This is a genomic window from Novosphingobium sp. fls2-241-R2A-195, assembly GCF_030209485.1.
Taxonomy (GTDB): Bacteria; Pseudomonadota; Alphaproteobacteria; order Sphingomonadales; family Sphingomonadaceae; genus Novosphingobium; species Novosphingobium resinovorum.
The window spans coordinates 57672-170647 of sequence record NZ_JARVRY010000006.1 but is presented as its reverse complement, the minus strand read 5'-3'; the positions used below and the strand labels follow the sequence as shown (position 1 = coordinate 170647).

Here is a 112976-nt window from a genome sequence, read left to right as displayed (position 1 = left end):
CCGATCCGGAGAAGTGCGTGTTCCAGCACTGGTGCCTCTACCCGCCGGTGGAGGGCATGAAGGAGGTCTTCACCCCGCTCGGCATGCTGCCGCTCCAGCATGACGCGGTCGCGCGCCATTCGGTCTACGGCGACGGCGTTTCGGTGGGCTATGTGGCGGATCAGGACCTGTCGATCGGCACCAGCCAGCAGCAGGGCCTGAACTCGCGCGGGTTCAAGGGCTGCATCCTGCCGGGTCAGGAAAAGCGCATCCAGCGCTTCCACGAACTGCTCAACGATTACGTGAAGGGCGCGCCGGAATAATGGTCGCGCCCGGCGTTCCGGGCTCCCACGTCATGCAGGTGGCCTTCATGGTTGAAGACCTTGAGGCCGCCTGCATGGACTGGGTGCGTACCACTGGAATCGGGCCGTTCCTCACCGTGCCGCATGTGGTGCTGGAGGAATATTCCTATTGCGGTCGGCCTGCCTCGGGTCTGGATTTCTCGGTGGCGATCGCGCAGTCCGGTGGCGTGCAGATCGAGCTGATCCAGCAGCATTGCGACAACCCTTCCGCCTACCGCGATACGGTGGCGAAGGGGCAGGGCGGCTTCCACCACCTCGCGATCTACACCGATGATTACGATGCGATGCATGCGCGCTATACGCAGCAGGGCTTCGTGACGGCGGTGGATGGCAGCTTCGGCGGCTTTCGCTTTTCCTACATCGACACCTCGGCGACGCTCGGCTGCATGATCGAGCTGATCGAGGAAAACCCGCTGCAGGGCGAATTCTTCGCCCGCATCGCCGGTGCCGCGCAAGGCTGGGACGGCTCCGACCCGATCCGCCCCGGCTTTCCCGTAGCGGCGCAATAAGAGAGGATCTTGCTTCAATGACAGCCTGCCCCATCGAGGATCGTCTGGCGATCCAGGACCTGCTCGTGTCCTATGCCCATGCCGTCGACAGCCTCCACGACCTCGACGGCATCTGCGCCGTCTTCGTGGAGGACGCGGTGTTCGACCTGTCGGGCATCGGTTTTCCCAGCCTCAATGGACACGGCGAGATCCGCAAGTTCTTCGAGGACACCTTCGCGGCGATGGCGGCTCACGCGCATTACCTGACGAACTTCGCGATCACCGCCTACGACGGCGATACCGCGTCGATCCGCGCCTATGTGATCGGCATGGGCAAGTACAAGGCGGGCGGCGGGATCACCGTCAACGGGCGCTACTACTTCGACGTCGTGCGCACGTCCGAGGGCTGGAAGGCCAAGCGCTACACGATGGATTTCCTGATCCCGATCGAGGGTTGAGGAGAAACGTATCTCCTACCTTCGTCATTGCGAGCGCAGCGAAGCGATCCAGGGCAACGCAAACCGCCCTGGATCGCTTCGCTGCGCTCGCAATGACGATGATTGAGGGTTGCGGGGTTTACGCCTCCAGCGTCACCCCGAATATCTCCTTCCGCGGCCAGCCGTCATCCGCATAGACCGCCTCCGGCATGCCCGCGCCGTAGAGCTGCACGCCGAATCCGGTGATCTCCCATTGCTCCAGATGCGCGCGCATGTCGGCGTAGGGCGGGTCGGCGAAGTGCTGGAGCAGGTCCTTCTCACTCTCCCATTCCTCGTAGACCTGGATCACGCCGGGATCGATCGGATCGACCGCCCAAGTATAGGCGAGGCAACCCTTCTCCTCCCGCGCGGCGAGGATATGGTCGCGGCCCGTGGTGATGATCTCGGCGCAGGTGCTCTCGTCGCCCGCGTAGCGCAGCCAGCCGGCCACGATGATGCGCATGGATTTGTCCTCTCTTGGTTGTGTCGCGAAGGCTAGGGGCGCCCTGCGCGCCGCGCCGCTCTCACTTTGCACAGGTGGTCCGGCGCGGCGCGGCGGGCCAAGTCCCCTGGCAGAGAAAAAACGGAGAGAGCGGAATGACGGGACGGATCGAAGGCAAGGTGGCGCTGGTCACCGGCGGCGCCTCGGGGCTGGGCGAGGCGATCGTCCGCCGCTACGTAGCCGAGGGTGCGGCGGTGCTGGTCGCCGATATCGACGCGGCTGCGGGCGAGCGGCTGGCCGCCGACCTCGGCGCGGCGGCGCATTTCGTCCCCCTCGACGTGACGCAGGAAGACCAGTGGATCGTCGCCTTCGCGCGGGCGGAGGAACTGCACGATCGCCTCGATGTGCTTGTGAACTGCGCCGGGATCACCACCGTCGGTTCGGTGGAGGCGCTGACTCTGGACGCTTTCCGCCATGAACTCGACGTGGATCTTGCCGGGCCGTTCCTTGGCTGCAAGCATGTCGTTCCGCTGATGAAGCGCACCGGCGGTTCGGTCATCAACATCGCCTCGATGGCGAGCATCCGTGCCCGGGACTATCTGGCCGCCTACAACGCCGCGAAGGCGGGCGTCACCCACATGACCAAGTCGATCGCGTTGCACTACGCGCACGAGAAGTACGGCATCCGCTGCAATTCGGTGCATCCCGGCGTGATCCACACGCCGATCCTCGACAAAGTGCTGGCGCAGTCCGACCAGCCCGAAAAGCTCTATGCCGAATGGGTCGCGGGCCACCCGATCGGCCGTCTCGGCAAGCCGGAGGAAGTGGCGGCGCTGTGTCTCTACCTCGCCAGCGACGAAAGCGCCTTCGCCACCGGCGCGGAGTTCGTGCTGGACGGCGGCTCGTCGCTCTGAAATCCGTCATTGCGAGCGTAGCGAAGCAATCCAGGGCCGTATGAGGCTGCCCTGGATTGCTTCGCTACGCTCGCAATGACGAAGCAAAAGTTAGGCGGTTTCCTCAAGCTCCGGGGCGGGTTCGTCCTGCCCCAGCACGCCCTTCCAGAAGTGTACGATGTTCTCCGCATTGACGCCCCACGAGAAGCGGCTGACGTGCTCGGCCACTTGCGCCTGCGTCGGCGGATCGGCGAGGATGTCCTCCACCGCTGCCGCGATGGCGTCGGGGGTGCGCTCGGCGATGCGCCCGGCGCTGGCGTCGCTGACAATCTCGCGCGCGCCGCCGATGTCGGGGATGACGATCGGGGTGCCGCAGGCGAGGCCCTCCACCCACACGTTCGCCAGCCCCTCGCTGGCCGAGGGCAGCACCAGCACGTCCGCCGCGCACAGGACGTGCGGCAGCAGTTCGTGATCGACGAGGCCGAGGAACTGCACGCGCTCTGCCACGCCTAGGCGCTGGGCGAGGGCTTTCAGCCGTGCCTCGTCCTCGCCGCTACCAGCCAGCGCAAGGCGGGCTTCGGGCAGGCGACACAGCGCCTCGATCACCAGCGCCTGTCCCTTGCGCGGGATCAGCGCGCCGGGCGTCACCAGCAGCGGACCTTCCGACCAGATGCCAAGGTTCGGCATCGCCGAGACGAGAGCGCGGGCGGCGCCGCGCTCGATGGGATGGAACTTCTCGCGGTCGAGGCCGGTGTAGTGGATATCGATCCGGTCGGCGGGCATGCCGAGCTGGATCATGTCCTCGCGCAGCGCCTGACTGACCGCGAGCAGCCCGGCGGACTGGTGCGCCGCCTCCAGCATCTGTTTCAGCGCATGGGGGCGCTGGCCCCAGAAATGGATGTCCGCTCCGCGCGACTTGATTGTCAGCGGAATGCCCAGTTCGCGCGCGACGATCGCGGCGGCCGGGCCGTCCGGGAAGAAGAACTGCGCATCGACGAGGTCGAAGGGCTTCTCCTTGTGCAATTTGCGCACCAGCGGCAGCACGGTGCGGGCGATGCGCCCCGGATTGGTGTCACCGCCGACTTTCGGGAACGTGGTGAACTTGGGGTAGTGGACCTTGAGGCCCACCGCGTCGCTCACCTCCGGAATGTCCTTTAGCCGCGCGTAGGGCTCGCGCGTGGAGAGTGGCCAGGGCGGGATGCCGATGGGGCTCACCATCGTCAGTTCCACCTGACCGCTGGCGACGACTGCGCGCATCTGGTTGCCGACGAAGACCCCGAACGAGGGCTTCACCGGGTTGGGAAACAGCGTGGCGATGGACAGGACGTGCATGGATTTCCCGTGGCGGCCGAGAGTCAGAGCTTGCGGATCAGAGCTTGCGGACCAGCATTTCGGCAACCGCGAGCCAGGCGGGTTGTTCCACCGCGACCGGGCTTTTGCCAGCGGCGGGCGGCAGGAGGGTGACGGCCTGTGCTCTACCCTCGGTAAGCCGACCGAACGCGAAGCGTCCGCCCTGCATGGGCGCGAGGACGTCGCGGTTGAGCAGGTCGGTGGCCTCTTCCGGACGGTGCTGGCGCAGCCACAGCTGGTCGCCCTCGCGGTATTCGCCGACGGCGGCGTCTACGGAAACGACCACCCACGGCGCGTCGGCGGAGAGATCGTTGGGCAGCACGGCATCGACCGGCTTCTTCAGCGCCTCGGCGCCCTTGGTGCCCAGCGTGGCGACGAGGCGGGCGGGCTCGGCGCCTTCGGAGCGCAGAAGCGTTTCCGGCTCCACCTGCAGCGCGGCGGCGATGCGGTTCATCCATACTAGCGACAGGTTGCGCATGCCGGTTTCGAGGCGACCGATGGTCTGCGCGGTGGTCGGCGGATCGCAGGCCAGCGCCACGTCGGCCAGCGTCATGTTCTTCTGGCGGCGGATGTCGCGGATGCGGTTTATCATGCGGAGCCTCTGTAACCGATTTGGTTTGAGAGGGCTATCGGCCGATTGGCGGGGTTTGGCAAGACGGCATCAGATACTTCGTCATTGCGAGCGCAGCGAAGCAATCCAGAGTGGCGTAAACCGCCCTGGATTGCTTCGCTGCGCTCGCAATGACGAACGGGGGGCAGAACAAGGGCCTCAGCCCTCGACCTGCTCAGCCAGTTCCAGCCAGCGCTCCTCGGCGTTGTCCTTCTCGGTCCGCGCCTTGGCGATGGCGTCGGTCAGCGCGGCGAACTTCTTCGGGTCGCGCGTATAGAGCGCCGGGTCGGACAGTGCCGTCTCGTCGCGCGCGATCAGGCCCTCCAGTTCCTCGATCCGCTTGGGCAGCAGTTCGTAGTCGCGCTGGTCCTTGTACGAGAGCTTGGCCTTCTTCGCGGGCATCTGCGGCGCGGCGGCTGCGGTTTCCGCCTTGGCCTTCTTTGCCGCGCCCACGGTACGCTCGCGGCGCTTGGCCTCCCAGTCGGCATAGCCGCCCGCGATCACGTCGATGTGGCCCGAGCCGTCGAGGCCCAGCGTGATGTTCACTGTTCGGTCGAGGAAGTCACGGTCGTGGCTGACGATCAGCACGGTGCCGTCGTAGTCCGAGATCACTTCCTGCAGCAGGTCGAGCGTTTCCAGATCGAGATCGTTGGTCGGCTCGTCGAGCACCAGCAGGCTGGAGGTGGTGGCGAATTCGCGCGCGAACAGCAGGCGCGAACGCTCGCCGCCCGAGAGGGTGCCGACCTTGGCTTCGACCAGCCCCGGATCGAACAGGAAGTCCTTGAGATAGCCCTGGATGTGCTTGCGCACCCCGCGCACGTCGATCCAGTCGCTGCCTTCGGCCAGCACGTCGCGGATGCGCATTTCCGGCTCCATGCGGCTGCGCTGCTGGTCGATCACGGTGGGCTCCATGCTGGCGGCCTGCGTGATCGTGCCGGAATCGGGCTGCATCTCGCCCATCAGCAGCTTGAGCAGCGTGGTCTTGCCCGAGCCGTTGGCGCCCACGATGCCGATGCGGTCGCCGCGCTGGATGCGCAGGGAGAAGTCCTTGATGACCGTGCGGTCTCCGAAGGCCTTGGTCACCTTGTCGGCGACGATCACCGACTTGGTCTTGCTGTCGTTGGCGACGACTTCCAGCTTGGCCGCGCCCTGCGGGCCGACCATCGCGGCGCGGGTGGCGCGCATTTCCCACAGCTTCGCCAGACGGCCCTGATTGCGCTTGCGGCGCGCGGTTACGCCGCGTTCCAGCCAGTGCGCCTCGATCTTGAGCTTGGCGTCGAGCTTCTGCGCTGCGCGCGCTTCCTCGGCGTAGACTTCCTCTTCCCACGCCTCGTAGCCGCCGAAGCCGATGTCCTTGCGGCGCAGGCCGCCGCGGTCGAGCCACAGCGTCGCGTTGGTCAGGCGGGTGAGGAAGGTGCGGTCGTGGCTGATGACCACGAAGGCGCCGTTGTAGCGCTGCAGCCACGATTCCAGCCAGTCGATCGCGGCGAGGTCGAGGTGGTTGGTCGGCTCGTCGAGCAGCAGCAGGTCGGGCTCCATCGCCAGCGCACGGCACAGCGCGGCGCGGCGGCGTTCACCGCCCGATGCGCTGGCGGCTTCGCGCGAGAGGTCGATGCCGAGCTGGTCGGCGATCGCCTCGACTTCGTGCCGGGCAGGCGCATCATCGCCGTGGATCGCGAAGTCGAGCAGGGTGTCGTAGCCGGTGAAGAACGGGTCCTGCTCCAGCGTGACGACGCGCGTGCCGGGCTGCACCGAGCGGGTGCCCTTGTCGGCATCGACGATGCCCGCCAGCAGCTTGAGCAGCGTGGTCTTGCCGGCGCCGTTGCGGCCGATCAGCGCCAGCCGGTCGCGCGGTCCCACGTTGATGTCGAGGCCCTGAAAGAGCCAGCCATTGCCCTGGACGAGGCCGAGGTTTTCCCAGCTGAGGATCGGTGCGAGTGCCATGGGCCGCGCCCTACAGGGGAGCGGCGGGGAAGGGAAGGGCCGCAAATCCTCCTTGTCGCGCAGCGATGGGGAGGGGGACGGCCGACGCAGTCGGTGGTGGAGGGGGAATACGCGCCCCCTCCGTCAGCCCTGCGGGCTGCCACCTCCCCATCGCTGCGCGACAGGGAGGATCAGGTTTGCGTTGCCCATCGGCCACACCGGAAACCTGTCTGCCACCTTCCCGCCACATTCAGGACTTGTTCAAGCCTTCAACTTTAGGCACCGAAGCCGTGATGAAAAGGATTTCGACCCTCCTTGCGGCGCTGGCCGTGCTTCCCGCTCTGATTGTTCCGGTGGCGCATGCTTCCGGCGGCGAGCAGGGCGAACTGCGGCGCGAGCGCCGCGCCGGCAACGTGCTGCCCCCGCGCGAGATCGAGCGCGAAGTACTGCCCCGCATGTCGGGAATGCAGTACATCGGGCCGGAGTACGACCCGGCGGCGATGACCTATCGCCTCAAGTTCATCAAGAACGGGAAGGTATATTTCGTCGATGTGGATGCCCGGACGGGGCGCATCATCGGCCAGTCGCGCTAGAGCGCTCGTACGGGAACGGGCCGGGAACTTAGCGACGCCCTGTTGCTTGACCGTTTCACCCTTTCGGCCCATCTCAACCTCGTTCATGTTAGGAGGACGGTACATTGCGCATCCTGATCGTCGAGGATGAGCCCACCCTGGGCAACCAGCTCAAGACCACGCTGGAGCAGAACGGCTATGCCGTGGACCTCTCCGCCGATGGCGAGGATGGGCATTTCCTCGGCTCCACCGAAGACTACGACGCGGTGATCCTCGACCTTGGCCTGCCCGAGATCGACGGGTTGACCGTGCTGGGCATGTGGCGCCGCGAGGGCCGCACGTTCCCGGTGCTGGTGCTGACCGCGCGCGACAGTTGGTCGGACAAGGTCGCGGGCCTCGATGCCGGCGCCGACGACTATCTGGCCAAGCCGTTCCAGACCGAGGAGCTGATCGCCCGCCTGCGCGCGCTGATCCGCCGCGCCTCGGGCAATACCTCCAGCGAGCTGACGGCGGGGCCGGTGCGCCTCGACACCCGCTCGGGCCGCGTCACGCTGTCTGGCGAGCCGGTCAAGCTGACCGCGCAGGAATACAAGCTGCTGTCCTACCTGATGCATCACAAGGGCAAGGTGGTCAGCCGCACCGAACTGATCGAGCACATCTACGATCAGGATTTCGACCGCGATTCGAATACGATCGAGGTCTTCGTCACGCGCATCCGCAAGAAGCTGGGTGCCGATGTCATCACGACGATCCGCGGCCTTGGATACAGTCTCGACGATCCCGCCGAACCCGGCCGCGGCTGACGCCGCCCCATCTCAGGCGCCCGTGAAGCGGGCCGGTAGTACCGGCTCGCTCGCGCGGCGCATGATGCTGATCGCGGCGGGGTGGATATCATTCCTCCTGCTCGCGGGCGGACTGGCGCTCGACCACACCGTCACCGGCATCGTCACGCGCAACTTCGACGAACAGCTGGGCTACATGCTGACCGGCATGATCGGCTCGGCCGAGATTTCGCAGGACGGCGAGGTTTTCTTCCTGCGTCCCTTGGGCGACCAGCGGTTCCTCGAACCCAATTCCGGCCTCTACTGGCAGATTCGCGCCAAGGGGCACGAGGATTTTCCCTCGCGCTCGCTGTGGGATCGCAGCCTGAACGTGCCGGACGGCCACTTCGACGCCGAAACCCACGTCTACGACAGCTTCCAGTTCGAGGGCGAGCCGCTTCGCGTGATGGAGCGCTCGATCATCCTGCCGGGCAGCGATGCCAAGTGGATGTTTACCGTCGCGGCCAGCCGCAAGGACCTCGACGACCAGATCAAGATGATCCGCTCGATCCTGGTCTACAGCTTCGTCGCACTCGGCGTCGGCCTGCTGCTGATGGCGGGGATGCAGACATGGTACGGCCTGTTTCCGCTTCGCCATGTGCGCCGCGCGATCCAGAAGCTGCGCACCACCGGCTCCAGCCGCGTCAACGATCCGCTCCCGCGTGAGGTCGAGCCGCTGGTGAACGAACTGAACGCGCTGCTCGCTCATACCGAGCGGCAGGCGGAGGAGGCGCGCACCCATGCGGGCAACCTCGCCCATGCCCTCAAGACGCCGCTGACGGTGGTGATGAACGCCGCCACGGCACAGGCGCCGGACCTTGCCGACACCGTGATTCGCGAGGCGGCGGTGATGCGCCGTCAGGTCGACCATCACCTTGCCCGCGCCCGCGCCGTCGGGCGCCGCGCTGTCGGCCAGTCACGTGCCGAGGTCTGGCCGAGCCTCGAGGCGGTGATGCGCGCGGTCGAGCGGCTCTACGACCAGACCCGCCTCGATCTCGACGGTAACCACGACGCCATCGTGGCGATGGAGAAGCAGGACCTCGAGGAAATGCTCGGCAACCTGATCGAGAATGCGGCCAAGTACGGCGGCGGCAGCGTCTTCGTCACCGTCGATGCGGCGAAGAACGAGCGGTTCTGCGAAATCTGGATCGAGGACGACGGCATGGGCATCCCCGAGGCCGAGCGCACCCGTATCTTCGATCGCGGCGCGCGGCTCGATACCGGAAAGCCCGGCACCGGCCTGGGGCTTGCGATCGTGCGCGATGTGGTGGAGATTTACGGCGGCACCGTCGAACTAGACGAGAGCGAGGATCTGGGCGGGCTGCTGGTGAAACTGAAGCTGCCGCGGACTGGGGCGTAAGACGTTTCCCGGCACATTTTTCGGGGTAACCGCTCCTGTCACGGCTTGCGGTCGCGGGCAGGGCGGCTATCTGCGCCGCATAGCCAATTCAGGAGCATTCATGAGCAAGCCCATCAACGTCCCGCTGACTTCGGACGAGATCGAAATGCTGGTCGACGCACTGGAAGTCGATCTCGAGGGTTACCTCGAATCGGCCAAGGAAGCGCGCGGCAACGGCAACCGCGACGACGTCGCGACCTTCACCGAGGCGGCGACGCGCATCCAGACGCTGATGGCGCGCCTGCAGGGTCTGGTGGAAGAGTAAGTCGCTAATTCCTCCCCGAGCTTGCTCGGGGAGGGGGACCGCCGACGAAGTCGGTGGTGGAGGCGGAGAGGGCACAGCCCCTACGTCGCTGCCACCTCCCCGAGACAAGCTCGGGGAGGAACCTAACCCTCGTTCTTCGCCCGCTCGTGGTGGCGGATCACTTCGTCGATGACGAAGCGGATGAACTTCTCACCAAAATCGGGGTCGAGATGCGCGTCCTCGGCCAGCTTGCGCAGGCGGGCGATCTGGCGCTCCTCGCGGCCGGGGTCGGAGGCGGGAAGGTCGGTCTTCGCCTTGTATTCGCCCACGGCCTTGGTGATCCGGAAACGCTCGGCGAGCATGTGGATCAAGGCTGCATCGATGTTGTCGATGCTGGAGCGAAAGCCCGCAAGCACGGGGTCGACGGTGCCGACGGTCGAGGAAGTCTGCTGAGTCATCGCAGCGCCCGCTAGCACGGGTTTCCCACTTCTGCCAATCCGGTTGCGGCCACGGTTGATACCGTTTGCACTTGCGTTGCGGTCGCCTTGAGCCCAAAGCGCGCAGCGATGAGCGCAGATATCGTCCCCCTGCAGACGCGCAGGCAGCAACCCTCCCTGGCTCCCATGCTGGCGCTTACCGCGTCCGGCATGAACAGCGTCAATGCCGTCATTCTCGACCGCATGCAGAGTGAGATTCCCCTTATTCCGGCCCTTGCCGGGCACTTGATCTCGGGCGGCGGCAAGCGCATGCGCCCAATGCTGATGGTCGCGGCTGCGGAGCTGTGCGGCTACCAGGGCAACCGCCACCACAAGCTGGCCGCCGCGGTGGAATTCCTCCACACCGCCACGCTGCTTCACGACGACGTCGTCGATGGTTCGGACATGCGCCGGGGCAAGGCTGCCGCGAACATCGTGTTCGGCAATCCGGCGACGGTGCTGGTGGGCGACTTCCTGTTCACCCGGGCCTTCGAACTGATGGTCGAGGACGGCAGCCTCAAGGTTTTGCGGGTCTTCTCCAAGGCCAGTTCGATCATCGCGGCCGGCGAGGTCGACCAGTTGACCGCGCAGCGCCGGATCGAGACGAGCGAGGATCATTACCTCCAGATCATCGGTTCCAAGACCGCCGCGCTCTTCGCCGCCGCCACCCGCATTTCCGCGATCGTCGCGGAAAAGAGCGAGGCGGAGGAAATGGCGCTCGACGCTTATGGCCGCAACCTGGGCATCGCGTTCCAGCTGGTCGACGATGCGATCGACTACGATTCGGACGTCGGCGAATCGGGCAAGGACAAGGGCGACGATTTCCGCGAGGGCAAGATGACCCTGCCGGTGATCCTCGCCTACGCGCGCGGCAATGCCGAGGAGCGCAAGTTCTGGGAGGACGCCATCGCCGGTTTCCGCACCGAGGACGAAGACCTCGCTCATGCGGTCGAACTGATCAACCGCCATGGCTGCGTCGAGGCGACCCGCGAGCGGGCACGGCTCTACGCCCAGCGCGCGATCGACGCGATTGCAGGCTTCCCGGCGGGCGAGGCACGCAACGCCATGGCCGAGGCGGTGGAGTTCGCCGTCGCGCGGCGGTATTGAGCTGAGGCTCGCTCCTCCGGACGGGCGCCGGAGCCACAGTCCACAGAGATTGCGACACTCTGCAACAAAGCCGTAATTGCAGCGCGAGCACGGCTCGCTTAATGAGGCGTGCCATGCCCTCCTACGCCGACAGGGGCGGATACCAATCCGGTTCGCCTCGCCAACGCCTGATCTCCTCACTGCTGTCGGCGGCGATCATCGTGATCGCCTTGCTGATCGCGATCTATCAGACGGCGGTGGCCCCTCTGCGCGAGAAGGCGAAGAACCCCGTCACCTTCAACGTCGAGGGCGAGGACGCCGATACTGGCGCCAAGTCTCCCGAACCCGCCAAGAAGGCGGAGAAGGTCGAGAAGGACCAAGTCGAGCAGCCCAAGGTTCAGGTCGAGACCCCGGTCCAGCCGGTCGAGAAGCCGACCCAGACGGCCGAGAAACCCGCCTTCAGCTTTCTCAAGCTCTCCAAGTCGGACATGGCGGCGGCGGACATCGGCGGCATGAAGAGTTCGGGCAGCGGTAGCCCCTCGGGCGGCGGCAACAGTGGCTCCACGTATGGCCCCGGCGAGGGGCCGGGCGGCGCCACGCTCTATAATGCAGACTGGTTCCGCAGGCCCACCGATGCGCAGCTCGGCGGCTACATGCCCGCCAATGCTCCGCCCGAGGGCTGGGGCATGGTCGCCTGCCAGACGATCGATCACTATCACGTCGAGAACTGCCAGATCCTCGGCGAATCGCCACGCGGTTCCGGCTATGGGCGCGCGGTGCTCAATGCGGCGTGGCAGTTCCAGGTGATCCCGCCGCGCATCAACGGTAAGCCGCAAGTCGGCGAATGGGTCCGCATCCGCATCGATTACGGCGTGCGCCGCCCGACCTGATCCTTACCCGGCGACGGCATTCCAGCGCGCGCTGCCCGGCTGGGCGAGGCGATCCAGCACCCTCTCCAGCGTCATGGGCCGTGCGATGAAATAGCCTTGCGCCAATGAGAAACCTGCCAGCCGTGCGCTTACGAGCTGGTTCTCTGTCTCGATACCTTCGATCACGCATTCCAGCGAAAGCGAGCGGGCGAGGTGGCGGATCGCCGTTATCAGGCGGCGGCCCGATGCCTCGTCCAGCCGCACCGCGAAGCTGCGGTCGATCTTCACCATGTCCAGCGGCAACTGGTGGAGCGACGACAAACTGGAATATCCCGTGCCGAAATCGTCGAGGGCGATACGCATTCCGGTCTGTCGCAGCCTTTCGAGAGCGGCGCTGGCGATGGCGAACTCCGAGATCAGCGAGGATTCGGTGATCTCGATCAGCACGCGGCGCGGATCGCAGGCGGAGGCCGCGACGCGCTGGAGCAGGGCATCGATCGTCTGTGGGTTGCAGATGTCGTTGCCCGACAGGTTGAACGACAGGCGCAAGCCCGCCGGCAGCCGCGCCAAGGCATCGAGTGCTTTGCCGAAGAGAGTCAGAGTGACTTCGCGAGCGCGGCCTACGCGCTCCGCCGAGGCGATCAACAGTTCGGGCGCGATGTGGCCCAGTCGCGGCGAGTGCCAGCGGGCAAGGCATTCGACGCCGATGGTGTCGAGGTCGTCGGTTGCGACGATCGGTTGGTAGTTGAGTGACAACTCGCTTTCGAGGTCAGCCAACTGCAGCGCAGCGTCCAGCGATTGCTCGCTGCGTATCAGTCTTTCCAGTTCCTGCGAGAACAGCACGCACTGGCCGCGCTTGTGGTTCTTTGCGTGATAGAGCGCGAAGTCGGCGCGGTCGAACAGCAGGTTGGCACTGGCGGCGGTCTCCGGATACACCGCGAGGCCAGCTGAACAGCCGACCGAGACTAGGATATCGCCGATGCGCGCGGGTTCGCGGATGGCGCGGCACAAGTCGTTGGCGACGCGCTCGGCTTCGGGCGGGCCACTCATGACGATCAGCCCAAACTCGTCGCCGCCGAGCCGGGCGACGATGGCGTCGGCGGGGCAAGCGGCGTTCATCCGAGCGCCGATGATCTGCAGCAGCCGGTCGCCGTGGGCGTGGCCATGAGTATCGTTGATCGGCTTGAAACGGTCGAGGTCGATGAGCCCGACGCTGAAGCGGTCCTCGGGCCCGGCGTGCTCCAGCAGCCCCTCGAGCGTCGTGAAGAAGAAGCGACGGTTGGGCATTCCGGTCAGCGCGTCGGTCTGGGCGAGGCGGGCGTTCTCCTCGCCGAGCGCCTGTGCCTGTTGGCGCTCTATGGTAAGAGCGCGCTGGGATGCCTCGAGATCAACGAAGGAATGGTAGGAATCACCCAGGATCTTGAGAATGCCGATGGCCACGAGGGTAATGTTGGCGGCGATGGCGATCAGCACTTCGCCGCCCGTGATCAGCGAATAAGTGAGGAAAGTGCCCAGAACCGTGACGCAGACCGCAAGCGCCGCGCGCGGCAGGAAATTGAGGCAGAACACGCAGCCCAGTACGGTCACCGAGACGAAGACGGCGACGTGGCCATGCTCGTAGGGTCCGCCATACTGGTCCAGCGTCAGCGACCAGGCGACGAACGCCATCGAGAAAATCACGGCGAAGGCATGCGTGCGGCGCAGTCGCCGGTCGACCGCTTCGAGTTCCAGATCCGAAGGCCTGACGGGGCGGGTCCAGAGGATCATGCGCAGAACGCACGCCGTGATCAGGATGCCTGGGATGGTGTAGACCAGCAGGGGCGGAGCAAGATGGCGATGGGTGAAGGCCAGAACGGCAGCGTTGATCGAAAGCAGTCCATAGAGCGGTGGTATGTGCTCTCGCAGGCGCAGATACTGCGCGACGCGAAGGGGATACTGACCGGCAACGTTCATGGTGTGCGCGTCTGCAATTCGAGAACGGGGGGCTCGCAAGCGGTCTCTGATACTATCCAAGTCTTTATGAAAAGTGCACATGTCGGGCGAAATGATCCCGTATCACAACCGATCCGGTGATTTTACGCATGGCAATAATGCTCTAAGGGCGCGTCTGTGAGCACCTTGCCGATCCATGCCGTCCTGCCTGATCTCCTGGCCGCCTTGCGCGCCGGGACGGGCGCCGTGCTCATCGCTTCGCCCGGTGCAGGCAAGACGACCGCGCTCGCGCCGACCCTGCTGGGCGAGGAATGGTGCAAGGGCACCGTGATCCTGCTCTCGCCGCGCCGTGTCGCCGCGCGGGCCGCCGCCGAGCGTATGGCCGGGCAGCTGGGCGAGGCGGCAGGCGAGACCATCGGCTACGTCACCCGTCTCGACGTCAAGCGCTCGGCCCGCACGCGTGTGGTGGTGATGACGGAGGCGATCTTCGTCTCGACGATCCTCTCGGACCCGGAGCTTCCCGGCGTGTCCGCCGTGCTGTTCGACGAGGCGCATGAGCGCCATCTCGACAGCGACCTCGGCCTGGCGCTGGCGATCGAAAGTCGCGCCGTACTGCGCGAGGACCTGCGGGTGGTCGTCATGTCCGCTACCATCGATGGGACCCGCTTCGCCCGGCTGCTGGGGGAGGGCACTCCGGTGATCGAGAGCGCGGGCAAAGCCTGGCCGCTCGACCTGCGCTGGCTCGGGCACGCGCCGGACAGGCGGATCGAGGACGCGGTCACATCGGCTGTCCTCACCGCCTGGCGCGACGTCGATGGCGATGTGCTGGCCTTCCTCCCCGGCGTTCGCGAGATCGAGCGAGTGACCGAGGGGCTGGCGCAGAAGCTGCCCTCTGCGCTGGTTCTACCGCTTCATGGCCAGTGCGAACCCGCCGCCCAGCGCGCGGCGATCCGGCGTGATCCCGAAGGCCGCCGCCGGGTAGTGCTGGCGACCGGGATCGCGGAGACTTCGCTGACGCTCGACGGCGTTTCGGTGGTGGTGGACGCGGGCCTCTCGCGCCGTGCCGAGTTCGACAAGGCAGCGGGCGTCACCCGCCTCGTCACGCACCGGGCAAGCCGGGCCTCGGCCGCCCAGCGTGCAGGCCGCGCCGCCCGTCAGCAGCCCGGCGTCGCCTATCGCCTATGGGAGGAAGCCGCGCATGCTGGGCGGCCCGAGTTCGATCCGCCGGAAATGCTGACCAGTGACCTCGCGCCGCTGACGCTGGCGCTGGCGCAGTGGGGCACGGGAGATCCCGCGGTGATGGCCTGGCTCGACCCGCCGCCCGCCCCGGCGCTGGAAGCGGCGCGCAAGGGCCTCGTCGCCCTGGGCGCGCTCGACGAAGCGGGGCGCATCACCGGTTTCGGCCGCAAGGTCGCCAGCCTGCCGATGGACCCGCCGCAGGCGGCGATGATCCTGCGCGCCTGCGAACATGGCGCCGCCGATGTGGCGGCGAAACTCGCGCTGCTCCTGCAGGAGCGTGGGCTAGGTGGCCGTAGTGACGACCTGACGCAGCGCCTTTCCCGCTGGGATGCCGACCGCGCGCCCCGCGCGCAGGCTTCGCGCAAGCTCGCGGTGGGCTGGGCTCGGCGGGCGGCGGGGCTGGTCGCTGCCGGTGCCGCGGAAGAGGTGCCCTTGGGCGTGCTTCTCGCCCTCGGCCGCCCTGACATGCTGGCGCGTCGCCGCGACGGCTCGGGCGAGACATGGCTGAGCGCGGGAGGGAGGGGCTACGTGCTCGATCCCGCCTCGCCGCTGGCCGCTCGCGAGTGGATGGTGATCGGTGACGCGCAGGGGCAAGCCAAGGGCGCGCGCATCCTTTCGGGCGCCTCGCTCGAAACGGCCGAGGTCGAGGCGTGGCTTGCCGATGCTATCGAACGCCGCACCGTGCTGCGCTGGAACGAGGCCGACGGCCGTGTGGAGGCGCGGCTGGAGCGTCGCCTCGGCGCGATCACGCTGGCGAGCGGACCTGATCCGTCGCCAGACTCGCAAGCGATCCGCGCCTTCGTGATCGAGCGCATCCGCCTCAAGGGTCTGCCCCTGGTGCCGCTGGGCAAGGGGGCCCAGAACTTCCTGCGCCGCGCGCGCTATGCGGGGATTGCGGCGTTGTCGGAAGAGGCGCTGCTGGAGGACCTTGAGGAATGGCTCGGACCGCTTCTGGGACGACGGCTTGATCAGCTCGACGGGGGCGCGGTGACGCAGGCCTTGCGCAATCGGCTGAGCTGGGATGACCAGCAGGCGCTCGACCGCCTCGCTCCCCCCGAGTTCCGCAGTCCCGCCGGTTCGACGCACCCGATCGACTATGAGGACGAAGGCGGCCCCTCGGTGGAAGTGCGCGTGCAGGCCTTGTTCGGCCTCGACCGGCACCCCGGCTTTGGTCAGCCCTCGCAGCCGTTGCTGCTCAAGCTGACCTCGCCTGCCGGCCGCCCGATCCAGACCACGCGCGACTTGCCCGGCTTCTGGCGGGGATCATGGCGCGACGTGCAGCGCGACATGAAAGGACGCTACCCGCGTCACCGCTGGCCGGATGAACCTTGGACCGAAGACCCTAGCCTCAAGACGCGCAATGCCTTCGAAGCAAGTCGCAAGGCGTGATTCGCGCTTGATTTCGGCAGCGATTCGGAGGCAAAGCGCTGGCTCATGAGCGCACGCATTTATCAACGCCCGAAGAACGCTATGCAGTCCGGCAAGGCGCTGCTCGACCAGTGGACCCTCGAGTTCACCCCGTCGGAGGCGAAGAAGCCCGATCCCCTTATGGGTTGGGCCGGCTCGGGCGACACGCAGCAGCAGGTCATCCTGCGCTTCCCAACTTCGGAAGAGGCCAAGGCCTATGCCGACAAGTACGGCATCGAGGCCGAGATCCACACCACCCCGCCACGCCGCCTCAAGATCCAGGCTTACGCCGACAACTTCCGCTGATCGTCCATCGCCCCGGCCCATGTCCGGGGCGACGTCGTTCTAACTGCTTGCATTCCCGTCAAACCATCGCCATAGGGCGCTCCGGGAGTCGGACGGGCGTTTGCGTCCGCCAACTTGGTCAGGTCCGGAAGGAAGCAGCCACAACGGGTTGCGGCGGGTCGTTCGGCTCCTTCATTTCTCTACATCGCTGAAATTTTATGGCTTTGTGCTCGTCAGGGCACGAAGGCTGTGGAACATGCGGGTGTTTCGACCGCTTTCCCCCTGACATCCCGGCCATGAACCCCTAGTTTGGCCGACGATGGACGATTCACGCGACATGTTCGGCGATACGCCCCCCTGGGACGATGACGACGGTACTGACGGGGCCGACGACGTGCCCGACGCCGCCGAACTGGAGGCGGCCGGGCAACAGTCCATGTTCGGCGATCCGGAGCCTGAGCCGCAGCCTACAGCCGCCGAACTCGAAGCGGCCGGGCAAAGCGCGATGTTCGCGGAAACTCCGAAGCCAGCCCCGGCCCCGGCCCCGGCTCAGACTGAATCTGTCGAAGCCTCCGCCCCAAAGGCGGCACCCGCCGGAACCACCGCGCAGCCCTACCGCGTGCTCGCGCGCAAGTATCGCCCGCAGACTTTCGCCGAACTGATCGGGCAGGAGGCGATGGTCCAGACCCTCGCCAACGCGATCAAGCGCGATCGGCTGGCCCATGCCTTCCTGATGACCGGCGTGCGCGGGGTCGGCAAGACCTCGACCGCGCGCCTCATCGCCAAGGCCCTCAACTGCATCGGCCCGGACGGGCAAGGCGGCCCGACGATCGACCCTTGCGGCCAGTGCGAACCTTGCGTCGCCATAGCAGAGGGCCGCCACATCGACGTCATCGAGATGGACGCCGCCAGCCACACCGGCGTTGACGACGTGCGCGAGATCATCGAGGCGGTCCGCTACGCCGCCGTCTCGGCGCGCTACAAGATCTATATCATCGACGAAGTTCACATGCTCTCGCGCAATGCTTTCAACGCGTTGCTCAAGACTCTTGAGGAACCGCCGGCGCACGTGAAGTTTCTCTTCGCGACGACCGAGGTGGACAAGCTGCCGGTCACGGTGCTGTCGCGCTGCCAGCGCTTCGACTTGCGCCGTATCCCCGCGCCGATGCTGGCGGGCCACTTCGCGCACGTCTGCGCAAAGGAAGGCGTCGAGGCCGAGGCCGAGGCACTTGCGATGGTTGCCGCCGCCGCCGAGGGTTCGGTGCGCGACGGCCTCTCGATTCTCGACCAGGCGATCGCCCACGCCGACCTCGACGGCGAAGGCCAGGTCCGCGCTGACAAGGTGCGTGACATGCTCGGCCTCTCCGACAAGAGCGTGCAGCGCAAGCTCATCGCCGCGATCCTGGACGGCAAGGGCGGCGACCTGCTCGACCTCGTCGCGCACCAGTTTGCGCTGGGTGTCGAGCCGATCGCGCTGATGCGCGGCCTCATGGACCTGACCCACCGCGTCGCCGTGGCGCAAGTCAGCGGCAGCGCCGAAGCGCACTCCACCGAGGAGCGCGAGGCGATCGAGGGGTGGGCGAAGTCGCTGCGGGCGGGGCAACTCCATCGCCTGTGGCAACTGCTGCTCAAGGGGCATGATGAGGTGAAGTCCGCGCCCGATCCGCTCGTCGCGGCGCAGATGGCGCTGCTGCGGATCATGCACGCCAGCGACATGCCTGATCCCGGCGCACTGGTCCGCAAGCTGGAGGAAATCGCCTCCCGCGCGCCCGCGGCTCCCGTGGCCGAGCAGGGAAGTGCCGTGTCGGGCGCGCCTGTCGCAACGTCACCGGCTGCGATCTCGCCGCGCTGGGAAGCGCTGGTCGATGACGTCGAGCATGCGGGTGAGATGTCCGCCGCGAACACCATGCGCATGCAGGTGCGGGTGGTCGAGCTTTCGCCCGGCCTGCTGCGCTATGCCCAGCCGCCGGGCTTCAACGAGGACATCGTTGCGGTTCTGCGCGGCGGTCTGCAGGCGGCCACAGGCGAGCGTTGGCAGGTCGAGAAAGTCGCTGGAGAAGGCGCGCCCACCCTCGTCGAAGTGCATCAGGTAAAGAAGACTGCCGACGCAGAGGCGCTGCGAACCTCACCATTGGTCGAGGCGACGCTGGCGGCATTCCCCGGCGCCGAACTCATTCAGGAAGATCGCCAGGCCGCCATCGGCGGGGGCGGCCGCAATTGGAGACGTTGAGATGAAGTCGATGGAAGAGATGATCCAGGCCGCGCAAGCCGCCGCCGAGACCATCCAGAAGCAGATGAACGAAACCCAGGGCAAGCTCGACCAGCTTGAGGTCGAGGGGCTTTCCGGCGGTGGTCTCGTCAAGATCCGCTGTTCGGCGAAGGGCCGCGTGATCGGCGTGGCGATCGACGACAGCCTGATGGTGGCCTCGGAAAAGCCGATCCTCGAAGACCTGATCGCGGCCGCCTACAACGACGCGCGCGTCAAGGCCGACTCGGTAGCGAACGAGGAACTCGCCAAGGCGCAGCAGGGCATGGGCCTGCCGCCGGGCTTCAAGCTGCCGTTCTAAAGCGCGTTTGCCTTTTCGGGGCTTCGACAAGCTCAGCCTGAGCGGTGGTTCGGGCTGAGCTTTTTTATCTCGTGCCAAGCCTGTCCGGCGGTTTGCTCCAAGTCCGCTCGCCCTGAGCCTGTCGAAGAGGACGCGCGCCTTTTCCCGTAGCTCTGAAACGGTGGCGAATCGCCGCGCTATTACTCGAAATCGGACCCAGCTACTGGTGCCCTCGCAACGTGATGAGGGTAATTTCCTGTAGCGAGCAGGCGGGTTTCCACGGCCTTTCGCCTCGAAAAGATTGCAAGGTGGCCAAAACCACCCATATCCTGCGGGAATATGCCGGGGTTGGGCCAAGATGCAGTCCCCGTGCGAGATGATTGGACAAGTGCATTGAACCTGCTTCCGCTTCTGCCGCTGCGTGACATCGTCGTTTTCCCGGGCATGGTCGTGCCTCTCTTCGTGGGCCGCGAAAAATCCGTGGCGGCACTCGAAGCGGCGATGGCCGGCGACAAGGACATCTTCCTGCTCGCCCAGCTCGATCCCAGCTGTGACGACCCGGATCGTGACGACCTCTACGACACCGGCGTGATCGCCAGCGTCCTGCAGCTGCTCAAGCTGCCGGACGGCACCGTGCGCGTGCTGGTCGAAGGGCAGGACCGCGCCCGCCTCGAAACCCTGCGCTCCGAAACCACGGATGAGGGCGAGATGCTGGTCGCAGGAGTTGAGGCGATAGCGCCGACCGAGGCCGAGGGCACCGAGGTCGAGGCGATGATGCGCACCGTCGTCGATCAGTTCAACGAATACGCCAAGCTCAACAAGAAGCTCAGCCAGGACGCGGGCGAACAGCTCGGTGATATTGAGGATGCGGCCAAGTTGGCCGACACCGTCGCCGCGCAGCTGTCGGCCAAGGTGTCCGACAAGCAGGCGGTGCTGTCCGAATCCGACCCGCTCAAGCGACTGGAAATGGTCTACTCCTTCATGGAGGGCGAACTCGGCGTCCTGCAGGTGGAACGCAAGATTCGCGGCCGCGTGAAGCGCCAGATGGAAAAGACGCAGCGCGAATATTACCTCAACGAACAGCTCAAGGCGATCCAGTCGGAACTCGGCGGCGGCGAGGGCGACGAAGGTAACGAGCTGCAGGAACTGGCCGAGCGGATCGAGAAGACCAAGCTCTCCAAGGAAGCCAAGGAGAAGGCGGTTGCAGAGCTGAAGAAGCTCAAGTCGATGCAGCCGATGAGCGCCGAAGCGACCGTCATCCGCAACTACCTCGACGTGCTGCTGGGCCTGCCCTGGGGCAAGAAGAGCAAGCTCAAGCGCGACATTTCCTCGGCGCAGGAAATCCTCGACGCCGATCACTACGCGCTCGATAAGGTCAAGGACCGCATCGTCGAGTATCTGGCGGTGCAGGCGCGCACCAACAAGCTGAAAGGGCCGATCCTGTGCCTCGTCGGCCCGCCGGGCGTGGGCAAGACCTCGCTGGGCAAGTCGATCGCCAAGGCGACGGGACGCGAGTTCATCCGCCAGTCGCTGGGCGGCGTGCGTGACGAGGCCGAGATTCGCGGCCACCGCCGTACGTACATCGGCTCGCTGCCGGGCAAGATCGTGACCAACCTGCGCAAGGCGGGCAAGTCCAACCCGCTGTTCCTGCTCGACGAGATCGACAAGCTGGGCCAGGATTTCCGCGGCGATCCGGCATCGGCGCTGCTCGAAGTGCTCGATCCCGAACAGAACGCGAAGTTCCAGGATCACTATCTGGAACTCGACATCGACCTGTCGGACGTGATGTTCGTGTGCACCGCGAACAGCCTGAACCTGCCGCAGCCGCTGCTCGATCGCATGGAGATCATCCGTCTGGAGGGTTACACTGAGGACGAGAAGGTCGAGATCGCCGAGCGGCACCTGATCCGCAAGCAGGTGGAGGCGCACGGACTCAAGAAGGGCGAATTCACGCTGACGCAGGAAGGCCTGCGCGACCTGATCCGCTACTACACCCGGGAAGCCGGCGTGCGCACGCTGGAGCGCGAGATCGCGCGGCTGGCGCGCAAGTCGCTGCGCCAGATCCTCGAGGGCAAGGCCAAGTCGGTTACCATCACGCCGGAAAACCTCGACGAGTTCGCCGGCGTCCGCAAGTTCCGCCACGGCGTCGGCGAGGAAGAGCACCAGGTCGGCGCCGTTACCGGCCTCGCCTGGACCGAAGTGGGCGGCGAACTGCTGACTATCGAGAGCGTGACCGTGCCCGGCAAGGGCAACATCAAGGCGACCGGCAAGCTGGGCGACGTGATGAACGAGTCGATCTCGACCGCGTTCAGCTTCGTGCGTGCGCGCTCGCCCGCTTACGGCATCAAGCCGAGCGTGTTCCACAAGAAGGACATCCACATCCACCTTCCTGAGGGTGCGGTGCCCAAGGATGGTCCTTCGGCGGGTATCGGCATGGTGACGTCGATCGTCTCGACGCTGACCGGGAATCCGGTGCGCAAGGACGTCGCCATGACCGGCGAAGTCACCTTGCGCGGCCGGGTGCTGCCGATCGGCGGCCTCAAGGAAAAGCTGCTGGCGGCCTTACGTGGTGGTATCAGCCTCGTGCTGATCCCTGAGGAGAACCGCAAGGATCTGGCCGAGATTCCGGACAACGTGAAGCAGGGCCTGGAAATCATTCCGGTTTCCCATGTCGATGAGGTTCTTGCCAAGGCGCTGACCGAACCTCTTACCGCGATCGAGTGGACTGAGGCGGACGACCTCGCCGCGGCTCCGCCGCCGCACACCGCGGCGCAGGGGGCGACGGCACACTGACCTGGATCGTCGCTCCCCTTCCTTGGGGGGGGCGACGCCTTGCGGCTGGACGATATGCCGGGAGGTCATCTGCATGACCGAGCGTTATCTTCCGCCTTCCGAATTTCTACAGGCTGTAATCGCCGACGAGGTCGCGTTTGGCGAAGGTCCGTTCGGTGAGGCGAACCTCGGGCGTCTAATCGATATGACGCAAGATGCCGTCACGGCCAATCGTGACTGGGCGGTCATGCTGCTTTCGCAGCTTGAACTGGATCGTCCCGGCATTCGCAATGCCCTGATCGCCTCTTCGATCGACCCGGCTTATGAGGTGCGGGCCGAAGCCATTCTCGGGCTGGCGCGCCTCGACCCCGTTGCGGCATTGCCGTTGCTGGCGCGGGAGTTGGCGGGAGAGCAGGTCTCCATGCCCTTGCTCGAAGCGGCGAGGATTGTCGCGGACCCGTCGCTGTTGAGCGATCTGTACGAGTTTGCCGGACCGTCGGACGATGGCTTCCTCGACGAATGGGTGCAGGATGCGATTACGGCATGCCTTCGTCAGTCAAATTAATACGTTCACCTGATATTTTTCCGAAAACCGAAGTGAAAGTACTTCCGTCATGGCGTTAATTGTCATGAATTGGTCGGATGCATCGATTGACGTCATTATCGCGGTCAATTACCTTCATCATAAATACAGGTGAGGGTAATCATGGCGGGGGAATTGGCTCAATTCGGTCCGGTACGTGGACGGGCGCGGATTGACGCGATCGACGTGCTGCGCGGGATTGCGATCCTGGGCATCCTGTTCATGAACATCCCTTTCATGGGCTCCAACGTGTCGTCGTGGATGCACGATTTCCGTCGCTTGTCGTGGAGCGCGGCCGACCAGACGACTTGGGCGACTATCCAGATTTTCTGGGACGGTACGCAACGCGGGCTTTTCGAACTGCTGTTCGGCGCCGGGGTGATGGTCTTTACTGCCAAGGCCATGAAGCCCGACGATCCGGTGCAGGTGGCCGACCTTTACTATCGCCGCAACCTGCTGCTCATCCTGTTCGGGCTGATCGATATCTTCGTGATCGGCTGGGTCGGCGATATTCTGCTGGCTTACGGACTGGCGGCGCTGCTGCTGTTTCCGTTCCGCAAGGCCTCACCCAAGGTGCTGCTGGCGATGGGCATGGCTTTCGCCGCCTTCGTGGCTGTCAGCGGGGTCTTCGCCTGGCAGGAGCGGGTCGAGCGCATCCACAAGGTTGAGGTCTTGCAAAAGAAACAGGCCGCAGGCGCCAAAATGTCGGCCGAAGACAAGAAGACGCTCGAGACCTGGCAGGAAAAAGTCGACCAGCACGACCTCTCCAAGCCGGCAAGCAAGAAGGACCAGATCGCGATCGACGCCGAACGCAAGGCGCGGGAAGGATGGCCGCATCAATACGTGATGTTCGCGTGGTTTATCTGGAACAAGGTGTTCGGCGATGGAAACGGGCTGTTCTTTACCGTGCTGGAGGCTGCGCCGGCAATGTGTCTGGGCATGGCGCTGTTTAAGTGGGGTGTAATCCAGGGGGACAGGTCCGGGGGCTTCTATGCGGGGCTGGCACTGGCGGGCTATGCCATCGGTTGTGGGCTAAGGGCATGGGATGTCGTTGAAATCTTCAAGTTCACGCCCTGGCCGACGCCGGGACTGATCTCGGCCGAATTCGCGCGCTTGTCGGTAACGCTTGGGCATGTCGGGCTGTTCAACCTGCTGATGAAGACCGCTGCAGGCCGAACCGTGCTTTCGCCTTTCAAGGCAGCGGGGCGCATGGCGTTCTCGATCTATATCCTGACCAGCATCGCCGCGATGTGGTTCGTCTTCGCGCCCTGGGGGCTCGCTTTGTGGGACAAGCTGGGCTGGGCGCAACTGATGGTGGCGGCCACGGTAATCGATCTGGCCATGCTGGTTCTCGCCAACCTGTGGCTTCGCTTTTTCCTGAGCGGGCCGCTTGAATGGAGTTGGCGTTCGCTGACCTACTGGAAGCGTCAGCCATTCCGCCGCCGCGATTCCATGGCGCGCGGAGCCGAGGAGTCCGGTGCAGGACTTGTCGCACCTATGGGACCATTGCCCGCGTGACTTCCTGCATTCCGGCCTTGCGGCGCTTGCCCTGAGGGGCGTGGGCGGGTAACCCGCGCGGCGTGTCTGCGTCCGCTTGCCCGGGCGCCTTTAAAGGGAATTTGCCATGGGTTACCGGGTTGCCGTCGTCGGTGCGACGGGGAATGTCGGCCGCGAAGTGCTCAACATCCTTGCCGAGCGCGAATTCCCGGCGGACGAGATTGCCGCCGTGGCTTCCTCGCGCTCCGTGGGCACCGAAGTCGAGTATGGCGATACCGGCCGCATGCTCAAGGTGAAGAACCTGGAGCATTTCGATTTCACGGGTTGGGACATCGCGCTGTTCGCGGCGGGTTCGGACGCGACGAAGATCTATGCGCCCAAGGCGGCCTCGCAGGGCTGCGTGGTGATCGATAACTCGTCGCTCTACCGCATGGACCCCGACGTGCCGCTGATCGTGCCCGAGGTGAACCCCGAGGCGATCGACGGGTACAAGGCCAAGAACATCATCGCCAATCCCAACTGCTCGACTGCGCAGATGGTCGTCGCGCTCAAGCCGCTGCACGACAAGGCGAAGATCAAGCGCGTCGTCGTCGCGACGTACCAGTCGGTGTCCGGCGCGGGCAAGGCGGGCATGGACGAACTGTTCGAGCAGAGCCGCGCGATCTTCGTCGCCGACCCGGTCGTGCCGCGCAAGTTCACCAAGCAGATCGCCTTCAACGTGATCCCGCACATCGACGTGTTCCTCGACGACGGCTCCACCAAGGAAGAGTGGAAGATGGTGGTCGAGACCAAGAAGATTCTCGACCCGAAGATCAAGGTGCAGGCCACCTGCGTGCGCGTGCCGGTCTTCGTCGGCCACTCCGAAGCGCTGAACATCGAGTTCGAGAACGAGATCAGCGCCGAGGAAGCACAGGACATCCTGCGCGAGGCGCCGGGCGTGATGCTCGTCGACAAGCGCGAGGACGGTGGATACGTCACTCCGATCGAGGCGGTGGGTGACGGCGCTACCTACGTCAGCCGCGTGCGCGAGGACCCGACCGTGGACAACGGCCTGGCGCTGTGGTGCGTGTCGGACAACTTGCGCAAGGGGGCGGCGCTCAACGCGGTGCAGATCGCTGAACTGCTAGGCCGCCGCCACCTCAAGAAGGGCTGAGAGGCGCGCTTGCAATCGGCTCGGCGGTCGCCACCTAACCTTCACCTGACACCGGGATGGAGGATTGCATGGACGCCGCCGAGACGAAGAACGCCCTCAAACTGCTGGCCGCCCGGCTGGAGACGCTGTCGGCGGTGCTCGACAAGGCCGAGGAATGGGCGGCAGAGGCGGGTGTCGCGTTTGACGAACTGGCGGCGGCGCGGCTGGCCGGGGACATGCATCCGCTGGCCTGGCAGGTCGCGGGAACCTGCACGCAGCCGCTGCAGTTCGTCGCCTGGAGCCGGGGCGCGGACCTGCCCAACGAAGTGCAGCCGGTGGTCGACTGGGCAGAAGCCCGCGCGGTGCTTGCAGACACGATCGCGCTGCTGGCTACGGAAGTCGCGGCCGTCACGCCCGAAGCCAAACGGATCGTGCTGGAGCGGATGGGCGTCTATCTGGAACTGCCCGCGCAGCGTTATCTCGACGATTGGATCCTGCCCAACCTCTATTTCCACCTGACCACGGCTTACGCGATCCTGCGGATGAAGGGCGTGCCGCTGGGCAAGGCCGACTTCATGCGGCACATCGGCGGGGATATCCGGCCGCTGGCGCCCGAGCCAGCGTTATGACGCAGGCAATGACGGGCGGCTGCCAGTGCGGCCGTATCCGCTACCGCGCCGAGGTCGAGCCCGACAAGGCATACTTGTGCCATTGCCGCATGTGCCAGCGGGCGACCGGCGGGGTGTCGATCGCGTTCGTCAATGCGCCGCAATCGGCCGTCCGGTGGGAGACGGAACCGGACTGGTATCAGTCGTCGCCGATCGCGCACCGGCCGTTCTGTTCGCATTGCGGGACGCCGCTGGGCTTCGCGTTCCTCGACGGCGAGAACATCGACCTGACCGTGGGCAGCTTCGACGATCCCGCGCCGTTTCGCCCCAGCCAGAACTATGCGACCGAAAGCATGTTGACGGCATGGACCGACGTGCGGCACTTGCCCGGCATGACGAGCGCCGAGAACGCGGGCGTCATGGACCGATGGAAGGCCGCCGGTCTCGAGCCGCCTGAATGACCGGAAAGCGAGTTTGCCTGTGAGCGATGTGAAGACCGATTTCGTCGAAGGTTTCGGCGGGGCGAAGCTCGCCCTGCACACCATGGGCGATACCGGCGGACGGCCGTTGGTGCTGCTGCACGGGCTGTTCTCCAGCGCCGAGGTGAACTGGATCAAGTTCGGCAATGCCAAGATCCTCGCCGATGCGGGCTTCGAGGTGTTCATGCCGGACTTGCGCGCCCACGGGCAGAGCGACGGTCCGCATGATGCTACAGCTTATCCCTCCGACGTGCTGGTGCGCGATCTCAAGGCGGTGATCGGCTCGCTGGGCCTTTCGGAATACGACCTCGGCGGCTTTTCGCTTGGCGCGCGGACGGTGGTGCGCGGCGTGCTGGCGGGGCTGGCGCCGCAGCGGCTGGTGCTGGGCGGAATGGGGCTGACGGGCCTGTCGGGCTGGGCGAAGCGCAGCGCGCATTTCGTCGACGCCATCGACCGCTTCGGGACCATCGAGCGCGGCGACAAGGCGTTTGTGGCGCAGGCTTTCATGAAGTCGATGAAGATCGACCGCGTGGCCGCGCGCCTGCTGCTTGGCTCGGTGGACGACACCGCGCCCGACGCCATCGCGCAAGTGACGATGCCGACGCTGTGCGTGTGCGGCGCGGACGATCACGACAACGGCTCGGCGCAGGACCTCGCCGCGGCACTGCCGCAGGGCACTTATGCCGAAGTGCCGGGCAATCACATGTCATCGGTGACGTTCAAGGATCTCGGCCGGGCGATCGCTGGGTTTCTCGGCTGAGCGAACAAGGCGCGCTGCTGTTCGGATTTATCGAACGGCAGTTACGTCCAGAAGCTGACTCAGGATAAACAGCTTTGCCGAGCAGATGCTAGTCGCTCCGTCTGGAGCCTGCGAGCCGAGTACAAGCCTGGCCGATGGTTTCGGTGACTTGCCGCGTTCGAAGATGGCGTAATTGGTGGCTTCGCCGGCGGCGAGTGCCTTGAGCGTACCGTACCGGGCCTCGTCGCCGCCAATCGCGCCCGACAAATCGTCCAGCGACAGGGTGGGTCCGTACTTCAGTATGATTTCGCTCATGGAACAGTTTCTCCGGTGGCGCCCTTCATCGTGGCGAACAAGGTTTCAAGCCCATCCACCGAGCAAATGCCGGCAGTCGCATCGATGATCGCATCGGCTTGCGTACTCGCTTCGGCTTTCGTGGTTGCCGTCGTTGACGGTTCGGCATCGACAGCCACAGCGATCTTCGCCAGGCGGTCGAGCTTGGCCTGGTCGGGCGATCCTGCCGGAGGCGTTCCGTTATCCGCGCCAGCAGCCAGATCGTAGACATAGTTGTTCAATCGCTGCAGGTTCGGTCGTAGCGCGGCTATGGGATTACAGGACGCGACGGCGTTCTTGTACTTTTCATCTGCGGCCCGCGCTGCGACTGAGGCATCTGCGGTCACTTGTTGGATCGCCGCGTCGATGCTTGCGGATAGTTCGTAGCTTGCGAGATCCGAAAAGGCGAGTTCCATGGGATACTGCGAGATGTCATCGCGCATCCGCCCCATGATTGTGCTGCGAACACGAGTGCGGCTCGCATCCATTGTCGCGATCAGCGCAGGCAGCGTTCGGTCGAAGTACAGTTCCTTGTTGAGGCTGTTGCGGGTGCCGGAGAGGAAGGCGGCGAGCGCGGCCAATTCATTGCTCGACTTTTTGGCCACGGCGCCCAGGCTGGATATGCCCAGCACGCTTATGTCCAGCCCGGCATTCCATCCTTTGGACTCACCGGCGAGTGCCTTGCGGAATTCTCCGTAGCGGGCATCCATCGCGGCCATATAAATGGCGATGGTTCGGTTCCGCCAACGCTTCGCTTTCGCTGTATCCAGTTCGTCACCGATCGCTTCGGTGACCGTCGCGACTTTGTATTCTTCTGGAATTTCGGCGGTACTTCTGAGGTCGATTACGGGTTTCGGAGCCCCGTCAATCGATGCGCAAGCGGCGCAGTTGAGTGACGCCAGAACGATCAGAAACAATCCACTTGTTCTCTTCACATTCTGCCCCCCCGCTAGAAATGTGTGTCGTCAATTTAACACATAGATCGCCAAGATTGTCGAATCCATTTCGTGAGTTCTTCGATTAATTCTTGTTATAGGGGCGGTGGCCGGCGGTGCCGGTACCTTTCCCCCCGGACATAAATCCGGTGTAAACCTGCCGTTACCTTGCGACGAGCCGGTTGATCCCGGCGTCAGTCGGCCTATTCTCGCGGCCATTCAAAGGTTCAGAGAGGTTCCCCCCATGAAATTCGCCTCCACCGCGCTTGCCGCATTGGCTGCAAGCCTTTCGTTCGCCGTCGTCCCGGCCCATGCGGAGGATTACCCGCAGACGGCAGAGGGTGCCGCGAAGTTCGTCGCCGATGCCGAGAAAGACCTGTTCGACTTCTCGCTGGGCAACAATCAGGCGAACTGGGTCAATTACACCTACATCACCGAGGATACCGACGCGCTGGCGGCGAAGTCCAACGGCGACCTCACCGAGAAGCAGGTGAAGTATGCCGTCGAGGCGGCGAAGTTCGCGAAGGTCTCCGGCCTCGACGCGGACGTGTCGCGCAAGCTGGGCATCCTGCGTCAGGGCATCGTCCTGCCCGCGCCCAACACGCCCGGAGCGGCGGCGCAGCTGAGCGAGATCACCACGCGCCTGTCCTCCGCTTACGGCAAGGGCAAGGGCACGCTCGACGGCAAGCCGATCAACGGCTCGGACATCGAGGCGGAGATGGGCAACCTGCAGCATAGCCCGGCCGAATTCGCCGAGATGTGGACCTCGTGGCACGACAACGTCGGCAAGCCGATGAAGGCGGACTACGCGCAGATGGTCGGCATCGCCAACCAGGGCGCGAAGGAACTGGGCTATGCCGACGTCGGCGCCATGTGGCGCTCCGGCTACGACATGACGCCCGAGCAGTTCGCGGCGGAAACCCAGCGCCTGTGGGAAGAGACCAAGCCGCTCTATCTGGCGCTGCATACTTACGTGCGCCGCAAGCTGAACGAGAAGTACGGCGATGCGGTGCAGCCGCGCAAGGGGCCGATCCGCGCCGACCTACTCGGCAACATGTGGGCGCAGGAATGGGGCAACGTCTACCCGCTCGTCGCGCCGCAGGGTGCGGGTGATCTAGGCTATGACATAGGTGATCTGCTGAAGGCGCAGGGCAAGAAGCCGCTCGACATGGTGAAGGCGGGCGAGGGCTTCTATTCCTCGCTGGGCTTCGATCCGCTGCCGGGCACGTTCTGGACCCGCTCGATGATCACCAAGCCCGCCGACCGCGAGGTGATCTGCCATGCCTCGGCATGGGACGTCGACAACAAGGACGACATCCGCATCAAGATGTGCACGAAGGTCAATTCGGAGGATTTCGTCACGATCCACCACGAACTGGGCCACAACTATTACCAGCGCGCCTACAACAAGCAGCCATATCTCTACCTGAACGGCGCCAACGACGGCTTCCACGAGGCGATTGGCGACTTCATCGCGCTGTCGATCACGCCGCAGTACCTCGTGCAGATCGGCCTGCTGGACAAGGACAAGGTCCCCGGCGCCGACAAGGACATCGGCCTGCTGCTGCGTCAGGCGATGGACAAAGTCGCGTTCCTGCCGTTCGGCCTGATGATCGACCGTTATCGCTGGGGCATCTTCGACGGCTCGATCCAGCCCGCGGACTACAACAAGGCGTGGACGAAGATGCGCCTCGACTATCAGGGCATCACCCCGCCCTCGGCGCGCTCGGACGACGGGTTCGATGCGGGCGCGAAGTTCCACGTTCCGGGCAACACGCCTTACACCCGCTACTTCCTCGCGCGGATTCTGCAGTTCCAGTTCTATCAGGCGGCGTGCAAGCAGGCCGGGTGGAAGGGGCCGCTGCACCGCTGCAGCTTCTACGGCAACAAGAAGGTCGGCGAGAACCTGAATGCGATGCTGGCGATGGGCATGTCGAAGCCCTGGCCCGAGGCGCTCAAGACCTTTACCGGCTCGCCGCAGATGAGCGCCAAGCCGATGCTGGACTACTTCGCGCCGCTCAAGAAGTGGCTCGACGCGCAGAACAAGAGCGAGACTTCAGGCTGGTGACCCGTACGGCGCCGCGCCACAAGGCGTAATCCCCGGCGTAGAAGTCCTCGATGAAGGCTTCCTGGCTGGGATTGAGCCGGATCGGCGCGGTGCCGGTATTGCTGCGGTTGAGGCGGGGCAGGGCGTCGAGTTCGTCCAGCCCCATGATGGCGCCGAGGCTGTCGATCTCCTCGTAGGGGATCAGGTTTTCGACGCGGCAGTCGCCCCTGGCGTCGGTCAGATACCAGGACTGCGGGCGGAAGATGTGGTCGATGTCGAACGGACTGCGCGCGGTGGCGAGGTGGTCGATGGCGTCGTCCACGGTTTCGAACGCGCGGTAGCGCGCGTTGAAGGGGCGGGCGACCTTGCGATCGCGGGTGCCGCCGTTGCTGGCATAGGCGAAGGCCGAAAGGAACCGGCAGACCGGGTCGCGCAGGATGGCGAAGCTCGGCAGGTCGAGCACGCGCGGGGCGACGCTGGCGTAGTAGCGCACGGTCTCGTGCTTGATCTGGGTTCCGTAGAGCTGGTGGCAGACCGAGGTTCCCGCGTTCTTGGGCACATGGATGAACAGCACGCCGCGCCGCTGGATGGTCGTGATGCGCTCGCGCCGCTTGGCGTTGGGCCGGTAAGGCAGCGGGGACCGGGCCAGCCTTTCGGGCACGTCGCTGACGAGGCGGACGCGAAAGGCGGAGGCGATCAGGCGGTTGATCCTGGCAGTGCCGGTGGCGCCTGAAGTCGAAGTCTGGGAGGGCTTTGGCATGCCCCGGACGCTATGGGGCGAACTTGAACCTGCAATTTCATCAATATTTCATTCAGGCGAGCGGGAGCGCCCCTGCGGCGAGTACCGCAAGGACGCTTTGGGTCGCCCGCGAATCGCGGTTCCTCACATCGTCATTCCCGCGAAGGCGGGAACCCATCTCCTGAATTGTCGTGTTGCACGATCATCAGTTGGGTCCCCGCCTTCGCGGGGATGACGGAAATTGGGTGGCAGCGATCGCCATCACCAGCACCCAGTTTCATCAGAAGTCGACGGTGATGCCGGTGAAGAACGTCCGGCCGTAGACGTCGTAGGTCGACGGATAGGTGTTCGACTGCTCCTGGTTGTCACCAAGGACAGGCGGCTTCTTGCCCAACATGTTGTTCATGCCGATGTTCCAGGTGAAGCGCTTGGCCACGTCGACGCTCGCGCTGAGGTCGAAGTAGTCGTAGGCCGGGATGTGGTCGACCGCATAGCCGCCGGTGTCGTCGTCCACCGCCGAGAGGTGGCGCCATGCCAGCGACACGCTCAGGTCCTCGGTAGACCAAGTCGCGCGGCTGTTGAGGCGCCACTTGGCGTAGACGTTGCTGCAGCTCAGGCCGAACTTGCCCGCGCAGTCGACCACGAGGTCGGGCAGCGAGGCCATCGGGCGGAACGTCCAGTTCATCAGGTACGAGCCCGCGACGCGCAAGTTCAGCTTGCTGGAGTTGTTGCGGCCGAACGCCAGCGGGATGGTGTACTGCGCGTCGAAGTCGATGCCGTCGGTCTTGACGCCGCCGGTGTTGCTCAGGTTGTCGATGGCGCCGACGATGGTGCCGGTGCTGTCGCGCGGCAGCAGCGAACAGGTGCTGCTGTCGTAGGACGTGTAGTTGTTGCCTGCGTCGCCGTAGCAGGCCGTGAGCAGGTTGGCGGTGCCTACGGCGGTGATGAAGTTGTCGATCTTGATGTGATAGTAGTCGGCCGTGATCGACAGGCCCGGGATCATCTGCGGCTGGAGCACGACACCGAAGGTGTAGGTGTTCGCGGTCTCCTCGCGCAGCTTGGTGTTGCCGCCGTTGTAGCTTTCGATCTGAGTCGCGGCGGCGTTGTACTGGTCGTTACCCACGTCCGCAGCGGCGACGCCCGAGGCGACGCAGGCGGCGTAAAGGTTGGAGTAGCTCGTCGCGTCCGGCGTCGAGCACGGATCGGTCGCAGTCTCGAAGTTCTGCGAGCTGCCGCTGTAGAGGTCGTTCACTGTCGGCGCACGCACCGCGCGGGAGAACTGGCCACGGAAGCTGATGTCCTTGATCGGCGCGTAGACGAGCCCGGCCGAGAAGGTGCCCACCGACTTGGCCGCCGTCGAGTAGTACGAGTAGCGGGCCGCGCCGTTGAATTCGAGACGCTCGATGAAGGGCTTGTCTGCGATCAGCGGCACGTCGATCTCGGCGAACAGCTCCTTGACGTTGTAGCCGCCTGCCGTGGCATCGCTGGCGTTGAAGCCGACGACGTCGCCGGAGGACAGCAGTTCGTCCGGGTTGTAGCTGCCGTGCTCGGAGCGGTACTCGGCGCCGAACGCGAAACCGGCCGGGCCTGCGCCGAGGTCGAACAGGTTGTTGTTGCTGATCGCGCCGCTGACGACCTTCTCGGTGATGGTCGAGCGGTTGACGGTGTCGATCGACAGGAAGTCGACCGCCGCGTCGCTGATGTTGCCCTCGCCGAAGATGTTGACGGGCACGCAGCCGTTGCTGGTGTCGGTGCAGACGAGGTTGCCGTCGGCGTCATAGGTCGTCAGCAGGCCCTGCTGCAGACGGCTGCGCGAGATGTTGCCGTACTGGTACTCGGTCCGCCGGGTGCGCGAGAAGCTGGCGTAGACGTCGTAGCTCCAGTCGTGGCCGATGTCGCCGCGCGCGCCGATCAGGCCGCGCACCGCCTTGCTGTCGGTGACCTGCACGCGGTCGCCGATCTCGCTCAGGCGGCGGTAGATGTTGGCGGTGGTGTAGCCGTCGCCATCGGTGTCGTAGCCCTGCAGCAGCGCCTGGCTGTCGGCGGAAAGGAACGAGCTGTCGTTGTCGATCGAGAAGCTGCCGGTCACCGGGGTCGGCGCGAGCTGGTTCTTGACGCGGTTGTGGACGTACTGGCCCTCGGCATAGAGCGTCAGCGCATCGCTGACGTCGAAGTGCGCCTGCGCGAAGACGAGTTCGCGCTTCTGCGGGACCTGCAGGTAGTTCTCGGTCGCGTAGTTGTAAGCGTCGGTGCTGCTGTCGTAGGCCGAATAGCTGCCGTCCTGCCCGAACTTGTAGTTGCCGCCGCCGATGGCGAAGCGTGTCGCCGGGATCGACGGGGAACCACCCGCGACGAGGGTGCCGTCGTCGCCGTCGGTCATGGCCGTCTTTGTATAGCTGCGCGACGCCTGCGTGATCGCCTTGCGCTGGCTGTACTCGCCGTAGACGGTGATGTTGCCGCGGCCGTCCGCGAAGTTCTTGCCCGCCAGAATGCCGCCCGTGTACTGCGCGCCGTCGCCCGCGTCGGTCAGGCGGTAGTTGGCGTTGGCCTGGATACCGTCGTAGTCCTGCTTCGTCACGAAGTTGACGACGCCGGTGACCGCGTCCGAACCGTAGACGGCCGACTTGCCGCCGGTCACCACGTCGACGCGCTCCAGCAGGGCGGTCGGGATCGTGTTGAGGTCGACGATCTGGTTGGTGTCGTACGAGACGTAGCGGCGGCCGTTGACCAGCACCAGCGTGCGCGAGGCGCCGAGGCCGCGCAGGTTTGCGGTGGCGACGCCGTCACCCGGATTGTTCGAGGCGCCGGTCTGGTCGGGGACCAGCTGCGGGATTTCCTTCAGAACGTTCTCGACGTTGACCTGGCCGGTCGCCTTCATCTCGGTGGCGGTCATCGCCATGATCGGCGCCGCCTGCTCGAGGTTGGCATTGCGCAGGCGCGAGCCGGTGACGATGATCGCGTCGCCGGTATCGGCCGCGTCCGTGGTGGAGGGCGCTTCCTCCTGCGCGTGCGCTGCGGCGGGCAGGCCCATCAGCAGGGTCGAGGCCAGAAGCAGACGCTTCATGTGGGGGGTCATTGATGCTCCTTTCGCAGATTCCGGCGGTGCGAAATCCTCGACGCCGGAAGCAGGCGAGTGCGTCTGCTCCCGTAAGCATCAGACTGTCATCATATAATCATCGACGTGCGGATAATGAGTTGGTGGCGTTGTATATCGATCACATCTATTTCAACATTAGAAATAATAGTGAAATTTACGCGAAATTCATTTCAAATATGTTTCATTAAAAATAAGTTTTTTGAACTCAATTTCTATATTGAATGCAGAATTATTCGGGAAAGTAAATGTCCTGCTGCCGTTTGGAAGGCTTGCGATGACATTCGGAATAAGATTGCGTCTGGTCCTCTCACCGTTTCGGAATGCAGGCATAAAATTACCCCGCGCCAGAACATCTGCGCGGCTGTGCGCAGCGAAGTTCTGCAGGATCTTGGCGTGTTCAGCGGCCGATCACGAATATATCCCGCGAGGGAGAGTAGCCGTCCGCCGCTTTTCTCAAGGCGCAACGAAAAAGCCGACCGCCGCTCAGGTCGCGACGGTCGGCTTCGTGTTCTGGCCCGATAGGCTGTTTCCTACCGGAACGGCGGCTCGTTGAACGCGCGCAGCTTGCGCGAGTGCAGGCGGTCACCCTGTTCGCGCAGCAGGTCGCAGGTGATCAGGCCGATCTTGAGGTGGCTGGCGATCGCCTCTTCATAGAAGCGGTTGGCCTGCCCCGGCAGCTTGAGTTCGCCGTGCAGCGGCTTGTCCGAGACGCACAGCAGCGTCCCGTAAGGCACGCGGAAGCGGTAGCCCTGCGCGCTGATCGTGGCGCTTTCCATGTCGATGCCGATCGCGCGGCTCAGCGAGAAGCGCTTGGCGGACTCGGTGTAGCGCAGTTCCCAGTTGCGATCGTCGGTGGTGACGATGGTGCCGGTGCGCATCCGCTTCTTGAGGTTCGCGCCGCCTTCGCCGCTGACGACCTCGGCCGCCTGCGCCAGGGCCAGCTGCACTTCGGCGATGGCGGGCAGCGGGATCTCGGGCGGCAGCACCGGGTCGAGCACATGGTCGTCGCGCAGATAGGCATGGGCGAGCACGTAGTCGCCGATGCGCTGGCTTTCGCGCAGGCCGCCGCAGTGGCCGATCATCAACCACGCCTCGGGGCGCAGCACCGCGAGGTGGTCGGTGATGGTCTTGGCGTTGGACGGGCCGACGCCGATGTTCACCAGCGTAATGCCCGAGCCGTCCTTGCGGATGAGGTGGTAGGCGGGCATCTGGTGGCGGCGCCATGCGGTGTCGGAGAGCCGCGCGCGCGCGTTCTCAATCGGTGCGTCGAGATAGAGACCGCCGGCCCCCGAAAGCGCGACATAGCCGTCCGAGCCGACTTGCGTGCCGGCCCAGTCTACGAACTCGTCCACGTAACGGTGGTAGTTGGTGAATAGTACGAAGCGCTGGCAATGGTCCGGGCTGGTGCCGGTGTAGTGCGCCAGACGCGCGAGGCTGAAGTCGGTGCGCAGGCCGTCGAACAGGGCGAGCGGGTGCGGTTCGTCCTCGGCGGCGAGGAAGGTGCCGTCGGCGATCTCGTCGCCGATCATCGCCAGTTCGGTGCTGGGGAAGTGGCTCGCCAGTTCCTGCGGCGTGACGCTGCCGACCGAGACGCCTTCGAGCACGTAGGGGAAGGGGATCTCCTGCGTGGACGCGGCGACCTCGAATTCCACTTCGTACTCGGCCTCGATCAGCGCGAGCTGTTCCTCGAGGTAGGAGGCGAAGAGGTGCGGGCGGGTGACGGTGGTGGCATATGTGCCGGCCATCTCGAGCCGCCCGAACGCGCGCGAGGCGCGGGCGTTGAGTTCGGTGCCGCGATACGTGATCCGCAGCTCAGGATATGTCCAGAGGCGGTTCGCGCGGCGATCTGCTGGGGGGAGGGTGCCGTTCTCTACGAAGGCGGCGATATCGGCCTTGAGAGTGGAAACGGCGGCTTCGTAAACGCGGACCAATTCCGCGATGGTTTCTTTCATCTTCTGCATGGCCATCTATTACGCATTCCGTGCTGCGGCGCAATAGGGGGCGATATGGGCAGGGTGATGACGGTTGGAGCTTCGGCAAGCTCAGCCGTGACCCTTCGACAAGCTCAGGGTGAGCGGAGGTAGCGTAAACCGCCCAAAACCGCTCAGGCTGAGCTTGTCGAAGCCCCCTCGGTACAAGCCGGCGACAGCTCCAGCGAGAGATACGTCACCGTCTTACCGTTCTCCAGCAGTGCCTCGCCGACGGGCGTGAAGCCGAGGGCGGCATGGAAGGCGTCGGAAGCCGGGTTGGGCGGATCGGAATTGACCTCGCAGACCACGCGCTCGTGGCCCGCGGCGCGGGCCGCTTCGAAGAGGTGGGCGTAGAGTTGGCGAGCCAGGCCCCGACCGCGCGCTTCCGGGGCGACGACGACGCGGTCGACGTAGACGAAACTGGCATAGCGCCGTTCGAACCAGCGGTAGTTGGCGCTGTCGTATGCGGCCCCGGGCGCGAAGGCGAGGAGTAGGGCGTCCAGGCTTCCGATCCGCGCGGCGAGGAATGCCTCCTCCACCAGCATCGCCATGCGCGCTTCGTCGGCGAAGGAGAGTTCGACGGCGTGGGCGTTGTTGAGCGCCAGCATCGCGCCGCGCAAAACGGGGTCGGCGTGATAGTCGGCGGCGGTGACGGGGTGGATCATGGTTTTCCGGGTCTGCCCGGCCGAGGGGGCTTCGACAAGCTCAGCCTGAGCGGGACCTGGATTTTCATTGATCGTCATTGCGAGCGCAGCGAAGCAACCCATAGCGGCGCTGAATTGCCCTGGATTGCTTCGCTGCGCTCGCAATGACGAAGGGGGCATCGGATGCTCTGAGAGCCTGCTCTCAACACCGCTCAGGCTGAGCTTGTCGAAGCCCCATGGGCACGAACCAGCATGTGCCAAAAAGGAAAAGCCCCCGTTCCGCAGGGGAACGAGGGCTTTGCTATTCCTCGGTAACCGAAGGAAAGGCTCAGGCCTGCGCCTCGCCCTCTTCCTCGGTTTCCTCGACCGCGATTTCGCCGGGTTCGGCGTTCGGGTCGTAGGCTTCGGTGAAGCCCGAGACGTCCTGTTCGAACATCGCGGCCATCACGTCCACGCCCTGCGACTGCAGTTCGGCTTCGTCGGGCGAACGGGCGACGTTCACCTTGACGTTGACCGCAACTTCGGGGTGCAGCGAAACCTTGACGTCGAAGATGCCGAGCGTCTTGATCGGGCGCTCGAGCACGATCATCTGCTTCGATACGTTCGCGCCTTCGGCGTTCAGGCCGTCGACGATGTCGCGGACCGAGACCGAACCGTAAAGCTGGCCCGAGTTCGACGAGGCGCGGATCAGGACGATCTGCTTGCCTTCGACGTTGCCCGAGTTGGCTTCGGCAGCCGTACGACGCTCTGCGTTGTCGGCTTCGATCTTGGCGCGGTTGGCTTCGAAGACCTTCTTGTTCGCGTCGTTGGCGCGGAGGGCCTTCTTGTTCGGAAGCAGGTAGTTACGGGCGTAACCGTCCTTGACCGAGACGACGTCGCCGATGGCGCCGAGCTTCTCGATGCGTTCCAGGAGGATGATCTGCATGGGTAGGTCCCTCCCTTACTTCACGATGAAGGGAAGCAGGCCGATGTGGCGGGCACGCTTGATAGCCTGGCCCAGCTCACGCTGCTTCTTTGCGGAAACCGCAGTGATGCGGCTGGGGACGATCTTGCCACGCTCGGACATGAAGCCCTGAAGCAGACGAACGTCCTTGTAGTCGATCTTCGGCGCGTTCTTGCCCGAGAACGGGCAGGACTTGCGGCGGCGGAAGAATGCACGTGCCATGGAAATCAGTTCCCTTCACGTTCGCGACGGCGAGTACGCTCGCGGTCGGTCTTGCGCATCATGACCGAAGGGCCTTCCTCGTGCTCGTCGACGCGGATGGTCACGTAGCGGATGACGTCTTCGTTGATCTGCGTCTGGCGCTCGAGCTCGGCGACGACGTCGCCCGAAGCCTCGATGTTCAGCATCACGAAGTGAGCCTTGCGGTTGCGCTTGATCTTGTACGCGAGATTCTTGAGGCCCCAGGTCTCGGTCTTGACGACCTTGCCCTGGTTCGACTCGACGATCTCGGTGGCGGCGGCAGCAAGCGCATCGACTTGCGCCTGGCTGAGGTCCTGGCGTGCCAGGAACACGTGCTCATATAGAGCCACGGCAGCTTCCTTTATCTAGTCTAACCGATCGCTGGCGACTCGCGGGATTGCGAGGCCCCTCCGGCTTTCTTTGGGTTTCCCTGTGTCCTCGGACTTTGGGGAAGGGGCGCGCTTAGCGGATTTTGGACGGAATGCAAGCGCGGTGTGGGCAGAGAAGGGGGAAGCCCACCCCCGGCCCCTCCCGCAGGCGGGAGGGGAGAAGTGAGGTCAGCCTTCCCGCTCGCGCGAGGGCCGGAAGGCTTGGCAGCTTGCTGCCTAGCCGGACGGGGTGGGCCCTGTGACTCCCGCAGCGTTTAAAATTGCACACAACAGGTAAATTGTTGCGCGCTCACGACAGGACGTTAGCAAGGCGTCATCCCCCCATCTGGTGTGAGTCGTCCATGAAGAAACCGTATCGTCGCGCCGCGCTGGCGCTTCTCGCCGGCGTTGCCCTTCCGTTTTCCGTTTCCGCGCAGGAAGTTGGAACCGCGTCCACCACCAAGGGCGCCACGGCAGAGACGGTGACTACGCAGCTTCCGCGCAGCGTTCGCCCCAGCCACTACGACATCACCGTCACTCCCGATGCCAGGGCGATGACCTTCGCGGGCAAGGCGGCGATTACGGTCGACGTGGTCGAGGCGACGCAGACCATCACGCTGCAGGCGGCCGAACTGACGATCGCCAAGGCGGCACTGACCAAATCGGGCAAGAAGGCCGGCACGCTCACCGTCTCGCTCGACGAAGTCGCGCAGACCGCGACTTTCACGTTCGCCAAGCCCATCGCGCCGGGCAGCTACGTGCTGGCGATCGACTACACCGGCAAGATCAATACGCAGGCCTACGGCCTCTTCGCACTCGACTACAAGGCGGCCGACGGTTCGGCCAAGCGCGCGCTGTTCACCCAGTTCGAGAACTCGGACGCGCGCCGCTTCATGCCTTCGTGGGACGAGCCGTTCTACAAGGCCACCTTCAGCCTCAAGACCGTGGTGCCGACCGAGGAAGTCGCCGTCGGCAACCTGCCGGTGGAAAGCCGCAAGGACCTGGGGGGCGGCAAGACGCTGGTGACCTTCGGCACCAGCCCCAAGATGTCGACCTACCTGCTGTTCTTCGGCCTCGGCGATTTCGAGCGCAAGACCAAGATGGCGGGCGATACCGAAGTGGGCGTGCTGACCAAGAAGGGCGATCTGGCGCAGGCGGACTATGCGCTGGGCGCCTCGGCCGACCTGCTGCCCTGGATGAACGAATACTTCGGCGAGAAGTACCCGCTGCCCAAGCTCGACCACATCGCGGCGCCGGGTCGCAGCCAGTTCTTCTCCGCCATGGAGAACTGGGGCGGCATCTTCTACTTCGAGAACGCGATGCTGCTCGATCCCAAGATCGCGTCGAACGCGCTGCGCCAGCGCATCTTCACGGTCGTCGCGCATGAAATGGCGCACCAGTGGTTCGGCGATCTCGTCACGATGTCGTGGTGGGACGACCTGTGGCTGAACGAGGGCTTCGCCTCGTGGATGGAAAGCCGCGCGGCGGCCAAGTTCCACCCCGAATGGCACCCCGAACTCACCGCCACCGGCGAGCGTGAGCGCGCCATGGACCAGGACGCCTACGTCACCACCCACCCGATCATCCACCACATCGCCACCGTGGAAGAGGCCAGCCAGGCCTTCGACAACATCACCTACGCCAAGGGCGAGGCGGTGATCCGCATGCTCGAAGCCTATGCCGGTTCGGACGAGTGGCAGAAGGGCGTGCAGGCCTACATGGCGCGCTACAAGCACTCCAACACCGTCACCGACGACCTGTGGCGCGAGATCGACAAGGCTTCGGGCAAGCCGATCAGCCAGATCGCGCACGACTTCACGCTGCAGCCGGGCATTCCGCTGGTGAAGGTGACGTCCTCGTGCGCCGGCGGTTCGACGACGCTGGCGCTGGAGCAGGGTGAGTTCACCCGCGACCGCGCCGATAAGCAGCCGCTCGCCTGGCGCGTGCCGGTCAGCGCTGCGGGCACGGACGACACCAGGGCCGAGACGCTGCTGCAGGGCAAGGGTTCGCTCAAGGTCGCGGGCTGCGGTCCGGTCGTCGTCAATGCGGGCCAGTCGGGCTACTACCGGGTGCTCTATGATGCGAAGACCTTCGCGGGTCTGGTCAAGGGCATCGCTTCGGTGCAGCCGGTCGACCAGCTCGGCATCCTCAACGATGCGGTAGCGCTCGGCTACGCGGGCAACCAGCCGATGGCCGACATGCTCGACGTCGTGAAGAACCTGCCCGCCAATGCCTCGCCGCAAGTGATGGAGCGCGCGGCGAAGGTGATCGGCGGCCTCGCCGACTTCGCCAAGGACAACGCGAAGCGCAAGGCGGCGCTCTCGCGCTTTGCCACGAAGCGCCTGCTGCCGGTGCTGAACACGCTGGGCTGGGAGCCGAAGGCGGACGAGCAGGCCACCGCCGGCGACCTGCGCGCCACGCTGATCGACACGCTGGGCGCGCTGGGCGAACCCTCGGTGGTCGCCGAGGCACGTCGCCGCTTCGCCGATCCGGCCTCGATCGATCCCTCGGTGAAGGTCGCGGTGCTCACCGTCGTCGCGAAGAACGCGGACGCGGCGACCTGGGACAAGCTGCACACGATGGCGCAGGAAGAGACCTCGGCGCAGGTCAAGACCACGCTCTACTCGCTGCTGGGCCGCGCCAACGACAAGGCGCTGGCCGACAAGGCGCTGGCCCTGTCGCTCACCGACGAGCCGGGCGTGACCACCAGCCCGGTGATCGTCAGCGCCGTCGGCGGCGAGCATCCCGAGCAGGCGTTCGACTTCGTCCTCGCCAACTACGATGCGGTGATGAGCCGCGTCGATAGCTCGGGCGCGACACGCTACGTCGGGCGCCTGGCCACCGGCAGTTCCGATCCGGCGATGCCGGCCAAGCTGGATGCCTATGCGAAGCAGCGCCTCGCGGCCGGTTCGCGCCGTCCGGTGGATGAGGCGATCGCCAAGATCCAGAACCGCATCCAGGTCGGCCAGACCCGCATGCCGGAAGTGGACGCCTGGTTGGCGAAGCAGGGGTATTGAGGAGCGCTTCATCCTCCCCGTCGCGTAGCGATGGGGAGGGGGACCGCCGCCGCAGGCGGTGGTGGAGGGGGAGCTGACGCCCCCTCCGTCAGCCCTGCGGGCTGCCACCTCCCCATTGCTTCGCAACAGGGAGGATTTGGCTATCAGGCCATCGCCAGGATCATGCTGCGCACTTGCGGATAGACCTCGCGCTCCCACTTCGAGCCTGAGAACACGCCGTAGTGGCCCACCCCCGGCTGCAGGTGGTGGCGCTTCAGGTGCGGCCGCAGGCTGGTGCACAGCAGGTGCGCCGCTGCCGTCTGGCCCACCGCGCAGATGTCGTCGCGCTCGCCCTCGACGGTGAGCAGCGCGGTCTTGCGGATCGCCGCGCAGTCCACCCGGCGGCCGCGGTGCACCAGTTCGCCCTTCGCCAGCTGCGCCTGCTGGAACACCCGGTCGATGGTTTCGAGGTAGAACTCCGCCGTCATGTCCAGCACCGCGAGGTACTCGTCGTAGAAGTCCTCGATCTTCGCCGCTTCGTCCATCTCCAGGTCGGCGAGGTGCTGGTAGAGCTTGCGGAACTGCGCATTGTGCCGCCCCATGTTCATCGACATGAACGCGGTGAGCTGGATGAACCCCGGATAGACCTTGCGTCCACCGCCCTTGTAGCGCCACGGAACGGTGTGGATGAGGTTGTTCTCGAACCAGTCGTAGCTCTGCGCATTGGCAAGCTCGTTCACCACCGTGGGGGATTCGCGTACGTCCACCGGCCCGCCAAGCAGCGACATGGTGCGCGGCTGGCACGGGTCGTCGTCCTGGGCCATGATGGCCACGGCCGCCAAAACCGGCACGCAGGGCTGGCACACCGCCAGCACGTTGGCGCCGCGCCTTGCCGCCGGATCGCCGATCTCCTGAAGGAAGCGGATGACGTAGTCGATGTATTCGTCCAGCCCGAACTTGCCCGCCGACAGCGGCACGTCGCGCGCGTTCTTCCAGTCGGTGATGTAGACGTCGTGGTCGCGCAGCAGCGTCGCGACCGTATTGCGCAGAAGCGTGGCGAAGTGGCCCGAAAGCGGCGCCACCACCAGCACTTTGGGTTGCGGCGTGGTCACCTCCGGCTTGGCGAAGTGGAGCAGATCGCCGAAGGGCAGGGCCAGTGCCACGTCCTCGACCACCGGCGTCATGGTATTGCCGCAGAGCACTTCATCGATGTCGTAAGGCGGGCGCTTGTGGGTGATCGTCGATTTATCGAACGTCTCGGCCAGAGCGAAGAGGCGGCGCGCCATCGGCATCGTCTTCGCCCCGCCCAGGAACTTGTCGCGAAAACCGGTCGCCGCGCGTGCGGTCAGGCGCGCCGGGGTCAGGACGTCGCAATAAGCCTGGTAGGCGTCATAGAGCATCCGCAATATCCCTCAGGCACCTCGCGATTCGGCGAGTGTGCACGCAAACGGTTGTACAATCATGCTGCGCTGCATCATAACGTTAAGCAAGCTGAATGAAGGGGCAGGTCATGGTCGATTCCGGTGCAACGCTGACGATCTCCAGCAAGACCTATTCGGCGTGGTCGCTGCGCGGCTGGCTGCTGTGCCGCCTTGCCGGGCTGGAGGTGACCGAGAAGATGGTCGCCAACGATGCCGCCAACCGCGCGGAACTGCTGCTGCTCTCGCCCTCGGTGCTGGTGCCGCGCCTGACGTGGCAGGGAGCGAGCGTGTGGGACACGCTGGCGATCGCGGAGTTCCTCAACGAGCGGTTCCCCGATGCGCAGATGCTTCCGGCCGACCCGATCGCGCGGGCGCATTGCCGCTCGATCTCGGGGGAGATCCACTCGGGCTTCACCAACTTGCGCTCGGCGCTGCCGATGAACCTGAAGGTGCGGCACGCGAAGTTCCCGGTGTTCTCCGGCGCGCGTCCGGACATCGAGCGGATCGAGGCGATCTGGCTGGAATGCCTCGATCGCTATGGTGGCCCGTTCCTGTTCGGTGCGCAGCCCACGGTGGCGGACGCGATGTATGCCCCGGTGACGACGCGCTTCGTCAGCTACGCGGTGGCGCTGCCGGTACCGTGCGAGGCCTATTGCCGGACCATCGCCGAATGGGACCCGATGCGCGAATGGATCGCCGCCGCGAAGGCCGAGCCGGAAGAGATGGAAGAACTCGACGTAGAGTTCTGAGCATCCTCCCTGTCGCGAAGCGATGGGGAGGGGGACCGCCCGCGAAGCGGGTGGTGGAGGGGGGCGCACAAGCCCCCTCCGTCAGCGACTGCGTCGCTGCCACCTCCCCATCGCTTCGCGACAGGGAGGATATGCCTGGTCCGCTTTCCTACACCCGGAGGCATCCGATACATTGCATCCCATGCCCTGCCGAACCGCCTCGCACCTCACAAGGTTACACCACAAGGTGACACTTCCTTCGCGTAAGGTGACACATCGCCCGCAAAATGTGTCACTTTACGCTCCTAAGGTGACACATTCCGGCCCAAGGTGACACCTTTGCCCTCTGGACCGTGTAAACCGTGTAAACCTGTCACCTTGTGCAGACACGGAAACGCCCGACGGTCGGGGGAAACGACCGCCGGGCTTCCGGGCCTTCCGGGGGACGGGAAGGCTTGTATCCAGTCTCTTAGCGCAGCAGCGAGAGGACGTTCTGCTGGCTCTGGTTGGCCTGCGCCAGCATCGCGGTGGATGCCTGGCTGAGGATCTGCGCCTTGGCCATCGCGGTGGTCTCGGCCGAGTAATCGGCGTCCTCGATGCGGCTGCGGGCGTCGGCCAGGTTGGTGGTGGTGTTGGTCAGGTTGTTGATCGCCGATTCGAGGCGGTTCTGGCCAGCACCCAGCGAGGCGCGGGTGGCGTTGACGTCCGACAGCGCGGCATCGACGTTGGTAAGCGTGGTCGCCGCCTTCGTCGCGTCGGTCACGTCAAGGGCGGTCGCCGAAACCTTGGTGCCGTCGATCGCCTTGGAGGTCAGCACGACCTGCTGGCCGCCCTGCGAGCCGGTCTGGATGTTGAAGGTCAGGTCGGCGCCCGCGGTGGTCGAGATCAGCGTGTTGCCGTTGAACTTGGCCTGCGTGAAGCTGTCGTTGATCTGCGTGGTGAGCGCGGTCACTTCCTGCTGCATCGCCGCGCGGTCGGAGGTCTGATAGGTGCCCGAAGCCGACTGGATCGCCAGTTCGCGCACGCGCTGCAGCATGTTGCCGACTTCCGACAGCGTGCCTTCGGCGGTCTGCGCCAGCGAGATACCGTCGTTGGCGTTGCGGATGCCCTGGCTCATGCCGCGGATCTGCGAGGTCATCGAGGTCGAGATCGCGAGGCCCGCCGCATCGTCCTTGGCCGAGTTGATGCGCTTGCCGGTCGACAGGCGCTCCATCGCGGTGCCGAGAGCCTTGTTGGCCGAATTCGATGCGTTCGAGGCGCGGATCGCGCTGATGTTGGTGTTGATGACTGACATGTGTTGAACCCCGGTAAGCCTTTCGAGCGGCCCCGGAAGTGGAGCGCTCTTCACATGTCCAGAAGAACGGCGGGTGCGCGCAGGATTTAAGTCCGTTTCGCTTTCGCTTGATCACAGGCTGATTACCCCGCATGCAGCGGCTTCGTTCGCACTTGCAAACAAAAGGAAATAGAATGCCTTCCGGCCTTGTCGCCCTGCTTGACGACGTTGCGGTCATCGCCCGTGCCGCTGCCGCCTCCATGGACGACGTGGCGGCGGGAGTGGCCAAGGCCGGGACCAAGGCGGCGGGCGTGGTGATCGACGATGCGGCGGTGACGCCCGGCTACGTCACCGGCTTCACGCCCGATCGCGAACTGCCGATCATCTGGAAGATCACCAAGGGTTCGCTGTTCAACAAGCTGGTGATCCTGCTGCCGGTGGCGCTGCTGCTGAGTGCCTTCCTGCCGATGGCGATCACCCCGATCCTGATGGCGGGCGGCCTCTACCTCGCGTTCGAGGGCGCCGAGAAGGTGCTGGAGAAGCTGGGCGGCGAGAAGCACGGCGAGACGCTGGACGATCCGGTGAGCGATGTCGCCACTTTCGAGAAGACCCGCGTTGCCGGGGCGATCCGCACCGACCTGATCCTCTCGGCTGAGATTATGGCGATCGCGCTGTCGCAAGTGGAGGATTCCAGCTTCATCGCCCGCGCCGTGGCGCTGGCGGTGGTGGGCGTGCTCATCACCATCGGCGTCTACGGCGCGGTGGCGCTGATCGTGAAGATGGACGACGTCGGCCTGCACCTGACCAAGAAGCCGGGCGCGAGCGCGCAGGCGCTGGGGCGCGGGCTGCTGAAGGCAATGCCGATCGTGCTCAAGGTTCTGGGCAGCGTCGGCACGGTGGCGATGCTGTGGGTCGGCGGCGGGATTATCCTCCATGGGCTCGAGGAACTGGGCGTCCCCGGGCCTGCCCATGTCTCGCACGGTATCCAGCACGCGCTGGCCGAGGCAACCGGGCCGGTGGGGCCGGTGTTCGGCTGGCTGGGCTATGCGCTGGCTTCGGCGGTGGTCGGGCTGGTGCTCGGCGCGGTGGTGGCGGTGATCGTCCACCTCGTCGCCAAGGCGCGCGGCAAGGGGCACTGAGGCGGCGTTTGCAGGCGGTGTCGTCCCGGACTTGATCCGGGACCGCTGGCCGTGGACAGCCCGGAACGAAGCGAGGCGCCCCGCTGATAGCCCTCGCCTCAAGACTGCCACCGGTCCCGGATCAAGTCCGGGACGACGTCAGGGCAAAGCTGCCAGAACATCCTTCGCGAACACCGTCAGTGTATCGTCGCGTGCGCCCATGATGACCACGCGGTCGCCGGGACGGGCGATCTCCGCGATCCTCGCGGCGCAGTCCTCGCGGGCAGGGACATACTCCGCCTTGCCGCCATGGCTTTCGATCAGCCGGACGATCCGCTCAGAGCCTTCGCTGCGATCCACGGTGCCGCCGAAGTAGACCGGGTCGCACAGGATGGTCAGGTCGTCCGGGCCCAGCTTGCGGGCGATGACTTCGGCCAGTTCGGCGCCCATCTGCCGCAAGGGACCATAACCGTGCGGCTGGAAGAGCGCGATGACGCGGCCCGGATGTACCTTGAGCGTCGAGAGCGTCGCCGAGACCTTGTCAGGATTGTGCCCGAAGTCGTCGATCACCGCGATTCCCGAGGGCGAGATGCCGACCACGTCGAAGCGCCGCGCCAGCCCTACGAAACTGCCGAGCGCGACCACCGCCTCGGCCACCGGCACGCCTGCGGCATTGGCGGCAGCGATCGCGGCGAGCGCATTGTAGAGGTTGTGGCGGCCGGGCACCTTCAGTGTCAGCGCATGCTCGGTGCCCTCGCGCCTGTCGAGGATCGTGGCGGACAGCGAAGTCGGCTCCTCGACCACGTCGATCGCGGCGATCTGGGCGTCGGGCGAAGTGATCCCGAAGGTCACCAGCGAGCGCGCCCGATGGGCTAGTGCGGCGGTTTCCGCATCGTCGAGGTTGATCGCCGATACTTCGGCGCGGGCGAGGAAGTCGCCGAACAACTCGCGCAGTTCCTCGAGGCTCTTGTGATCGAGGCTGACGTTGCCCAGCACAGCCACCTTGGGGCGATAGAGCGCGATCGAGCCGTCGCTCTCGTCCACCTCGGACACGAAGGCGTCGCCTGAACCCACGCGGGCGCTGGCGAAGGGCGCTTCGGGGGCGACGAAGTTCTTCATCACCGCGCCGTTCATGATCGTGGGATCGCGGCCTGCCGCGGTCATGATCCAGCCGGTCATGCCGGTGACGGTCGATTTGCCCGAGGTGCCGCCAATGGCCACGCCGAAGGGCGCGGCATTGAACAGTGTCGCCAGCAACTGCGCGCGGCTCATCCGGGGGCACCCGAGCTGCGTCGCCCGTACCACTTCGGGCACAGTGTCCTCCACCGCAGCCGAGGCCACCAGCGTCTGCTCGGCCGAGATCACGCCGCTGCCGTCCTGCGGGAACAGTTCGAAGCCCAGCGATTCGAGCCAGGCGAACTTCTCGGGCGTCCGGCCCTGGTCGCGGCTGCGGTCCGAACCGCCGATGCTCGCGCCGTGGCCCTTGAGGATCAGCGCCAGCGGCAGCATGCCGGAGCCGCCGATGCCGCAGAAGAACCAGGGGTGAGTAGTGAGGTCGCTGGAGGGCGTTGGCAGGTCGGTCATAGACCGCAAGCCGTATGCGGCCTTGCCCGCCGTGACAACCTCGATAGGAATGCATGGCATGACACGTATCGCCGTCTGCGCACCGTCCACCCCGATCACCCGCGAGGATGCCGAGGCCGTGCTCGCGCTCGCCGCTGCCGAGTTCCCCGGCGTGGAACTCGTCGTTCACGAGCAATGCTTCGCGCAGGAGGGGCACTTCGCCGGAACTGACGAACAACGCCTCGGTGCTCTGCTGGAGTGTGCCAACGATCCATCCGTCGATGCCGTGTGGTTCGCGCGGGGCGGCTACGGTGCGTGCCGGATTGCGGAGGCCGCGCTGGAGCAGATGGGTCATGCGGCGGTCGGCAAGACGTACCTCGGCTATTCTGACGCGGGCTACTTGCTCGGCGGGCTCTACCGCGAGAGGATCGGCAAGCCGGTCCATGGCCCGATGCTGGCGGACATTCGCCGCGAGGGTGGCGTCGATGCGGTGCGCCGTGCGCTCGCCTACCTCGCGGGTGACAAGCAGGGCCTCGAACCCTCGCTTGGCGGCGAGCGCCACGCCGTCGCCGCCTTCAACCTGATGACGCTGGCCATGCTTGGCGGCACGCGGCTGATGCCGGGACTCGCCAACCACGTGGTCATGGTGGAGGAAGTCTCCGAATATCTCTACGCCGTCGACCGCCTGTTCTTCCACGCGACCGCGCATCTCGGCGGCATCGCGGGCCTGCGCCTCGGCCGCGTCAGCGACGTGCCGGAGAACGACCGCCCCTTCGGCACCGATGCCGAGCAGATCGCGCGCTACTGGTGCGAACGCCACGCGATCGCTTTCCTCGGCGTGGCGGACATCGGTCACGATGCCGCAAATAAGATAGTTCCCTTCGGCTGACGAAGACGCCACTCTCCGGCTCAAACAGAACGGGAGAGATTGATGGCGCCCTTGCCGATCCGCCAGATCGCCTACTTCGTGCCGGATGTGCGTGCCGCCGCGCAGGCACATTCCGCGGCCTTCGGCTCCGGGCCTTACTACGTGGCCGACCATATCGCGCTGACCCGCGCCGTCCATCGCGGGGTGGAGCGCGAACTCGATCACTCCAGCGCCTACGGCCAGTGGGGCGAAGTGATGATCGAGTTCTGCCAGCAGAACAATCCCGGCCCTTCGGCCTTTCATGACCTCTATCCGGAAGGCTCGGGGAGGGAGGGACTGCATCACGTAGCCTTGTTCGTCGATAATCTGGATGCAGCCGTCGCCGACTTCACCGGGCGAGGGGCTACGCTGGCGCTAGACGCGCAGATGACCGACGGGTTCCGTTACGTTTTCCTCGATACGATAGCAACTTACGGGCACATGCTCGAATTGTACGAGCCGACCGACAACCTCAAGGGCTTCTACGAATACGTGCGGCGCAAGGCGGGCGACTTCTCGAAGGGCGTCACCCAGGACATCGCTTTCGGGTGACGTGCGTGTCTCAGGGCTTGCCCTGAGCGGCCAAGGTCAATAACCCGCCGCGCCACAATCGATTCGCAATCGGCGAGAGGCTCGCGCCCGCCGTGCAAGCCAAGGAGCGGTCGCAGATGCGTGCATTCGTTTTCCCCGGACAGGGTAGCCAGAAGGTCGGCATGGGTGCCGAACTCGCACAGGCCAGCGCCGTCGCGCGCGAGGTCTTCCAGGAGGTCGACGAAGCGCTCGGCCAGAACCTCTTCCGCATCATGAGCGAAGGCCCCGAGGACCAGCTCACCCTCACCGAGAACGCCCAGCCTGCGATCATGGCCAACGCCATCGCGGTGCTGCGCGTGCTGGAGAAGGAAGGCGGCATCAGCCTCGCCGACAAGGCGGACTTCGTCGCCGGTCACTCGCTGGGTGAGTACACCGCGCTCTGCGCCGCAGGGGCCTTCAGCCTCGCCGACACCGCGCGCCTGCTGAAGCTGCGCGGCCAGTCGATGCAGGCCGCCGTGCCGGTTGGCGTGGGCGCCATGGCCGCGTTGCTGGGCGCCGACATCGAGAAGGCCACTGCGCTCGCCGAAGCGGCGGCCGAAGGTCAGGTCTGCACCGTAGCCAACGACAATGACCCCACGCAGGTCGTGATCTCGGGCCACAAGGAAGCGATCGAGCGCGCCATCGCGCTGGTCAAGGATCACGGCATCAAGCGCGGCATCGCGCTGCCGGTCTCGGCACCGTTCCACTGCCCGCTGATGCAGCCCGCCGCCGACGCCATGGCCGAGGCACTCGCCGCGACCCCTCCGGGTGCGCTGCGCGTCGCCCTGTTCGCCAACGTGACGGCTTCGGTGGTGACCGACCCGGCCGAAGTCCAGCGCCTGCTCGTGGAGCAGGTCACCGGCCGCGTCCGCTGGCGCGAGAGCGCGATCGCGATGCACGCGGCGGGCGTGGAGCGCTTCGTCGAGATCGGCGGCAAGGTCGTCGGCCCGATGATCAAGCGCTCGGCGGGCGAGGTGGACGTCGTGGCCGCGATCTCGATGGCTGAAATCGAGGAGCTGGCCAAGAGCCTCTGATTTTCCGCATGGCCCCGGGCTTGACCCGGGGCCGCACGCCGTCAGATGAAGCATCGCCGGGATGGCGATCTAGGAGTTTCTCATGTTCAACCTCAACGGAATGACTGCCCTGGTGACCGGCGCAAGCGGCGGGATCGGTTCGGCCGTGGCCCGCGCGCTGGCGGCGCAAGGTGCGCGCCTCGCAATCTCGGGCTCTAATGCCGACAAGCTGCGCGCCTTCCGCGAAGAACTCGACGAGCACACCCCGCAGCACCTGCAGGAAGTCGACCACGTCTCCATCGCCTGCAACCTGGGCGATGCCGAGCAGGTCGAGAAGCTGGTGCCCGCCGCGCTCGAGTCGCTGGGCAAGATCGACATTCTCGTCAACAACGCCGGCATCACGCGCGACAACCTCGCGATGCGCATGAAGGACGAGGAGTGGGATCAGGTGATCCGCATCAACCTCGAATCGACCTTCCGCCTGATGCGCGCGGTGACCAAGCCGATGATGAAGGCGCGCTTCGGCCGCATCATCAACGTTACCTCGGTGGTCGGCACCACCGGCAACCCCGGCCAGATGAACTACTGCGCGGCGAAGGGCGGCATCACCGCGATGTCCAAGAGCCTCGCGCAGGAAATCGCCAGCCGCGGCGTGACGGTGAACTGCATCGCCCCCGGCTTCATCCGCACGCCGATGACCGACGTGCTGCCCGACGCGCAGAAGGACGCGCTCAACGCCCGCATCCCGATCGGCCGCATGGGCGAGGGCGACGAGATCGCCGCCGCCGCCGTGTACCTTGCCAGCAAGGAAGCGGGCTACGTCACCGGCCAGACCCTGCACGTCAACGGCGGCATGGTCATGGTGTGATGTGACACTGGGCGGGGGGGCTTGTCTCCTCGCCGCAATGACGTCTATGTGAGGACTAGCGGGATAGATTGGGTCGCAAACCCCCGATTTATCCCCAGATTCGCGGTTTTCCGCCTACATCCGGCTTGCCGCGCTCCGGACTCCCGTTAGAGATAGTCGTCCGAATTTAAGGGATATCCTTATCCCGTGCCCGACCAAGGGGGACTTGAGGCTGTCATGAAGGCCACTATCGAACGTTCCACGCTGCTGCGCTGCCTTTCCCACGTGCAGTCGGTCGTCGAGCGCCGCAATACCATTCCGATCCTCTCGAACGTGCTGATCGAGGCCGCCGCCGGCGGTGCGCTCAAGATCATGGCGACCGACCTCGACCTGCAGGTCGTGGAAACGCTGAGCGCGGTTTCGGTGGAGCAGGCCGGTGCGATCACCGTCTCGGCGCATCTGCTGTTCGACATCGCGCGCAAGCTGCCCGAGGGCAGCCAGGTCAGCCTCGATTCAGCGGACAACCGCATGGTCGTGAAGGCCGGTCGCAGCCGCTTCCAGCTGCCGACGCTGCCGCGCGACGACTTCCCGATGATCGCGGAAGGCGAACTGCCAACCAGCTTCGAGGTTCCGGCCGCGACGCTGGCTCAGCTGATCGACCGCACCCGCTTCGCGATCTCCACCGAAGAAACGCGCTACTACCTCAACGGTATCTTCCTGCACGTCAGCGACGAGGAACTGAAGGCCGCCGCCACCGACGGTCACCGTCTGGCGCGCTTCACCATCGCTCGCCCGGACGGCTCGGAAGGCATGCCCGACGTGATCGTGCCGCGCAAATGCGTAGGCGAACTGCGCAAGCTGCTCGAAGAGGCGCTGGACACCAACGTCCTCGTCGACCTGTCGGCCAGCAAGATTCGCTTCACGCTGGGCGGCGAGCATGGTGTGGTGCTGACCAGCAAGCTGATCGACGGCACCTTCCCGGACTACACCCGCGTCATCCCTACCGGGAACGACAAGCTGCTCAAGGTCGATCCCAAGAGCTTCTTCCAGGGCGTGGATCGCGTGGCGACGATCGCCACCGAGAAGACCCGCGCGGTAAAGATGGCGCTGGACAGCGACCGGATCACCCTGTCGGTCACCTCGCCCGACAATGGCACGGCGGCCGAGGAAGTGCCCGCGCAGTACGCCGCTGAAGGCTTCGAGATCGGCTTCAACGCCAATTACCTCAAGGACATCCTTGGCCAGATCGACGGCGACACGGTGGAACTCCACCTTGCCGATGCGGCCGCGCCGACGCTGATCCGTCAGGACGACAAGAGCCCCGCGCTCTATGTGCTGATGCCGATGCGCGTCTGACCTTCGCGGCAGGCAAGAGAAGAGGGCCGGGGCGAAAGCTCCGGTCCTTTTACTTTGTCATTGCGGAGGGGTCAGGCCCGTCCGGTCGCCTCGATCATCTTTTCCAGTTCGACGAACTTCTCGCGCGGAGCGCCGTCGCGTGCGGCGGCGACTTCGGCTTCGTCGATCTTCTGCCAGTCGGTGAACTTGACGACCTGGATGCCGCGTTCTTCCGCGAGGGCATCGAAGCCAGGGCGGCCGGGTTTGCCGGAATCGCCCTTCATGTCCGCCGCGATTTTCTCGACGATGGCAAATCCGTCCGGGCGGTTGGTGCCGATCGTCCCGGTCGGCCCGCGCCTTGCCCAGCCCACGCAGTAGAGACCGGGGGCGATGCGGCCTTCGACATTGGCGAAGCGGCCACCCTGTTCGTCATAGGGCACATCGGGAATCGGCGAAGTCTGGTAGCCGATGCAGGCCACGACGATCCCGGCCGGGATGCGATAGGTCTCTCCCGTGCCGATGGCCTTGCCGTTCTCCAGGCGGGTGCGTTCCACTTCCACCGCTTCGACATGGGTGTCGCCGAGGATGGCCTTCGGCGCGGCGAAGAAGTCGAATTCGACCGTGACGTCATCGGCGCGCGGGTTCTGGTTGGTCGCGAAGGCGCGCAGCAGACCGAGGGATTTGCGAAGCCCCGTATCGAGGCCCGCGTCGGCTTCCAGCGGAGGCAGGTCGGCGGCATCCACTACGGGGTGCGCGCGTTCCAGCTTGGCGAGTTCGCCCAGTTCCTTGGGTGTCATCGCGATCTGGTGCGGTCCGCGTCGCCCGAGGATCACGATGCGCCGCACCGCTGAATTGTGCAGGGCGGCGAGGGCATGGGCGACGATGTCAGATCCCGCGAACTCCGCTTCCGACTTGGCGAGGATGCGCGCCACGTCGAGCGCGACATTGCCGTTGCCGACGATGACGGCGGTGTCGTGGCCCAGTTGCGGGTCGAGTCCGGTGAACTGCGGATGGCCGTTGTACCAGCCGACGAAGGCAGCGGAGCCGAAGACGCCCGGCAATTGCTCACCGGGCAGGCCGAGCTTGCGATCGTGCGGCGCGCCGGTGGCGAGGACCACGGCGTCGTAAAGGTTCTGCAATTCGGCGACCGTCACGTCCCGGCCCAGCATCACGTTGCCGACGAATCGGACGTTGCGGGTGAGCGCCGTGTTTTCATAGCGACGGGCGACCGCCTTGATCGATTGATGGTCGGGCGCGACGCCGGTGCGGATCAGACCGAAGGGCACGGGCAAAGTGTCGAATATATCGACGTGCACCTCATCGCCCCACTGCTTGAGTGCGGCTTCGGCGGTGTAGTAGCCCGCCGGGCCGGATCCGACGATGGCGATGTGCCGCATGGCTATGTCTCCCGTATCTGGCCGACTTCGTTGCCGGCCGGTTGAATGGAAGCAAGCACGGCGACGAAGCGGTATCAAGTGAAATGCTTCGGATTCCGGATCGTTGCCCGATCGATTGCGGTCGCCTCGCTTAACGGTTTCGCAACGGCGGCAAAGGCATGGTCGCGGGCATGAAGAAACCGGGTCTGCGTGGCGAACGACAGGCGGCGCATTCGGGCGCCGAGCGAGGGCTCCTGCCCGCAGCGCAGGAGGCGAAGAACGATTCGCACGGCGATGCCGCTCCCGCTGCGTCCTCCCCCTTCGCCGGGTTCGCCCGATGGAGCGGGCGGCCCGATGCCGGAGACTGCCTCCATTATTTCACGTGTCGCCGCTGGGTCCTGATGGGGCCGGCGCTGCTTGTCAGTGCGCTACTGATGGGCCTTATATCCGGGACGTTGCCGGACATGGTGGCTGGCCTGTGCATGGTCCTCGGCATGGCGCTGTGCCTGCCTGCTTCGATCTATGCGCGCATGGAGCGCAGGGTGGTTCATAATGGATGGCAGCGCTATCCGCTGCTGTTCGTCGCGATCCTGCTGCCGATGATGCTGTTCGGCTTCGGAGCGGCGCGCTGGACGAACCTGCACCCGCACCTTGGCTGGGAGGTGACGGTCAACATCTTCGTCATCGTCGTGCTGATGGCGACGGCGTTGCTGGAGAATCGACTGACTTCGATCATTGCCGCGACGATCGGGCTATGGGGTGGCGGCTCGCTCCACGCTGGCTCGATGGCCTCGTTCACACTGCTGACGGTAGGCACGGTGATCGGCCTGCTCATGGCTATCCGGCAGGCGCGTACCGCGTCGTCGCAATCGAATCGCCATGCAGAGCGCGAGCGCGAGCAGCGCCGCGCCGAACAATTGCTTCATGAGTACGAGCAGACCGGGCAGGGCTGGTTCTGGGAGACGGACCGTCAGGGCAAGATCACGTATGTGACCCGGAGCATCGCCGCCTTGTTGGGCAGCACCGTGTCCGAGATGGAGGGCAAATCTTTCACCGGCATGTTCATGCTGGAGGCTGCGGGGCAGGAGGGGGAGCGCACGCTGGTGTTCCATCTCAACACGCGCTCCTCGTTCCAGGACCTGGGTGTGCGTGCTGCGACGGGCGAGAAGGACGAGCGCTGGTGGTCGATCTCCGGTCGCCCCGTGCTCGACCAGTTCAACAATTTCATGGGCTTCCGTGGGTCGGGCACGGATCTGACTGAAAAGCGTCGCTCGCAGGCACACGTCACGCAGCTAGCCCGGTTCGATTCGCTCACCAAGCTCGCCAACCGCTTCCAGATGTCGGAGTGGCTGGAGAAGATCCTGACCAGCCCGCGCATAGAGACCCGTGCCTGTGCGGTATTCCTGCTCGACCTCGACCGCTTCAAGGCGGTCAACGATACCATGGGACACCCGGCGGGCGACGCCCTGCTCAAGCAGGTCGCCGAACGACTGAGCAATACCGTGGGCGATCGCGGCCGCGTCGGGCGACTTGGCGGTGACGAGTTCCAGGTGATCCTCCACGGCGCCCAGAACCGCGAAGGGCTCGCTCATCTGGCGCGCCGCATTATCGAGAACCTGTCGCAGCCCTACACCATCGAAGGTGCGCGGGTGACCATCGGCGCCTCGGTCGGCATCGCGCTGTGCCCCGATGACGGCATGACCTCGGACGCACTCATCCGCAACGCCGACCTCGCGCTCTACGCGGCCAAGGGCGGCGGACGCGGGCGGCATCACTTCTACGATGAGGACCTGCACTCCGACGCCAAGGAGCGCCAGCAGCTGGAGCAGGATTTGCGCGACGCCATCGCCAGCGGGTCTCTCGAACTGCATTATCAGCCGCAAGTGCGCACCACGAGCGAGAAGATCACCGGCTTCGAGGCGCTGCTGCGCTGGAACCATCCGGTGCACGGCTATATCTCGCCGGCCAAGTTCGTGCCGGTGGCCGAGGAGACCGGCCTCGTCGCGCAGATCGGCGAGTGGGCCTTGCGCACCGCCTGCGCCGATCTTGCCAAGTGGCCGGAAGAGGTGCGCGTCGCGGTCAACGTCTCGCCGCTGCAGTTCGCCAACCCCGCACTGCCGGCCATCGTCACCAGCGCGATCGCCGCTGCAGGCGTCTCGCCCGGTCGCCTGGAACTGGAGATTACCGAGAGCGTGTTCCTCGGCGACGACAGGACGACCGAGGCGATGTTCTCCGCGCTCAAGAACCTCGGCGTGCGGCTGGCGCTCGACGACTTCGGGACGGGCTATTCCTCGCTCGGCTATCTGAAGAAGGCGCCGTTCGACAAGATCAAGATCGACCAGAGCTTCGTGCGGGGCGCCACCATCCAGGGCAGCCGCAACGGGGCGATCATCTCCTCGATCGTCAACCTTGCCGAGGCGCTCGGCATGGAGACGACTGCGGAAGGCGTCGAAACGCTGGACGAACTGGACCTCGTGCGGATGCTGGGCTGCAGTCACGTGCAGGGCTACATCTACGAGCGACCACTCAATGCACAGAGCGTTCTGGCGCAACTGATCGACGGCCTCGTCGCCGTGGCGAAAGGCCCGCGTTCAGCCCGCGCGACGCGGCAGACGATGCTGCGCAAGGTCGCGCTGGAACATGGACCGCACAGTTACGAAGGCACCATTCGCAACATCTCGCAGCACGGCGCGATGATCGAGGGCCTGTGGAACGTGCCGGTGGGAACGACCTTTGGTGTGCATCTGGCGGATGACTATGTCGTCATGGCGACCTCGCGCTGGTGCAAGGAGGACCGCATGGGGCTTGAGTTCGGGCAGCCGCTGGAACTCGACGGCAATGGCGCGGTCCTGTTCACGCCGGTCCGGCCAAGGCGCGAGAAGTCGGAGACGGCACCGCTACGCCGTACAGCGTGACGCCTTGCGCACTTTTTCGCATTTTCCCGCCCCGGAGGTGATTTCACACCGGCGTAAAATGCTCTAACGGCGCTTCCATGACCGAACTCGCGCAGATCCGTAACTTCAGCATCATTGCCCATATCGACCACGGCAAGTCGACGCTCGCCGACCGTCTGATCCAGACCACCGGCGGCCTGTCGGAGCGCGAGATGAGCGCGCAGGTGCTCGACAACATGGACATCGAGAAGGAACGCGGCATCACGATCAAGGCGCAGACCGTGCGCCTGAACTACACCGCCTCCGATGGCCTGACTTATGAGCTGAACCTCATGGACACGCCGGGCCACGTCGATTTCGCTTACGAAGTCAGCCGCAGCCTTGCCGCCTGCGAAGGCGCACTGCTGGTGGTGGACGCCGCGCAGGGCGTGGAAGCGCAGACGCTGGCCAACGTCTACCAGTCGATCGAGCACAACCACGAGATCGTGCCGGTCATCAACAAGATCGACCTGCCCGCAGCCGAGCCGGAGAAGGTGCGCAACGAGATCGAGGAAGTGATCGGCATCGACGCTTCCGAGGCGGTCATGGCCAGCGCCAAGTCGGGCATCGGCATCGCCGAAGTGCTCGAAGCCGTCGTCAAGAAGATCCCGCCGCCCAAGGGCGAGCGCGACAAGCCGCTGAAGGCGATGCTGGTCGATTCGTGGTACGACCCGTACCTCGGCGTCGTCATTCTGGTCCGCGTCATCGACGGTGTCATCAAGAAGGGCCTGCCGGTCAAGTTCATGCAGGGCGGCACCGACCACCTCGTCGATCGCGTCGGCTGCTTCACGCCCAAGCGCATCGACCTGCCCGAACTCGGCCCCGGTGAGATCGGCTTCATCACCGCGCAGATCAAGGAAGTCGAACAGGCCAAGGTCGGCGACACCATCACCACGGTGAAGGGCGGTGCCACGCAGGCGCTGCCGGGCTACAAGGAAGTGCAGCCCGTGGTGTTCTGCGGCCTGTTCCCGGTCGACGCCAACGACTTCGAGAAGCTGCGCGAATCGATCGGCAAGCTGCGCCTCAACGACGCTTCGTTCAGTTTCGAGATGGAATCGAGCGCGGCGCTGGGCTTCGGCTTCCGCTGCGGCTTCCTTGGCCTGCTGCACCTGGAGATCATCCAGGAGCGCCTGAGCCGCGAATACGACCTCGATCTCATCACCACGGCGCCTTCGGTGGTCTATCGCCTGACGATGACCGACGGGTCGATCAAGGAACTGCACAACCCGTCCGACATGCCCGATCCCGTGAAGATCGACTTCATGGAGGAGCCGTGGATCAAGGCGGTGATCTACACGCCCGACGAATACCTCGGCTCGATCCTCAAGCTGTGCCAGGATCGCCGCGGCATCCAAAAGGACCTCACCTACGTCGGCGGCCGTGCGCAGGTGACCTACGACCTGCCGCTGAACGAAGTGGTGTTCGACTTCTACGACCGCCTCAAGTCGATCAGCCGCGGCTACGCCAGCTTCGACTACGAGCAGACCGGGCTTCAGGAGGGTGACCTCGTGATGATGAACATCCTCGTCAACAACGAGCCGGTCGATGCGCTGTCGATGATCGTTCACCGCAGTCAGGCCGAGCCGCGCGGGCGCGCGCTGGTCGAGCGGCTGAAGGAACTGATCCCCCGTCATATGTTCAAGGTGCCGATCCAGGCCGCGATCGGCGCCAAGGTCATCGCGCGCGAGACGATCAGCGCCATGCGCAAGGACGTTACGGCCAAGTGCTATGGCGGCGACATCAGTCGCAAGAAGAAGCTTCTGGATAAGCAGAAGGAAGGCAAGAAGCGCATGCGCGAATATGGCAACGTCCAGATTCCGCAGGAAGCCTTCATCGCCGCGCTGCGCATGGGCGAGGAATAAGTCTCACCTGACGGAGAGGCCGCGAAAAGGCCCGGCAACCGCCCCGGCGGTTGTCGGGCCTTTTCGCGTCGTTACCTCGGAACCCGATGTTTTTATGGTAAAATATTGACTAACTATGTTTATGATTGCGGCTGCGTAGTATCGTTGGTTAGTTTTAAGGCGGAGCCGGGTGGGTCGCTGGCAAAGTATGGCGGACAGAAATCTCAACGAGCATGGAGCGAATCGCGTGCAGGGCGCAGGGCTTCAGCATGTCTTCCCCGGACTGACCCCCAAGCAGCATGAAGTGCTGCGATTCGTATCCGAAAATCGGACCAGCAAGGAAATCGCCTGGGAACTGGGCATCTCCGAAAGCGCCGTGAACCAGCGGATCGAGGGCGTGCGTATCCGAGCCGGCTCTCCGCCGCGCGCCGAACTGGCGCGGACCTACAGGCAATATCTGCTGGATCAGGACGCACCCTGTAATCCAATACCAGATAAGATTCCTCAGGTTCCGGACGTGCTACCCGATGCACCAGTCAGGGCTCAGGACGAACCGGGTGTCAGCCTCGCTCTCTCGGATGCCATGACGTATACCGTCACGGCGCCGTGGCAGCGCGAGACTTACGAACGGATCGTCCCGGAGGTGCTCGATGGGGCAAATGCCGGGTTAAGCCGGACAGCCGCCATGGTCGCCATCGCCGGGGGTATGCTACTGGTGGCGATGGTGGGTCTTGGCGTCGTTCGTGCGCTGGCCGATCTGATCTGATCGGCACGGTCTTGTTTCAGCCTTCTCGAACCTGTGTTTGTGGCGCGCCCGTCGAGCCGGTCCCGCGTCAGGGGGAATATTGCCATGTCGATGACCATTGCTGCTGCTACTGCCCGGATCGCCCGCCAGCTTCCCGAGGCCGAACTCTCGCTCGATTCCGCTCTCCTTGCTTCGGCGCGTCTGATGGAATCGATGCTGCTGGCCCGCCAGGCGGACGGTATCGAGACCTTTACCGGTCAGACCGCGCTGATGCGTCTAGCCAAGGCGCAGCGCACCCTGATCGAAAGCCAGAACGACATGATCCGCGTCCATCAGGAACTGCGCGGCGTCGGCCTCGAAGTGAAGGCGATCACCGACGACAAGGACTCTTGCCCGCCCAGCGGCATGCTCGACGCCGAACCGCTGCGCCGGATTGCCTGACGCGCGAACTCGTCCAGTCGGGACGGGGAGGGCATGTTCATGCCTGACCAGTCCTGGTTGGCGTTCACGTGGTCGAACAAGGATGTGGCGCAGTTCGCCATTTATGCTCTGCTGTTCCTCTACTGCCTTATCCGCAAGCTACCTGGGCCCGAATGCATTCTCTCGGGCCTGCTGGTCGCCATGGGCACGATCGACCGGGCGTACCATTTTGCTGTCGATGGCTCGATTTTCTGGCACAAGACGAACCTTGGGCATCTGCTTATCGATGTGGTCGCAATGGTCTGTGCCTTCGTCGTCGCGCTCCACGCGAACCGGGTGTATCCACTATGGATAGCTGGAGCGCAGATCATCGCGATGTTTGGGCACATCTATCGGCTGCTGCTGACGGAGATCAACGCCTTCGCCTACGCCGTGATGTCGATCACGCCTTCATACATTCAGTTGGTGGCGATCGTTATGGGTATCATGTTTCACATGTCGCGGCGCAGGAGGCTGGGCAGCTATCCGTCCTGGCGCCGCTCTTCGTACCTTGCGCGGGCAGCGGAGCCGAGAACATTGCCCGGCGGCTGATTAGCCGTTTCGGCTCGCTGCGCACGATCTATTCGGCTTCTGTTGAGGCGCTACGCGAGGCATTGTTCGAGGCTGGCCAGCATGACGGCAGGGATTTAGCGGACGAAATCGCGCATGCGATAGCGGCCGCCCGGCGTCTTGCCGAAGCTGCCTCACGCGAGGCGATGTTGGGAGCGCCGCTCCAGACCGAAGCTTTCGCCTTCCGTCAATATCTCGTCAATAGACTTGGCAGCCGGCGCGAAGAGTGCGTACTGGTGTTCTTCTTCAATGGCGAAGGTGTCTACATCGCCGAGGACATCTACGCTGGCGGGAAACGGACCGAATGTCTTATCCCGCTTCGGCGCACGGTGCGCCGCGCTTTCGATCTGGATGCGAGGCGTATCGTGCTGGCGCACAACCATCCGTCCGGCACTGCCCGTCCAAGCAGTGACGACATCGTTGCCACGGCGAGGTTTCGGCAGATCGTCGAGCCGCTGGAAATACGGCTCGACGATCACTGCATCGTTGCGGGAAACGCGGTTGCCAGCATGAAGGCAATGGGGATTTTCTAGCCCTAATTCTTTAGGCGCAGGCTGACGAAAAGAGTGCGCCCCTGTTCGGGATACCCATCGACGGTGGTGTAGTTCTCATCAAGCAGATTGCGCCCACCGAGGCCCAGAGTTGCCCAGTCGGTCACGTCGAAATCCACGCGCAGGTTGGCCAGCGCGTAGTCGCCGGTCTGGTAATAGCGCGTTCCCGCAGTGTTGACCGTCCAGCGCTTCGAGGCGATGTCGATGCTGGGCAGGATGCGCAGAGCTGGGATCGGCGACCACTCGGCCCACACGAAGCTCGAGTGCTCGGGAACGCCGGTGATGTGGAACGAGGCGATCTTGGACAGCGTAGGATCATCCAGCTTGCGATGTACCCAGCCGTAGTTGGCGCCGACCCGCAGCGTTTCCGCGATCTGCGCGGTCGCCGAGATGTCGGCACCGTAATAGTCGCCCGAACCGACGTTGCGGCTTTGCGCGGTGGACTGGCCCTGGTAGATGAACGGGAACGAGACAATCGCATCGTCCACCTTGGCATACCAGCCCGAGGCTTCGACGCGCAGCGGACCGAACTGGCGAGCGCCGCCCATTTCGACTTGCGTGGCACGCTCGGCCTTGAGGTCGGGATTGGAGGTGGCGCCGCCGAAGCGGGTGCTGAAACGTTCGAAGATGGTCGGGAAGCGTGCGCGTGACGAGACCGAGAGGTGCATCGTGGTCGCCTCGTCGGGCGTCCAGAGCAGTTGCCCTTGCGCATTCCAAGCATCGCCGTTGCGCAAGTCGTAATAGACGAAGGCTCCCGAAGTATAGTCCTCGGCCCGGCGCAGATCGCGCCAGTCGTAGCTGGCGCCGACTACCAGTTCCAGCTGCGGCGTTAGCTTGTAGCCGTTCTCGATCGCGGCGCTGTAGGTTTCCTCGATCGTGGTTTGCCACGGCTCCCAGGTGCCCGAAGGGAAGCTCTGCTGGATCTCGCGGTGGCGGTCGTTGCGGTAGTGGAACGAGACGCTCAGTCGCTCGGCATCGCTGGGGTTGAGGTCCAGCTGGGCGGAGCCGCCGTAGGCACGATCGCTGTAGGCGCTGTTGAACGAACTGCGAGCGGTCTGCGTGTCTAGGTTTGCATTGTCGAAGCTGTCGAGGCTGTTCTTGAAAGTATTGTAATAGGCCCGCGTGCGCAGCGTTGCGATCTCTCCCAGCCGGGTGGTCGAGAGGAAGTAGACGTTCTGCAGGTTCCAGTACGGCCAGGTCCAGTAACGCAGGCCGGTCAGGTCAGAGACGTGCAGCGGGGCGAGCTTCTCGCCTTCCTGCCGGGTGAAGCTGATCGCATATTCGTCGGTCGCATTCGGGGTGAAGCCCAGCTTGGCGTTGACACGCCAGTCTTCCGAGCGCGACAGGTCGCGTTCGCCGCCGTCCTCGTTGTTGGTGGCATTGAACTTGTTCGGGAGGTCCCAGTGGTCGGTGAAGTTGCGCGCGTAGCTGGCCTGCGCGTACCACTTGTCGTGCCGCGTGCCGAGCGAAACGAAGCCGGTGTAGCCCGCATAGTCCGCGTCGTTGTCGAGGTTCAGGCTGAAGCGTGCTTCCGCGTCCAGTTCCTTATGCGGCTTGCGGGTGACGAGGTTAACTGCACCGCCCATCGCACCGGGGCCGTTAAGCACCGAGACATAGCCCATGGCGACCTGAATCTCGGCGACGTCGGGGGTCAGGAAGCGGCCATAGTCGAGCCGCCCGTCGGCGGGCAGGTAGACGCGGATACCGTCGATCGACAGCGGCACCTGATAGCGGTCGAAGCCGCGCACGTAGATCAGCCGTTCGTTGCGCGAATTTCCGGAAAGGCCGGAAGTGACGCCGGGGATCAGCTTGACAGCTTCATCCAGGGTATCGCGCGAGAAGTCGTAGATCGCCTCTGCGTTGACGGTGGACGCGGTGATGTCGCCGTTCTCGCTGCGCGGCGCGGTGACGACGATCTGGCCTAGCCCGAATGCGCTATTGGTGTCGTCCGCGGCGAATGCAGGCACGGTCGCACAGACCAGCGACGCGGCAAGCGCCGTAGTGATCGCATACTTCATGTTATCCCCCTTGAACCTTCTGTGGATTCGCGCTTGGAGCGAATCTGTATCCCGCCGTACATAATTATGCTCGGCAGAATATAAATATATTCCTAGAGGCATAGATCGAGCACGGAGCCATGAGCATGAGACAAATCCTGGGTGCAATTATGCTCGCGATGGCAACGACCGGTTCGGCGCAAGCGGCCGAGCCGATGAGCGGGCATGATCAGGCGGCCTGCACGGCACCCGCGGCCGTTCCCGCCGATCTTGCGGGTTGGAGCGCGGCGCATCGTTCGATGAAGGCCGCGATCAAGGTCGATGCAGCATCCAGGGCGCTGCTAAAGCAGGGTGTTGCGGCCGATGCCGCGCTCGTCCCGACGCCGAAGGTGGCTTACGCGATAGAGCCCGGAAAGCCCGGCGGTTCGGTCAGCTTCGGCGGTCTATTCGCTTTCGATGTCGCGACGGCGGGACGCTATCGCGTGGCGCAGAGCGGACGTTCGTGGGTCGACGTGATCGTCGACGGCAAGGCGGTTCCCTCGGTCGCGCATGGCCACGGGCCGGATTGCTCAGGGATTGCCAAGACAGTCGAGTACGACCTTCCGGCGGGTCGACACTTGCTGCAGATCGCGGCCAATGGAGAACAGGCGCTGACGGTGATGGTCGCGCCCGTACGATGAGCCGATCGGGCGGTTGGGCGCTGCTGCTGTCCAGCCTCGTTCTTGCGACCGGGGTGGGGGTTGCCCATGATGCCGGGAACAGCCTCGACGCACAAGTCGCGCTCGGGCGACGGCTATTCCACGACGGCGACCTCTCGATCAACGGCACACTGTCCTGCGCGACTTGCCACGATCCGCGGCACGCTTTCGCCGATGGCGTGCGGGCGCATCCCGGCGCCCATGGAGAGCCGGGGCTGCGCAACGTGCCTTCGCTGTTGAATGTCGGGAGCTTCTCGCCACTGACATGGGGCAATGCTTCCCTGACCACACTGGAGCAGCAGGCGATCGTGCCGATCGCGGGTGAGGATCCGGTCGAGATGGGCATGAAGGGGCAGGAGGCGGAACTGGCGCGCCGCCTTTCGACAAATCCTTGTTATCGGAAGCTGTTCAAGGCGGCATTCCCGGCGACGCGCGGTCGGATCGACTTTACTTCGGTTTCCGCGGCGCTGGCGGCCTTCCAGCGCACGATCGACAGCCATGAGACGGCTTGGGATTATGCAGCGGCAGGCGGTCCCGCATTGAATACGGCCGCCACGCGAGGTGAGGCGGTGTTCGCGCGCGAGTGTGCCGGATGTCATCGCGGGCGGGAATTCACCGACCTCGCGTTCCATCGCCTGCCGGGCGAGCCGGATGTTCCGGCTAACGGTGATTTCGGCCTCGGCCGCGCTACCGGGCGGCAGGAGGATCGCGGTCGGTTCCGTACGCCATCGCTGCGTAACGTGGTGCTAACCGCACCTTATCTGCACGATGGCAGCGCCGATACGATCTCAGAGGTGATCGCCCGTCACGGGATGATGCTGTCACCTGCGGAAACGGCCGAGGTGGAGGTCTTCCTGAATGCCCTGACCGATACGGCGGTAGTCGCCGATCCGCGCTATGCCCGGCCAGGCAAGGCCTGTGAGGTATCCTGAGGTCTCAGGCCACGGCGCAGCGGTTCCGACCGCCACGTTTGGCGTCGTAGAGCGGGCCGTCGGCGCGCGCGATCCATTCCTCGGCTACGGTGATGCCGCTGTCCAGCATCGCGATGCCGAAGCTGGCCGTCACTGCGATCGTGCGTGTCGGGGCGACGACGATGGGACGGGCCTCGATCGCGGCGCGGAAGCGTTCGGCGGCGGCAAGCGCTTCGGACACACCGGTTTCGGGCAGCAGCATTGCGAATTCCTCGCCGCCGAGACGTCCAAGCATGTCAGCGGAGCGCCCGGCCGTCCCCAGCGTGGCGGCAAGGTCGCGGAGCACCGCGTCACCGGCGGGGTGGCCCCATGTGTCGTTCACGGACTTGAAGTGATCGACGTCGATCAGCACCAGCGAGGCTGCCCTTCCGTAGCGATGGCAGCGGGCGATCTCCTGGTTGACCTTCTCGATGAAGCCGCGTCGGGTGAGAGCGCCAGTCAACTGATCGCGCTCGGCGATGCGACGCAGTTCCATCTCGTTGACGACGATGCGCGCGAAGTTGCGCAGGATGTCGAGTTCGCTCTCGGTGAACTCGCGCGTCTTGGTGTCCACCGCGCAGAGTGCACCCACGTTGTAGCCATCCGAGGTGACCAGCGGCACGCCCGCATAGGCGCGCACGTGCGGATCCTGAGTGACGGCAGGGTAGTCGGAAACGCGCGAATCCTGCATTGCGTCCGGTATGAGGAGCGGGGCGTCTTGTCGGATGGCATGGGCGCAGAACGACTCGCTGCGGGGTGTCTCCGTGGCGTCGATACCCTCGATCGCCTTGAACCACTGCCGATCTTTATCGATTAGTGTGACGGCAGAGATCGGTACACTGAGGACAGTTCGCACGAGGTTCACGACATTGTCGAACGCCTCCTCGCGCGGAGTGTCGAGAATGGCGAGGCGCTGAAGTGCAGCGAGGCGGGCGGGTTCGTCGGCCAAGGCATTATGGGCATGCATCCGGCAAGTACTCATGCGGCACGCCGACGTCCTCGGCGCAAAGTCGGGGGTTCGATCCTCGCACATCTACATAGCAGATAGTTAACGAAATCGGAACGTCTGCAACCCTGCGGTGGTTGCGGCATTAGTCGAGCTATCATTTGACAATGCGCGCCATGACACGAAAGTGTCGCTTATTGCGCACATGCCTGCAGTATACCCATTGGAGACGCTTTCCTTGACCCAGATCGTCACAGTCCCGACCACCCCCTTCGACGGACAGGCGCCAGGTACTTCCGGCCTGCGCAAGAAGGTCAAGGTGTTCCAGCAGCCGGGCTATGCCGAGAATTTCATCCAGTCGGTGTTCGACGTTGTGGAGCGGGAACCGGACGCGGCGCTGGTGATCGGCGGCGACGGGCGCTTCCACAACCGAACAGTGATCCAGCAGGCGATCCGCATGGCCGCCGCCAATGGCTATGCGCGCGTGCTGGTGGGGCAGGGAGGTATTCTATCCACCCCGGCGGCAAGCCACGTCATCCGCAAGTACGGGGCCAGCGGCGGGCTGGTGCTCTCTGCGAGCCACAACCCCGGTGGGCCGGACGAGGACTTCGGTATCAAGTACAACATCGCCAATGGTGGCCCTGCGCCCGAGAACGTCACCGGCGCGGTGCTGGATCGCACGAAGACGATCGACCGCTGGCTCACGGTGGAGACGTCCGACATAGATCTCGACGCCATCGGCGAAGTGCAGGTGGGCGCGCTGATCGTCGAGGTGATTGATCCGGTCGCGGACTACGCTGACCTCATGGAGGAACTGTTCGACTTCGACGCGATCCGCAAGGTCGTCGCCTCGGGCTTCACCATGCGCATGGATTCGATGAGCGCGGTCACCGGCCCATATGCCACCGAAATCCTGGAGCGCCGACTCGGCTTTGCTGCAGGCACAGTGGTCAACGGCTTGCCGCTGGAGGATTTCGGCGGGCACCACCCGGATCCTAACCTGATCCACGCAAAGGAACTCTACGATCTCATGATGTCCGAGGATGCGCCGGACCTCGGCGCGGCGTCAGACGGGGACGGGGATCGCAACCTCATCATCGGACGCGGGCGCTTCATCACTCCGTCCGACTCGCTGGCGATGCTGGCCGCCAATATCGAGATCGCGCCGGCCTATCGCGGACGGCTGGCGGGTATTGCCCGCTCCATGCCGACCAGTGGCGCGGCCGACCGCGTCGCCGAAGGGCTGGGCGTGCCCGTGTTCGAGACGCCTACAGGGTGGAAGTTCTTCGGCAACCTGCTCGATGCGGGCAAGGTCACCATCTGCGGCGAGGAGAGCGCTGGCACCGGTTCCGACCACGTGCGTGAGAAGGACGGGCTCTGGGCGGTGCTGCTCTGGCTCAATATCCTCGCGGTGCGCGGGATCAGCGTCGACGACCTCGCGCGGGAGCATTGGGCGCGCTACGGCCGCAACTATTACGCGCGGCACGACTTCGAGGGTATCGCCACCGAAGGCGCCAATGCGCTGATGGATGGCCTCAAGGCGCAACTCGGCACTCTGCCGGGCAAGGTGTTCGGTCCGTTGACCGTCAGCCATGCGGACAGCTTCTCCTATACCGATCCGGTGGATGGCTCGGTCAGCTCTAACCAGGGCATCCGGGTGCTGTTCGAGGACGGTAGCCGCATCGTCTTCCGCCTCTCGGGCACCGGTACGCAGGGTGCGACCTTACGCCTGTACCTTGAACGCTACGAGCCGCGCTTCGGAAACCTCGATGCGGAGACTTCGGCGATGCTGGAGCACCAGATCGCCGCCGCCGAGGAAATCGCCGGGATCGTCGCGCATACCGGGCGGACGGCTCCGGACGTGATTACCTGAGCTATGCCCTGAGCAGCACTTATCCCGGGCTTAATCCGGCACGACGATACGCTCCGGCGATGAATTGGATATGATACTTTCCAGATTTGGCTGAAATTCGCGGATTACCCTGCTTGGTATCCGCTCATTGTATACATTGATCTTGCGACCTCTCTCTGCCCGCTCCATCACGCGTGCAGGAGAGGCACACGCATGAGCAAGCACATTCATTTGGTCAGCTTCCTGATCAATTCGCCTATCAATCACACCGTGCTGAGCTGGGCGCAGCCGGGCGACAACCGCCTCGACGCGCTGCACGGCCTCAGGCTATGGCAGGATCTTGCGCGAACACTGGAGCGCGGTCGCTTCGACGGCATGTTCTTCGCCGACACGCCCGGCGTCTTCGACCGTTACCGCGACAGCCACGAGGACGCTGTGAAGTACGGCGTGTGCTGGCCATCGCTCGATCCGGTCGTGCTGCTGTCGGCGCTAGCGGCTGTGACCACGCACCTCGGGTTGGCGACGACGATGTCGACCAGCGCTTACCAGCCCTGGACCATCGTACGCCAACTGGGAACCATCGACTACCTGTCCGGCGGCCGCGTCGGCTGGAACATCGTCACCGGGCACTTGCGCGGCGAGCATCGTGCACTCGGGCTCCAGCAACTCGACCACGACCGCCGCTACGATCGCGCCGACGAATACATGGAGGTCTGCTACAAGCTCTGGAATTCGGTGAAACCGGGGGCCATCCTGGCCGACCGGGATGCCGGGGTGTTCGCCGACCCGGCCAAGGTCGAGTTCATCGACCATGCGGGCGAGTTCTTCTCTTGCCAGACCGTCGCGCCGGTGCCGCCTTCGCCGCAGGGTCGCCCGGTGTTGTTCCAGGCCGGCAGCTCCGGGCGGGGGCAGCAGTTTGCGGTGAGCCACGCCGACGTCGTTTTCTCGATCCAGCCCAATGTCGCAGGGATGAAGCGCTTCATGGCCAACCTTGCTGATGCGGCGCAGGCGGCGGGCAGGGTGACGCCCGGGGTCAGCTTCGGCATCCAGCCCATCGTCGGCGGCACCGAGGAAGAGGCGAAGCGCAAGCTCGCCGACCTCGTTGAGAAGCTGCCTATCGACGGCTGCCTCGCCCGTCTCTCTGGCACGATGGGCGTCGACTTTGCGGGGATGGACCTGGACCAGCCGCTCGCCGAAATCGAGACGCAGGCCTCGCAGGGATTGATGAAGGCCTTCGCCAAGATCGAGGGCGATAAACCCCTGACCCTGCGTGAAGTCGCGATCCGCTGGGGCCTTGCGGTGGGCAAGCCGCAGATCGTCGGTACGCCGGAACAGGTCGCCGCCGAAATGGAGCGAATCTGGCGCGAAACCGGGTGCTATGGCTATAACGTGACACCGACGGTCATGGCCAGTTCGGTTACCGATTTCGTCGATCAGGTCGTGCCGGTGCTCCAGAAGAACGGCGTCTATCGCACCGATTACGAAGGCACGACCTTCCGTGAAAACTTGGGTCTGGCGTGAGGGGCAAGTCTCACAACATCGCGCAAGTACGGGAACTGGCGAAGCGTCGCCTGCCGCGCGCGATCTGGGAGTTCATCGAGCGCGGCACCGAGGACGACCTGCTGATCAAACGCAACGTCGCGGCGCTGCAGGCGGTTCAGCTCCTGCCCCGCACCTTGTGCGACGTGGCTCGGCGCTCGGCCGAGGTCGAACTGTTCGGCCGCCGCCAGCCCCTGCCGCTGGTTATCGCGCCGACCGGGGTATCCGATCTGCTCTGGCACCGAGGCGAGCGAGCGATTGCACGGGCAGCGGCCTCGGCGGGGATACCCTTCACGCAGACGACGAGTTCGACCACCAGCTTCGCCGACATCGCGAAATGCGCGACGTCTGGCCACTGGATGCAGATGTACTTGTGGGAACGGCGCGACTTGTCCTGGCGGGTGGTCGAGGCCGCGCGGGAGAACGGGGCGGACGTGCTGGTGCTTACGGTCGACACGCCGATGTGGCCGCTGCGGGAATTCAACAAGCGAGCGGGCATGTCCAACCCGATCCGACCGAACGCGACGCTTGTGTCGGACTTCCTGAAGCGGCCCTCGTGGTTCACCTCGGTGATCTGCCGCTATTACCTGGAAGGCGGGCTGCCGCAGTTTGCAAATTATCCGAGCGAGGTCGGCGGCAAGCTGACCGGCACCGTCAGCCGCGTAGCGAATTCGGCTTCGGTGTGCTGGGACGACGTCGCGCAACTGCGCCGCCGCTGGCCGGGCAAGCTGGTCGTGAAAGGCGTGCTGAGCGCTGAGGATTCGCGCATCGCGATCGATTACGGGGTGGATGGCATCGCGGTGTCGAATCACGGCGGGCGCAACTTCGACAGTTCGCCTCCCGCCATCGATGTGCTTGCGGGCATCGTCGATGCCGTCGGGGACCACACCACGGTGCTGTTCGACAGCGGCGTGCGACGAGGGGCGGACGTGCTCAAGGCGCTGGCGATCGGCGCGAAGGCTGTACTGGTCGGGCGCGCAACGCTCTACGGCTGTGCGGCGGGTGGAGAGCAAGGCGCGCGGCACGCGATTGATCTGCTTGCCAACGAGATCGACGTTGCCATGGCTATGGTCGGCGTCAGCCGACTGGAGGAACTGGACCGCGGCTACCTGATGCCGGGGACGTTCAGGAGCTAGGCGGTCCCTTCCTTGCTTCATCTAGCGCTCGCAAGCGTCCGGCTGTCGCCGGTGCCTGCAGCAGTTCCGATAGCGGAGCGGTCAGGCGGCGGCGCCAGTTGGGATGCTCGGTAATCGTTCCGGGCAGGTTTGGTTGCTCGGGCTCGGCGAGAAGGTCTTCCAGCGGCGCGATCGCCAGGCCACAGGGAGTGGCGCCAATATGGCGCAAGGCCGCTTCGATCACGGGAGCAAGATCGTCAGGGGAGGGGCGCGGGGCGGCGTTGCGGGTCAGTGAAGCCCAGAGCAACCCGCGATCCCAGGCACGCCGGGCCTCGGCTTCTTCCATGGTCATGTCTTCAGGCAGACGGCCGAGGCACTGCGCCCATTGCAGGTCGCGCCCGCTCCACCAGCCGGCGACGGTGGGCGTGTCGTGTGTGCCGGTCATCGCGACAGCCTGTGCATCGTAATCCGCCGAACCGATGAAGCCGTCGTCGGCTGCGCGCTCGAACCAGAGAACGCGCATGCCCAGCATCCCGCGCGCGGTGATCGCAGGGCCGAAACCATGCGGCATCGTGCCGAGGTCTTCCGCGACGATGAGCGCGCCCGCCAGATGCGCCTCGAGCGCGACGAGGCGGATGAGGTCCGCGAAGGGGTAATGCAGGTAGGCCCCCGCGCTCGACGGTTGGCCCTCCGGCACGACCCATAGCCGCGCGAGGCCGAAGGCATGGTCAATCCGCAGCGCGCCCGCAGTGGACAGCGCCGCGCGGATAGTTGCGATCCACGGCGCATAGCCGCTGCGCGCGAGCCCGCGCGGCGAGAAGCCGGTCAGCATCCAGTTCTGCCCCAGCGGCCCGAGCGGATCGGGCGGCGCGCCGATGGTCAGGCCCTGCAGCAGCGTGCCGCCCATGGCCCATGCATCCGCACCGCCGGTATGGACGCCGACCGCGAGGTCCGCCAGCAACCCCACCGCCATGCCAGCGTCGCGGGCGCGTCGTTGCACTTCGCGAAGGCTCTTGTGCGCCAGCCACTGGGCGAAGAGGTGGAACTCGACCTCGGCGGCGTTGTCGCGCGCGAAGGCGGCTACGGCTTCACCCTTCGGGTCATGGAATTCGCGTGGCCAGTTCTGCCAGCCCTTAGCACCTTGTTCGCGCAAATGGACGTCGAGCGCATCGTAGAGCGCCTGTCGCTGCAAGCTTTCGCCTTCGCGGGCATTGTCGCGGGCTATCCGGCTCCGTGTCGTTGCATCAAGAGCCGCGAAGAGCACCCGCATTTGCGCGAGGCGATGGGACAGGGCCTTTTCCCAGTCTATCAGCGGCCCGTCTTCCGGCTGATCGGTGGGCAACGACGGAAGGCCAACAAGCCCCGGATCGCCCATGGCTGCGTTCAGGTAAAGGCGGCTCGAAGGCGAGTAGGGGCTGAAATCCCGTCCGTCGCCCGCGAAGAGGGCATGGACCGGGTTGATCGCGAGAGCATCCGCTCCCTGAGCGGCGAAGGTTTCGACCGCTTCGGCCAGTTCCGCGAAAGTCCCGAACGCATCGGGGCGCTCGCCGCGCAGGGCGGGGATTTGGACCGCCGCGCCCCAGATACGGCCCTTGCCCAGCGAGGCGACGGTCGGGCAAGAGTGCGGCGCGACCGCCAGCGTCAGGACATGGCCGCTCACGGTCAGTGGATAGTAACCGGGCGTGTCGATCGCCGGCAGCGTCCAGCGCGTGGTATCGAGGCGTTGGACCGAGCCGTCCGGCAAGGTGAGTTCGGCGCCTGCGAGACTGGGCGGCAACGGCGTTTCCATGCCGACGTCGGTGACGATCATGGCGGGAGGGCTTTCAGCTTCGGCCTTAATCCGGCCGAGGCTGGCAGCGATCTCTGCAGAATTTTCGGCCGGGTAACTCAGCGCCGCCGCTATCGCGCGCAGCGAGGCGTCGGTTACGACCTGCTCTCTGCCGTCGACGTCCCACCATATCCGTTGCAGGCCGATCGCCTCGGCAAGTGCGTGCAATTCCTGCATCCGTCGGGCGGCTCCTCGCTGGTAGCGGGAGGCTAGCGTGTGCACAGCACGGCGGCAATCACGCCTTTGCGCGAGCCACGCGATCAGGTGGAGATGAAGGGATGTTATCCCGGCCGTTTCCCATGTTCTGCGCACTATATCCCAGGCTTATCCACAGGCTTGCTCGCATCTGCCGGGAGCGGGTAGGGCGCAATGATGGACATCGATCGCTACCTCGCCCGCATCGGCCTTTCGCACACACCGTTGGCGGATCCGGACGGGCTTGCCGCCCTGCAGCAGGCGCATCGACAGGCGATCGGGTTCGAGAACCTGGACATTTCGCTTGGGCGCGGCATCCGCATCGACTCCGCGAGCGTGTTCGACAAGCTCGTGGTGCGGAGGCGCGGCGGATACTGTTTCGAGCAGAACCGGCTCTACGGCGATGTGCTGGCAGCGTTGGGCATGGCCAACCGCCCGCTTCTGGCGCGTGTGCGGATGGGGCTGGCCGAGGATGCGCCGCCACCGCCGCGTACGCATGTGCTGCTTTTGGTGCGCGCGGAGCCGGGGCGGGCATGGATTGCCGATGCCGGTTTCGGCGGGAGCTACGTGCCGCCGCTGCCGCTTGAAGACGGCGCAGAGGCGCGGACGCGAGATGGCGCGGCGCACCGCCTGCGGCGGATCGGCGAAATGGGCGGACAGCACGGCGAATGGCTGCTTGAACGCGCCGGGCCGGTGGAGGCGACCGACGGTCGCGCTGCGCCGCATGGCGAATGGCAGGCGCAGTACACGTTCGACCTTGCCAAAGTGGTGCCTGGCGATCTGGAAATGGTCAACCACTGGACTTCGACCCGACCCGACACGCGCTTCACCATGCTGCATGTGGCCAGCGTGGTGCTGCCCGAGGGCTTCGCGGCGCTGAGCGAACGAGCGTTGCGCATCCATCGCGGTGGGATGACCGAAACGCGCGAGATTGCCGATGTGGCCGACTATGCGACGACATTGCGCGATTTGTTCGGCATCGTCCTGAGCGAGGCGGAGGTCGCAAGCCTACCGCTGTTCGCTTAGCTCTCCAGCAGGCGCGGCATCAGTTCCACGAAGTTGCAGGGGCGGTTGCGGCTGTCGAGCTGTTCGGCGAGGATGCCGTCCCAGCCGTCCTTTACCGCTCCGTTGGAGCCAGGCAGCGCGAACAGATAAGTGCCGCGCGCGACGATGGCCATGGCACGGCTCTGCACCGTGGAGGTGCCGATCGTCTTGTAGCTCAGCCAGCGGAACAGTTCGCCGAAGCCGGGAATTTCGCGCCCGCCCAGCTTACCGAGCGCCTCCGGGGTCACGTCGCGCCCGGTCAGGCCAGTGCCGCCGGTGGAGACGACCGCATCGACCTCGGCATCGTCGATCCAGGCGGTGAACAGGTCGACCAGCACGGCGGCGTCGTCGCGCACGATGGTGCGGCGCACCAGGTTGTGACCGGCATCGACGATGCGCTGGGCAAGAATGTCGCCCGAGGTGTCGTTTTCGGCAGTACGGGTATCAGAGACAGTCAGCAGGGCGATATTGATCGGCTTGAAAGTACGCTCAGGGTCGATGGCCACGCAATATCGCTCCGTTCGCGGCCATGCGAACGCCTTCCGATCCGGCGAGGCCGGGAAAGGTCGGCCACATGCCCTGCACCAGTTCCATGCGGCTCTCCGAAGCGCCGCCCGCCTGGCGTTCGTACATCCAGTAGTTGCGCATCACAATGTTCACGTAGCCGCGCGTCTCCCAGTAGGGGAGCGATTCGATCCACAGCAGCGGGTCGCCCTGGCAGTTCACTTCCGTGGCCCAGCGGCGCACCGGCACCGGCCCGGCGTTGTAGGCGGCCATGACCTTGGGCAGCAGGCCCTGCGTGCCCGGATCGTTCTTCAGCGTTTCAAGGTGGCGCTGGCCGAAGGCGAGGTTGACTTCTGGCTTGTTGAGGTCGGAGGCATTGCCGTTGTAGCCCAGCGATCCGGCATGGTCCTGCGCGGCGGCGGGCATGATCTGCATCAGGCCGCGCGCGCCAGCGGGGCTGACGGCTCCGGCGCGGAACACCGATTCCTGCAGCGTATGCGCATAGACCAGCGCGGGATCGACCTTCCAGCCGCCCACCGGGGTCCACTTTGGCGTGGGGAAGCGCGTGGCCGGTTCCGGCTTGCCGCCGTACGGCGCGTTGTAGGCCATCCACAGCTGCGTGCCGGGCAGCCCGAGATCGCGCGCGAGGCGGGTCAGCGGCGCATATTGCGAGGCATCGCCGATGCGGGCCTGATGGCGCAGCACTTCGTCGGCGAGGCCATCCTTGCCGATCTCCGCGAGTTCGACGGCGGTGCGCACGTTGGGGCTGGCGCGCAGGGCCTGCCAGTCGGCCTGCGTGAAGTCGGCGGCGGCGTGCTGCTCGGGCAGCTTCAGGCCGAGCTGCTCGGCGGCGAGCATGCCATAGAGCGTCTCGTCACGCGCGGCGGCGAGGCGCAGCGCGGCGCTCGCCTGCTCGGGCTTGCGGCAGCGCACCAGCGAGCGGCTGTTCCAGTAATGCGAGGCAGCGGTCAGTTCCGCATTGTCGGACGAGCGCGCGGCCTTGGCGAAGGCATCGGCAGCGCCGTCGCAATCACCCAGACGCCATGCGGCGAGCCCGGCGGTCCACCACGCCTCGCCCACCCACGGGCCTTGGCCCAGCGCGGCGATCTGCGCCATCTGGTAGGCGTTGGCGTCCTGGTTCTCGATGTAGAAGCTCCACGCCACCTTCTGGCGCCATTCGGCCTGCGAGGAGGGCGAGAGGTTGGCGTCGATCCCGTCGAGCAGCAGACGCGCGCCCATCGGGTCGTCGTTCTTGATGCGCTCGTTGATGCCGCTCGCGATCCCGGCGGGCATCGTGCCGTCATCGATCGAGGAGGGCCGCACGCGCTTGGCGATGGTCGGAAGGCGGGCGAAGCTCTGTTCGCTGGGCAGCGAGGGCAGGCCGACGGCGCCGCGCTTGAGCGCAAGGCGGCTGATCTGGTCGGCGCCGGGCAGTTCGGTGCCCTGTGAAAGCCAGTTCTGCAGGTCGTTCAGCTGGATCTTGGGCGATCCGGAGGCGAGGTAGTATTCGGCGCGGGCCTGCTGGTGGAGCGGGCCGTCGGGGCGGTCGGCCAGCATCTTCTGGACGGTGGCCCAGTCCTTCGCGTCGATCGCGTCGAACATGGTCTTGTAATAGGCCCGGTCGTCCTGGCTGAGCAGCGAGGGGACGGCGGTACGGTCGGCGCGGGTGCGGAAGTAATCGACCGCAGCGCTGTTGGCGAAGGCCGGTGCTGCCGAAACGCAGGCGCTGATGCACGCGCCCGCAAACAGTCCGGCCCTGATAAGTCGTTTCAAAGGTATTCCCCGCGATCCTGTGCGATTCGCCTGCTCCGGCTGACCGATGGCCGCATCTCTCAGGACGCGGTCCAATCCAGCCAGGCCCTCCAGAGTACCGGCTTTGCTCGCGGCTGCGCGAGCAAGGCAGGCAGCGCCCAGGAGGCGAGCAGGGGTATCGATCCCCCTTCATGATCGAAAGTCCTTAACATGGCAGGACGATGCGGCGATTCGTGGCCGATTAGCGGCAGGACGTTTCCACCAAGGACAAACAACCTCTTCGGAGCCACCAAACCCACGTGATGTCGCAGAACCTGACCGATTCCGCGTTCGCTCATTGCGGCCCAATCTGCGCCCGGAGTGTGGCGGGGCAGGGCGCTGGCAAGGTAAACGTCATCGCGACCGGTGCCGAACGCGGTAAGGATAGCGTCGAGCAGCTTGCCGTGCAGGCCGGAGAGCAGGATTTCGCTGTCCTCGGCCTCGGGTTCCTCGACCACGATCATCAGTTCGGCACCCGCCTTGCCCTGCGGCGCGACGCGCGCGGCGGGGCCGCCTTCGCACAGCAGCGGTTCGCTCAGCCACCAAGGTGCGAAAGCCGCGAGGTCGGCGGGCAGGCTGGTGGGATCGAGCTTGGCGGGCGGCGGTGGGGCATCCGGATCGGGCTTGGGTTCCGGGCGGCGGCGCGGCGGGGCTGCGCCTTCCTGTTCGGGCGGGGCGAGCCACTCGACCGGTTCGTCGAGGAAGTCGCAATCGACCCCGGCGTCCCGCCACCAGTCGAGCGCACCTGTGATATCGTCCAGAAATTGCGGATTTGGCGGTTGATCCATCGCGCGGGTCTTGACCTTATGCGCGGGAGCAATCAAGGCATTCGTGAATTTAATCGCTCGACTAAACACGAAAAGAATGCACGGGGCTACCATGATCGAACGCGAAGAGATGCCTTACGACGTTGTCGTCGTCGGCGGTGGACCTGCCGGTCTGGCGACCGCGATCCGCCTCAAGCAGGTGGACCCGGAACTGCAGGTCTGCGTGCTGGAGAAGGGCTCGGAGATCGGCGCGCACATCCTTTCGGGCGCGACGATCGACCCCAAGGCGCTCGACGAACTGCTGCCGACCTGGCGCGAAGACGGCTGCCCGCTGGCCGAAACCCCGGTCACCGACAACTGGCACTGGCACCTGACGAAGAAGGGCAAGTTCTCCCTTCCGCACATCATCCAGCCGCCCTTCATGTCGAACAAGGGCAACTACACCGGCTCGCTGGGCAACTTGTGCCGCTGGCTGGCCGAGCAGGCCGAGGCGCTGGAGATCGAGATCTTCCCGGGCTTCCCCGCCGCCGAGATACTCTATGACGATGCCGGCGCCGTGATCGGCGTGCAGACTGGCGACATGGGCGTCGACCGCGAGGGTAATCCCAAGGGGGACTACCAGCCGGGCATGAACCTGCTGGGCAAGTACACCGTGTTCTGCGAAGGCGCACGCGGCCACCTGACCAAGCGCCTGAAGGCCAAGTACGACCTTGAAGCCAACAGCCAGCCGCAGATCTACGGCATCGGCATCAAGGAGCTGTGGGACATCCCGGCGGACAGGCACGTCCCCGGCCGCGTGATCCACACCCAGGGCTGGCCGATGAGCGAGAACGACGCCTGGGGCGGCGGCTTCCTCTACCACCAGGCGAACAACCAGGTGGCGCTCGGCTTCGTGACGGCGCTCGATTACAAGAACCCTTACATCTACCCGTTTGAGGAATTCCAGCGCTGGAAGCAGCACCCGGAAATCCGCGCGATCCTCGAAGGCGGCAAGCGCGTCGCCTACGGTGCGCGCGCGATCAACGAGGGCGGCTGGCAGTCGGTGCCTAGCCTCGCGTTCCCCGGCGGCGTGCTGGCGGGTTGCTCGGCGGGCTTCGTCAACGTGCCGCGCATCAAGGGCACCCACACCGCTATGAAGAGCGGCATGCTGGCTGCGGAGTCCATCGCCGCCGCCATCAAGGCGGGCCGCGAACAGGACACCCTGCAGGACTACGACGACGCGGTGCGCTCCAGCTGGATCGCCAAGGAACTCAAGCTCGTCCAGAACGCAGAGCCGATGGTGGCGAAGTGGGGCGGCGAGCTGGGCACGATCCTCGCGGGTGCCGACATGTGGCTGCGCACGCTGTTCGGCTTCGGCCTCGCCAAGCCAATGAAGCATCACACCGATGCCTCGGAAACCCAGCGCGCGGACCTGTACAAGCCGATCGCCTACCCCAAGCCGGACGGCGTCATCAGCTTCGATCGCCTGACCAGCGTGTCGTACTCCTTCACCAACCACGAGGAAGACCAGCCGGTCCACCTCAAGCTGAAGGATCCCAGCATCCCGACCGCAGTGAACCTGCCGGTCTATGCGGGGCCTGAGGCGCGGTACTGCCCGGCGGGGGTCTACGAGTTCCTCGATGCGGGCGATGGTCCCAAGCTGCAGATCAACGCGCAGAACTGCGTCCACTGCAAGACCTGCGACATCAAGGATCCGACGCAGAACATCGAATGGGTGACGCCCGAAGGCGGCGGCGGCCCGAACTATCCGAATATGTGAGGTTGTCAGGCTGACGTCGTCCCGGATCAAGTCCGAGACGACGGGGCGTAGCATCCCTTGCCTCCTGCCCCCCGCCGCGCCATGGACGGGGCGATGCTGACCGAAACCGCCTATGCCAAGATCAACCTCGCGCTGCATGTCCGTCGCCGCCGGGAGGACGGGTATCACGAACTCGAAACGCTGTTCGCCTTCGTCGATGACGGCGACCGGCTGAGCGGCTCCCCCGCCGACGCCGACAGCCTCTCCACCCATGGCGAGTTCGCCGCCAAGATCGACGACCCGTTCGGCAACATCGTCGCCAAGGCGCTGTCCACGTTGCCTCATGGCAAAGGCTGGGCCGTCGATCTCGAAAAGCGCCTCCCCGTCGCAGCGGGTCTCGGCGGCGGATCGGCGGATGCAGGCGCGGTGTTCCGCATGGTGGAGCGCAGCGCGGGCCTTCCAGGCGACTGGCAGACGCGCGCTGCGAGGCTGGGCGCCGACGTGCCCGCCTGCGTCCTGTCCACCACCTGCATCGGCACCGGCACCGGCACCGATCTCCAGCCCGTCGAGAGTGACCTCACCGGCACCCCGGTCCTGCTCGTAAACCCGCGCGTGGGCGTGCCCACCGGGCCGGTGTTCAAGGCATGGGACGGCATCGATCGCGGCGAGATGCCCACCGGCTCCGTCCGCCGGATTGCACTGGAAGGCCGCAACGATCTAGAGGCTCCGGCCATCGCGATCTGCCCCGTCGTGGCCGATGTGCTGGCCGCCCTGCGCGCCACCGATCCGTTCCTCGCCCGCATGTCCGGCTCGGGCGCGACGTGCTTCGCACTCTATGACAGCGAGGCGCAATTGCAGGCGGCGTGGGATAAGCTGGCGGAAACTCAACCCAACTGGTGGAAAATGGCGGGCAAGTTGCGGTAAGGTCACGGCGCGCAACCTTCGGAGGCAGACTTGGAAACCGAATACCACCGCCTGCTCGGCACGCCTGTTTCGGGCGGCGTTCTGGTCGTATCGGACCATGCCTCCAACCGCGTGCCGGACGACATCGACCTCGGCATAGAGGACGCGCTGCTCGACGAACACATCGCCATCGACATCGGCGTCGCCGCCATCGCGGAACGCATGGTGCAAGCCGGAACCGCCGCGTGGCTGGGCAACGTCAGCCGCCTCGTCTGCGACTTCAACCGTACGCACGACGTTCCCGGCATGATGCCCGAGATCAGCGACGGTTACGTCATCCCCGGCAATGTCCTCACCAAAGAGGAGCGGCAGGCGAGAGTGGATCGGCTGTTCGACCCCTACCACCACGCCCTTGCCGCGCAGCTCAACAAGACGCCCCCGGCGCTGATCCTGTCGCTGCACAGCTTTACGCCGGGCCTCGCCACCTGCACGAAGCCGCGCCCATGGCAGGTCGGCGTCCTCTACAACCAGGACGAGCGCGCCGCGCGCATCGCCATTCCCTGGCTGGAGGCGCAGGGCTTTGTCACCGGCGATCAGGAGCCGTATTCGGGCAAGCTGCTCAACGCATCGATGAACCGCCACGCCGAGCCTAACGGGCTGCCTTATCTCAGCATCGAGATCCGGCAGGACCTCATCGCCGAGGAAGCGGGACAGGCGGAGTGGGCCGACGTGATGACGCGGCTCTGCGCGGCGGTAGTCGGCCAACTCCCGTCATCCCAGCCTTCGCTGGGATGACGAATGTTCGAAGAAATATAATTGCAAAAACTCACGTTGAATTGAAATCAATCACCGTGTAGGGGCGGCTCCAACACAGCGCGAAAACCCGCGCCCATGACCAATCGGAGTTCCGACAATGCCCGCCCTTCGTTCACGCACCTCGACTCACGGCCGCAACATGGCGGGTGCGCGCGGGCTCTGGCGCGCGACGGGCATGAAGGACGGGGACTTCGGCAAGCCGATCGTCGCGGTGGTGAACTCGTTCACCCAGTTCGTCCCCGGCCACGTCCACCTCAAGGATCTGGGCCAGCTGGTCGCGCGCGAGATCGAGGCGGCGGGCGGCGTCGCCAAGGAATTCAACACCATCGCGGTCGATGACGGCATCGCCATGGGCCACGACGGCATGCTCTATTCGCTGCCCAGCCGCGACCTCATCGCCGACAGCGTCGAGTACATGGTCAACGCCCACTGCGCCGACGCGATGGTCTGCATCTCCAACTGCGACAAGATCACGCCCGGCATGCTGATGGCCGCGATGCGCCTCAACATCCCCGCCGTGTTCGTCTCGGGCGGACCGATGGAAGCGGGCAAGGTGGTGCTGCGCGGCAAGGAGCACGCGCTCGATCTGGTCGACGCGATGGTCGCCGCCGCCGACGAGAGCTACACCGACGAGGAAGTGAAGACGATCGAGCGCTCGGCCTGCCCGACCTGCGGTTCGTGCTCGGGCATGTTCACCGCGAACTCGATGAACTGCCTGACCGAAGCGCTGGGCCTCTCGCTGCCGGGCAACGGCTCGACGCTGGCGACTCACTCGGACCGCGAGCGCCTGTTCCTGGAGGCGGGCCGCGTCGCGGTGGACATGTGCCAGCGCTATTATGAGCAGGACGATGCTTCCGTGCTGCCGCGCAACATCGCCAGCTTCGAGGCGTTCGAGAACGCCATGAGCCTCGACATCGCGATGGGCGGCTCGACCAACACCGTGCTGCACCTGCTGGCTGCCGCGCACGAGGCGGGCGTGGACTTCACCATGGCCGACATCGACCGCCTGAGCCGTCAGGTGCCGTGCCTGTCGAAGGTCGCTCCGGCCAAGGCCGACGTCCACATGGAGGACGTCCACCGCGCCGGCGGCATCTACGCGATCCTCGGCCAGCTGGAGCGGGCGGGCCTGCTGCACACCGACCTGCCGACCGTCCACACCCGCACGTTGGGCGAGGCGATCGAGCGCTGGGACACCAGCCGCACCACCGAGGCTTCGGTCCAGGAATTCTACAAGGCCGCGCCCGGCGGCGTGCCGACGCAGACGGCCTTCAGCCAGTCGGCGCGCTGGAAGGAACTCGACCTCGACCGCGAGAACGGCGTGATCCGCTCCAAGGAACACGCCTTCAGCCAGGACGGCGGCATCGCGGTGCTCTACGGCAACATCGCGCGCGATGGCTGCATCGTGAAGACGGCGGGCGTGGACGACAGCATCCTGAAGTTCACCGGCACCGCGCGGGTCTACGAATCGCAGGACGCGGCGGTGGCGGGCATCCTCGGCGGCGAAGTCGTGGCGGAAACCGTCGTGGTCATCCGCTACGAAGGACCGCGCGGCGGGCCGGGTATGCAGGAAATGCTCTATCCCACGAGCTACCTCAAGTCGAAGGGCCTTGGGAAGGCGTGTGCGCTACTGACGGACGGGCGCTTTTCGGGCGGCACTTCGGGCCTCTCGATCGGCCACGCCTCGCCCGAAGCGGCGGAAGGCGGCGAGATCGGGCTGGTCGAGAACGGCGACACGATCGAGATCGACATCCCCGGCCGCACCATCAACCTGATGATCTCGGACGAGGTCATGGCGCACCGCCGTTCGCAGCAGGAGGCGCGCGGCGCCGATGCATGGTCGCCGGTGCACCCGCGCCCGCGCAAGGTTTCGGCGGCGCTGCAGGCTTACGCGGCGATGACCACCAGCGCCTCGAAGGGCGCGGTGCGCGACGTGACGCAGCTCAAGCGGGGCTGAGGTCGCGGCGCCCCGTGCCTGGTGCGCGGGGACATTTTGGGGTTGGACCGTTTGTGGTTATCGGGGCGTGCGAACGATGACCCCGATGGCAAGAATGGGTAGAAAGTTGCCATATATCCTCCCTGTCGCGCAGCGATGGGGAGGTGGCAGCCCGCAGGGCTGACGGAGGGGTTTCCCCCCTCCACCACTCGCTGCGCGAGCGGTCCCCCTCCCCATTGCTTCGCAACAGGGAGGATGCAACAAGGCCCGCAACGGGGCGCATCCGGAAAGGCCGGTTTCGGCTCAGCATTGAGGATGGCGGACGAAAGGGCTTGCGAGGGAGCTTGTTCGGGATGCCTGAGCCGGCTGTGCAATGACGATGTGGTGATCTCGCAGCCTGACATTGCCCCGCGCGTTTCGGGCGTTATGATTTATGCCATGACCGCCAAGCTCCCGCCGCTGGCCTGTGCCGTCCTCCTTCTCGCCGCCTGCTCGCGCAGTGACGAGCCCGCTCCCGTTGCCGTAGCGCTCGAGCACATCGACTGCGCCGTGGGAGGAGAGCCCGAACTCAAGCCCGCCTGCTCGGTGGAGCGGGTCGAGAAGGACGGTGCGCTCACGCTTGTCGTGCACCACCCCGATGGCGGTTATCGCCGGTTCGCGGTCGCAAAGGGCGGTGTGGGAGTGACCACCAAGGACAGCGCCACGCCGCCGAAGGTGCGCCTTGCCGGCGACCGGCTCGACGTTACCGTGGGCACCGATCGCTACCTCTTTCCCGCGACGGTGAAGCACGATGTCCCGCGATAGACAGATCCTCAAAGCCGGGCAGATGCGTGCGGCGGAGCAGGCGTTGATCGACGCCGGCACCAGCGTCGATGCGCTGATGCAGGTGGCGGGGCGTGGCGCCGCCGAATGGATCTGGCGCATGGCGGGGCGGCACAAGGTGACGGTGCTCTGCGGCCCGGGCAACAACGGCGGCGACGGCTACGTCATTGCCGAGGCCATTCGCGAGCGGGGCGGCCATGCCGTCGTCGTCGCGGCGGCCGAGCCTGCCACCGACGCCTGCCGCAAGGCGCGCGCGCTGTTCGGCGGAGACGTGGTCGAGACCGATTCCGAGGCGAAGGGCGAAGTGCTGGTCGATTGTCTTTTCGGCACCGGACTGACGCGGCCGTTGTCTCAGGAGCACCTCGCCTTGCTCACGCGGCTGGCCGAACCGCATCCGCGCCGCGTGGCGGTGGACATGCCGAGTGGGGTACAGTCCGATTCGGGCATGCTGCTGGGTGAGGGTTTGCCCGCCTACGACCTGACCATCGCGCTCGGCGCATGGAAATTCGCGCATTTCCTGATGCCTTCTAGCGCCCGGATGGGGCGGCTCCAGCGCGTGCCGATCGGCGTCGACGCGGTGCGGGGGGCTGCCCTCGCAGTCGCGCGACCGCAGTTGCGCGCTCCGGCGCCGGATGCGCACAAGTACCGGCGCGGGCTGCTGGCGGTCGTCGGCGGGGCGATGCCCGGCGCGGCGGTGCTCGCAGGAATCGCGGCGCAGCGGGCAGGGGCGGGCTACGTGAAGCTCTTCGCCGAGAGCAAGCGCAATGTGCCCGCGGACCTCGTCGTCGATCAGGGTGCGCTGAGCGAGGTGTTGGCCGACGATCGCCACACGGCGGTGCTGGTCGGGCCGGGCCTGGGGCGCGATGCGACCGCGCGCGAACGGCTGGCGGTGGCTCTGGCGGATGGGGTGCCGGTGGTGGTCGATGCCGATGCGCTGGTTCTGCTGGCGCCGCGTCACCTTGCAGGGCGCGAGGCCTCCGTCATCGCCACGCCGCACGAAGGCGAACTCGTCGCGCTGGAGCGGGCTTTCGATCTCGACGGTGCGGGGACGCGGCCCGAGCGTGCTCTCGCGCTGGCGGAGGCGAGCGGGATGGTGGTCGTGGCCAAGGGGCCGGATACGGTGATCGCCGCGCCCGACGGCAGGCTCGCCTGCGCGGTGCGGGCAAGCTCGTGGCTCTCAACTGCGGGCACCGGAGACGTGCTGGCAGGGGTGATTGCCAGCCGTCTCGCCACGGGACGGGAGGGGTTCGACGCTGCCTGCGAGGGCGTCTGGCTGCACGGTGAGGCGGCGCGGCTCTGCCCGCCTGCGTTCACGGCGGGGCAACTGGCTGAGGCGGTGCCGCTGGCGCTTGCGGCGTGCCTGTAACTTGCGAGTCGCGCCAAGCGAGAGCATAGGCGCGCGACCATGACCGAATCCGAAGAGATCCTGCGCATCGCCTCCAAGGGCGACGGCGTCACCGCGTCCGGCCGTTTCGCCTGGGGCGCCGCGCCCGGCGACAAGCTGCGCATCGACGACACGCTCGAATGGGGGCCGCACCACGTCGAGCCGCCTTGTCGGCACTTCGGGCAGTGCGGCGGGTGCCAGCTGCAACAGCTCGACGAAGAAAGCCTGACGGCCTTCGTCGAGGCGCGGGTGGCCAATGCCGCCGCCTCGCAGGAATTGGGGACGCAGGCGCTCGCCGCGCCGCATCTCTCGCCGCCGTCGTCGCGCCGCCGGGCCTCGCTGCGCGCGGAAAGCTCGGGCGGGCGCGTGGTGATCGGCTTCCGCGAGGCGAAGTCGCACCGGCTCGTCGAAGTGCAGGAATGCTACGTCCTCGTGCCCGAGATCGTCGCGTTGCTGGGACCGCTGCGCAAGCTGCTCATCACCATGGGCAAGGCCGCGCCCGTCAAGAAGGGGCGCCATGGCAGGCCCGCGCCTGGCAAGGTGCAGGCGCGCATGGCCGCCGACATCGAGATGACGCTGGTTGACCAGGGCATCGACCTCGGCGTCAAGGGCCTCACGGCCGAGGGCCTTGCGGCCACCGAGGCGATGCTGGATTTCGCGCGCGAGCACAAGCTGGCGCGCCTGACCATGGACGGCGGCTATGGCTTCGAGACGGTGTGGGAGCCGGTGCCCGTCACGGTGACGCTCGGCGGCGTCAAAGTGCCGTTTCCCCCGGGCACATTCCTGCAGGCGACGATCGACGGCGAGGAGGCACTGGTGAGCGCCGCGCGCGAGTGGCTGGCGGGTGCACCCACGGTGGCGGACCTGTTCTCGGGGCTGGGCACGTTCGCCTTCGCGCTGGCCGGGCCGGAGACCAAGGTGCTGGCCGCCGAAGCCGCGCGCGACGTGCACTATGCCTGCAAGGCGGGCGCCGACCGCGCGCAGCTGCCGGTGTTCAGCGTCCACCGCGACTTGTTCCGCAACCCGCTGCAGCCCGACGAACTGAGCCGTTTCGCCGCCGTCGTGCTCGACCCGCCGCGGGCCGGCGCGCGCGAGCAGGTGGACTGCATCGCCGATTCCACCGTCAATCGCGTGGTCTACGTGAGCTGCAATCCGTCGAGCTGGTCACGCGATGCCGCGCGGCTGGTCGAGGCGGGCTTCCGGCTGGTGGAACTGCGTCCGGTCGGCCAGTTCCGCTGGTCCACTCATGTAGAACTGGCGAGCTATTTCGAGCGCGGTTAATCCGCGCCCATTTGCGCCATCATGTCCATGAAATCGCGCGCGGCGTTGCGTTCGTCCTCGGTCTCGAACGCGACGTCGAGGTCGGGCGCGGAGCCGAGGATGTACATGAAGGTCCAGAGCGCGAAGCGGCGGCCCTTGTCCTGCTCCATGCCGAAATCGACCTTCATCCGCTCCACCCCGGCCTCGATTGCGGCGGGGGTGACGGTGGAAAGGTCTTCGGTGGCGAAGTAGCGGCGCAGCTGGTCGTCGAAATCCATGGTGCCGTACTAGCAGGGGTTCAGCTGCGGTTCCAGCCGCAGCACCCGCAGAACACCGGATAGGCGACCGCGCCCCAGGCACTGGCGATGAAGCCTATGAAGAACACGCTCCAGCCCAGTCCCCAGTTTTCGCCGAGAACGACGTCCGCCAGCGCTGCCAGCGTGATGCCGATGAAGAACAGTTCCACGCCGATGAAGACGATCTTGAACGGCTTCAAGGCAGGGACGGGCAGTCCCTTTTCCATGGCTATACTCCCGAAGTTTCTTATCCTTGTATCGGGAATATATCGCGCAACCGTTGCCGGTTCCATCGGGAGTTTGCAGCACCGGGCGTTCAATCCCGGGACGAAAGGACTTTGGCGAAGGCCGCCGCATCGGTATTTCCGCCCGAGAGGATGACGGCGCTACGCTCCCCCAACTCCACCTTGCCCGCCAGCACCGCCGCCAGCGCCGCCGCGCCGCCCGGTTCGAGGACGAGGCGCAGCTTCGCGAAGGCGAGGCGCTGGGCCGTGCGGACTTCGGCAGGCGTCGCGACCAGGCCGAACGGGCAACGGTCCTTGAGGATCGCGAAGTTGATCGGCCATGTGGCGGGCGTCTGCAGCGCGTCGCAAGCGGTGGGCGGCGCATCGGGGCCGACCGGCACGATGGTTCCGGCGGCGAGGCTGCGGCACACGTCGTCCCAGCCTTCGGGCTCCACCGGCACGATCCGGGCATCGGGGCAGGCGAGGGCGAGCCCCGCCGTCAGCCCGCCGCCGCCGCAAGGCGCGACGATCAGGTCCGGCCCGGCAAGGCCCTGCTCGGCCAGTTGCGCCGCGATCTCGAGGCCCGTGCTGCCCTGTCCCTCGATCACCCACGGGTCGGCATAGGCGTGGACCAGCGTGGCGCCGCGCTCGGCGCAGAGGGCTTGCGAGACTTCGTCGCGGTCCTCCCCGCCGGGGCGGTCGTAGAGCACGACTTCGGCGCCGAGCGCGCGCGTGTTGGCCAGCTTCACCTCTGGCGCGTCCACCGGCATGACGATCGCCGCCCTGATGCCGAGACGCCGCGCGGCCCAGGCGACGCCCTGCGCGTGATTGCCGCTGGAGACGCCGACGACGCCGCGTGCGCGTTCCTCGTCGTTCAGCGCGGAGAGGCGGTGCCAGGCGCCGCGGATCTTGAAGGCTCCGACCGGCTGCAGGCTCTCGGCCTTGCACCAGATCGTTCGGCCACCGACCTCGAGCGGGAGCAGCGGCGTGCGGGGCAGGATTTCGGCCACCTTGCGGGCGGCGAGGGCGATGCCTTCGGGCGTGGGGATGCGCTGAGTCATGCTGCCGGTGTTAGCCCGCGCGGCGGCGGGGGCAAGGGGCAGCCGATTGGTCGCTTACGCTTCCTTGAACGACCTGGCGTTTTGCCCAGCCCCTGCGACTAACTTAGGGCTAAGCAAGCTAGCTGCCCTTCCGGCAAGCAAGAGGTGAAATGCCTACTCAGTCAGACTGCAAGGACGAGAGGTTGGGAGCTTAGCGCGCTAATCCAATGTCCGTTGTGAAACTCTTTCCGTCACTCGTGCGAAGGCGGGAACCCACCTCCTGACAGGGTTCGGGTGGCGCGCGCCACATTCCCAGTCTTTGCAGGGATGACGCAGCCGCTCAATCGTGCGGCGGGTTCTCGACCAGTTCTTCCTTCGCGCTTTCGCCCATGCCGTGCTTCAGCACCATCGGCAGCTGCGAGAACGTGAACAGGAACGAAAGCACCGTGAAGCCCCAGAGCTTGGCCTGCAGCCACGTGTCGAAGCTGACGGTATAGACCAGCACCGTGTTCAGCACCGCCAGCACCAGGAAGAACCACGCCCAGTTGCGCGACAGGATCATCCAGCCGGCGTCGTCCAGCCCCTCGAAGGCGGCCTGCAACAGGTACTTGAGCATCGCCTTGCCGCGCCACAGGCCGACGAACAGCACGGCCGAGAACATCAGGTAGACGGCGGTGGGCTTGAGCTGGATGAAGATCGCATTGCGGAACACCACCGTCAGCGCGCCGAAGCCGAGGATCAGCACCGTCGTCAGCCACAGCATCGGCGAGACATGGCCGAGCCGCCACTTCGACACGACCAGCGCCGCCACGGTCGCGACCATGAAGGCGATCGTGCCCTTGATGACGGCGGTGACGGTGGCGATCGAATTGCCGTCACCCTCGGGCGAGAAGTGCCGGTAGGCGAGGAAGAACACCAGCAGCGGCCCGAAATCGACGACGAGGTTCAGCCAGCTGGATTTGGGCTTCTTGGCAGCATCGACGCTCATCACGCGATCCCCGCGATGACCCGCGCGAGCAGGTCGGGGTTGAAGGGGCGCAAGTCGTCGATCTTTTCGCCGACGCCGATGGCATGGATCGGCAACCCGTACTGCTCCGCCGCCGCGACGAGGACGCCGCCGCGCGCGGTGCCGTCGAGCTTGGTCATGATGAGCCCGGAAACGCCAGCCACTTCCTTGAATATCTCGATCTGCGAGAGCGCGTTCTGGCCGTTGGTGGCGTCCAGCACCAGCACCACGTCATGCGGCGCGGCGGGGTTCAGGCGGCCGAGGACGCGGCGGATCTTGGCCAGTTCGTCCATCAGCTCGCGCTTGTTCTGGAGACGCCCGGCGGTGTCGACGATCAGCGCGTCGATGCCCTGCTCGGTAGCGGCCTTGAGGCCGTCGAACACGATCGAGGCGGGGTCGCCGCCTTCGGGGCCGGTGACGATGGGGATCGACAGGCGATCCGCCCAGACCTTGAGCTGGCCGATCGCGGCGGCGCGGAAGGTGTCGCCCGCCGCCAGCATGACCGAATAGTCCTGCTCCTGGAACAGGTGCGCCAGCTTGGCGATGGTGGTGGTCTTGCCTGATCCGTTGACGCCGATCACGAGGATCACCTGCGGGCGCGGGAAGGCGACGATGTCGAGCGGCTTGGCGACCGGGCGCAGGATTTCGGCGATCTCGCGCGCGACGACTTCCATGATGGCGCGTTCATCCGCGTCGCGCTCGAAGCGCTCCTCGGCCAGCCGGTCACGGATGCGGGCGGCGGCGCGGGGGCCGAGGTCGGACATGATGAGCGCGTCTTCCAGCGCATCGAGTTGCGCCGGGGTCAGGCGGGTGCCGCCGCCAAGGCCCGCGAGGTTGCCCGCGAGGCGCTGCGAGGTCTGGCGAAAGCCTCCGAAGAGACGGTCGGACCAGTCGCTTGATGCCCCCTCGTTCTGCTGGGGGTCAGGGGTACTCATGCTTCCAGCATTCCTTCGACAATTCGGGTCGGGGTCACTTTCACCAGCGCGCCGGGCGGCGTGCCGGGGGGAACCCGGACGGGCGCGAAGTCGGCCGCGTGGCCGCTCCCGCCCTTTTCGGCGAGCACCCATAGCGGCAAGCCCAGATGCGCGGCAAGCCAGGATGCGCGGGTTTCGGCTACCTTTGCGCGCAACTGCGCGGCGCGGGCGCGGATCGTCGCGTGCTCCACCTGCGGCATGCGCGCGGCGGGCGTGCCGGGGCGCTGCGAGTAGGGGAAGACGTGGCCGTGGACGACACCCAGCGCCTCGATGATCGACAGGTTGGCGGCGTGCGCCTCGTCGTCCTCGGTGGGGAAACCGGCGATGAGGTCGGCACCGATGGCGATCTCCGGGCGGCGGGCGCGCAAGCCTGCGACAAGGTTCACCGCGTCGGCGCGAGAGTGGCGGCGCTTCATGCGCTTGAGGATCAGGTCGTGGCCATGCTGCAGCGAAAGGTGGACATGCGGCATGACCCGGGCCTCCGAGGCGAGGAGGTCGAACAGCAGGTCGTCCACTTCGGCGCCGTCGATCGAGGAGAGGCGCAGGCGCGGCAGGTCGGGGAAGCGGGTAAGGATCGCTTCTGCCAGCGTACCGAGGCGCGGCTCTCCGGGCAGGTCGTCGCCCCATGAGGTGAGATCGACGCCGGTGAGGATCACTTCCTGTACGCCTGCGTCGAGGTGGCGGGCCACGTCGTCCAGCACTTGCGTGACGGAGCGCGAGCGGCTCGGGCCTCGGCCTTGCGGGATGACGCAGAAGGTGCAGGCGTGGTCGCAGCCGTTCTGTACCTGCACGAAGGCGCGGGTGTGGGCGCGGGTTTCCGGCGCTCGCGTGGCGAGCGGCACGTTCCAGGCGCGCGGGTCGAGCTTGGCGGTGTTGGCGATGAGGCCGTCCACCTCGGGCATCGCCGCTAGCGCCTCGCGCTCGACTTCGGCCGCGCAGCCGGTGACGAGGAGGCGCGCGTCGGGACGGGCCTTGCGGGCGCGACGGATGGCCTGGCGGGTCTGGCGCACGGCTTCCGCCGTGACCGCGCAGGAGTTGATGACGACGAGGTCGTCCGCCTCACCCAGCATCCCGCGCAGGGACTCGCTTTCGGCGAGGTTCAGGCGGCAGCCGAGCGAATGGACCTCGACGGTCAAATGGCGATCCTGATGTGCGCTCCGAAATCGGCGGCGTCGAAGGAGCCGCGGAAGGCTTCGGTCGCGGGGCCGGTCATGACGATCTCGTTGTCCTCGCGCCACTCGATCACCAGCGGGCCGCCGGGCAGCGTCACGGTGACGCGGCGGTCGACGAGGCCGCGCTTCATCGCGCCGATCGCGGTGGCGCAGGCGCCGGTGCCGCAGGCGCGCGTGAGGCCCGCGCCGCGCTCCCACACGCGCAGGGTGATCGCGTCTCGCGCGGTGATGCCAGCTACGTTGACGTTGATGCGCTCGGGGAACAGCGGGTCGGTCTCGATCATCGGGCCGATGCGGGCCATGTCGATCGCGTAGGGATCGGCGACGAAAAAGATGACGTGCGGGTTGCCGACGTTGACCGCGATCGGGTTCACCAGTTCCTCCCACGCGACGGGCATGGCGTGGGTGTCCATGGCGTAGGCGAGGGGGATCGCGTTCCAGTCGAAGCGCGGCTTGCCCATCTGGACGCTGATGCCGCCATCGGTGGGCGTGGAGATGACGAGCCCGCCGAGCGTCTCGATCCGGGCGGGTTCACCGTGCAGCAGGCCGACCGCGCGCGTGGCGTTGCCGCAAGCCTCGACCTCGCTGCCGTCGGCGTTGAAGATGCGCATGCGGAAATCGGCGTCCATCGAGGGTTCGAGGACGATGAGCTGGTCGCAGCCGATCCCGGTGTGGCGGTCCGCCAGCGCCGAGGCGAAGGCGGCGTCCACCGGGGGCAGCGCGTGCACGCGGCCGTCGAGCACGATGAAGTCATTGCCCAGGCCGTGCATCTTGGTGAAGTCGATCCGCATGCGCGCGATTTAGGTGGTGCGGGGGGGAAGGTCAATTTCCCCTGCCGTTTTCGTCGTCCCGGACTTGATCCGGGACCGGTGGCTGTCTTTAGGCGGATGCGGTCGGCGAGACGCCTTGCCGAGAGCAAGGTCGCTCAAGGCAAGCGGTCCCGGATCAGGTCCGGGACGACGTCAGGCGCGCTTCACTTCCGGTGTATCATCCGGGGCGACTTCGGTCTTGGGTTCCTCACCCAGCCATTCGCCGAGTTCGGCCGCGGGGCGGGGGCGGCCGTACAGATAGCCCTGGCCGGTGATCCCGCCGTACTGGCGCAAGTGGTCGAGCACGGCCTGCGTCTCGATCCCCTCGGCCGTTACCGGCATGTGCAGCCCTTCGCCCAGCGTCGCCACGGCGCGGACGATGGCGGCGCTGTCCTCGTCGTCGAGCATGCTGGAGACGAAGCTGCGGTCGATCTTGATGCGGTCGAACGGCAGCTGCTTGAGCTGCCCGATCGAGCTGTAGCCGGTGCCGAAATCGTCGAGGCTGATGCGGATGCCCTGGTTCTTGAGGCTGGTCACCAGCGTGCGTACCTGGCCCAGGTTCTGGTGGAGGCAGCTTTCGGTGATCTCGATCTCCAGCCGCTGCGGCGGGAAGTTGGCCTCCACCAGCATGCGCAGGAGTTTCTGGGCGAACCACGGGTCGCGCAGCTGGATGGGCGAGATGTTGACCGCCAGCGTCAGCTTCGGGTCCCACAGTTTCGCGTCTTCCAGCGCCTGTGCGATCACGCTGCGCGAGAGTTCGGTGATCGCGCCGATCTCCTCGGCGACGGGGATGAAGATGTCAGGTGCAACGATGCCGAATTGCGGCGAATCCCAGCGCGCCAGCATCTCGAAGCCGGTCAGCTCGCCCGTTTCCAGATCGACCTGCTGTTCGTAGAACGGCACGAATTCGCCGCGCGGAATGCCCTGGCGGATGCCTGCCTCAAGGTCGGCGCGGAAACGCATCTCGTGCGCCATCTGCGGCTCGAACCACGAGAACTGGTTCCGGCCCTGTCGCTTGGCGTGGTACATCGCGACGTCGGCCATCTCCAGCAGTGCGGGCGAGGAAGTCGTGCGCGATTCGGCGCGGGCGAGGCCGATCGAGGCGGTGACGTCGATCGTCGCGTTGCTGATGCGCGAGCCCTCGGCGATGGCCTGCACCAGCGCGGCGGCGATGCTGTCGACGGTTTCGCTGTGACGGGGCTCGAACGGAACGGCTACGGCGAATTCGTCGCCGCCGATGCGGCCGACGATGGTGCCTTCTGGAAGCGCGGCGGTGATGCGGCGGGCGCATTCCACCAGCAGGCGGTCGCCGGTGGCGTGGCCGTTGTAGTCGTTGACCTGTTTGAAGTTGTCGAGATCGATCATCAGCACCGCCACGGCCCGCCCGGCCGTCGCGCTGCGATCGATCAGCGCGTCGACGCTCAGGTTGAAGCTGCGGCGGTTGTGGAAGCCGGTGAGCGAATCGGTTTCGGCAAGTCGCCGCGCTTCACGCTCGGCGGCGCGGCGCAGCATGATCTCGTCGCACAGTTCGCGGTAGCGGCTCCAGCCGAAGATGATGATCGCGATGTTGAGCAGGAAGGCGTTGAGCAGGAAATGGTCCGGCCCCGGCCCTTGTCCGGTAAGCGAGTTGACGACCGCCGGGCCGATTTCGCTGCCGGTGGCGACGAAAAGAATGATCGCCGCGGTAACGATGCCGAAAGCGACGATGTCGACCTCGCTGCCTTCCGTGTCACGCCGGGAGGAAAGGATACTTGCTGCGTGCACGAAATGGCCCCTCCAAGGGCGTGGCTTGTAAGCCGTTGGAGCTACGCAGTTCCTCTGAAATATCAGTTAACGAAAAAGCTCCGGCCTGCATCAGCGGGCTGGGGCTTGGGCTATTACAGAGTTTTAATCGGCGCCGTTCACATCTTCAGACCGATCTCGCGCAGGCGCTCCTGCAGGTAGTCGTCGGCGGTGATCGAGACCGGGTAGCGGTCCGGGTTCTCGTCGCTCACGCACTCGGGCAGGGTGACGAAGCGGAAGTCGCTGCGCAGGTGGAGGAAGAACGGCATCGAGTAGCGGCTGTGCCCGGCACGCGCGCCCTCGGGGTTGCGGACGCGGTGCGTGGTCGAGGGCAGCACGTGGTTGGTCAGGCGCTGCAGCATGTCGCCGATGTTGACGACGATGGCGCCTTCGGGCGGCGCGACCGAGAGCCAGCGACCGTCCTTGCTCAGCAGTTCGAGGCCCGCTTCCTGTGCGCCGAGCAGCAGGGTGATGAGGTTGATGTCCTCATGCGCGCCGGCACGGATGGCGCCTCCGGATTCAGCGGAAACCGGCGGGTAGTGCAGCAGGCGCATCACCGAGTTGCCGTCCTCGATCCCTGCGTCGAACCAACCCGCATCGAGGCCGAGGTCGACGGCGATCGCCGAGAGAACCTTTGCGCCCGCCTCGTCGAACTGAGCGTAGAGTTCGCGGAAGGTTTCTTCGAAGCCTTCAACCTCGGTCGGCCAGATGTTGGGCGGCATCGAGGCGGCGAGCGGCGAATCGGCGGGAACGTCGCGGCCGACGTGCCAGAATTCCTTGAGGTCCTTCTCCTTGGCGCCCTTGGCGACTTCGGTGCGGAACGGCGTATAGCCGCGCGCGCCGCTCTGGCCGGGGATGAAGTATTTCTGCTTGGTCTCGACCGGGAGGGCGAAGAATTCCTCGGTCCTGGCCCAGGCCTGGTCGATCAGCGACTGGTCGATGCCGTGGTCGCGGATCATCGCGAAGCCGAAGGTGCGGAAGCTCTCGCCGATGCGCGCGGGCAGGTCGGCTCTGTCGGCCACGAGGCTGAGGACGGGGATTTGTGCGAGGTCCATGGTAGTGCAATCCGTAACGAGTCGGTATGCCGCCCCTTTAGGCGCCCCGGCCGTCACAGTCTAATTCGGGCCGGAAATTTACGATGGAAGGTGCGGGCATGGCATACTGGCTGATGAAGTCTGAACCCGACGCTTACGGCTGGAACGACCTTGTGAATGAAGGCGAGGGTACATGGGACGGCGTGCGCAACCACCGCGCCGCCAACAACCTGCGCGCCATGCAGGTAGGCGACGAGGTGTTCTTCTACCATTCCAACATCGGCAAGGAGATCGTCGGCATCGCTACGGTGAGCAAGGCCGGGATCACCGATCCCAGCGATCCCGAGGGCAAGTGGGCGGCGGTCAAGGTGAAGCCAGTGCGCAAGCTGAAGCGGCCGGTGACACTCGCGCAAGTGAAGGGCGATCCCAAGCTGGCGGAGATGGAACTGGTGAAGTTCTCGCGCCTGTCGGTGGGTGTGGTGACGCCGCAGGAGTGGGACTACGTGCTGGGGCTGGCAGGGGAGTGACGACATATCGCCGCTAAGGCACGCCTCGGCGCAGGCGTACGAAACTTAGCGACGGAGCAGCGTGTTCTCTTCACGTGACGGCAGCGAGATGTTTCGCCGCCGAGCTAAGGAGATACCGCCGTGGGTGAACTCAAGGACACCGTGAAGGGCCTGGGCAACGAGATTGCCGGAAACGTCAAGCAGGCCGCAGGCAAGGCGCGCAACGACCCGGCCCAGCAGGCAGAAGGCAAGGCCCAGGAAAAGAAGGGCGAGCTTCAGCAGGGCATTGGCAAGGTCAAGGGCGCGCTCGGCGACCGGGTCTGACCTGACCTCTTCCTGACGGAAACCAGCGAGAGGGCTGCCTTAGGGCGGCCCTTTTTCTTTGGGTTTCCGATGCTTGCAAGAACGAATCGTCCCGTTTCGGGAAGGGTTCGCCAAGCGCTTTGCGCAATGGTAAACAAATCGTTAATGCGTGACTTATGCGAAGCATGACACGTCGCGCACTCGTCCTCACGCAGGAGTCGGCCGGGCACTGGTTCCGCCGCTCACTGCCGCCCCACGTCTTCACCGAATCGCTTGAGGAGGAAGACGAAGATGTGGAGGCCGCGCGCAAATGGCGCCTCAGCGGCGGCGACTGGCGGGGGTTTCTGACCGCCTACTGCGCCAGCTTCGTGGCGATCACGCTGTTCATCGCCTGATACGGCGAGGCGTCGCCATTTACCTGTAGCGTCATTGCGAGCGTAGCGAAGCAATCCAGGGCGGTTTAAGCTGCCCTGGATTGCTTCGCTACGCTCGCAATGACGAAGATAAGAGGCTCAGCCCGCCTTGGGGCATTTCTCGGCGCGGAACAGCAGATAGCCCAGCCAGGCCGAGGCTACGCAGCACAGCGAGACGACCAGCAGTTGCTGCGCCACCGCAACGCCCATCAGCGTCATTACGCCGGTCGCCAGCGAGCCGACGACCATCGCGCCCGAATTGACGATGTTGTTTGCGGCAATCGTGCGCGCGGTCTGCGACTTGGGCACGAAGGTGGTGAGGAAGGCGTAGAGCGGCACCACGAACATACCGCCGCAGATGGCGATGCCCAGCAAGGTCAGCATCAGCGGGATCGCCAGCGGCTGCACGACGAAGATGCCCACGTCCATCAGCGTTCCCGTTCCGCTATGCGGCGGCCAGATGCGGCAGACCTGCTGGAAGGCGACGAGGAACACGCCCATGCCGATCACCGAGATCGGCGACCAGCGCGCGGAAACGGTGCCCTTGAGCAGCGCATTGATCGCCATCGACCCGATCGCGACGCCGACCGAGAAGATCACGAGGAACAGGCTGGCCACTTCCTTGCTGGCCATCAGCATGTTCTTGGCAAGCGGCGGGAACTGCACGAACAATACGGTGCCGATCGCCCAGAAGAAGCTGATCGCGCAGATGGCAAGGAACACGCGGCGGTCCTGCATCGTGGTGCGCACGAGGCGCACGGAAGCGCGGATGACGTGGTAGTCGAGCGGCTCGATTTTGCCGAGCGGCGGGGCGGAGGGGACCTGTCGCCCTGCGAACCAGCCGATTATGGCGACGACGATCACCCCGATCGCGGCGGCATCGACGCTGATCCAGCCCGCGACGATCGTGCCTGCGAGCACGGCGATGTAAGTTCCCGCCTCGACCAGCCCGGTGCCGGAGAGGACTTCGCCGTCCTTCAGGTGCTGCGGCAGGATCGCGTACTTGATCGGTCCGAAGAAGGTCGAGTGTACGCCCATCGCGAAAAGGGCCAGCAGCATCAGCGGGATCGCCACGGCGTCTAGCGCCTGCCCCTGCCACGCCAGCGCAAGGCCCGCGCCGCCGACCAGCATGATGCCGATCTCGCAGGCCTTGATGATGCGAATCAGCTTCGCCTTGTCCCGCATGTCGGCCAGCTGTCCGGCCAGCGCCGAGAGCAGAAAGAAGGGGATGATGAAGATCGCCGAGGCCATCGCGCTGAACCGCGCCTCCTGGCCTTCCGAGTGGTACACCTCGTAGACGACGAAGAGCACCATCGCGTTCTTGAACAGGTTGTCGTTGAACGCGCCCAGAAGCTGGGTGACGAAAAGGGGGAGAAAACGTCGCGCCCGGATGAGTTGGGTCGTCGTGGTCATGATCTAAGTATGCCGCCGGCCTTGCTCATTGGTCGTCGGGACACTTAATGGCATGGGGCGGGGGCACAAGCCCTGTTCGCCACTTTATTCCCGTAGCGATTGCGGGCTATGGCATTCCCATCATGCTGACTCTGCCGAACATCCTGACGCTTTCACGCATCGTCGCCCTTCCGTTGCTGGCCTTCCTGCTTTGGTGGCCCAGATGGGAATTCGGGTACGGGCTGGCTTTCGGGCTCTACTGCCTGATGGGACTCACCGACTATTTCGACGGTTATCTCGCTCGTTCGAGCGGGACGGTGTCGAAGCTGGGCGTATTCCTCGACCCTATCGCCGACAAGATCATGGTGGCGACGGTGATTCTGGTGCTGACCGCGCAGGGCATCCTGCGTGGGCCTTTCGTGGGCGACATGCACGTGATCGCGGGCCTCGTCATCCTCGTGCGGGAGATCGCGGTGTCGGGCCTGCGTGAGTTTCTTGGGGGGCTGCAGGTTTCGGTGCCGGTCAGCCGCCTTGCGAAGTGGAAGACGACGTTCCAGCTGATCTGCCTGGGGGCGCTGATCCTTGGCGTGGCGATGCCGTGGTGGAACCTCGACCTCGGCGCGCTGGTAATCAACGTGCCGCATACCGTGGGCCTGACGACGCTGTGGGCGGCCGCCGCACTGACGGTGGTGACGGGCTGGGACTACCTGCGGGTCGGCCTCAAGCACATGGACTGAACCCCTTGCGCTTGCGGTGCGGGCAAGCGGACTTGCGTTCCCCGCACTTGGTCTGACGCGGCTCGAGGGCCATTTGCGCTCGGAGCGGGGGCTACAGCACGAAGGATTTCACCATTACCGTCGCGTCCAGCACCATGTCGGCGTCCAGTGCCGTCAGCGGCCCCAGTCGCCCGGTCGTCTTCTCGCTGGCCGTCGCCGCCGGGCTGACCGTCGCCAACATCTACTACAACCAGCCGATGATCGGGCTGATGGAGCGCGACCTTGCGGGTGCGGCGGCGACTTACGTGCCGACCGCGACGCAGCTCGGTTACGCCTTCGGCCTCGTCGTGTTGGTGCCGCTTGGCGATCTGGTGGAGCGGCGGAGGCTGATCGTGCTGCAATGTCTGGCGCTGACCGCCGCGCTGGCTCTCGTCGCCGTCGCGCCGAGTGCCGGGCTGGTGCTGGCCGCATCGCTGCTGGTCGGGCTGCTCGCTTCGGTTGCGCAGCAGATCGTGCCGTTCGCCGCGAATCTCGCCCCTGACGAGAAGCGCGGCGCAATCGTCGGTACGGTGATGGCCGGTCTCCTGTGCGGTATCCTGCTCAGCCGTACGCTGGCGGGCTTCGTTGCGGGAACGCTCGGGTGGCGGGAGATGTTCTGGCTCGCGGTTCCACTGGCGCTTTTGACCGCACTGCTCATGGCGTTCCAGCTTCCGCGCAGTCGTCCGCAAGACACCGGACTCGGCTATGTCGGCCTGCTGCGCTCGCTTTGGAGTCTGTGGCGCGAATTTCCCGCGCTGCGGCTGGCGACTTATACCCAGTGCTGCCAGTTCGGCGTCTTCAGCGTGTTCTGGACCATTCTTGCCCTGCGCCTGCAGGAGCACTTCGACCTTGGGCCGGAAGCTGCGGGACTGTTCGGTATCGTCGGTGCGGCGGGCGTGCTTGCAGCACCGGTCGCAGGGCGGCTCGCCGACCGTCGCGGTCCGCATCCCGCCATCGTGCTGGGCACGGTGATGACGCTGGCGGCGTGGCTGATCTTCGGTTTCTGGCATTCGCTGGCCGGGCTGGTCGTGGGGGTACTGGTGCTCGACGTGGCGGTGCAGCTCAGCCAGATCTCCAACCAGAGCATCATCTACGCGCTGCGGCCTGAGGCGCGCTCACGCATCAACACCGTCTACATGGCGATGATGTTTCTGGCCGGTGCGGCCAGTTCGGGCGCGGCGACGGCGGCATGGCACGAGTGGGGCTGGAGCGGGGTCTCGGCGCTCGGGATCGGCATTTCGGTGCTCGGCGTGGCGCTGCAGGTGCTGCGGCGGCGCTAGGACGCCGGGGCTTCGACAAGCTCAGCCTGAGCGGGGTTCAAGGACTGGCTCTCAATACCGCTCAGGCTGAGCTTGTCGAAGCCCCCTCAGGCTACAAAGCCAGGTCAACCAGCCCGCAACTCGTCCGCCAGCATCCGGAATTCCTCTGCACGCGGGGAATTCTTGCGCCACACCAGCGTGATCTCGCGATTCGCGTTGGGCGAGATCAGCGGCCGGGCGACGACGTTGGTTCCATTGAGAATCCCTGCGTCGAGCGCCATTTCCGGCAGCATCGTCAGGCCCAGCCCGTTGTCGACCATCTGCACCAGCGTATGCAGCGAGGTGCCGATCATCGTCGCGCTGGCGCGCAGTTCGGGCCGGTTGCAGGCGGCGAGGGCATGGTCCTTGAGGCAGTGCCCGTCCTCGAGCAGGAGCAGGCGGTTCTCGTCGATCACGTCGGGGCTGACTTCGGCGGGCGGATCGCGCGGATCGTCGCGGGGGAAAGCGACGAAGAAGGCGTCGAGTTCGATCGTCTCCTTCTCCACCTCGCCGGTCGCATAGGGCAGGGCGAGCAGCACGCAGTCGGCGCGGCCATGGTGGAGCGATTCCATCGCCGCCTGGCTCGGTTCCTCGCGCAGGAAGAGCTTGAGATTCGGGCGTTCGCGGCGCAGGCGTGGCAGCATCCGGGGCAGCAGGAACGGCGCGATCGTCGGGATCACGCTCATGCGCACTTCGCCCGAGAGCGGCTTGCCGCTGGACTGGACGAGTTCGGACAATTCCTCCGTCTCGCGCAGGATGCGGTGGGCCTTCTCGACCACGGCATTGCCCAGCGGCGTGAAGCGGACGGCGCGCTTGGTGCGCTCCACGAGGACTACGCCAAGCAGCGTTTCCAGATCGCGCAGACCCGCCGACAGTGTCGATTGCGACACGAAGCAGGCATCGGCGGCACGGCCGAAATGGCCGTGCTCGTGGAGCGAGACGAGATACTGGAGCTGCTTGAGCGTCGGTTGGTAGACGGTCATGTGGTGGCTATTGCACGGTGGGAGCGGTTCGCCAAGCGGCGTTGTACAATGCGGAAGAAGGGGGGAGAAGGCCGATACCCGTTACTTGTGCCGGAAAATCAAACATCCGTCATTGCGAGCGCAGCGAAGCAATCCAAGGCGGTGCAGAACTGCCCTGGATTGCTTCGCTGCGCTCGCAATGACGAATTGTATAAGTACGCTTTGCGTGACCTTGGCTTATTCGGCCACCGTATCGTCGACGACGTCTTCCACGCGCGTCATCTTGAGCTTGCCGTTCTCCACCGCGAAGGCGAGCTTGCCCTCGACGAGATCGAGCGCATCGCGGCCGAACACGTCGTAGCGCCAGCCCTGCAGCAGGCTGAGGTTCTTGCGAACGCCCGCCGCCAGCAGCTCCAGTTCGTCGCTGCGCGCCAGCAGACGCGCGGCGGCGTCGATTTCACGGGCACGGATCTTGAGCAGCAGCTTGAGCAGGTCGGCGACCAGCGAGCCTTCCTTGCCGAGCGGCGCGCCGCGCGGGGCGCGGGCGGGCATCTCGTCGTCGGTCAGCGGCTCTGCCTTGGCGATGGCGGTCATCAGGCGACGGCCGATTTCGTTATCCTTCCAGCCTTGCGAGAGGCCGCGCACTTTGGCGAGGTCGGCCTGGCTCTTGGGCGGGTGACTGGCGATGTCGGCCAGCGTCTCGTCACGGGCGATGCGGCCGCGCGGGATGTTCTTGCCCTGCGCTTCCAGTTCGCGCCATTCGGCGATCGCGCGCAGGCGGCCAAGCACTTGCGGGTTGCGGCCCGGCGCCTTGATTCGGTGCCAGGCTTCCTTGGGGTCGTTCCGGTAGTTTTCCGGATCGGCCAGCTTTTCCATCTCCTGATCCAGCCAGGCACCGCGCCCGGTCTTGATCAGGCGCTTGAGGATCTTGGGGAAGATCTTGGAAAGATGCGTTACGTCGCCGATCGCGTATTCGATCTGGCGGTCGGTCAGCGGGCGGCGCGACCAGTCTGTGAAGCGGGCGCCCTTGTCGATCGTCAGGCCTTGCCACGATTCGACGAGGTTGGAATAGCCGATCTGCTCGGACTGGCTGATCGCCATCATCGCGATCTGGGTGTCGAAGATCGGGTGCGGGGTGCGGCCGGTGAAGTTGAAGATGATCTCCACGTCCTGACCGCCCGCGTGGAAGACCTTGAGAACGTCCTCGTTCTGCGTCAGCAGGTCGAGCAACGGGGTCATGTCGAGGCCGTCCGCCAGCGGATCGATCGCCGCCGCTTCCTCGGTATTGGCGATCTGCACGAGGCAGAGTTCGGGCCAATAGGTGTTCTCGCGCATGAACTCCGTATCGACGCTCACGAAATCGGACTTCGCGAGACGCTCGCACAGGGCGGCAAGATCTTCGGTTTTCGTTATCAGCGGGTGAATTTTCATTGAACGAGGGCGTTACGCCTAACCGCGCGGGGGATCAACGCCCCGTGTTACCGTTTTGTCGCAGTTTATTTCCGACCGAGGAGCCGCTGCCACAGGCTGGGCTTCTTGATGTCGGCCAGTTCGGCAATGCTCTCGGCCGTCACGAAGCGGTGGCGCAACTGCGATCCGGTGGTGTGACCGTAGGGGAGGGGAAGGTACAGACCCTCGGGTTCATATCCCGGGTCCGCTTCCGGATCGGCGAGTTCGCGCAAGTCGAGCATGGCCGGAAATTCGGCCTCGACCGGAGCGCTCGCAGGCGCAGAAACCGGTGCGTCGGCCCATTCCTGGTACTGCGCCGCTTTCCCTTCGTCGGTCGGGTGGAAGATGGTTTCGTCCAGCTTGCCGTCAGCAAACATCTGCATTTCCCGGTTTTTTTGGTGTGGCGACCCGTGCGCGGGAGCATATTCACCAAATGGTTTATTTGGAGTTACCGCCGTCATCCCGGCGCGGGCCGGCACCGCTGGCGATGAACAGCCCACCTTGCATCGAGGCTCCCGGCCAATGCCTGAAGACCGCAAGCGTTCCCGGCCTGCGCCGGGATGACGGGGATTTTACGCGAATCCCCATCTGGCAATCGCTGCGGCACTCCTTTAGTGGGGCCGCAACTATTCCATTCGACCAAAAGAGCCCGTCATGACCCATCCCTACCGCTCCCACACCTGCGGCGCCCTGAGCGCGGCCGAGGTCGGCCAGACCGTGCGCCTCTCGGGCTGGGTCCATCGCAAGCGCGACCATGGCGGCGTCCTGTTCGTCGACCTGCGCGATCACTACGGCATCACCCAGGTCGTGACCGACAGCGACAGCCCGGCGCTCGCCGTGCTCGATTCGCTGCGCGCGGAAAGCGTCGTAACGATCGAGGGCACCGTGAAGGCGCGTACCGAGGGCACCGTGAACCCCAACCTCGCCACGGGCGAGATCGAGGTCTACGCGCGCGTCGCCACCGTGCTGGGCAAGGCCGAGGAACTGCCGATGCCGGTCGCCGGCGAGCAGGAGTACCCGGAGGACATCCGCCTCAAGTACCGCTTCCTCGACCTGCGTCGTGAGACGCTGCACGCCAACATCGTCAAGCGCACGCAGATCATCCGCGACATGCGCCGCCGCATGGAAGACACCGGCTTCACCGAATATTCGACGCCGATCCTGACCGCTTCCAGCCCCGAGGGCGCGCGCGACTTCCTGGTGCCGAGCCGCATCCACGCCGGAAAGTTCTACGCGCTGCCGCAGGCGCCGCAGCAGTACAAGCAGCTGCTGATGGTCGCGGGGTTCGACCGCTACTTCCAGATCGCACCCTGCTTCCGCGACGAGGACCCGCGCGCCGACCGTCTGCCGGGCGAATTCTACCAGCTCGACCTCGAAATGAGCTTCGTGACCCAGGAAGAAGTCTGGGAAACGATGGAGCCGGTGCTGCGCGCCACTTTCGCCGAATTCGCGGGCGACAAGCCGGTCACCCCGGCCGGTGAGTTCCGCCGCATCCCGCACGCGCAGGCGATGCTGGACTACGGTTCGGACAAGCCGGACCTGCGTAACCCGCTGCTGATCAAGGACGTGACCGAACACTTCGTCGAATCCGGCTTCGGCATCTTTGCGGGCATCGTCGCCAATGGCGGCACGATCCGCGCGATCCCGGCTCCGGGCGCGGGTGCTGGCAGCCGCAAATTCTTCGACGACACCAACGTCTGGGCACGCGGCGAGGGTTACTCGGGCCTCGGTTACATCAACATCAAGGACGGCGTCCCCGGCGGCCCGATCGCCAAGAACCACGGCGAGGAAAAGACCGCCGCGCTGATCGCGGCGCTCGGTCTCGGCCCGAACGACGGCGTGTTCTTCGCCGCAGGCAAGGAAGAGCAGGCCGCCAAGCTGGCGGGCTTCGCGCGTACCCGCGTGGGCGAGCAGCTGGGTCTGATCGACAAGGACCGCTTCGAGCTGTGCTGGATCGTCGACTTCCCGTTCTACGAATGGGACGAGGACAACAAGAAGGTCGACTTCGCGCACAACCCGTTCTCGATGCCGCAGGGCGGGATGGACGCGCTGGAGAACCAGGACCCGCTGACGATCAAGGCGTACCAGTACGACCTCGTCTGCAACGGCTTCGAGATCGCCTCGGGCTCGATCCGCAACCAGTCGCCCGAACTGATGGTCAAGGCGTTCGAGATGACCGGCCTAACGCAGGCGGACGTGGAGGATCGCTTCGGCGGCCTCTACCGCGCGTTCCAGTACGGCGCCCCGCCGCACGGCGGCATGGCAGCCGGCGTGGACCGCATCGTGATGCTGCTGTGCGGCGCGCAGAACCTGCGCGAGATCACGCTGTTCCCGATGAACCAGCGCGCCGAGGATCTCCTCATGAACGCGCCGAGCCACGCCGAGCCCAAGCAACTGCGCGAACTGCACTTGCGCGTGGTGGAGCCGGTCAAGCAGGCCGCTGCGGCGCAGGCCAAGGCCGCTACGTCCGACGCGGGGTGATCTGCCCGGGAGCGGGAGGAACCCGGCCGCGCGGTCGGCGTTCTCCCGCTCATGCAGCAGCAGATTTCCGTCATTACCCTCGGCGTCGCCGACGTGGCCCGATCCAGAGCGTTCTACCGCGACGGCTTTGGCTGGGAGCCGGTGTTCGAGATCGATGAGATCGCATTCTTCCAGATGAACGGGCTGGTGTTCGGCATCTGGAAGAAGGAAAAGCTGGAGGCGGACATGAACCGTCCCTGCGCACCGACAGGCAGCTTCGCTCTGGCGCACAACGTCGAAAGCGAATCTGCGGTGGACGACGCCATGACCCGTCTTGCGACGGCGGGCGGCACCGTTCTGCGCTCGGCCGATCGCCCGCCACACGGCGGCTATCGCGGTTATATCGCCGATCCGGACGGCCATGCGTGGGAAATCGCTTGGAATCCGGCATGGACCGTGGATAACGCGGGACATGTCACATTCGGGGCCTGATCCAAGGCTCTTGCCAGCGCGCCGCCCAGTCTTTAGGGCGACTAGCGTAATTCAAACCCGCCTATTTTCGAAGGGGTCTATACAAATGAGCGATACCGCCGATCGGGTTAAGAAGATCGTCGTCGAGCACCTCGGCGTTGAAGCCGAGAAGGTCACCGAGGACGCCAGCTTCATCGACGATCTGGGCGCCGACTCGCTCGACATCGTCGAGCTGGTCATGGCGTTCGAAGAAGAATTCGGCGTCGAGATTCCGGACGATGCCGCCGAGAAGATCAGCACCGTCTCCGATGCCATCAAGTACATCGAAGAGAACAAGGGTTAATCCCTTCGGTCTGATTTCGGGCCTGCATTTCGGCGCTCCGCTCGTGAGGAGTGGGGCGTGAATGCAACACCGGATTGAAATCGGCAGGCTCGCCCTTTAAGGGGGCGGGCCTGTCGCCGTTTTCGGGCCGTCGGTTTCCCGACGACCGGATGCGGCCATTTGAGATTTTCGGAGAGCATATGCGTCGTGTCGTCGTAACCGGACTTGGTCTCGTCACCCCCCTGGGCGCTGACGTGGAGACCGTTTGGGCCAACATCCTCGCGAGCAAGTCGGGCGCAGGTCCGATCACCAAGTTCGACACCACGGGCCAGAAGTGCCTGATCGCGTGCGAAGTGAAGCCCGCCGATCACGAATACGGCTTCGACGCCGGAAAGCGCGTCGACCATAAGATCCAGCGCCAGGTCGATCCCTTCATCGTCTTCGGCATCGACGCCGCGGGCCAGGCGCTCGAGGACGCGGGCCTGACCGACATGAGCGAGGAAGACAAGCTCATGGCCGGCTGCTCGATCGGCTCGGGCATCGGCGGCCTGCCGGGCATCGAGAGCGAATCGCTGGTGCTGGCCGAGAAGGGCCCGGGCCGCGTCTCGCCGCACTTCGTCCACGGACGCCTCATCAACCTGATCTCGGGCCAGGTCTCGATCAAGTACGGCCTCAAGGGTCCGAACCACGCGGTCGTCACCGCCTGCTCGACCGGCGCGCACTCGATCGGCGATGCCGCGCGCATGATCCGTGACGGCGACGCCGACATCATGCTGGCAGGCGGCGCCGAATCGACCGTCTGCCCGATCGGCATCGCCGGTTTCGCGCAGGCCCGTGCGCTCAACTGCAGCTATAACGACCGCCCGGAACAGGCGAGCCGCCCCTACGACAAGGACCGCGACGGCTTCGTGATGGGAGAGGGCGCCGGTGTCCTCGTTCTGGAAGAGTACGAGCACGCCAAGGCGCGCGGCGCGAAGATCTACTGCGAAGTGATCGGCTATGGCCTGTCGGGCGATGCCTACCACGTCACCGCCCCGCATCCGGACGGCGACGGCGCCTACCGCTCGATGCAGATGGCGCTGAAGAAGGCCGGCATGACGCCTGCCGACATCGACTACATCAACGCCCACGGCACCTCGACCATGGCCGACACCATCGAACTGGGCGCCGTGCGCCGCCTGTTCGGCGATGCCATCGGCAATGTCTCGATGAGCTCCACCAAGTCGGCCATCGGCCACCTTCTGGGCGGCGCGGGTGCGGTCGAGTCGATCTTCTGCATCCTCGCGCTGCGTGACCAGATCGTGCCGCCGACGCTCAACCTCGACAATCCGGACGAGGGCTGCGAGGGCGTCGACCTCGTGCCGCACGTCGCCCGCAAGCGCGAAGTGCGCGCGGTGCTCAACAACAGCTTCGGCTTCGGCGGCACCAACGCCAGCCTCGTGATGCGCAAGATCGACTAAGCCCATGATCTCCCGGCGCGGATGCGGCCTGGCGGCAGTCGTCGCCGTACTCTTCGTCGGGAGCCTCTGGGCCTTCTTCGGCGGCTGGTACGGCTCCGGCCCGCTGGAAGAAGACAAGCACTTCGTCGTCCCCACCGGCGCCAGCCTTGGGGACGTTGCGGACAGGCTGGAGAAGCAGCGCGTGATCGCCTCCGCTTCCGGCTTCAAGCTGCGCGCCCGCGTGTTCGGAGGCGGCAGCGGGATCAAGGCGGGCGAGTTCGCCATTCCCGCGCACGCCAGCCCCTCGGCCGTGCTGGCGATCATCTCCAGCGACGAGATCATCCGCCGCTTCGTGACGATCCCCGAAGGCATGCCTTCGGTGATGGTTTACGATCGCCTCAAGGCACAGACCGCGCTGACCGGTGACGTCGCGGTGCCGGAAGAAGGCTCGATCCTGCCCGACACCTACAACTTCGAGAACGGGGAGCCGCGCGAGGAACTGGTGCGGCGCATGCAGGCGGCGATGAGCCGCACGCTCAAGGAACTTTGGGCGAACCGCGCCAAGGGCCTCGTCGTAAAGACGCCCGAGCAGGCGATCGTCCTCGCCTCGATCGTCGAGAAGGAAACCGGAAAGCCGTCCGAACGGCGCATGGTGGCGGGGCTCTACTCGAACCGACTGCGGACCGGCATGCTGCTTCAGGCCGACCCGACGATCATCTACCCGATCACCAAGGGCAAGCGCCTTGGCCGCCGCATCCTCCAGTCGGAAATCCAGGCGGTCAACGGCTACAACACCTACACGATGGTCGGACTGCCCAAGGGGCCGATCACCAACCCCAGCCGCGAATCGATCGCGGCGGTGCTGAACCCGGCGAAGACCGACGCGCTCTACATGGTCGCAGACGGTACCGGCGGCCACGCCTTCGCGGGCACTCTGGCCGAGCACAACCGCAACGTCGCCAAGTGGTTCGCCATTCGCCGTCAAAGGGGCGAGCTGTAACTTAGCTCAACGTTCCGTTCCTTGCCTTCGCCCGCGCATAGAGCAGCGAGGCGAGGGCGATGGCGAAGATCACGGCCGGGAACACCGCCGTCGACCACCCCTTGGCCGCGATCATCCCGAAGCCGAGGAAGCTCCAGCCGAACTGCACCACCACGCCCGCCAGCGAGGCCGAGAAGAACACCCACGCGATCTCGCGGCGCATCAGCAGCAGGATCGCGCCCAGCGTGCCGCCCCAGACCGCCACGGCATAAGCGGCCCACGCCCATGCGGGCATCGAGCCGAAGGCCTGTGCGGTGACCGGGTCCGTCTTCGCGACATCGTCGAGATCGGCGTTGACCTGCATCAGATAAGCGGCATCGCCGATCAAATTCCAGATCAGGATCATTATCGAGATCACGCGGAACGTTCGCATCTGCTTCCCCCTTCATGCACTCCCGGGCCGAACTTTGCCCTGCGTCGCTCTGTCTGGCAATCGGGGCGGATTCGGGACGGGCAGCGGAGTTTCACGATGACCGAACAATCGCCTGACTGGCCCGCCAAAAACTGGGTCGCGACCGGCCCGCGCAAGGCGGGCGCCCCTTTGCTCGTCACTGCGGAACTGCCGTCCGACGTGCTGGGCTGGGCGGACGCCCTCAGGCGTGCGCATTACCCGCCCGAGCGTAATCGCCTGCGCGCCCATGTGACGCTGTTCCATGCGCTGCCGCCATCGGTCGAAGAGGAACTGATCGACCTTCTGAGCGACCTTGCCCGCGCCGCGCCGCCGCCAGCGCGGATCGAGGGGCTGATGAAGCTGGGCACTGGCACGGCTCTTTCCATCGAAAGCCCTGAAATGGTGGCGCTCCACGCGGAGATCGCCGAGCGCATGCACGGCCTGCTCACCCAGCAGGACGCACAGCCGCTACGCCTTCACGTGACGATCCAGAACAAGGTGACGGCGCAGGCGGCGAGGGCGCTGCAGGCGGAACTGGCGCAGCAATTGCAGCCGCGCACATTCCGTTTTCGCGGCTTCGGACTCTATGCCTGGGAGGAGGGCCTGTGGCGCCCGATCCGCCTCGTATCTTTTCGGCGTTGAAGGTGCTTTTTCGGTGTTGACCGATGCGAACCTTGCCCCTAGAGGACGCGGCCTGCCCCGCAGCAACGGGGCACCAGATCGGAACCGCTGTTAGCAGCGGAATGGTATGGCGGAGTAGCTCAGTCGGTTAGAGCAGCGGAATCATAATCCGCGTGTCGGGGGTTCGAGTCCCTCCTCCGCTACCATAATTCCTGAATCATCACATATAATCTGTTAGCGGCCTCACGCTATGAGGCTTGGGTTTGCATGTCCTCTCCCCTACCACGGCGTGGCGGGTGAGATCGAGGTATGTGAATGGCCCTTATGCGGCAATGGCAGGTAACGCTGCTTACAATGACCGGCCTGGGCGCCGCAGCTTTCGGACTGATTCGCGCCAATCGGCTTCCTCGTCGCCGTGCTTCTCCCGACTTGCCGTCTCCTGCCAATGCAGAGACCACGCTTTGGCGCGTTGCGCGAGAGCGGGCAGCCCGACGTCCAGGGCTATCGGGCTTGCATCTCTTGCCTGACGCGGTCGATGCCTTTGCGGCGCGTCTGCTGCTACTGAAGGCGGCCGAGCGCACGATCGACCTGCAATATTATATCTGGCATGGTGATCGCACCGGGACGTTGCTGCTAGAGGCCGTGCACGAGGCCGCCGAGCGTGGGGTGCGGGTGCGGCTGCTACTCGATGACAACGGCATCGCCGGGCTCGATGGCGTGCTCGCAGGGCTCAATATGCATCGCAATATCGAGGTGCGCCTCTTCAATCCTTTCCGTATCCGCTATCCCAAGGCGATCGGTTTTCTTGTGGATTTCGGCCGGCTTAACCGACGAATGCACAACAAGAGCTTCACGGTCGATGGCGCGGTTACGATTGTCGGTGGCCGCAACATCGGCGACGAATATTTCGGAGCGGGCGACGGTGCGCTTTTCGCCGACCTCGACGTTTTTGCCATCGGCCCCGTCGCGCGCGACGTGGAAGCTGACTTCGAGCGCTACTGGACCAGCGAATCGGCCTATCCCGCGCGCCAGATCCTGCCGATCGTAGGGCGCCACAAGCGTGCGAAGCTGCGCTCGCGAGCCTCGGTGGTGGAGAGCGATGCGTCCGCTCGCCGCTATGTCGAGCGTATCCGCAGCCTGCCGCTCGTGAAGGAGGTGGTCGAAGGCACGCTCACGTTCGAATGGGCGCAAGTGCGGATGATCAGCGATGATCCGGCAAAAGTCGTGCGCGACATCGAGTACCGCAATCTGCTGGCGGGAAAGCTCGACGAGGCGATTGGCCGGCCCGCGCGGGAAATGACAATCGTATCAGGCTATTTCGTGCCGGGTGAACAGGGGTCACGTCAGTTGGCGGATTATGCCCGTTCGGGTATAAAGGTGACGGTCCTGACCAACGGCTATTCCGCGACCGACGTAGCGTTGGTCCATGCTGGATACGCACCCTGGCGCAGGCGGCTTTTGCGCGCGGGTGTGCGATTGTTCGAGACGGTGGCGGAAGTGCGAGATGCGCCATCGAAGAAGCAGCGGCGGCAAGGTAACCGTCTCGGTATCGGTAGCCGTCTGCGACCAAGCGGGAGCGGCTCGTTCGCGGCTCTGCGCTCGGGCGCGGCGACAATCCATGCCAAGACGATCACTGCGGATCGAGAGCGGTTGTTCGTCGGCTCGTTCAACTTCGACCCGCGTTCGCTCCGGCTTAATACGGAATTAGGCTTCGTGATCTACAGCCCCGTACTGGCCGGGCAGGTGGCGGAAGCGTTCGAGACGATCGTTCCTGGCGCGGCCTATCAAGTTACTCTCGACGAGCGGGACAGGCTGCACTGGACAGGCGAGCGGGGCAGCGGCGCGCGTGAGCCGGGGCTGGGCTTCCTAGACAGTCTGCTCATCGGCTTTGCGTCGCGTTTGCCGATCAGCTGGTTGTTGTGATCACGGTGCGCGGAGGCTTTCGAGTCCACCGGAGAAGAAGCGTAGGGCGGGACCTGCCATGTCTTCCAGGCGCGCGACCGAGTGGTGACCCTGGCTGATGTCATCGAGAAAACCGGGATCCTGGACCATGAACACGAGTGCTGCCTCGATAAGGTAGATTCCGGCCAGCAGTTCGCGTTCGGGGATGTCGGGACGGTACTTGCGCAGGCGGTCGATCAGGAGCTGCGAAACCACCGACAGCTTGGCGAGGATCGGGCGCAGTTCAGGCAGGCGGTATGAACTCATCAAGTGCGAGGTCATGACAATGTAGTTGCGCAAGGGGTCGTCGGAGCGCGAGGCGGACTGCAGGAAAGGCAGGATGAACGCTGTGACGATCTGTTCCAGCCCCAGCTTCGGCCCGAGCCCCGGCTTGTCAGATTCGTTCGCGACCTTTTCCCTGGCCCCGTTTTCCTCGGCGCGTGCGAAGCTGGCAGCGATGGTGTCACGCAGCAGATCCAGCTTGCGCTCCAGCACTGCATCGAGGACCAAGTGCTTGTTGCCGAAATGGTAATGCACAAGTCCCATGCGCACGCCCGCTTCCTGGGCGATGTCGCGCAGCGAGGTGCCAAGATAGCCGCTTTGGGCGAACAGCACTTCGGAAGCGTCGAGAATCTGATTGCGCGTCGCTTCTCCCTTGGCGGAAATGCGCTGCGTCTTTGCGGGCTCGATCATATTGCGCATTATGCCCGGTACAGAGCAGTCAGCCAGAGGGCAGAAGACAAAATGTGGGGCAAATTACCCACAGAGAAACAGGTGGGGCGGGTCGAGGCTCGACAATTCCCGTACAAGCGGCAAACTGGAGGTATCGTCCCGGGTTAACAGGGTAGGGCATGGCGTTCGATATCGGGGAAATTTACGACGCAGCCTTTGATCGTACGCGCTTTCCCGGACTGATCGAGCGGCTTGGCGTCGCAATGGGGGCGCAGGCAGGTTTTATCGGCTGGAGCGATCCGGACCGGCAGGTCGGGTTTCAGTTCCAGTTCGGCAACGATCCGGTCTGGTTGAACCGCTATGTCGAGACTTATGCGGCGCAGGACGTATTGTTGCCGCACCTTCATGCCATTCCGGAAGGCGAATGCCAGCCCGCCTGGGACTTGCTGCAGATGCCTGAAGTGCGCGAGAGCGCGTTCTATCGCGAATATCTCGCTCCGCAGGGCATCGTCGACAACCTGGCTGTGAACCTTATCAAGCGGCCAGGCATCGTTGCCAGCCTTGCGCTGCTGCGCCGCATGCCGTCAGAGCGTTACACTAGAGCGGAATGCGCGAAGCTTGCGGTGCTGGTGCCGCACTTGCGGCGCGCCATCTATATACAGAGCCATCTCGTGCGTGCACAGGAACATGCCGCGGCCGATCGCGCCTTTGCAGGAAGTGCGGGGAGTTCCGTCATGCTGCTGAGCGCTGAGCACGTCCTGCTTGAGGCGGCCCCGGCGCTCGTACCCCTGCTGCGCCTGCGCATCGGCGAGCCGGTGGGTGAGGGCGTGTTGGGCAGCGCCATCGCGCGGACGATCAAGCACGAGGAGCCGGTCGCGGTGGAAGTGGTACTCAGGGACGATGTATCCACGGTTCGTGTGCTGCTCGAAGCGCGGCGGCTCGACACGACTCGCTTCGGCGATCTTGCGGATGGGCCTGCGGCGACGTTCGCGGTGCATGTGACCCGCGTGGACTTGCCCCGCGCCATCGCTTTCGATGCGATCGGTAGTCTTTACGGACTGACTGCCACGGAATTGCGGGTGCTGAAGGATGCTGTCGATACTGGCGACATCACCGCGATCGGCGATCGACAGGGTATGGCGCGCGCGACCGCGCGCACGCATCTCCATCGAATTTACGAAAAGACGGCAACACGTAGTTTCGCCGGACTTTCCAGTCTGGTGCATCGTTTCGGGACGATTTCTCCGGTCTGAAAAGATGCCGGGCCTAAACAGATGGTGGATGCGGTGTTCGGGATTTGGAGCCTAAACATTTGGTGGAGGGCATCAGGGGGTGCCCGAAAGCGAAATGGTGGGTTCCATGATGAACGTGCCGTCGATGCGAACCGGTTCAGGTGGGGGCACCAGGGCAGGTGTCGCAAGCAATACAGCGTCGCCGGGGAATTTGCCTCCGCGCGAATCTTCCGATGACATGCCGGTATCCGCACTGCGTCCTTTTGCGGCTTTCGAGGGCGTGCTGATGGCGGCGGCGTTGCTTGCCGCGGCAGGCATGTTCATGGCCGCTGCGAGCAATACGTACACGATAACCGGAAGTGCCTCGGCGGCGACGGGCGTTCCTTCGGAATTGCCGTCCGACCCGACCATCGGCGGACGGTTGCTGGTGGCGCAGGATCTTGTCGCTGATCGGGAGACAGCCGGGCTGGAGCGGGCCATCGGGCTGCTCGAAGGGGTGACGGCGCAGGCTCCTGGCTTCGCGCCGGGTCATGCAGGTCTTGCCGAAGCGCTGATCCTCTCGCGCGAGTTCGGGGGAAGGGCGGATGCGGATGCCTTCAGGCAGGCGCGGGAAGCTGCTGCGGCAGCGGTGCGCTTGGATCCGGACCTAGCCTCTGGGCATCGCCTGCTGGGCTTTATCGCCTATTGGCGGGATCGCGATTTCGCGCTGGCGCAGCGGCGTTTTGCGCGGGCGCTCGCCCTCGATCCGAACGATGTGCTGTCGCATTTCTGGTATGGTAATATTCTCAGTGACCATGGCGACCATGGTCCGGCGCTGGCGCAACTGGAGCGCGCGGCAATGCTGGAGCCGGACTCGATTGCAATCCGCACTGATCTTGCCTGGGCGCGGTGGTCGGCAGGACAGGATGCGATCGCCACCGCGACGCTGAAGGAGATCGCTGCAAGCCATCCTGAATTTCCGGTTGCCCAGGATTGTCTGGCAGTGATTGCCCTCGTCGATGGAGACGGTGTCGGCTACGTGCGTCACTTTACCCGGTTCGCGCAAGTACGGGCCGATGATCGACTGCTCACCAAAGCAGCGGAACTGGTCCGTGCAAGGCAGGGGCGGCTGCTGGATGTAGTCTACAAGCAGGCACTGGCCGACGTAGCCAACGGGTCGCGCAGCCGGGCATGGCCGGTGCTCGTCGCATCTTTGCAACGCGAACGAGCTTCGGTTGTCGATCTCCTGCAAGCGGCCGATCGGGCGGAAGAGGCGTGGGGCGACGCCGCGCTGATCCCGCGGATTCGCGCCGTGTGGAAGGATGATCCCGAAATTGCAGCGATGATAGACCGGCGGGTGGGCGCAAAGGCGCTGCGCCTAGCTTCCCGCTGAGGGAATCTGACCGCCGAGAGCCTGATAGACCTGCACTTGGGCGACAAGCCGGTTGTAGCGGTTTTGGATGAGGCCGCTGCGCGCACTGCGGGCACGTTCCTGCGCGTCGAGCCAATCGCGCAGGGGAATAAGTCCGGCGCGGTACTGGCGTTCATATAGCGCCTCTGCATCGACGGCGGCTTCGTAGTTCTGCGCTGTGAACTGAGCCTGCCGGATGTACTGGTCGCGTGCCGAGAGTGAGACCTGCGTGTCACGCAGGGCGTTGTAGAATGTCTGGCGGAAGTCCTGTACGGCGATGTCATAGTCGGCTCGCGCCACGCCGGTGGCCAGGCGCACCTTGGCCGGGTTCAGCTCAGCCAGCGACAGCGCGCCGCCGAGGCTCGCGACCGGGTTGGTGAAGAACTTGAGCAGCGATGCGCTGGCGGTGCCGAGCGCGCCGGTCAGGCTGAATCTGGGGTAATAGCTCGCCACCGTTGCGTCACTCGTCGCCAGCGTGGAACGCAGGCGCAGTTCGGCGGCGGCGAGGTCCGGGCGGTTGGCGAGCAGGGAAGCAGGGACGCCCGCAGCGATGGCGGGGAGATCGGCCTGGGGTAGCGCCTGAGGTTCCTGTCCATCGTAATCCTGCCGGGCGAGCAGCGCGGCGATGGTCTTGAGCGCTTCGACGCGGGCCTGCACCAGCTGCGTTTGCGAGGACTCCTGCGACGCGACGGTCTGCTGCGCGTCGCGCAGTTCGAGGCGGGAGACGGCG

General features: G+C 65.4%; 104 protein-coding genes, 1 tRNA gene and 1 other RNA gene (2 of these 106 cut by a window edge). 65 read left to right on the top strand and 41 right to left on the bottom strand.

Features of this window, described 5'->3' with window-relative positions; all coding sequences use genetic code 11:
- The 3 genes in view from QRN25_RS06050 to QRN25_RS06040 are tightly spaced (at most 17 nt apart) and all read left to right on the top strand, a layout consistent with a single transcriptional unit that may run on beyond the window.
- Nucleotides 1-302, top strand: partial view of an aromatic ring-hydroxylating oxygenase subunit alpha gene (locus tag QRN25_RS06050; protein WP_285017990.1) — the 3' end only. The gene continues 1024 nt to the left of window position 1, outside the view; the window shows 302 of its 1326 coding nt (coding positions 1025-1326); the start codon falls outside the window, past its left edge; the stop codon is at nucleotides 300-302.
- On the top strand, nucleotides 302-850 hold the full coding sequence (locus QRN25_RS06045; protein WP_285017989.1) for a VOC family protein: 549 nt from the start codon (nucleotides 302-304) through the stop codon (nucleotides 848-850). Before QRN25_RS06050 ends, QRN25_RS06045 begins: the two co-directional genes overlap by 1 nt.
- A 17-nt stretch (nucleotides 851-867) precedes the next feature.
- Nucleotides 868-1287 (top strand): nuclear transport factor 2 family protein, encoded by a 420-nt coding sequence (locus QRN25_RS06040; protein WP_285017988.1) that lies wholly within the window; start codon nucleotides 868-870, stop codon nucleotides 1285-1287.
- A gap of 118 nt (nucleotides 1288-1405) precedes the next feature.
- Here QRN25_RS06040 and QRN25_RS06035 read toward each other — a convergent pair whose 3' ends face one another.
- Complete coding sequence (locus QRN25_RS06035; RefSeq protein ID WP_271181655.1) at nucleotides 1406-1768, bottom strand: putative quinol monooxygenase; 363 nt, start codon at nucleotides 1766-1768, stop codon at nucleotides 1406-1408.
- A gap of 134 nt (nucleotides 1769-1902) precedes the next feature.
- Between QRN25_RS06035 and QRN25_RS06030 the strand changes: the two genes are divergently transcribed.
- Nucleotides 1903-2661: a glucose 1-dehydrogenase gene (locus tag QRN25_RS06030; protein WP_285017986.1), complete on the top strand. Its 759-nt coding sequence runs from the start codon at nucleotides 1903-1905 to the stop codon at nucleotides 2659-2661.
- Between the two features lie 90 nt (nucleotides 2662-2751).
- On the opposite strand, the gene QRN25_RS06025 is transcribed toward QRN25_RS06030, so the two are convergent.
- The 3 genes from QRN25_RS06025 to QRN25_RS06015 all read right to left on the bottom strand — a co-directional run bounded on the left by QRN25_RS06025 (nucleotide 2752) and on the right by QRN25_RS06015 (nucleotide 6544).
- Nucleotides 2752-3972 carry a glycosyltransferase gene (locus tag QRN25_RS06025; protein WP_271181653.1) on the bottom strand — a complete coding sequence of 407 codons (1221 nt, stop codon included), beginning with the start codon at nucleotides 3970-3972 and terminating at the stop codon, nucleotides 2752-2754.
- 37 nt (nucleotides 3973-4009) lie between these two features.
- The gene (locus QRN25_RS06020; protein WP_285017983.1) at nucleotides 4010-4582 is read right to left on the bottom strand and encodes a helix-turn-helix domain-containing protein; all 573 of its coding nucleotides are present in this window, start codon (nucleotides 4580-4582) and stop codon (nucleotides 4010-4012) included.
- Nucleotides 4583-4759: 177 nt separating this feature from the next.
- Nucleotides 4760-6544: an ABC-F family ATP-binding cassette domain-containing protein gene (locus QRN25_RS06015; protein WP_285017981.1), complete on the bottom strand. Its 1785-nt coding sequence runs from the start codon at nucleotides 6542-6544 to the stop codon at nucleotides 4760-4762.
- 272 nt (nucleotides 6545-6816) lie between these two features.
- Here QRN25_RS06015 and QRN25_RS06010 point away from each other — a divergent pair, with 272 nt between their 5' ends.
- The 4 genes from QRN25_RS06010 (at nucleotide 6817) to QRN25_RS05995 (ending at nucleotide 9580) form a co-directional block, all read left to right on the top strand.
- Nucleotides 6817-7116, top strand: coding sequence for a PepSY domain-containing protein (locus QRN25_RS06010; protein WP_008832031.1), 300 nt, complete (start codon nucleotides 6817-6819; stop codon nucleotides 7114-7116).
- Nucleotides 7117-7220: 104 nt separating this feature from the next.
- Nucleotides 7221-7898 (top strand): response regulator transcription factor, encoded by a 678-nt coding sequence (locus tag QRN25_RS06005; RefSeq protein ID WP_008832032.1) that lies wholly within the window; start codon nucleotides 7221-7223, stop codon nucleotides 7896-7898.
- Nucleotides 7899-7959: 61 nt separating this feature from the next.
- Nucleotides 7960-9276: a sensor histidine kinase gene (locus QRN25_RS06000; RefSeq protein ID WP_231958208.1), complete on the top strand. Its 1317-nt coding sequence runs from the start codon at nucleotides 7960-7962 to the stop codon at nucleotides 9274-9276.
- 100 nt (nucleotides 9277-9376) lie between these two features.
- The gene (locus tag QRN25_RS05995; protein ID WP_008832034.1) at nucleotides 9377-9580 is read left to right on the top strand and encodes a hypothetical protein; all 204 of its coding nucleotides are present in this window, start codon (nucleotides 9377-9379) and stop codon (nucleotides 9578-9580) included.
- 122 nt (nucleotides 9581-9702) lie between these two features.
- Here the strand turns inward: QRN25_RS05995 and QRN25_RS05990 are convergent, their stop codons facing one another.
- Nucleotides 9703-10017 carry a chorismate mutase gene (locus QRN25_RS05990; protein ID WP_008832035.1) on the bottom strand — a complete coding sequence of 105 codons (315 nt, stop codon included), beginning with the start codon at nucleotides 10015-10017 and terminating at the stop codon, nucleotides 9703-9705.
- 108 nt (nucleotides 10018-10125) lie between these two features.
- Here QRN25_RS05990 and QRN25_RS05985 point away from each other — a divergent pair, with 108 nt between their 5' ends.
- Nucleotides 10126-11142: a polyprenyl synthetase family protein gene (locus QRN25_RS05985; protein WP_037520943.1), complete on the top strand. Its 1017-nt coding sequence runs from the start codon at nucleotides 10126-10128 to the stop codon at nucleotides 11140-11142.
- A 113-nt stretch (nucleotides 11143-11255) separates the two neighbouring features.
- Nucleotides 11256-12011, top strand: a complete 756-nt coding sequence (locus QRN25_RS05980) for an energy transducer TonB (RefSeq protein WP_285017978.1) — start codon at nucleotides 11256-11258, stop codon at nucleotides 12009-12011.
- Nucleotides 12012-12014: 3 nt separating this feature from the next.
- On the opposite strand, the gene QRN25_RS05975 is transcribed toward QRN25_RS05980, so the two are convergent.
- A complete protein-coding gene (locus tag QRN25_RS05975; protein ID WP_271181648.1) occupies nucleotides 12015-13943 on the bottom strand; it encodes a putative bifunctional diguanylate cyclase/phosphodiesterase in 1929 nt (642 codons plus the stop codon).
- A gap of 156 nt (nucleotides 13944-14099) precedes the next feature.
- Between QRN25_RS05975 and hrpB the strand changes: the two genes are divergently transcribed.
- From hrpB to QRN25_RS05915, 12 genes are all read left to right on the top strand, one after another.
- Nucleotides 14100-16550 (top strand): ATP-dependent helicase HrpB, encoded by a 2451-nt coding sequence (gene hrpB / locus QRN25_RS05970; protein ID WP_285017976.1) that lies wholly within the window; start codon nucleotides 14100-14102, stop codon nucleotides 16548-16550.
- Nucleotides 16551-16595: 45 nt separating this feature from the next.
- Nucleotides 16596-16874: an ETC complex I subunit gene (locus QRN25_RS05965; protein ID WP_271181646.1), complete on the top strand. Its 279-nt coding sequence runs from the start codon at nucleotides 16596-16598 to the stop codon at nucleotides 16872-16874.
- Between the two features lie 80 nt (nucleotides 16875-16954).
- An RNA gene (gene ffs / locus QRN25_RS05960) (signal recognition particle sRNA small type) lies at nucleotides 16955-17051 on the top strand.
- Between the two features lie 121 nt (nucleotides 17052-17172).
- Nucleotides 17173-19083, top strand: a complete 1911-nt coding sequence (locus tag QRN25_RS05955; RefSeq protein ID WP_285017973.1) for a DNA polymerase III subunit gamma/tau — start codon at nucleotides 17173-17175, stop codon at nucleotides 19081-19083.
- 1 nt (nucleotide 19084) lies between these two features.
- Nucleotides 19085-19420 (top strand): YbaB/EbfC family nucleoid-associated protein, encoded by a 336-nt coding sequence (locus QRN25_RS05950; RefSeq protein WP_008830943.1) that lies wholly within the window; start codon nucleotides 19085-19087, stop codon nucleotides 19418-19420.
- Nucleotides 19421-19843: 423 nt separating this feature from the next.
- Nucleotides 19844-22192 (top strand): endopeptidase La, encoded by a 2349-nt coding sequence (lon, locus tag QRN25_RS05945; protein ID WP_502910431.1) that lies wholly within the window; start codon nucleotides 19844-19846, stop codon nucleotides 22190-22192.
- Between the two features lie 73 nt (nucleotides 22193-22265).
- Nucleotides 22266-22736 (top strand): lyase, encoded by a 471-nt coding sequence (locus QRN25_RS05940; RefSeq protein WP_285017968.1) that lies wholly within the window; start codon nucleotides 22266-22268, stop codon nucleotides 22734-22736.
- Between the two features lie 141 nt (nucleotides 22737-22877).
- Nucleotides 22878-24272 (top strand): DUF418 domain-containing protein, encoded by a 1395-nt coding sequence (locus QRN25_RS05935; protein WP_285017967.1) that lies wholly within the window; start codon nucleotides 22878-22880, stop codon nucleotides 24270-24272.
- Between the two features lie 106 nt (nucleotides 24273-24378).
- On the top strand, nucleotides 24379-25404 hold the full coding sequence (locus QRN25_RS05930; protein ID WP_008830021.1) for an aspartate-semialdehyde dehydrogenase: 1026 nt from the start codon (nucleotides 24379-24381) through the stop codon (nucleotides 25402-25404).
- Nucleotides 25405-25472: 68 nt separating this feature from the next.
- Complete coding sequence (locus QRN25_RS05925; protein WP_285017965.1) at nucleotides 25473-26012, top strand: DUF1993 domain-containing protein; 540 nt, start codon at nucleotides 25473-25475, stop codon at nucleotides 26010-26012.
- Nucleotides 26009-26452, top strand: a complete 444-nt coding sequence (locus tag QRN25_RS05920; RefSeq protein ID WP_285017963.1) for a GFA family protein — start codon at nucleotides 26009-26011, stop codon at nucleotides 26450-26452. The genes QRN25_RS05925 and QRN25_RS05920 overlap by 4 nt, the downstream gene beginning before the upstream one ends.
- Before the next feature lie 19 nt (nucleotides 26453-26471).
- Entirely contained in the window at nucleotides 26472-27230 is a 759-nt protein-coding gene (locus tag QRN25_RS05915) for an alpha/beta fold hydrolase (RefSeq protein WP_285017961.1), read from the top strand.
- Between the two features lie 27 nt (nucleotides 27231-27257).
- Here QRN25_RS05915 and QRN25_RS05910 read toward each other — a convergent pair whose 3' ends face one another.
- Together QRN25_RS05910 and QRN25_RS05905 are read right to left on the bottom strand one after the other, a co-directional pair.
- Nucleotides 27258-27524: a hypothetical protein gene (locus QRN25_RS05910; protein WP_285017960.1), complete on the bottom strand. Its 267-nt coding sequence runs from the start codon at nucleotides 27522-27524 to the stop codon at nucleotides 27258-27260.
- Nucleotides 27521-28459 carry a hypothetical protein gene (locus tag QRN25_RS05905; RefSeq protein WP_285017959.1) on the bottom strand — a complete coding sequence of 313 codons (939 nt, stop codon included), beginning with the start codon at nucleotides 28457-28459 and terminating at the stop codon, nucleotides 27521-27523. Before QRN25_RS05905 ends, QRN25_RS05910 begins: the two co-directional genes overlap by 4 nt.
- Before the next feature lie 262 nt (nucleotides 28460-28721).
- On the opposite strand from QRN25_RS05905, the gene QRN25_RS05900 reads away from it, so the two are divergent.
- Nucleotides 28722-30545 (top strand): M2 family metallopeptidase, encoded by a 1824-nt coding sequence (locus tag QRN25_RS05900; protein WP_285017957.1) that lies wholly within the window; start codon nucleotides 28722-28724, stop codon nucleotides 30543-30545.
- Here QRN25_RS05900 and QRN25_RS05895 read toward each other — a convergent pair.
- The 7 genes from QRN25_RS05895 to rpsF form a co-directional block, all read right to left on the bottom strand.
- A complete protein-coding gene (locus tag QRN25_RS05895) occupies nucleotides 30496-31284 on the bottom strand; it encodes a sulfotransferase family protein (protein ID WP_285017955.1) in 789 nt (262 codons plus the stop codon). The genes QRN25_RS05900 and QRN25_RS05895 overlap by 50 nt on opposite strands.
- A 259-nt stretch (nucleotides 31285-31543) precedes the next feature.
- Nucleotides 31544-34327, bottom strand: coding sequence for a TonB-dependent receptor (locus tag QRN25_RS05890; protein ID WP_285017953.1), 2784 nt, complete (start codon nucleotides 34325-34327; stop codon nucleotides 31544-31546).
- Nucleotides 34328-34890: 563 nt separating this feature from the next.
- The gene (locus QRN25_RS05885) at nucleotides 34891-36321 is read right to left on the bottom strand and encodes an AMP nucleosidase (RefSeq protein WP_285017951.1); all 1431 of its coding nucleotides are present in this window, start codon (nucleotides 36319-36321) and stop codon (nucleotides 34891-34893) included.
- 143 nt (nucleotides 36322-36464) lie between these two features.
- The gene (locus tag QRN25_RS05880) at nucleotides 36465-36995 is read right to left on the bottom strand and encodes a GNAT family N-acetyltransferase (RefSeq protein WP_285017949.1); all 531 of its coding nucleotides are present in this window, start codon (nucleotides 36993-36995) and stop codon (nucleotides 36465-36467) included.
- A gap of 307 nt (nucleotides 36996-37302) precedes the next feature.
- Complete coding sequence (gene rplI / locus QRN25_RS05875) at nucleotides 37303-37899, bottom strand: 50S ribosomal protein L9 (RefSeq protein WP_271181632.1); 597 nt, start codon at nucleotides 37897-37899, stop codon at nucleotides 37303-37305.
- A 15-nt stretch (nucleotides 37900-37914) separates the two neighbouring features.
- Nucleotides 37915-38139 carry a 30S ribosomal protein S18 gene (rpsR, locus tag QRN25_RS05870; RefSeq protein ID WP_007686754.1) on the bottom strand — a complete coding sequence of 75 codons (225 nt, stop codon included), beginning with the start codon at nucleotides 38137-38139 and terminating at the stop codon, nucleotides 37915-37917.
- A gap of 5 nt (nucleotides 38140-38144) precedes the next feature.
- Nucleotides 38145-38507 (bottom strand): 30S ribosomal protein S6, encoded by a 363-nt coding sequence (rpsF, locus tag QRN25_RS05865; protein WP_008832807.1) that lies wholly within the window; start codon nucleotides 38505-38507, stop codon nucleotides 38145-38147.
- 380 nt (nucleotides 38508-38887) lie between these two features.
- On the opposite strand from rpsF, the gene QRN25_RS05860 reads away from it, so the two are divergent.
- Nucleotides 38888-41542 carry a M1 family metallopeptidase gene (locus QRN25_RS05860; RefSeq protein WP_285017943.1) on the top strand — a complete coding sequence of 885 codons (2655 nt, stop codon included), beginning with the start codon at nucleotides 38888-38890 and terminating at the stop codon, nucleotides 41540-41542.
- A 143-nt stretch (nucleotides 41543-41685) separates the two neighbouring features.
- On the opposite strand, the gene QRN25_RS05855 is transcribed toward QRN25_RS05860, so the two are convergent.
- The gene (locus tag QRN25_RS05855; RefSeq protein WP_271181630.1) at nucleotides 41686-42921 is read right to left on the bottom strand and encodes a polyhydroxyalkanoate depolymerase; all 1236 of its coding nucleotides are present in this window, start codon (nucleotides 42919-42921) and stop codon (nucleotides 41686-41688) included.
- 95 nt (nucleotides 42922-43016) lie between these two features.
- Here QRN25_RS05855 and QRN25_RS05850 point away from each other — a divergent pair, with 95 nt between their 5' ends.
- Nucleotides 43017-43691, top strand: coding sequence for a glutathione S-transferase (locus tag QRN25_RS05850; protein WP_285017941.1), 675 nt, complete (start codon nucleotides 43017-43019; stop codon nucleotides 43689-43691).
- Nucleotides 43692-44139: 448 nt separating this feature from the next.
- Here the strand turns inward: QRN25_RS05850 and QRN25_RS05845 are convergent, their stop codons facing one another.
- Complete coding sequence (locus QRN25_RS05845) at nucleotides 44140-44964, bottom strand: flagellin N-terminal helical domain-containing protein (protein WP_036522625.1); 825 nt, start codon at nucleotides 44962-44964, stop codon at nucleotides 44140-44142.
- Nucleotides 44965-45137: 173 nt separating this feature from the next.
- Here QRN25_RS05845 and QRN25_RS05840 point away from each other — a divergent pair, with 173 nt between their 5' ends.
- Nucleotides 45138-46082 carry a DUF808 domain-containing protein gene (locus tag QRN25_RS05840; RefSeq protein WP_285017938.1) on the top strand — a complete coding sequence of 315 codons (945 nt, stop codon included), beginning with the start codon at nucleotides 45138-45140 and terminating at the stop codon, nucleotides 46080-46082.
- Nucleotides 46083-46220: 138 nt separating this feature from the next.
- On the opposite strand, the gene QRN25_RS05835 is transcribed toward QRN25_RS05840, so the two are convergent.
- A complete protein-coding gene (locus tag QRN25_RS05835; RefSeq protein WP_285017937.1) occupies nucleotides 46221-47645 on the bottom strand; it encodes a glutamate ligase domain-containing protein in 1425 nt (474 codons plus the stop codon).
- A gap of 58 nt (nucleotides 47646-47703) precedes the next feature.
- Here QRN25_RS05835 and QRN25_RS05830 point away from each other — a divergent pair, with 58 nt between their 5' ends.
- The 5 genes from QRN25_RS05830 (at nucleotide 47704) to dnaN (ending at nucleotide 52317) form a co-directional block, all read left to right on the top strand.
- Nucleotides 47704-48513, top strand: coding sequence for an LD-carboxypeptidase (locus tag QRN25_RS05830; protein WP_285017935.1), 810 nt, complete (start codon nucleotides 47704-47706; stop codon nucleotides 48511-48513).
- Nucleotides 48514-48555: 42 nt separating this feature from the next.
- Nucleotides 48556-49083 (top strand): VOC family protein, encoded by a 528-nt coding sequence (locus QRN25_RS05825; protein ID WP_285017932.1) that lies wholly within the window; start codon nucleotides 48556-48558, stop codon nucleotides 49081-49083.
- 116 nt (nucleotides 49084-49199) lie between these two features.
- A complete protein-coding gene (gene fabD, locus QRN25_RS05820; protein WP_271181625.1) occupies nucleotides 49200-50135 on the top strand; it encodes an ACP S-malonyltransferase in 936 nt (311 codons plus the stop codon).
- An 82-nt stretch (nucleotides 50136-50217) separates the two neighbouring features.
- On the top strand, nucleotides 50218-50982 hold the full coding sequence (fabG, locus tag QRN25_RS05815; protein WP_285017929.1) for a 3-oxoacyl-[acyl-carrier-protein] reductase: 765 nt from the start codon (nucleotides 50218-50220) through the stop codon (nucleotides 50980-50982).
- Nucleotides 50983-51198: 216 nt separating this feature from the next.
- On the top strand, nucleotides 51199-52317 hold the full coding sequence (gene dnaN, locus QRN25_RS05810) for a DNA polymerase III subunit beta (RefSeq protein WP_008830966.1): 1119 nt from the start codon (nucleotides 51199-51201) through the stop codon (nucleotides 52315-52317).
- 71 nt (nucleotides 52318-52388) lie between these two features.
- On the opposite strand, the gene QRN25_RS05805 is transcribed toward dnaN, so the two are convergent.
- The gene (locus tag QRN25_RS05805) at nucleotides 52389-53693 is read right to left on the bottom strand and encodes an FAD-dependent oxidoreductase (protein WP_285017928.1); all 1305 of its coding nucleotides are present in this window, start codon (nucleotides 53691-53693) and stop codon (nucleotides 52389-52391) included.
- Between the two features lie 170 nt (nucleotides 53694-53863).
- On the opposite strand from QRN25_RS05805, the gene QRN25_RS05800 reads away from it, so the two are divergent.
- The 6 genes from QRN25_RS05800 (at nucleotide 53864) to QRN25_RS05775 (ending at nucleotide 60753) form a co-directional block, all read left to right on the top strand.
- Complete coding sequence (locus tag QRN25_RS05800) at nucleotides 53864-56587, top strand: EAL domain-containing protein (RefSeq protein ID WP_285017927.1); 2724 nt, start codon at nucleotides 53864-53866, stop codon at nucleotides 56585-56587.
- Nucleotides 56588-56664: 77 nt separating this feature from the next.
- The gene (gene lepA / locus QRN25_RS05795; protein ID WP_069707550.1) at nucleotides 56665-58467 is read left to right on the top strand and encodes a translation elongation factor 4; all 1803 of its coding nucleotides are present in this window, start codon (nucleotides 56665-56667) and stop codon (nucleotides 58465-58467) included.
- 187 nt (nucleotides 58468-58654) lie between these two features.
- Nucleotides 58655-59212, top strand: a complete 558-nt coding sequence (locus QRN25_RS05790; protein WP_285017925.1) for a helix-turn-helix transcriptional regulator — start codon at nucleotides 58655-58657, stop codon at nucleotides 59210-59212.
- Between the two features lie 84 nt (nucleotides 59213-59296).
- Nucleotides 59297-59632, top strand: a complete 336-nt coding sequence (locus QRN25_RS05785; RefSeq protein WP_271181619.1) for a hypothetical protein — start codon at nucleotides 59297-59299, stop codon at nucleotides 59630-59632.
- A gap of 39 nt (nucleotides 59633-59671) precedes the next feature.
- Entirely contained in the window at nucleotides 59672-60202 is a 531-nt protein-coding gene (locus QRN25_RS05780) for a hypothetical protein (protein ID WP_285017923.1), read from the top strand.
- Between the two features lie 62 nt (nucleotides 60203-60264).
- On the top strand, nucleotides 60265-60753 hold the full coding sequence (locus QRN25_RS05775) for a JAB domain-containing protein (protein ID WP_271181617.1): 489 nt from the start codon (nucleotides 60265-60267) through the stop codon (nucleotides 60751-60753).
- Between the two features lie 2 nt (nucleotides 60754-60755).
- Here the strand turns inward: QRN25_RS05775 and QRN25_RS05770 are convergent, their stop codons facing one another.
- Nucleotides 60756-62789 (bottom strand): TonB-dependent receptor plug domain-containing protein, encoded by a 2034-nt coding sequence (locus tag QRN25_RS05770; protein ID WP_285017920.1) that lies wholly within the window; start codon nucleotides 62787-62789, stop codon nucleotides 60756-60758.
- 125 nt (nucleotides 62790-62914) lie between these two features.
- Here QRN25_RS05770 and QRN25_RS05765 point away from each other — a divergent pair, with 125 nt between their 5' ends.
- The gene (locus QRN25_RS05765; RefSeq protein WP_285017919.1) at nucleotides 62915-63448 is read left to right on the top strand and encodes a homogentisate 1,2-dioxygenase; all 534 of its coding nucleotides are present in this window, start codon (nucleotides 62915-62917) and stop codon (nucleotides 63446-63448) included.
- Nucleotides 63445-64398 (top strand): cytochrome-c peroxidase, encoded by a 954-nt coding sequence (locus QRN25_RS05760; RefSeq protein WP_285017918.1) that lies wholly within the window; start codon nucleotides 63445-63447, stop codon nucleotides 64396-64398. Before QRN25_RS05765 ends, QRN25_RS05760 begins: the two co-directional genes overlap by 4 nt.
- Nucleotides 64399-64402: 4 nt before the next feature.
- Here QRN25_RS05760 and QRN25_RS05755 read toward each other — a convergent pair whose 3' ends face one another.
- The gene (locus tag QRN25_RS05755; protein WP_285017917.1) at nucleotides 64403-65383 is read right to left on the bottom strand and encodes a sensor domain-containing diguanylate cyclase; all 981 of its coding nucleotides are present in this window, start codon (nucleotides 65381-65383) and stop codon (nucleotides 64403-64405) included.
- Between the two features lie 217 nt (nucleotides 65384-65600).
- Here QRN25_RS05755 and QRN25_RS05750 point away from each other — a divergent pair, with 217 nt between their 5' ends.
- The 3 genes from QRN25_RS05750 (at nucleotide 65601) to QRN25_RS05740 (ending at nucleotide 69889) form a co-directional block, all read left to right on the top strand.
- Nucleotides 65601-67235 carry an alpha-D-glucose phosphate-specific phosphoglucomutase gene (locus QRN25_RS05750; RefSeq protein WP_285017916.1) on the top strand — a complete coding sequence of 545 codons (1635 nt, stop codon included), beginning with the start codon at nucleotides 65601-65603 and terminating at the stop codon, nucleotides 67233-67235.
- A 192-nt stretch (nucleotides 67236-67427) separates the two neighbouring features.
- Entirely contained in the window at nucleotides 67428-68735 is a 1308-nt protein-coding gene (locus QRN25_RS05745) for an NtaA/DmoA family FMN-dependent monooxygenase (protein WP_271181612.1), read from the top strand.
- The gene (locus QRN25_RS05740) at nucleotides 68732-69889 is read left to right on the top strand and encodes an alpha-hydroxy acid oxidase (protein ID WP_285017915.1); all 1158 of its coding nucleotides are present in this window, start codon (nucleotides 68732-68734) and stop codon (nucleotides 69887-69889) included. The genes QRN25_RS05745 and QRN25_RS05740 overlap by 4 nt, the downstream gene beginning before the upstream one ends.
- Here QRN25_RS05740 and malQ read toward each other — a convergent pair.
- Nucleotides 69879-71873: a 4-alpha-glucanotransferase gene (gene malQ, locus QRN25_RS05735; RefSeq protein WP_285017913.1), complete on the bottom strand. Its 1995-nt coding sequence runs from the start codon at nucleotides 71871-71873 to the stop codon at nucleotides 69879-69881. The genes QRN25_RS05740 and malQ overlap by 11 nt on opposite strands.
- Nucleotides 71874-72068: 195 nt before the next feature.
- Between malQ and QRN25_RS05730 the strand changes: the two genes are divergently transcribed.
- Entirely contained in the window at nucleotides 72069-72917 is an 849-nt protein-coding gene (locus QRN25_RS05730; RefSeq protein ID WP_285018308.1) for an arylamine N-acetyltransferase family protein, read from the top strand.
- On the opposite strand, the gene moaB is transcribed toward QRN25_RS05730, so the two are convergent.
- From moaB to QRN25_RS05715, 3 genes are read right to left on the bottom strand one after another with little or no spacing between them, the layout of a single operon-like run.
- The gene (gene moaB / locus QRN25_RS05725) at nucleotides 72914-73441 is read right to left on the bottom strand and encodes a molybdenum cofactor biosynthesis protein B (protein WP_285017911.1); all 528 of its coding nucleotides are present in this window, start codon (nucleotides 73439-73441) and stop codon (nucleotides 72914-72916) included. The two genes, QRN25_RS05730 and moaB, sit on opposite strands and share 4 nt — an antisense overlap.
- Nucleotides 73425-75212: a lytic transglycosylase domain-containing protein gene (locus QRN25_RS05720; RefSeq protein ID WP_285017909.1), complete on the bottom strand. Its 1788-nt coding sequence runs from the start codon at nucleotides 75210-75212 to the stop codon at nucleotides 73425-73427. The genes moaB and QRN25_RS05720 overlap by 17 nt, the downstream gene beginning before the upstream one ends.
- 59 nt (nucleotides 75213-75271) lie before the next feature.
- A complete protein-coding gene (locus tag QRN25_RS05715) occupies nucleotides 75272-76111 on the bottom strand; it encodes a uracil-DNA glycosylase family protein (protein WP_285017908.1) in 840 nt (279 codons plus the stop codon).
- On the opposite strand from QRN25_RS05715, the gene QRN25_RS05710 reads away from it, so the two are divergent.
- From QRN25_RS05710 to QRN25_RS05680, 7 genes are all read left to right on the top strand, one after another.
- Nucleotides 76110-77756 carry an electron transfer flavoprotein-ubiquinone oxidoreductase gene (locus QRN25_RS05710; RefSeq protein ID WP_285017907.1) on the top strand — a complete coding sequence of 549 codons (1647 nt, stop codon included), beginning with the start codon at nucleotides 76110-76112 and terminating at the stop codon, nucleotides 77754-77756. The two genes, QRN25_RS05715 and QRN25_RS05710, sit on opposite strands and share 2 nt — an antisense overlap.
- Nucleotides 77757-77837: 81 nt before the next feature.
- Nucleotides 77838-78659 (top strand): 4-(cytidine 5'-diphospho)-2-C-methyl-D-erythritol kinase, encoded by an 822-nt coding sequence (locus QRN25_RS05705; protein ID WP_502910430.1) that lies wholly within the window; start codon nucleotides 77838-77840, stop codon nucleotides 78657-78659.
- A 30-nt stretch (nucleotides 78660-78689) separates the two neighbouring features.
- A complete protein-coding gene (locus QRN25_RS05700) occupies nucleotides 78690-79433 on the top strand; it encodes an N-formylglutamate amidohydrolase (protein WP_285017906.1) in 744 nt (247 codons plus the stop codon).
- A 118-nt stretch (nucleotides 79434-79551) separates the two neighbouring features.
- Nucleotides 79552-81408: a dihydroxy-acid dehydratase gene (gene ilvD / locus QRN25_RS05695; protein WP_008832346.1), complete on the top strand. Its 1857-nt coding sequence runs from the start codon at nucleotides 79552-79554 to the stop codon at nucleotides 81406-81408.
- A 417-nt stretch (nucleotides 81409-81825) separates the two neighbouring features.
- Entirely contained in the window at nucleotides 81826-82191 is a 366-nt protein-coding gene (locus tag QRN25_RS05690; protein WP_271181600.1) for a hypothetical protein, read from the top strand.
- Complete coding sequence (locus QRN25_RS05685) at nucleotides 82178-83575, top strand: NAD(P)H-hydrate dehydratase (RefSeq protein WP_285017903.1); 1398 nt, start codon at nucleotides 82178-82180, stop codon at nucleotides 83573-83575. The genes QRN25_RS05690 and QRN25_RS05685 overlap by 14 nt, the downstream gene beginning before the upstream one ends.
- A gap of 39 nt (nucleotides 83576-83614) precedes the next feature.
- A complete protein-coding gene (locus QRN25_RS05680) occupies nucleotides 83615-84874 on the top strand; it encodes a class I SAM-dependent RNA methyltransferase (RefSeq protein WP_285017901.1) in 1260 nt (419 codons plus the stop codon).
- Here the strand turns inward: QRN25_RS05680 and QRN25_RS05675 are convergent.
- The 9 genes from QRN25_RS05675 to QRN25_RS05635 form a co-directional block, all read right to left on the bottom strand.
- A complete protein-coding gene (locus QRN25_RS05675; protein WP_008828846.1) occupies nucleotides 84871-85131 on the bottom strand; it encodes a hypothetical protein in 261 nt (86 codons plus the stop codon). The genes QRN25_RS05680 and QRN25_RS05675 overlap by 4 nt on opposite strands.
- A 20-nt stretch (nucleotides 85132-85151) precedes the next feature.
- A complete protein-coding gene (locus QRN25_RS05670; RefSeq protein WP_271181597.1) occupies nucleotides 85152-85376 on the bottom strand; it encodes a hypothetical protein in 225 nt (74 codons plus the stop codon).
- A gap of 89 nt (nucleotides 85377-85465) precedes the next feature.
- Nucleotides 85466-86434 (bottom strand): threonine ammonia-lyase, encoded by a 969-nt coding sequence (locus QRN25_RS05665; protein ID WP_285017898.1) that lies wholly within the window; start codon nucleotides 86432-86434, stop codon nucleotides 85466-85468.
- 319 nt (nucleotides 86435-86753) lie between these two features.
- Nucleotides 86754-87401 carry an inner membrane-spanning protein YciB gene (locus tag QRN25_RS05660; RefSeq protein WP_285017897.1) on the bottom strand — a complete coding sequence of 216 codons (648 nt, stop codon included), beginning with the start codon at nucleotides 87399-87401 and terminating at the stop codon, nucleotides 86754-86756.
- The gene (gene ftsY / locus QRN25_RS05655) at nucleotides 87401-88354 is read right to left on the bottom strand and encodes a signal recognition particle-docking protein FtsY (RefSeq protein WP_271181594.1); all 954 of its coding nucleotides are present in this window, start codon (nucleotides 88352-88354) and stop codon (nucleotides 87401-87403) included. The genes QRN25_RS05660 and ftsY overlap by 1 nt, the downstream gene beginning before the upstream one ends.
- Nucleotides 88351-89529, bottom strand: a complete 1179-nt coding sequence (locus QRN25_RS05650) for a MiaB/RimO family radical SAM methylthiotransferase (RefSeq protein ID WP_285017896.1) — start codon at nucleotides 89527-89529, stop codon at nucleotides 88351-88353. The genes ftsY and QRN25_RS05650 overlap by 4 nt, the downstream gene beginning before the upstream one ends.
- Nucleotides 89526-90356 carry a diaminopimelate epimerase gene (gene dapF, locus QRN25_RS05645; RefSeq protein WP_008833276.1) on the bottom strand — a complete coding sequence of 277 codons (831 nt, stop codon included), beginning with the start codon at nucleotides 90354-90356 and terminating at the stop codon, nucleotides 89526-89528. Before dapF ends, QRN25_RS05650 begins: the two co-directional genes overlap by 4 nt.
- Before the next feature lie 171 nt (nucleotides 90357-90527).
- On the bottom strand, nucleotides 90528-92138 hold the full coding sequence (locus QRN25_RS05640; protein WP_211150228.1) for a putative bifunctional diguanylate cyclase/phosphodiesterase: 1611 nt from the start codon (nucleotides 92136-92138) through the stop codon (nucleotides 90528-90530).
- A 137-nt stretch (nucleotides 92139-92275) separates the two neighbouring features.
- Nucleotides 92276-93211, bottom strand: a complete 936-nt coding sequence (locus tag QRN25_RS05635; protein ID WP_285017894.1) for an isopenicillin N synthase family dioxygenase — start codon at nucleotides 93209-93211, stop codon at nucleotides 92276-92278.
- A gap of 98 nt (nucleotides 93212-93309) precedes the next feature.
- Here QRN25_RS05635 and QRN25_RS05630 point away from each other — a divergent pair, with 98 nt between their 5' ends.
- From QRN25_RS05630 to QRN25_RS05620, 3 genes are all read left to right on the top strand, one after another.
- Nucleotides 93310-93717 carry an EVE domain-containing protein gene (locus tag QRN25_RS05630; protein WP_285017893.1) on the top strand — a complete coding sequence of 136 codons (408 nt, stop codon included), beginning with the start codon at nucleotides 93310-93312 and terminating at the stop codon, nucleotides 93715-93717.
- Between the two features lie 120 nt (nucleotides 93718-93837).
- A complete protein-coding gene (locus tag QRN25_RS05625) occupies nucleotides 93838-94020 on the top strand; it encodes a CsbD family protein (RefSeq protein WP_008833272.1) in 183 nt (60 codons plus the stop codon).
- Nucleotides 94021-94184: 164 nt separating this feature from the next.
- A complete protein-coding gene (locus QRN25_RS05620) occupies nucleotides 94185-94394 on the top strand; it encodes a hypothetical protein (RefSeq protein ID WP_231958197.1) in 210 nt (69 codons plus the stop codon).
- 117 nt (nucleotides 94395-94511) lie between these two features.
- On the opposite strand, the gene QRN25_RS05615 is transcribed toward QRN25_RS05620, so the two are convergent.
- A complete protein-coding gene (locus tag QRN25_RS05615; RefSeq protein WP_271181591.1) occupies nucleotides 94512-95825 on the bottom strand; it encodes an MFS transporter in 1314 nt (437 codons plus the stop codon).
- Between the two features lie 122 nt (nucleotides 95826-95947).
- Between QRN25_RS05615 and pgsA the strand changes: the two genes are divergently transcribed.
- Both pgsA and QRN25_RS05605 read left to right on the top strand, forming a co-directional pair.
- Nucleotides 95948-96541, top strand: coding sequence for a CDP-diacylglycerol--glycerol-3-phosphate 3-phosphatidyltransferase (gene pgsA, locus QRN25_RS05610; protein WP_008833269.1), 594 nt, complete (start codon nucleotides 95948-95950; stop codon nucleotides 96539-96541).
- A 134-nt stretch (nucleotides 96542-96675) separates the two neighbouring features.
- Nucleotides 96676-97839, top strand: a complete 1164-nt coding sequence (locus QRN25_RS05605) for an MFS transporter (RefSeq protein ID WP_285017891.1) — start codon at nucleotides 96676-96678, stop codon at nucleotides 97837-97839.
- Nucleotides 97840-97943: 104 nt separating this feature from the next.
- Here QRN25_RS05605 and QRN25_RS05600 read toward each other — a convergent pair whose 3' ends face one another.
- The 3 genes from QRN25_RS05600 to QRN25_RS05590 form a co-directional block, all read right to left on the bottom strand.
- Nucleotides 97944-98840: a hydrogen peroxide-inducible genes activator gene (locus QRN25_RS05600; protein WP_008833267.1), complete on the bottom strand. Its 897-nt coding sequence runs from the start codon at nucleotides 98838-98840 to the stop codon at nucleotides 97944-97946.
- 216 nt (nucleotides 98841-99056) lie between these two features.
- Nucleotides 99057-100250, bottom strand: a complete 1194-nt coding sequence (rnd, locus tag QRN25_RS05595) for a ribonuclease D (protein WP_008833266.1) — start codon at nucleotides 100248-100250, stop codon at nucleotides 99057-99059.
- A gap of 65 nt (nucleotides 100251-100315) precedes the next feature.
- The gene (locus tag QRN25_RS05590; protein WP_285017889.1) at nucleotides 100316-100645 is read right to left on the bottom strand and encodes a hypothetical protein; all 330 of its coding nucleotides are present in this window, start codon (nucleotides 100643-100645) and stop codon (nucleotides 100316-100318) included.
- A gap of 277 nt (nucleotides 100646-100922) precedes the next feature.
- Between QRN25_RS05590 and aspS the strand changes: the two genes are divergently transcribed.
- From aspS to mltG, 5 genes are all read left to right on the top strand, one after another.
- The gene (gene aspS / locus QRN25_RS05585) at nucleotides 100923-102749 is read left to right on the top strand and encodes an aspartate--tRNA ligase (RefSeq protein WP_285017888.1); all 1827 of its coding nucleotides are present in this window, start codon (nucleotides 100923-100925) and stop codon (nucleotides 102747-102749) included.
- A gap of 51 nt (nucleotides 102750-102800) precedes the next feature.
- A complete protein-coding gene (locus tag QRN25_RS05580; protein WP_285017886.1) occupies nucleotides 102801-103220 on the top strand; it encodes a VOC family protein in 420 nt (139 codons plus the stop codon).
- A gap of 85 nt (nucleotides 103221-103305) precedes the next feature.
- Nucleotides 103306-103542: an acyl carrier protein gene (locus QRN25_RS05575; RefSeq protein WP_007679564.1), complete on the top strand. Its 237-nt coding sequence runs from the start codon at nucleotides 103306-103308 to the stop codon at nucleotides 103540-103542.
- A 179-nt stretch (nucleotides 103543-103721) separates the two neighbouring features.
- Nucleotides 103722-104981 carry a beta-ketoacyl-ACP synthase II gene (gene fabF, locus QRN25_RS05570; RefSeq protein WP_211150220.1) on the top strand — a complete coding sequence of 420 codons (1260 nt, stop codon included), beginning with the start codon at nucleotides 103722-103724 and terminating at the stop codon, nucleotides 104979-104981.
- A gap of 4 nt (nucleotides 104982-104985) precedes the next feature.
- Nucleotides 104986-105960 carry an endolytic transglycosylase MltG gene (gene mltG / locus QRN25_RS05565; protein ID WP_285017885.1) on the top strand — a complete coding sequence of 325 codons (975 nt, stop codon included), beginning with the start codon at nucleotides 104986-104988 and terminating at the stop codon, nucleotides 105958-105960.
- Nucleotide 105961: 1 nt separating this feature from the next.
- On the opposite strand, the gene QRN25_RS05560 is transcribed toward mltG, so the two are convergent.
- Nucleotides 105962-106372 carry a sugar transporter gene (locus QRN25_RS05560; protein ID WP_285017884.1) on the bottom strand — a complete coding sequence of 137 codons (411 nt, stop codon included), beginning with the start codon at nucleotides 106370-106372 and terminating at the stop codon, nucleotides 105962-105964.
- A gap of 96 nt (nucleotides 106373-106468) precedes the next feature.
- Between QRN25_RS05560 and QRN25_RS05555 the strand changes: the two genes are divergently transcribed.
- From QRN25_RS05555 to QRN25_RS05545, 3 genes are all read left to right on the top strand, one after another.
- Nucleotides 106469-107032: a 2'-5' RNA ligase family protein gene (locus QRN25_RS05555; protein ID WP_271181584.1), complete on the top strand. Its 564-nt coding sequence runs from the start codon at nucleotides 106469-106471 to the stop codon at nucleotides 107030-107032.
- A gap of 108 nt (nucleotides 107033-107140) precedes the next feature.
- A tRNA-Met gene (locus QRN25_RS05550) sits at nucleotides 107141-107217 on the top strand.
- Nucleotides 107218-107530: 313 nt separating this feature from the next.
- On the top strand, nucleotides 107531-108934 hold the full coding sequence (locus QRN25_RS05545; RefSeq protein WP_271181583.1) for a phospholipase D family protein: 1404 nt from the start codon (nucleotides 107531-107533) through the stop codon (nucleotides 108932-108934).
- Here the strand turns inward: QRN25_RS05545 and QRN25_RS05540 are convergent, their stop codons facing one another.
- Nucleotides 108935-109645 carry a TetR/AcrR family transcriptional regulator gene (locus QRN25_RS05540; protein ID WP_285017881.1) on the bottom strand — a complete coding sequence of 237 codons (711 nt, stop codon included), beginning with the start codon at nucleotides 109643-109645 and terminating at the stop codon, nucleotides 108935-108937.
- 158 nt (nucleotides 109646-109803) lie between these two features.
- Here QRN25_RS05540 and QRN25_RS05535 point away from each other — a divergent pair, with 158 nt between their 5' ends.
- Nucleotides 109804-110877, top strand: a complete 1074-nt coding sequence (locus QRN25_RS05535) for a helix-turn-helix transcriptional regulator (RefSeq protein ID WP_285017879.1) — start codon at nucleotides 109804-109806, stop codon at nucleotides 110875-110877.
- A gap of 79 nt (nucleotides 110878-110956) precedes the next feature.
- Nucleotides 110957-112228: a tetratricopeptide repeat protein gene (locus tag QRN25_RS05530; protein ID WP_285017877.1), complete on the top strand. Its 1272-nt coding sequence runs from the start codon at nucleotides 110957-110959 to the stop codon at nucleotides 112226-112228.
- Here QRN25_RS05530 and QRN25_RS05525 read toward each other — a convergent pair.
- On the bottom strand, nucleotides 112214-112976 hold the 3' portion of the coding sequence (locus QRN25_RS05525) for an efflux transporter outer membrane subunit (protein ID WP_285017876.1). The gene runs 614 nt beyond the window's last position; only the last 763 of its 1377 coding nucleotides appear in the window; the start codon falls outside the window, past its right edge; the stop codon is at nucleotides 112214-112216. The two genes, QRN25_RS05530 and QRN25_RS05525, sit on opposite strands and share 15 nt — an antisense overlap.

Coding starts and splice junctions, on each gene's coding strand:
- QRN25_RS06040 (WP_285017988.1), top strand. CDS start 868: ATGACAGCCTGCCCCATCGAGGATCGTCTGGCGATCCAGGACCTGCTC.
- QRN25_RS05780 (WP_285017923.1), top strand. CDS start 59,672: ATGCCTGACCAGTCCTGGTTGGCGTTCACGTGGTCGAACAAGGATGTG.
- QRN25_RS05940 (WP_285017968.1), top strand. CDS start 22,266: ATGACCGAGCGTTATCTTCCGCCTTCCGAATTTCTACAGGCTGTAATC.
- dnaN (WP_008830966.1), top strand. CDS start 51,199: ATGAAGGCCACTATCGAACGTTCCACGCTGCTGCGCTGCCTTTCCCAC.
- QRN25_RS05805 (WP_285017928.1), bottom strand. CDS start 53,693: ATGCGGCACATCGCCATCGTCGGATCCGGCCCGGCGGGCTACTACACC.
- QRN25_RS05580 (WP_285017886.1), top strand. CDS start 102,801: ATGCAGCAGCAGATTTCCGTCATTACCCTCGGCGTCGCCGACGTGGCC.
- fabG (WP_285017929.1), top strand. CDS start 50,218: ATGTTCAACCTCAACGGAATGACTGCCCTGGTGACCGGCGCAAGCGGC.
- QRN25_RS06020 (WP_285017983.1), bottom strand. CDS start 4,582: ATGATAAACCGCATCCGCGACATCCGCCGCCAGAAGAACATGACGCTG.
- QRN25_RS05660 (WP_285017897.1), bottom strand. CDS start 87,401: ATGAGCGTCGATGCTGCCAAGAAGCCCAAATCCAGCTGGCTGAACCTC.
- QRN25_RS06015 (WP_285017981.1), bottom strand. CDS start 6,544: ATGGCACTCGCACCGATCCTCAGCTGGGAAAACCTCGGCCTCGTCCAG.
- aspS (WP_285017888.1), top strand. CDS start 100,923: ATGACCCATCCCTACCGCTCCCACACCTGCGGCGCCCTGAGCGCGGCC.
- QRN25_RS05935 (WP_285017967.1), top strand. CDS start 22,878: ATGGCGGGGGAATTGGCTCAATTCGGTCCGGTACGTGGACGGGCGCGG.
- QRN25_RS05835 (WP_285017937.1), bottom strand. CDS start 47,645: ATGACCGACCTGCCAACGCCCTCCAGCGACCTCACTACTCACCCCTGG.
- QRN25_RS05985 (WP_037520943.1), top strand. CDS start 10,126: ATGAGCGCAGATATCGTCCCCCTGCAGACGCGCAGGCAGCAACCCTCC.
- QRN25_RS05900 (WP_285017957.1), top strand. CDS start 28,722: ATGAAATTCGCCTCCACCGCGCTTGCCGCATTGGCTGCAAGCCTTTCG.
- QRN25_RS05600 (WP_008833267.1), bottom strand. CDS start 98,840: ATGACCGTCTACCAACCGACGCTCAAGCAGCTCCAGTATCTCGTCTCG.
- QRN25_RS05605 (WP_285017891.1), top strand. CDS start 96,676: ATGTCGGCGTCCAGTGCCGTCAGCGGCCCCAGTCGCCCGGTCGTCTTC.
- QRN25_RS05630 (WP_285017893.1), top strand. CDS start 93,310: ATGGCATACTGGCTGATGAAGTCTGAACCCGACGCTTACGGCTGGAAC.
- QRN25_RS05975 (WP_271181648.1), bottom strand. CDS start 13,943: ATGAACGTTGCCGGTCAGTATCCCCTTCGCGTCGCGCAGTATCTGCGC.
- QRN25_RS05575 (WP_007679564.1), top strand. CDS start 103,306: ATGAGCGATACCGCCGATCGGGTTAAGAAGATCGTCGTCGAGCACCTC.
- QRN25_RS05730 (WP_285018308.1), top strand. CDS start 72,069: ATGGACATCGATCGCTACCTCGCCCGCATCGGCCTTTCGCACACACCG.
- dapF (WP_008833276.1), bottom strand. CDS start 90,356: ATGCGGATCGACTTCACCAAGATGCACGGCCTGGGCAATGACTTCATC.
- QRN25_RS05590 (WP_285017889.1), bottom strand. CDS start 100,645: ATGTTTGCTGACGGCAAGCTGGACGAAACCATCTTCCACCCGACCGAC.
- QRN25_RS05840 (WP_285017938.1), top strand. CDS start 45,138: ATGCCTTCCGGCCTTGTCGCCCTGCTTGACGACGTTGCGGTCATCGCC.
- QRN25_RS05705 (WP_502910430.1), top strand. CDS start 77,838: ATGGACGGGGCGATGCTGACCGAAACCGCCTATGCCAAGATCAACCTC.
- QRN25_RS05535 (WP_285017879.1), top strand. CDS start 109,804: ATGGCGTTCGATATCGGGGAAATTTACGACGCAGCCTTTGATCGTACG.
- QRN25_RS05895 (WP_285017955.1), bottom strand. CDS start 31,284: ATGCCAAAGCCCTCCCAGACTTCGACTTCAGGCGCCACCGGCACTGCC.
- lon (WP_502910431.1), top strand. CDS start 19,844: ATGGTCGTGCCTCTCTTCGTGGGCCGCGAAAAATCCGTGGCGGCACTC.
- ilvD (WP_008832346.1), top strand. CDS start 79,552: ATGCCCGCCCTTCGTTCACGCACCTCGACTCACGGCCGCAACATGGCG.
- QRN25_RS05620 (WP_231958197.1), top strand. CDS start 94,185: ATGACACGTCGCGCACTCGTCCTCACGCAGGAGTCGGCCGGGCACTGG.
- QRN25_RS05710 (WP_285017907.1), top strand. CDS start 76,110: ATGATCGAACGCGAAGAGATGCCTTACGACGTTGTCGTCGTCGGCGGT.
- QRN25_RS05635 (WP_285017894.1), bottom strand. CDS start 93,211: ATGGACCTCGCACAAATCCCCGTCCTCAGCCTCGTGGCCGACAGAGCC.
- QRN25_RS05685 (WP_285017903.1), top strand. CDS start 82,178: ATGTCCCGCGATAGACAGATCCTCAAAGCCGGGCAGATGCGTGCGGCG.
- QRN25_RS05980 (WP_285017978.1), top strand. CDS start 11,256: ATGCCCTCCTACGCCGACAGGGGCGGATACCAATCCGGTTCGCCTCGC.
- QRN25_RS05665 (WP_285017898.1), bottom strand. CDS start 86,434: ATGACTCAGCGCATCCCCACGCCCGAAGGCATCGCCCTCGCCGCCCGC.
- QRN25_RS05995 (WP_008832034.1), top strand. CDS start 9,377: ATGAGCAAGCCCATCAACGTCCCGCTGACTTCGGACGAGATCGAAATG.
- QRN25_RS05920 (WP_285017963.1), top strand. CDS start 26,009: ATGACGCAGGCAATGACGGGCGGCTGCCAGTGCGGCCGTATCCGCTAC.
- QRN25_RS05690 (WP_271181600.1), top strand. CDS start 81,826: ATGACCGCCAAGCTCCCGCCGCTGGCCTGTGCCGTCCTCCTTCTCGCC.
- QRN25_RS05800 (WP_285017927.1), top strand. CDS start 53,864: ATGAAGAAACCGGGTCTGCGTGGCGAACGACAGGCGGCGCATTCGGGC.
- QRN25_RS05850 (WP_285017941.1), top strand. CDS start 43,017: ATGAAGGGGCAGGTCATGGTCGATTCCGGTGCAACGCTGACGATCTCC.
- QRN25_RS05615 (WP_271181591.1), bottom strand. CDS start 95,825: ATGACCACGACGACCCAACTCATCCGGGCGCGACGTTTTCTCCCCCTT.
- QRN25_RS05845 (WP_036522625.1), bottom strand. CDS start 44,964: ATGTCAGTCATCAACACCAACATCAGCGCGATCCGCGCCTCGAACGCA.
- QRN25_RS05745 (WP_271181612.1), top strand. CDS start 67,428: ATGAGCAAGCACATTCATTTGGTCAGCTTCCTGATCAATTCGCCTATC.
- QRN25_RS05675 (WP_008828846.1), bottom strand. CDS start 85,131: ATGGATTTCGACGACCAGCTGCGCCGCTACTTCGCCACCGAAGACCTT.
- QRN25_RS06010 (WP_008832031.1), top strand. CDS start 6,817: ATGAAAAGGATTTCGACCCTCCTTGCGGCGCTGGCCGTGCTTCCCGCT.
- QRN25_RS05965 (WP_271181646.1), top strand. CDS start 16,596: ATGAGCGCACGCATTTATCAACGCCCGAAGAACGCTATGCAGTCCGGC.
- QRN25_RS05925 (WP_285017965.1), top strand. CDS start 25,473: ATGGACGCCGCCGAGACGAAGAACGCCCTCAAACTGCTGGCCGCCCGG.
- QRN25_RS05785 (WP_271181619.1), top strand. CDS start 59,297: ATGTCGATGACCATTGCTGCTGCTACTGCCCGGATCGCCCGCCAGCTT.
- fabD (WP_271181625.1), top strand. CDS start 49,200: ATGCGTGCATTCGTTTTCCCCGGACAGGGTAGCCAGAAGGTCGGCATG.
- QRN25_RS06045 (WP_285017989.1), top strand. CDS start 302: ATGGTCGCGCCCGGCGTTCCGGGCTCCCACGTCATGCAGGTGGCCTTC.
- QRN25_RS05830 (WP_285017935.1), top strand. CDS start 47,704: ATGACACGTATCGCCGTCTGCGCACCGTCCACCCCGATCACCCGCGAG.
- rnd (WP_008833266.1), bottom strand. CDS start 100,250: ATGAAAATTCACCCGCTGATAACGAAAACCGAAGATCTTGCCGCCCTG.
- QRN25_RS05950 (WP_008830943.1), top strand. CDS start 19,085: ATGAAGTCGATGGAAGAGATGATCCAGGCCGCGCAAGCCGCCGCCGAG.
- QRN25_RS06000 (WP_231958208.1), top strand. CDS start 7,960: ATGATGCTGATCGCGGCGGGGTGGATATCATTCCTCCTGCTCGCGGGC.
- QRN25_RS06035 (WP_271181655.1), bottom strand. CDS start 1,768: ATGCGCATCATCGTGGCCGGCTGGCTGCGCTACGCGGGCGACGAGAGC.
- QRN25_RS05560 (WP_285017884.1), bottom strand. CDS start 106,372: ATGCGAACGTTCCGCGTGATCTCGATAATGATCCTGATCTGGAATTTG.
- QRN25_RS05680 (WP_285017901.1), top strand. CDS start 83,615: ATGACCGAATCCGAAGAGATCCTGCGCATCGCCTCCAAGGGCGACGGC.
- fabF (WP_211150220.1), top strand. CDS start 103,722: ATGCGTCGTGTCGTCGTAACCGGACTTGGTCTCGTCACCCCCCTGGGC.
- QRN25_RS05755 (WP_285017917.1), bottom strand. CDS start 65,383: ATGCATGCCCATAATGCCTTGGCCGACGAACCCGCCCGCCTCGCTGCA.
- QRN25_RS05955 (WP_285017973.1), top strand. CDS start 17,173: ATGGACGATTCACGCGACATGTTCGGCGATACGCCCCCCTGGGACGAT.
- rpsR (WP_007686754.1), bottom strand. CDS start 38,139: ATGGCACGTGCATTCTTCCGCCGCCGCAAGTCCTGCCCGTTCTCGGGC.
- QRN25_RS05555 (WP_271181584.1), top strand. CDS start 106,469: ATGACCGAACAATCGCCTGACTGGCCCGCCAAAAACTGGGTCGCGACC.
- QRN25_RS05885 (WP_285017951.1), bottom strand. CDS start 36,321: ATGCAGAAGATGAAAGAAACCATCGCGGAATTGGTCCGCGTTTACGAA.
- QRN25_RS05890 (WP_285017953.1), bottom strand. CDS start 34,327: ATGAAGCGTCTGCTTCTGGCCTCGACCCTGCTGATGGGCCTGCCCGCC.
- QRN25_RS06030 (WP_285017986.1), top strand. CDS start 1,903: ATGACGGGACGGATCGAAGGCAAGGTGGCGCTGGTCACCGGCGGCGCC.
- QRN25_RS05790 (WP_285017925.1), top strand. CDS start 58,655: ATGGCGGACAGAAATCTCAACGAGCATGGAGCGAATCGCGTGCAGGGC.
- QRN25_RS05765 (WP_285017919.1), top strand. CDS start 62,915: ATGAGACAAATCCTGGGTGCAATTATGCTCGCGATGGCAACGACCGGT.
- QRN25_RS05715 (WP_285017908.1), bottom strand. CDS start 76,111: ATGGTAGCCCCGTGCATTCTTTTCGTGTTTAGTCGAGCGATTAAATTC.
- QRN25_RS05825 (WP_285017932.1), top strand. CDS start 48,556: ATGGCGCCCTTGCCGATCCGCCAGATCGCCTACTTCGTGCCGGATGTG.
- QRN25_RS05860 (WP_285017943.1), top strand. CDS start 38,888: ATGAAGAAACCGTATCGTCGCGCCGCGCTGGCGCTTCTCGCCGGCGTT.
- QRN25_RS05910 (WP_285017960.1), bottom strand. CDS start 27,524: ATGAGCGAAATCATACTGAAGTACGGACCCACCCTGTCGCTGGACGAT.
- mltG (WP_285017885.1), top strand. CDS start 104,986: ATGATCTCCCGGCGCGGATGCGGCCTGGCGGCAGTCGTCGCCGTACTC.
- rplI (WP_271181632.1), bottom strand. CDS start 37,899: ATGCAGATCATCCTCCTGGAACGCATCGAGAAGCTCGGCGCCATCGGC.
- lepA (WP_069707550.1), top strand. CDS start 56,665: ATGACCGAACTCGCGCAGATCCGTAACTTCAGCATCATTGCCCATATC.
- QRN25_RS06025 (WP_271181653.1), bottom strand. CDS start 3,972: ATGCACGTCCTGTCCATCGCCACGCTGTTTCCCAACCCGGTGAAGCCC.
- QRN25_RS05540 (WP_285017881.1), bottom strand. CDS start 109,645: ATGATCGAGCCCGCAAAGACGCAGCGCATTTCCGCCAAGGGAGAAGCG.
- pgsA (WP_008833269.1), top strand. CDS start 95,948: ATGCTGACTCTGCCGAACATCCTGACGCTTTCACGCATCGTCGCCCTT.
- QRN25_RS05930 (WP_008830021.1), top strand. CDS start 24,379: ATGGGTTACCGGGTTGCCGTCGTCGGTGCGACGGGGAATGTCGGCCGC.
- malQ (WP_285017913.1), bottom strand. CDS start 71,873: ATGCAGGAATTGCACGCACTTGCCGAGGCGATCGGCCTGCAACGGATA.
- QRN25_RS05990 (WP_008832035.1), bottom strand. CDS start 10,017: ATGACTCAGCAGACTTCCTCGACCGTCGGCACCGTCGACCCCGTGCTT.
- QRN25_RS05670 (WP_271181597.1), bottom strand. CDS start 85,376: ATGGAAAAGGGACTGCCCGTCCCTGCCTTGAAGCCGTTCAAGATCGTC.
- QRN25_RS05770 (WP_285017920.1), bottom strand. CDS start 62,789: ATGAAGTATGCGATCACTACGGCGCTTGCCGCGTCGCTGGTCTGTGCG.
- QRN25_RS05880 (WP_285017949.1), bottom strand. CDS start 36,995: ATGATCCACCCCGTCACCGCCGCCGACTATCACGCCGACCCCGTTTTG.
- QRN25_RS05760 (WP_285017918.1), top strand. CDS start 63,445: ATGAGCCGATCGGGCGGTTGGGCGCTGCTGCTGTCCAGCCTCGTTCTT.
- QRN25_RS05855 (WP_271181630.1), bottom strand. CDS start 42,921: ATGCTCTATGACGCCTACCAGGCTTATTGCGACGTCCTGACCCCGGCG.
- ftsY (WP_271181594.1), bottom strand. CDS start 88,354: ATGAGTACCCCTGACCCCCAGCAGAACGAGGGGGCATCAAGCGACTGG.